Here is a 114,559-nt window from a genome sequence, read left to right as displayed (position 1 = left end):
GGTGCCCTCACTCTATTTAAAGTAATATGAAATGACCGCTAATTTTACCTGTTGATAAGTCAGATCACCAGCAATTGATCACAGATCCAGTGAATAAGATCCAAGTTATTCACAATAAATTTGTAATTTATCGGTGGATCCACACATCTTGCCCCTAATTTACTCACACAATGATCCACTTATGCCCGGATCCTTGCTAGTTATCCCCAAATTGGGAATTCAATCTGGTTATGGTTAATAACATCTGGTTATTTATTCTAGTGAGCATTTTCCCAGTAACATCCAACCCCATAAATATAAGGAGTTACCAAATGAATAACTGGATTAAGGCTGCAATTGCGGCTATCGCACTCTCTGCTGCTACTGTTCAAGCTGCGACTGAAGTTAAAGTCGGCATGTCTGGTCGCTATTTCCCGTTTACGTTCGTTAAACAAGACCAACTACAGGGTTTTGAAGTGGATTTATGGGATGAGATCGGTAAGCGTAACGATTACAAGGTTGAATACGTAACGGCAAACTTCTCTGGTCTGTTTGGTCTTCTTGAAACGGGTCGCATCGATACCATTTCAAACCAAATTACAATGACGGATGCACGTAAAGCGAAATACCTATTCGCAGACCCATACGTAGTAGACGGCGCACAAATTACCGTTCGTAAAGGTAATGACAGCATTAAAGGTATCGAAGACCTTGATGGCAAGACAGTTGCGGTAAACCTAGGCTCAAATTTTGAACAACTGCTTCGCAGCTACGACAAAGATGGCAAGATCAATGTAAAAACCTACGATACGGGCATTGAACATGATGTGGCACTAGGCCGTGCGGATGCATTCGTAATGGATCGCCTATCAGCACTAGAGCTTATCAAGAAGACTGGTCTACCATTACAACTGGCGGGCCAGCCATTCGAAACAATTGAAAACGCTTGGCCTTTCGTCGACAACGATAACGGCAAAAAACTGCAAGCAGAAGTAAATGAAGCATTAGCAGCAATGCGCGCAGATGGTACGCTAGAAAGTATCTCTCAGAAATGGTTTGGTGCGGACATTACTCAGAAGTAATTACTCACTTTCTCCATTCAAGGCCCACTGCTTTATACAGCGGTGGGCTTTTTGCTTTTGTGCACTGATTAAAAAACCTGATAGAACAATACTTACATATAGAACAACACTGCCAATAAAAATACGAGATAGATTATGGGATTTGACTTTAATTACATGCTAGAGCTGTTGCCGATACTACTGAAGTATTTAGGCACCACGATGGAGATGGCGACTTGGGGCTTGTTCTTTGCTCTGATTCTGTCTCTGATACTGGCGAATATTCGTGTATTCAAAATCCCAGTACTCGACCAACTGAGCCAGCTGTACATTAGCTTCTTCCGAGGCACCCCACTGTTGGTGCAGCTGTTCCTCCTTTATTACGGCTTACCGCAAGTCTTCCCGTGGATGGTTGGGTTGGATGCCTTCAGCGCCGCTGTGATTGGCTTAACCCTGCACTTTGCCGCGTATATGGCAGAAAGTATTCGTGCCGCGATTATCGGTATTGACCGCAGCCAGATGGAAGCCAGCCTTTCGGTCGGTATGACAACCAGCCAAGCGATGCGCCGAGTGATCTTGCCGCAAGCAACTCGCGTGGCACTGCCGTCATTGATGAACTACTTCATCGACATGATCAAATCGACTTCACTTGCTTTCACCTTAGGTGTCGCCGAAATCATGGCTAAAGCTCAGATGGAGGCTTCTTCAAGTTTCCGCTTCTTCGAGGCTTTCTTAGCGGTAGCGCTGATTTACTGGGGCGTGGTGGTTATCCTCACTCGTATTCAAATTTGGGCCGAAGTGAAACTGAATAAGGCGTATGTACGATGATCAAATTACAAAATATCCACAAGCAGTTTGGTGACACCGAAGTTTTGAAAGGGATCGACCTAGAAATCAAACAAGGTGAGATAATTGTCATCATAGGTTCAAGTGGTACGGGTAAGTCTACCCTACTGCGTTGTGTGAATTTTCTAGAGCAAGCCGATCAAGGCACAATTTCGATTGATGATATCAAGGTTGATACTCAGAAACACACTAAGGCAGAGGTGCTTGCACTGCGTCGTAAAACCGGTTTTGTGTTCCAAAACTATGCACTGTTCGCTCACCAAACCGCGAGACAGAATATTGCTGAAGGTTTAATTACCGTTCGTGGTTGGAAAAAACAGCAAGCCCATGAAAAAGCACAACAAATACTTGATGATATTGGCTTAGGTGACAAAGGTGATAGCTACCCAGCCGCGCTCTCTGGTGGCCAGCAACAACGGGTGGGTATTGGCCGTGCAATGGCACTACAACCCGAGCTTTTACTGTTTGATGAGCCGACTTCAGCGCTAGATCCTGAGTGGGTTGGAGAAGTGCTTAACCTAATGAAAAAACTGGCAAATCAGCATCAAACCATGTTGGTGGTTACCCATGAAATGCAGTTCGCTAGAGAGGTCGCAGACCGAGTGATCTTCATGGCTGACGGCCATATTGTCGAGCAGGGATCTCCACAGGATATTTTTGGTAATCCACAGGATCCTAAATTAAAAAAATTCTTAAATAAGGTTGGGATCGACTAAGGATCCTTGTGATTTTAGTTATTCTACGTATAATCCCCCGACCGGAATTTTAGTTAACCCAATCATTGACACTTTTTGTGACAGTGATTACAATTCCGCCTCTTTGTTGAGAGGCGTCGGTTTTCCTTTCTTATATAAAGAAGAGAAAAAATGCCCACGCCGGGTTTAACAAAAACCTAAAACTACTGATCAGTAAGGTAATTACAATGAAACGCACTTTTCAACCTACAGTTCTAAAGCGTAAGCGTACTCACGGTTTCCGTGCTCGCATGGCTACTAAGAACGGTCGCGCAACAATCAATGCACGTCGTGCAAAAGGCCGTAAGCGTCTTTCTAAGTAATCTTTGATTATTTTGAATAAGCTAGCCTTCGGTCGGGAGTTACGCTTGTTAACTCCCGAACATTATCAAAATGTCTTCAAGCAAGCTCATCGAGCTGGCTCCCCTCATTTCACCATCATTGCCCGAAATAACTCTCTTTCAAATCCTCGCCTTGGATTAGCCGTTCCGAAAAAGCAGATTAAAACCGCCGTGGGTCGTAACCGATTCAAGCGTCTTACTCGTGAAAGCTTTCGTAACACTCAACACAAACTTCCTAACAAAGATTTTGTTGTAATCGCAAAGAAGAGCGCGCAAGATTTAAGCAATGAAGAAATGTTCAAGCTACTCGACAAATTATGGCTTCGCCTGTCTCGCCCTTCGCGTGGATAGCGCTAATACCCATCTATTTTTATAGATGGTTTATTAGTCCACTCATCGGCCCACGCTGCCGATTTACTCCAACCTGCTCTTTATATGCGATAGAAGCGTTGAAAGCTCACGGTTTTGTAAAAGGGTGTTGGTTATCAGGCAAACGTCTATTAAAATGCCATCCTTTGAACGAAGGGGGCTTTGACCCCGTTCCACCAGTCCAAAAACAAGACAGAGATAAATAACGATGGATTCTCAACGTAATATCCTGTTAATCGCATTGGCTTTGGTTTCTTTCCTACTGTTCCAACAATGGAACGTAGCTCAGAATCCAGCACCACAAGCGGTTGAGCAGGCACAATCTGGCAGCACCCTACCAGCGCCATCTTATGCAGATGATCTAGACCCGGCTCCTGGTCAAGTTGCTTCTTCTGCTAAAACTATCACAGTAACAACTGATGTACTGACTCTGTCAATTGATACGGTTGGTGGTGATGTCGTTAAAGCAAACCTAAACGATTACTCTGCTGAGTTCGATTCTGAAGATACGTTTGTTCTTCTTAAAAACGAACCAGGTCACCAATTTATCGCACAAAGCGGTCTAGTGGGTCCTCAAGGTATCGATTTAAGCAGCACAAACCGCCCAAGCTACACAGTTTCAGCAGACAGCTTCACGCTTGCTGATGGTCAGGATGAACTACGCATCCCGATGACTTACCAAGCGAACGGCCTTGATTACACGAAAACATTCATCCTTAAGCGCGGCAGCTACGCAATGGATGTTGAATACGATGTAGTCAACAACTCTGGTAACAACGCGACATTCGGCATGTACGCTCACCTACGTCAGAACGTAATGGATGACGGCGGTAGTCTAACAATGCCAACTTACCGTGGTGGTGCTTACTCTACGGAAGATACGCGTTACAAAAAATACAGCTTCGACGACATGCAAGATCGCAACCTGTCTCTTAACCTAGCAAACGGTCAAGGTTGGGCAGCGATGATTCAGCACTACTTTGCAAGTGCATGGATCCCACGCGACGAAGCAGGCAGCAACCTTTACACTCGTGTAATTGGTAACCTTGGCGACATCGGTGTTCGCATGCCGAACAAAACCATCGCTACTGGCGACGAAGCAAACTTCAAAGCAACGCTTTGGGTTGGTCCTAAACTTCAAGACCAAATGGCTGCTGTTGCACCAAACCTAGACCTAGTAGTTGACTACGGTTGGTTATGGTTCATTGCTAAACCACTTCATACTCTGCTTTCGTTCATTCAAGGCATCGTTGTGAACTGGGGTCTGGCAATCATCTGTCTAACTTTCATCGTTCGTGGTGCTATGTACCCACTAACGAAAGCTCAGTACACGTCTATGGCGAAAATGCGTATGCTTCAGCCTAAGCTGACTGCAATGCGTGAGCGTATTGGCGACGACCGCCAACGCATGAGCCAAGAAATGATGGAGCTTTACAAGAAAGAGAAAGTAAACCCACTAGGTGGCTGTTTACCTATCCTTCTGCAAATGCCTATCTTCATTTCGCTATACTGGGCACTAATGGAGTCTGTTGAACTGCGTCACTCACCGTTCTTCGGTTGGATTACTGACCTTTCAGCACAAGACCCATACTACATCTTGCCACTTCTGATGGGTGCTTCAATGTTCCTAATCCAGAAGATGAGCCCGACAACTGTAACGGATCCAATGCAGCAGAAGATCATGACCTTTATGCCGGTTATGTTCACATTCTTCTTCCTGTTCTTCCCTTCAGGTCTGGTTCTATACTGGCTAGTATCGAACATCGTAACTCTGATTCAGCAAACGCTTATCTACCGCGCGCTGGAAAAGAAAGGCTTACATTCTAAGTAAGCTCGATAATCGAAAGAGATAAAGAAAGGCGACCAAAAGGTCGCCTTTTTGTTTTTAGCTGATTACAATTCAGCTAATTGATTAATCGTGAGCGCCCCTTTTTGGCTTTCACATGCTAGCAGGCACAACTATGACTACAGATACGATTGTTGCTCAAGCGACTGCACCCGGCCGTGGCGGCGTCGGTATTATTCGCGTTTCAGGCCCACAAGCAGCCCAAGTTGCGCTTGAAGTTACCGGCAAAGTACTGAAACCACGTTACGCTGAGTACACCCCTTTTAAATCTCACGATGGTTTAGAGCTAGACCAAGGTATCGCGCTTTACTTTCCTAACCCGCACTCGTTTACCGGTGAAGACGTATTAGAGCTACAAGGCCACGGTGGTCCTGTGGTAATGGATATGCTCATCAAGCGCATCCTCGCGATTCCAGGGCTACGCGCAGCTCGCCCAGGTGAGTTCTCGGAGCGTGCCTTCTTGAACGACAAGATGGATTTAACCCAAGCAGAAGCAATTGCTGACCTCATTGATGCCAGTTCAGAAGAAGCGGCGAAATCAGCTCTGCAATCGTTGCAAGGTGAGTTTTCAAAACGCATTAATACGCTGGTGGACTCTCTGATTCACTTACGCATCTATGTTGAAGCCGCTATCGACTTCCCAGAAGAAGAGATTGATTTCCTTGCTGACGGTAAAGTAAGTGCTGACTTACAAGCTATCATCGACAACCTCGAAGCGGTTCGCCAAGAAGCCAATCAAGGTGCCATCATGCGTGAAGGCATGAAGGTGGTGATTGCAGGTCGTCCTAATGCCGGTAAGTCGAGCTTACTGAATGCATTATCGGGTAAAGACTCCGCGATTGTGACTGATATTGCTGGTACCACGCGTGATGTACTGCGTGAACATATCCATATTGATGGTATGCCATTGCACATTATTGATACCGCAGGCCTGCGTGAAGCCTCGGATGAAGTCGAAAAAATCGGTATTGAACGCGCTTGGGAAGAAATTGCTCAAGCCGATCGCGTTTTATTTATGGTCGATGGCACCACTACCGATGCAACCGACCCGAAAGATATCTGGCCAGATTTCGTTGATCGTCTGCCGAATAACATCGGAATGACCGTGATTCGTAACAAAGCCGATCAAACCGGTGAAAATCTCGGGATTTGCCATGTTAATGATCCAACTCTGATTCGACTATCAGCAAAGACGGGACAAGGCGTTGATGCGCTGCGTAATCATTTAAAAGATTGCATGGGCTTTGCTGGTGGTAATGAAGGTGGCTTCATGGCACGTCGTCGCCACTTAGATGCCCTAGAACGCGCATCTGAGCACTTAGATATTGGTCAGCAACAGCTCGAAGGCTATATGGCAGGGGAAATTTTGGCAGAAGAACTGCGTATAACGCAGCAACACCTTAACGAGATTACTGGTGAGTTCAGTTCCGATGACCTACTCGGCCGTATCTTCACCTCTTTCTGTATTGGTAAATAACCTTTAAAGGCCGGCTCATGCTGGCCTTTTTCTTTAGTAAGGACAGCTTAATGATCCACATTATTACAGGCAGCACCTTAGGTGGTGCAGAGTACGTTGGCGATCACCTTAATGATCTTCTTGAAGAGCAAGGCCACGAGATCACCCTTCATAATCAGCCTGAATTCGATGATATTCCCCAACAAGGCTTTTGGTTGCTGGTGACTTCAACTCATGGTGCGGGTGAATTTCCAGATAATATTAAGCCGTTTATCGACGCATTGACCCAGCAATCTCCAGATTTAAGCCAGGTTCGCTTTGCTGTCGTGGCGCTTGGTGATTCGAGTTACGATACCTTCTGTTTGGCGGGAAAATCAGTCCACAGCCAGATGAAAGAGCTCGGTGCTCAGCCTATTTCTGACTGTTTTACCATCGATGTATTGGAAACTCCGGTACCAGAAGACGCAGCAGAAGCTTGGTTTAACGATCATAGCGACCAGTTTTAACCTCTCTCCTCTCTCAAAAAGCGGCTTATGCCGCTTTTTTTGTCTCTGAACATCGAGATTGTGAATAACTTTTTTTCAAAAACATCGAAAATTAGCGATCTATTTTCAATTTCTGCTGTGGATAAGATCATACATATACGGTGATTAACCTATAGTTATCCAAATAACAAGTTTTAGGCTAATTTCCACCTGTGAATAAGTAGCCATTTTGATCCCAGCTAATCCTCATCCTGATCAAAGTTAGATCACATCATTTGATCCAAAAAAGATCCATGTTCTCGTTGATCATTTTCGACTTATCCACAGATACCCTCGATCCTAATAATAGATCTAATAAAAGATCTCCTTAAAGATCTTATCTATATTAATTAAAAACAGCTTTTTCGAAAAATCCCAAAAACGTTTTCTCAGGCTATGAAAACAGGTAGAATATCGCTCCTTTTTATCAATCTAGAAAACGTTTGAATACCTGAGGTCGGTTCATGCTTTATCACGAAAAATTTGACGTCATCGTTGTTGGTGGTGGCCATGCAGGAACGGAAGCCGCACTCGCATCTGCACGTACTGGCCAAAGTACGTTATTACTTACTCATAATATCGATACGCTAGGACAAATGTCTTGTAACCCAGCCATTGGCGGGATCGGTAAGGGCCACTTGGTAAAAGAGGTCGATGCAATGGGTGGATTAATGGCGCAAGCTATTGATCATGCAGGTATTCAGTTCAGAACATTGAACGCATCAAAAGGCCCTGCGGTTCGTGCTACTCGAGCACAAGCTGACCGCGCACTGTACAAAGCCTTTGTTCGCAACGTTCTTGAAAACACGCCAAACCTGACTTTGTTCCAACAGTCGGTTGATGACTTGATCGTTGAACAGGATCAAGTGGTGGGTGTGGTAACACAGATGGGCCTTAAGTTCCGCGCAAGCGCTGTGGTTCTGACTGTGGGCACATTCCTAGGCGGTAAGATCCATATTGGTATGGAAAGTTCTTCAGGTGGCCGTGCTGGCGATCCACCATCGATCGCACTGGCTGACCGTCTTCGTGATCTTCCATTCCGAGTTGATCGCCTGAAAACAGGTACACCTCCTCGTATCGATGCACGTAGCGTTGATTTTTCTGAGCTTGAGGTTCAACACGGTGATAACCCGACGCCTGTTTTCTCGTTCATGGGCAGCCGAGCTCAACAACCTCGTCAAATTCCATGTTACATCACGCATACCAATGAAAATACGCATGACGTAATTCGTGCCAACCTTGATCGCAGCCCTATGTACGCGGGTGTGATTGAAGGCATTGGCCCTCGTTACTGTCCTTCGATTGAAGACAAAGTAATGCGTTTTGCAGACAAAAACAGTCACCAAATTTTTATTGAGCCTGAAGGTCTCACGACTCATGAGCTATACCCGAATGGTATATCTACCAGTCTACCGTTTGATGTACAGGTTCAAATTGTTCGTTCGATGAAGGGCTTTGAAAATGCTCATATCGTTCGCCCTGGCTATGCGATTGAGTACGATTTCTTTGATCCTCGCGACCTTAAGCTGACTTACGAAACTAAGTTTATTAAAGGTCTATTCTTTGCGGGTCAAATCAACGGTACCACTGGCTACGAAGAAGCGGCTGCACAAGGCTTGATGGCGGGTCTGAATGCAAGTTTGTTTACTCAAGGCAAAGAAGGCTGGAGTCCGCGTCGTGACCAAGCTTACATGGGCGTGCTTATTGACGACCTATCTACCATGGGTACCAAAGAACCTTACCGCATGTTTACGTCTCGTGCGGAATACCGTTTGCTGCTTCGTGAAGACAATGCCGATATCCGCTTGACTGAAAAGTCGCGTGAACTTGGCCTAGTCGACGATGCTCGTTGGGCTCGTTTCAACGAGAAGATGGAAAACATGGAGAAAGAGCGTCAACGTCTGAAAGAGACTTGGATTAATCCAAAATCTGAAGATATCGATCAACTGAACCAAATTCTTAAAACACCAATGTCTCGTGAAGCGAGCGGTGAAGATCTTCTTCGTCGCCCTGAAATGACTTATTCACAGCTAACTGCACTGGATCGTTTTGGTCCTGCTCTGGAAGATCAACAAGCGTCTGAGCAAGTTGAGATCCAAGTGAAGTACGATGGTTACATTCAACGCCAACAAGACGAAATTGAAAAATCACTGCGTCATGAAAACACCAAACTGCCTGCTGATATCGATTACAGCAAGGTAAAAGGACTTTCTCACGAAGTGGTTCTTAAACTGACGACAGCTAAGCCTGACTCAATTGGTATTGCTTCGCGAATTTCAGGTATCACACCTGCAGCAATCTCAATTCTATTGGTTTACTTGAAAAAACACGGCCTGTTGAAAAAAGGTGAGGAAGCATAATGAGCGCATTACGCGAAAAACTGGATCACCTGATTGGCCAGACTGAACTTGAAGTATCTGAAAGGCAACGTGGCCAATTGGTTGGCTACGTTGAGTTACTGAATAAGTGGAACAAAGCTTATAACCTAACATCTGTTCGTGACCCGCAAGAAATGATGGTGAAACATATCTTAGATAGCATCATTGTTAGCACTCACTTACAAGGCAAGCGCTTTATCGACGTTGGCACGGGACCTGGTCTTCCTGGGATTCCGCTCTCAATCATGAATCCAGACTGCGAGTTTTACTTGCTAGACAGCCTAGGTAAGCGTATTCGTTTTATCAAACAGGTGATTCATGAATTGGGTATCGACAACGTGGTACCGGTTCAAAGTCGCGTTGAGGAGTTTCAACCAGAAGAAAAGTTTGATGCCGTGCTCAGTCGCGCATTTGCGTCAATGACAGACATGGTAGAGTGGTGTCACCATTTACCTAAAGAGCAATCCGGTGTATTTTTGGCTCTTAAGGGACAACATCCTAGAGATGAAATCGACCTGTTACCTGAATGGTGTTCAGTGACAGACATTAAAGCTTTGCAAGTGCCAGAGCTTGATGGAGAGCGTCATCTAGTTACTTTATCGCGTCAGGGATAATCAGCGAGGCCATAGTGGGTAGAATCGTAGCAATTGCCAACCAAAAGGGTGGCGTAGGAAAAACAACAACTTGCATTAATTTGGCAGCATCAATGGCGGCAACAAAACGCAAGATATTGGTTGTTGACCTCGATCCTCAAGGTAATGCCACTATGGCGAGCGGTGTCGACAAGTATCAAGTTGAAGCAACTGCTTACGATTTGTTGGTTGAAGACACCCCATTTGATGAAGTAGTTTGCCGAAGTACGTCTGGCAATTATGACCTCATCGCCGCGAACGGTGATGTTACTGCAGCAGAAATCAAGTTGATGGAAGTGTTTGCTCGTGAAGTTCGTTTAAAAAATGCACTCGAATCCATTCGCAATAACTATGATTTCATCTTTATTGATTGCCCACCATCATTAAACCTTCTTACAATCAACGCGATGGCTGCGGCCGACTCCGTATTGGTTCCTATGCAATGTGAATACTTTGCTTTGGAAGGTTTGACTGCATTGATGGATACCATCAGTAAGCTAGCGGCTGTTGTAAACGAGAACCTGAAGATCGAAGGTCTTCTGCGTACTATGTACGATCCTCGCAACCGCTTATCGAACGAAGTATCTGATCAACTCAAAAAACACTTTGGTAGCAAAGTCTACCGAACTGTGATCCCTAGAAATGTGCGTCTGGCAGAAGCCCCAAGTCACGGCAAGCCAGCAATGTACTACGACAAATATTCCGCAGGAGCTAAGGCTTATCTTGCTCTTGCAGGCGAAATGTTGCGTCGTGAAGAAGTCCCAGTATAGGTCCAATCAAAGGAATTCGCTCAATGTCTAAGCGTGGTTTAGGAAAAGGGCTAGATGCATTGCTTGCAACTAGCTCATTGGCTCGTGAAAAACAGCAAGTTGCTTCTCATAGTCAGGCGTTGTCGGCTGATGGTGAGCTTATCGAACTGGCTGTTGGTTGCTTGAAGCCTGGTGTATATCAACCGCGTAAGGATATTGCGCCTGAAGCGCTAGAAGAGCTGGCTGCATCAATTCAATCTCAAGGCATTATCCAACCTATCGTTGTTCGCCCATTGGCGCACGACCAGTTCGAGATTATTGCTGGTGAACGTCGTTGGAGAGCGGCTCGTCAAGCTGGCCTTAAACAAGTGCCATGTTTGGTCAAGAGAGTCGAAGACAAAGCCGCTATCGCGATGGCGTTGATTGAGAATATTCAGCGTGAAGATCTGAATGTTATCGAAGAAGCACAAGCGCTAGAGCGCCTACAGAACGAATTTGAGCTGACACACCAACAAGTCGCTGATGTGATCGGTAAATCGAGAGCAACGGTGAGTAACTTATTACGTCTAAATCAGCTCGAAAATGAAGTGAAAGGTTTAGTTTCCAATAAACAACTGGAAATGGGGCATGCTCGAGCACTGCTTGCGCTTGAAGGTGATACCCAGGTTGAAGCTGCAAATACTGCGGCAACCAAAAAAATGACCGTGCGTCAAACTGAGCAACTTGTCAAAAAGTGTTTAAAACCAGACGTTGAAGCTGAATCGAAGCCTGAAGACACAGAAGCTATCGAACTTTCACGAAGACTCACGGAAAAATTGCAAGCAAACGTTTCAGTTACTCGTTCTGTTAGTGGTAAGTCAAAAGTGACGATTACTCTTGATGAGCCTCACAAATTAGAGCAACTTATTGCTAAACTAGAGTACTAAATGAGATAATTGATTTAGGTCAATTATGTAATAAACAAGTAATTTCGTACAAAAGTTGTCGGTTTGTATGCAAAAATGTAAATGATTGCTGCGTTGTTATTGCAATCAATTTGGCTGAACGTATAATTTTCGCCAATTTCTCAGCACGCTTTTAAGCGAGTAGTAAAGAAGGCTTAAAAGAGGAACGAATACATGGTAGCGGCGTTAGCAAGACCAGGACGAGTGCTTGCAAAGCAAATGTTATTGATCGAGCTTAGCGCGGTTATATTAGTGGCGATAGGGTTAGGTTTAGCTGTTAATCCTGATTGGGGTTTTGCTGCATTAATCGGTGGCGGTATTTTTGTCATCGCAAATGCAGTTTTTTGTGTGTGTGCTTTCCTATTTAGTGGAGCTCGTGCAACTAAGTTAGTTGCGGCGTCGTTCTATGCAGGCGAAGCGCTAAAAATCCTTATCACAGTTTTACTATTCTCTATTGTCTACATGTATATGCAGGTGGAATTAGTTCCCCTCAAACTGACCTATTTACTGGTTCTAGGTATTAATATCTTTGCGCCAGTGCTTTTCATTAACAATAAAAAATAGGATGAGTTATGGCTGCGCCAACAGCATCCGGATACATTGAACACCATTTACAAAACCTTTCTTTAGCTAAGTTTGGTCTTGTAGAGGAGACAAGTTTCTGGAACGTACATATAGACAGTCTGTTTTTTTCGGTGTTGACAGGGATGTTATTCCTTTGGGTTTTTCGCTCAGTCGCTAAGAAAGCAACAGTAGGTGTACCTGGTAAGCTTCAGTGTTTTGTTGAAATGGTAGTGGAATTCGTTGGTGACAACGTTAAAGAAACTTTCCATGGCCGCAACCCTCTGATTGCCCCACTAGCACTGACTATATTCTGCTGGATTATCATTATGAACTTGATGGACTTAGTGCCTATCGATTTCTTACCATATCCTGCAGAGCATTGGCTAGGTATCCCTTACTTGAAAGTGGTTCCTACTGCTGATGTTAATATAACAATGGCAATGGCTTTAGGTGTTTTTGCTCTGATGATCTACTACAGCATCAAAGTAAAAGGTCTAGGCGGATTTGCTAAAGAATTGGCACTGCATCCATTTAATCACCCAATCATGATTCCATTTAACTTGGTACTTGAGGTAATTTCGTTACTAGCGAAGCCATTATCTCTAGGTATGCGTTTATTTGGTAATATGTTTGCGGGTGAGGTGGTGTTTATTCTTATCGCGGCAATGCTACCGTGGTATTTACAATGGGTAGGTGCACTACCTTGGGCTATCTTCCATATCTTGGTTATTTTGATTCAAGCGTTTGTTTTCATGATGTTGACAATCGTTTACTTATCAATGGCTCATGAAGATAGTGATCACTAAAAAAATTTTTAAGCTTTATTCTAACTATTAATGTTAATCGGAGAACGTAAATGGAAACTGTACTAAGTTTTTCAGCAATCGCTGTTGCTATTATTGTTGGTCTTTGTGCCGTAGGTACTGCAATTGGTTTTGCTATTCTTGGTGGTAAATTCCTAGAAGGCGCTGCGCGTCAACCTGAAATGGCTCCAATGCTACAAGTTAAGATGTTCATCATCGCTGGTCTACTGGATGCTGTTCCAATGATCGGTATCGTAATCGCACTACTATTCACGTTTGCTAACCCATTTGTTGGTCAACTAGCAGGCTAATTAACTCTTAATAGTTAATTAAATTTTTGTAGTTGATTCTTAACGAGGGGTAGCTGTTGTGAATATGAACGCAACTCTGTTAGGTCAAGCAATTGCTTTTTCATTGTTTGTTTGGTTCTGCATGAAATATGTATGGCCACCAATCATGCAAGCAATTGAAGAACGTCAGAAAAAAATTGCTGACGGTCTAGTAGCCGCTGAACGCGCTGCTAAAGACTTGAACCTGGCACAAGCCAACGCTTCTGAGCAAATGAAAGAAGCAAAGCGCACTGCAACTGAGGTTATTGATCAGGCAAACAAACGTAAAGCTCAAATTATTGATGAAGCACGCGAAGAAGCTCAGGCAGAACGCCAGAAAATCTTAGCGCAAGCTGAAGCAGAAATTGAAGCAGAGCGTACACGTGCCCGTGATGACCTGCGCAAACAAGTCGCAACTCTGGCTATAGCTGGTGCTGAGAAAATCCTTGAGCGTACAATCGATAAAGATGTACACGATGATCTTCTTAACAACATTACTGCAAAACTTTAAAGCAAGGGGCTGTATATGTCTGATTTGACTACAATCGCACGCCCCTATGCTAAAGCAGCGTTTGACTTTGCGGTAGATAAAGGTGAGCTAGACCAATGGGGTCAGATGCTTACTTTTGCTGCCGAAGTGGCACAAAATGATGATGTTCATAATTTATTAAGCGGTTCTATGACTGCTGAAAAATTAGCTGAAGTATTCATTGTAGTTTGTGGCGAACAATTTGATGAATTCGGTCAGAACTTAATTAAAGTGATGGCAGAGAATGGCCGCTTAATGGCTTTTCCTGATGTTTGTAAAGAGTTCTTTATACTCAAAAAAGAGTATGAGAAAGAGATCGACGTTGAAGTAACTTCAGCGGTAGAACTTTCTGAAGAACAACGCGCAGAGATCAGCAGCAAATTGGAACAGCGCTTAGCGCGCAAAGTTCAGCTGAATTGCAGTATAGATGAGACTCTACTTAGTGGAGTTATTATTCGAGCCGGAGACCTAGTCATCGATAACTCAGCGCGCAGTCGTTTAGACCGCCTGAGCGATGCATTGCAGTCTTAATGGGGATTGGAGCATGCAACTTAATTCCACTGAAATTAGCGATCTAATTAAACAACGTATTGAATCTTTCGACGTTGTTAGTGAAGCTCGCAATGAAGGTACTATCGTTTCTGTAAGCGATGGCATCCTTAGCATCCACGGCCTAGCGGACGTGATGCAAGGTGAAATGATCGAACTACCGGGTGGCCGTTACGCTCTAGCACTAAACTTGAACCGTGATTCGGTTGGTGCTGTTGTAATGGGCCCATATGCTGACCTACAGGAAGGCATGAAAGTTACAGGTACTGGTCGTATTCTAGAAGTACCAGTAGGTCCTGAAATGCTTGGTCGTGTTGTAAACACGCTAGGTGAGCCAATTGATGGTAAAGGTCCAATCGAAGCTAAATTGACTTCGCCTGTAGAAATTATCGCACCAGGTGTAATCGACCGTAAATCGGTAGATCAACCTGTTCAAACTGGTTACAAGTCTGTTGACTCAATGATCCCTATCGGTCGTGGTCAACGTGAACTAGTAATCGGTGACCGTCAGACTGGTAAAACAGCAATGGCGATCGATGCGATTATTAACCAAAAAGATTCTGGTATTTTCTCTATCTACGTAGCTATCGGCCAAAAAGCGTCGACTATTGCTAACGTAGTTCGCAAACTAGAAGAGCACGGCGCACTAGCAAACACTGTTGTTGTTGTTGCATCTGCTTCTGAATCTGCAGCGCTGCAATACCTTGCACCGTATGCTGGTTGTGCGATGGGCGAATACTTCCGTGATCGCGGTGAAGATGCACTGATTGTTTATGATGATTTATCTAAGCAAGCGGTAGCTTACCGTCAAATCTCGCTACTACTTAAGCGTCCACCAGGTCGTGAAGCGTTCCCAGGTGATGTTTTCTACCTTCACTCTCGTCTACTAGAGCGTGCTGCTCGTGTAAGCGAAGCATACGTAGAAAAATTCACTAACGGCGAAGTGACAGGCAAGACTGGTTCTTTAACTGCTCTACCTATCATCGAAACGCAAGCTGGTGACGTATCTGCATTCGTACCAACGAACGTAATCTCGATTACTGATGGTCAGATCTTCCTACAAACTGAGCTATTCAACGCGGGCGTACGTCCAGCTGTTGACCCAGGTATCTCAGTTTCTCGTGTAGGTGGTTCGGCGCAGACTAAAATCATCAAGAAGCTATCTGGCGGTATCCGTACTGCTCTAGCTCAATACCGTGAACTTGCAGCATTTGCACAGTTCTCATCGGATCTTGATGAAGCGACTAAGAAGCAGCTAGACCACGGTCAAAAAGTTACAGAACTGATGAAGCAGAAGCAATACGCTCCTATGTCTGTATTTGACCAAGCTCTAGTAATCTTCGCTGCAGAGCGTGGATACCTTCAAGACGTTGAACTTTCTAAAGTTCTAGACTTTGAAGCTGCTTTACTGTCGTTTGCTCGTGGTCAATATGCCGATCTAGCAACACAGATCGACACAACGGGTGCTTTCAATAAAGAAATCGAAGCTGAGCTGAAGAAGCTTGTTGACGATTTCAAGGCAACCCAGACCTGGTAATTGGTAGGTGGTCTTAGGGCCACCTCATACCATTAACGGAGAGTAACGATGGCCGGCGCAAAAGAGATACGTAATAAAATCGGTAGTGTTAAAAGCACACAGAAGATTACGAAAGCAATGGAAATGGTAGCAGCTTCAAAAATGCGTCGTTCTCAAGACGCAATGGAAGCTACTCGTCCATATGCAGAAACAATGCGTAAAGTGATCGGTCATTTGGCGAATGGTAGCCTCGAGTATAAGCATCCTTATCTTGAGGAACGTGAAGCCAAACGTGTTGGTTACATCATCGTTTCTACAGACCGTGGTCTTTGTGGTGGTTTGAACATTAACTTGTTCAAGAAAGCCATGAACGACATGAAAGATTGGTCTGAGAAAGGTGCTGACGTTGAACTTGCAATTGTAGGTTCAAAAGCGACAGCATTTTTTAATAACAGCGGCGCGAAAGTAGCAGCTCAAGTTTCTGGTCTGGGCGATCGTCCAAGCCTTGAAGACTTGATTGGCTCTGTAAGCGTTATGCTGAAGAAATATGATGAAGGCGAATTAGATCGCCTGTTCGTAGTGTTCAACAAGTTTGAAAACACTATGGTTCAAGAACCAACGATCGATCAATTACTTCCTTTGCCTAAATCAGACAGCGAAGAAATGAAACGCAGTCATTCTTGGGACTACATTTATGAGCCCGAGCCAAAACCACTACTAGATGCACTATTGGTTCGCTATGTCGAATCTCAAGTGTACCAAGGTGTGGTTGAGAACCTTGCTTGTGAGCAAGCGGCTCGAATGATTGCAATGAAATCAGCAACAGATAACGCTGGTGACATTATTGATGACTTAGAACTTGTGTATAACAAAGCGCGTCAAGCGGCGATTACACAAGAACTTTCTGAGATCGTTTCAGGCGCAGCTGCGGTTTAAGCTTAGGTAAAACTAAATAGTTAGAGGATTAACGATGGCTACAGGTAAGATCGTACAGATCATCGGTGCGGTAGTCGACGTAGAGTTCCCACAGGGTGAAGTACCTCGTGTATACGACGCTCTGAATGTTAATGAAGTACAAGAACGTCTAGTTCTTGAAGTTCAGCAACAACTTGGCGGTGGCGTAGTTCGCGCAATCGTAATGGGTAGCTCTGATGGTTTACGTCGTGGTTTGACAGTTGAAAATACTGGCGCTCCAATCTCAGTACCAGTAGGTACTAAGACATTGGGTCGTATCATGAACGTCCTAGGTGACGCGATTGATGAGTGTGGTGAAATCGGTGCTGAAGAGCATTACGCAATTCACCGTGAAGCTCCAAGCTACGAAGAGCAGTCTAACGAGACAGCTCTTCTAGAAACTGGTGTTAAAGTAATCGACTTGATTTGTCCATTCGCTAAGGGTGGTAAAATCGGTCTATTCGGTGGTGCTGGTGTAGGTAAGACCGTTAACATGATGGAACTTATCAACAACATCGCACTTCAACACTCAGGCCTATCTGTATTTGCAGGTGTAGGTGAGCGTACTCGTGAAGGTAACGATTTCTACTTTGAGATGCAGGAAGCTGGCGTTGTAAACGTTGAAAAACCTGAAGAATCAAAAGTAGCGATGGTTTACGGTCAGATGAACGAGCCACCAGGTAACCGTCTACGTGTTGCACTGACTGGTCTAACAATGGCAGAGCGCTTCCGTGACGAAGGTCGTGACGTTCTACTGTTCGTTGATAACATCTACCGTTACACACTAGCAGGTACTGAAGTATCAGCACTTCTAGGTCGTATGCCTTCTGCGGTAGGTTACCAACCTACACTAGCTGAAGAAATGGGTGTTCTACAAGAGCGTATCACGTCAACTAAATCTGGTTCTATCACGTCTGTACAGGCGGTATACGTACCAGCAGATGACTTGACTGACCCGTCTCCAGCAACAACGTTCGCTCACTTGGATGCAACGGTTGTACTTAACCGTAACATCGCATCTATGGGTCTATACCCAGCGATCGACCCGCTAGATTCTACTTCACGTCAACTGGATCCATTGGTAGTTGGACAAGAGCACTACGACATCGCTCGTGGCGTTCAGTCTACTCTTCAGCGCTATAAAGAGCTGAAAGATATCATTGCTATCCTAGGTATGGACGAGCTATCTGAAGAAGATAAGCAAGTTGTATCTCGTGCTCGTAAGATTGAGAAGTTCCTAACTCAGCCTTACCACGTAGCGGAAGTATTTACAGGTGACCCAGGCGTTTACGTACCTCTTAAAGAGACTCTACGTGGCTTCCAAGGTCTTCTATCTGGTGAATACGATGACATTCCAGAGCAAGCGTTCATGTACTGTGGTGCAATTGACGAAGCTATCGAGAATGCTAAGAAGCTATAAGGCTAACTAGGAGGCGATATGGCAGCAATAACCTTTCACCTAGACGTTGTAAGTGCAGAGAAACAAATTTTCTCAGGCCTTGTTGAGACGTTTCAGGTGACCGGTAGTGAGGGTGAGCTTGGTATTTTCCATGGTCATACTCCACTGCTGACCGCTATCAAGCCTGGTATGGTGCGTATTGTTAAGCAGCACGGCCACGAAGAAATTATTTATGTTTCTGGTGGTATGGTAGAAGTTCAGCCTGGTACAGCGACTGTACTGGCTGATACAGCTATCCGTGGTGAAGAGCTAGACGCAGCAAAGGCGGAAGAAGCTAAGCGCAAGGCTGTGGAGAATATCCAAAATCAGCATGGCGACATAGACTTCGCACAAGCGGCCGGTGAACTGGCTAAAGCCATTGCTCAGTTACGAGTTATCGAACTGACAAAACAGCGTCGTTAATCTTTTTTAAGATTATAGACTCTGAGATAAAGGCGACCTAAGGGTCGCCTTTTTGCATTTTTAGATTCTCAAAAATGCTTCTTTTACGTATCACTACTGGTTAAATGGTTATTGCGATTTAATTTTTTGGCCAAAAACGGTTACAATATCGGCTTAATAAAAATAACGTTGGATAGGTTTACAATGAAGTTTAGCGCGGTAATTCTCGCGGCGGGCAAAGGCACTCGCATGTATTCAAACACACCAAAGGTTCTGCACACACTTGCAGGTAAGCCAATGGTGAAGCATGTTATCGATACCTGTAATGGTTTAGGCGCTCAAAATATCAACCTGGTTTACGGCCACGGTGGTGATCAGATGAAGGCTACTCTAGCTGAAGAATCTGTAAATTGGGCACTGCAAGCTGAGCAGCTAGGTACAGGCCACGCGGTGGATCAAGCATCTGCACATTTCGCTGATGATGAAAAAGTATTGGTGCTCTACGGTGATGTTCCACTGATCTCACCTGAAACCATTGAAAACCTATTAGACGCCCAACCAAACGGTGGCATCGCGCTACTTACGGTCGTGTTAGACAACCCAATGGGCTACGGACGTATTATTCGTCGTAATGGCCCTGTTGTGGCTATCGTTGAGCAGAAAGATGCAACCGATGAGCAGAAGCTTATCAAAGAGATCAACACTGGCGTTATGGTGGCGACCGGTGGCGATCTCAAGCGCTGGTTGTCTGGCTTAAGTAACGACAACGCACAGGGTGAATATTACCTGACTGACGTTATTGCAGCGGCTCACGACGAAGGTCGTGCAGTTGAAGCGGTACACCCAGTAAGCCCGATTGAAGTGGAAGGCGTGAACGACCGCTCTCAACTTGCTCGTCTAGAGCGCGCTTACCAAGCTGAGCAAGCAGATAAGCTATTGAAGCAAGGCGTAATGCTTCGTGACCCAAGCCGTTTTGATCTGCGTGGTGAACTGCAGTGCGGTATGGATGTTGAGATTGATACTAATGTTATCATCGAAGGCAGCGTAAGCATTGGCGACAACGTGGTTATCGGCACCGGTTGTGTCTTGAAAGACTGTGAGATCGATGACAACACCATCGTGCGTCCATACAGCGTAATTGAAGGTGCAACGGTCGGTGAAGACTGTACGGTTGGTCCTTTTACTCGTCTACGTCCTGGCGCTGACATGCGTAATAACTCGCACGTCGGTAACTTCGTAGAAGTGAAAAATACTTGTCTTGGTGAGGGTTCGAAAGCGAACCACTTAACGTATCTAGGCGATGCTGAAATTGGCCAGCGTGTAAACGTGGGTGCGGGTGCAATTACTTGTAACTACGATGGCGCGAATAAGTTTAAGACCATCATTGGCGACGACGTATTCGTTGGTTCAGATAGCCAATTAATAGCGCCTGTTACGATTGGTAATGGTGCTACCGTTGGTGCTGGCTCTACAGTAACGCGCGATGTTTCTGAAAATGAGTTAGTTATCAGCCGTGCTAAAGAACGTAAGATTGCTGATTGGCAACGTCCGACTAAGAAAAAGTAGTCTCTTAATAAATAAGATGATTTAAATGAAAGCCAGTAGTACCGCTACTGGCTTTTTCTTATTTATCTAGATATAGAAAAAGAGCGAGTAATCTCGCTCTTTTTTGTTTTCGTTAACTTAGAAACTAGTCTTGTTTCTCGTCAGCGACCACTCGAGAGTTGTCTGGTGTCGCGAAATGTTCAGACAGCTCTTTGTTCGAAACAATATAGCCAACCCACAGTGCACCCAAACAAATCACAACCGCGATACCCGTTGCACTTAGTGCTTGGCTAGCCATTGCCGCGACCAACGCACTTGATAGGCCACTGATACTGATTTGCAGGCTGTTTTGTAAGCCTGCAGCTGTTGCTGGGCTTTGTTTCGCACTTGATAGAGCACGGTTAACTACGATTGGGTAAAGTGCGCCATTCGCTACAGCAATCAAACAGAAAGGCGCAAGTAGAGGCCAGATTGACGTCAGTTCCCACTGTGATGCGATAAAGATAAGCATCGCCGCTACACTGAACAAACCGATAAGGTTTCTTAGTACAACGCCATCGCCATATTTCTTCACTGCTTGCTTACCGAAGTAACCACCCGCCATGAACGCGATTGTTTGTGGGATAAAGCTCAAACCGATGTCTTTTGCTTCATAACCTAGTTGAGCCATGATCTCTGGCATACCCGTTAGGTAAGCGAAGAACGCGGCAGATGCTGATGCAAACATTAAAACATTACCCATGTAAGGCTTTGATTTAAGCAACACTTTGATGTCTGTCTTAATCGATGTCTGTTTTACTTCAGGCGCTTCTTTTGGTTGAGCCATTGTTGTCGCCACTAGCAGTGCACCCATCAAGGTTAATGTGATGAAGATGCTGTGCCAGCCAAAGCTATCCGCCAGTAACACACCTAGCTGAGGTGCTAGTGCAGGAGATAGCGCAACCAAAGGCATGATGGTTGCAAAAATTTGCTGGCTACTGCTTTGCGAGTAACGCTTGATAACCATTGCTTGCCAGATTACCGCTGGAGCACATACACCGATCGCTTGAATGAAGCGCAGTGTCAGTAGGTGCCATACCTCGGTGCTGAATGCTAAGCCGAATGAAGCTGCGGTAAAGATAACAAGACCAACCGCCAACGTATTACGGTGACCATACTTGTCACTCGCCAGACCCCAAAGAAGCTGACCCATTGCCATACCGCCAAGGAATACCGTTAGAGACAAAGCAATCTGCTCTGGGCCGGTTGCGAAATCAACTTCCATTGCCTTAAATGCAGGAAGGTACATATCGGTCGCAATAAAGCCAAGCATTGAAAGAACTGCAAGGTAGACCAATTGAAATTTAGAAATATTCATAAGATGCCATTAAGCTAAAGGTAGTGATGTTTTTATCATCAAAAAAATTGTTTGATATACAGAAGTAAAAGCCCCTGTTTATTTATGCTGACATTCTATTTTTCAGACCTGATAAAATAAAACGCTAAAATATGTGGTTATCAATCAAAAAATTTGAAGGCTTATGTTCTCTAAATCCTCTTTAGAAATGCTCGATACGGTTGCTCGTTTAGGTAGCTTTACTGCGGCGGCAGAACAATTGCACAAAGTACCATCGGCGATCAGCTATGGGGTTAGGCAAGTAGAGCAAGAACTGGATGTTCTACTTTTCAGACGTTTACCGAGAAAAGTAGAGCTGACACCGGCAGGTGAATTGTTCATTGAAGAGGCACGTGCGTTACTGAGACAGATGGAAGAGGTCAGTGCTCAGACTCGCCGAGCAGCGCGTGGTTGGAAGAAAACCTTGCGTCTAACGCTCGATAACGTGGTTAAGCTCGACAAGATGAAGCCGATGATTGAAGAGTTCTACCAAACCTTTGAGTTTGCAGAGCTTCAGATCAACATGGAGGTGTTTAATGGCTCTTGGGAAGCGATTGCACAGGGCAGAGCGGATATTGTGATTGGTGCGACCTCGGCGATTCCGGTCGGTGGCGACTTTGAGGTTAAAGATATGGGACGCCTAGATTGGGCGTTTGTGATGTCGCCGAGTCATCCGTGTGTGCGAGAGCAAAACCTCAATGAAGAGTTTGTTAGCCAGTATCCCGCGATATGTTTGGACGATACCTCCAGCGTACTGCCTAAGCGACACACAGGCCACTACTCAAATCAAAGACGCCTGTTGTTACCCAATTGGTATAGCGCAATTGAATGCCTTAAAAATGGAGTAGGGGTGGGTTATATGCCGAGGCACATTGCCGCGCCAATTATCGAACAAGGATTGCTGGTGGAAAAAATACTGCCTGAACCGAGTCCGCAGAGTCATTGTTGTTTGGTGTGGCGAAAAGACGATAACCATAAGTTGATCGAGTGGATGGTGAAATACCTAGGATCGAGTGAACAACTTCACCAAGATTGGTTGGATCATCGCAAGGCGGTCTAATGAACTTAGCGAGAAGATCCTTTTCAAGTTTGAGTTGAATCAACACCAATAAAAAGAGCGAGTAAATACTCGCTCTTTTTGATTCGGTCGTTAACTCTTAAGACAAGAAGAACTTATAGGAAGGGTTATCGGTTTCATCTTTACACTGATAGCCAAGTTCTCGTAGGTGTGTCGAGAACTGAGCTAAATCATCATCACCAAGTTCGAAGCCACACAATACGCGACCGTAATCGGCGCCGTGGTTACGATAATTGAACAGGCTGATATTCCAGTGAGTCCCTAAGGTATCAAGGAATTTAATCAATGCACCTGGATATTCTGGAAACTCGAAGCTGTACAGACGTTCTTTCAGTGGTTTCGATGGTTTGCCGCCAATCATGTAGCGAATGTGCAGTTTTGCCATCTCATCATCAGAGAGATCGACAACTGGGTAGCCGCCCTCACGTAGGTCATTGATGATGTGTTCGAGCTCTTCTTGGCCACCTTGTAGACGTACACCAACGAAGATATTCGCGAGGCTTTCGTCGTTGTGGCGGTAGTTAAACTCAGTCACCGCTCGACCACCAATAATATTACAGAACTCTAGGAATGCCCCTTGTCGCTCTGGAATCGTCACAGCAAGTAGACCTTCTCGCTTCTCACCCAGCTCACAACGTTCAGAGACATAACGCAGACCGTGGAAGTTGGTGTTAGCACCAGACAGTACCGTTGCCAATTGCTTGCCTTGCAGTTGGTTCTGCTCAGCAAACTTCTTCAAGCCAGCCAGAGCAAGCGCTCCTGAAGGTTCAGCAATCGCACGAGTGTCTTCAAAGATATCTTTCACCGCAGAGCAGATCTCATCACTAGAGACTGCAATGTGACCGTCAATGTACTGTTGGCAAAGACGGAAGGTTTCTTCGCCAATGCGTTTAACCGCAACACCATCAGCAAACATGCTGACTTGATCAAGAACCACTGGTTCACCAGCATCCAGCGCTGCTTTCAAGCAAGACGAGTCTTCAGGTTCTACTGCAATGACTTTAATCTCTGGCATCAGCTGTTTTACTAGCACAGCAACACCCGCAGCTAAGCCACCACCACCAACCGGCACAAAGATATAATCCATGTGACCGTTTTGCTGCAGCATCTCCATACCCATCGTGCCTTGTCCTGCAATCACCAGTGGATGATCGAAAGGAGGCACAAAGGTGAAGCCATGTTCAGCAGAAAGACGCTCGGCTTCTGCCTTGGCTTCATCAAAGTTGCTGCCGTGCAGAACCACGTTACCGCCAAATCCACGTACCGCATCAACCTTGATGTCTGGTGTGGTTTTTGGCATCACAATCGTAGTCTGAATACCCAACTTAGAGCCTGATAGCGCCATACCTTGAGCATGATTACCCGCCGATGCAGCAATCACACCTGCGGTTTTTTGCTGCTCAGAAAGGCTTGATACCATGTTGTAGGCACCACGTAGCTTGAACGAGTGCACCGGCTGGCGGTCTTCTCGCTTAAGCTGGACCTGATTTCCAATGCGCGCGCTTAAACGTGGCATATCCTGTAGAGGTGTCACGATTGCCGCTTCGTAAACCGGCGCTCTCAGGATCTGACGCAGATAATCTGCGCCAGTTTGTTTTTGGGGACTGGGGGTGTCATCACTCATAGTTAGCCCTCAAGCTTAGACTTATCACGTACTGCGCCTTTGTCGGCACTGGTCGCCATACTTGCGTAAGCCTTCAGTGCAAAAGACACTTCACGCTGACGGTTTTCTGGTTTCCAGCCTAGTGCATCTTGCTTAACTCGACGAGCTTCAAGCTCTGCTTCAGGCACATCAAGTGTGATTGAGCGGCTAGGGATGTCGATAGTAATGATATCGCCCGTGTTCACTAGACCAATCACACCGCCACTTGCAGCTTCTGGAGAAGCGTGACCGATAGACAAACCTGATGTACCACCAGAGAAACGTCCGTCAGTTAGAAGAGCACAAGACTTGCCTAGACCCATCGATTTTAGGTAAGTGGTTGGGTAGAGCATTTCTTGCATGCCCGGACCACCTTTAGGACCTTCGTAACGGATAACAACCACTTCGCCTGCTTTTACTTTACCCGCTAAGATGCCGTCTACTGCTGTGTCTTGGCTTTCGAACACGATTGCAGGGCCTTGAAACTTAAGGTTTTCTTCATCAACACCCGCGGTCTTAACGATACAACCATCAACCGCGATGTTACCTGAAAGTACTGCTAGGCCACCTTCTTGGCTGAATGCGTTCTCTTTGGTACGAATACAACCATCGACGCGGTCATCATCAAGGCGATCCCAACGACAATCTTGTGAGAAAGCTTTGGTGGTACGGATACCAGCAGGGCCAGCGCGGAAGAACTTAAGCACGGCTTCGTCTTCTGTCTGCATGATGTCGTATTGAGCTAGCTGCTCTTGCATGCTTAGACCAAGCACGGTGCGAGTTTGGTTGTTCAGTAGGCCAGCACGGTCTAGTTCACCTAGGATAGCCATTACGCCACCAGCACGGTGAACGTCTTCCATGTGGTATTTAGGTGTTGAAGGCGCAACCTTACATAGGTGTGGAACGCGGCGAGACATCTCGTCGATATCACCCATATCAAAATCAATGTCACCTTCTTGAGCTGAAGCCAATAGGTGAAGAACGGTGTTACTAGAACCGCCCATTGCGATATCCAGTGCCATCGCGTTTTCAAATGCTGCGCGGTTTGCGATGTTACGAGGCAGTGCTGATTCGTCATCTTGCTCGTAGTAACGCTTAGTGAGATCAACGATGCGCTTACCAGCATTGATGAATAGCTCTTCACGGTCTGCGTGGGTTGCTAGCATAGAACCGTTACCAGGCTGAGATAGACCAAGCGCTTCAGTTAGACAGTTCATTGAGTTAGCCGTGAACATACCTGAACAAGAACCACATGTTGGACATGCAGAACGTTCTACTTGCTCACTTTGCTCATCAGAAATCGTTGGATCGGCACCTTGGATCATCGCGTCAACAAGGTCTAGCTTGATGATCTGATCTGAAAGCTTGGTTTTACCTGCTTCCATTGGACCACCCGATACAAAGATCACTGGGATGTTTAGGCGCATAGCAGCCATCATCATTCCCGGAGTGATTTTGTCACAGTTAGAGATACACACCATCGCATCTGCACAGTGTGCATTGACCATGTACTCTACTGAGTCTGCGATAAGCTCACGTGATGGCAGTGAGTACAGCATGCCGCCGTGACCCATTGCGATACCATCATCAACCGCGATGGTGTTGAATTCTTTAGCGATACCCCCCGCTTTCTCGATTTCACCCGCAACCAGTTGACCCATGTCTTTAAGGTGAACGTGGCCTGGTACAAATTGAGTGAACGAGTTTACAACCGCGATGATTGGCTTACCGAAGTCATCATCTTTAACGCCAGTTGCACGCCATAAAGCGCGCGCACCAGCCATGTTGCGTCCGTGGGTAGTCGTTGCTGAACGATAGATTGGCATTGCTTAAATCCTTATAAAATATTTGGCTGTTGCTTACTTAGCTGTTTGCGTTTGGTTTTCTGAAGTTTGGTCTGCTGGGTAAACGTAGTCTAACCAGCCCCACTTATCTTCAGTGGTTCCATTGAATAGGCCAAAGTAAGCCGCTTGAACTTTTTCAGTGATAGGACCGCGTTTGCCTTCACCTACTGTAATTTTGTCTACGCTGCGAACCGGAACGATCTCGGCAGCTGTGCCTGTCATGAATACTTCATCGGCAAGGTATAGCGCTTCACGAGCAATGTTCTCTTCACGGATCTCATAACCCATGTCTTTTGCTAGTGTCATGATCGAATCACGAGTGATACCCGGCAGAATTGCGCTGGTCGCTGGCGGCGTTGATAGCACGCCGTTACGTACCACAAAGATGTTCTCACCAGCACCTTCAGAAAGGTAACCATCAACACTCAGTGCGATACCTTCATCGTAACCATGACGGCGAGCTTCGCCACCAACCAGTAGTGAAGATAGGTAGTTACCACCGGCTTTTGCTGCGGTTGGGATCGTGTTTGGAGCGGCACGGTTCCAGCTAGAAATCATCGCATCAACGCCGTTTTCTAGTGCTTCTTCGCCCAGGTAAGAACCCCAAGGGAAAGCAGCGATGATCAGCTCCATCTCGGTATTTTCTGGCGGGCAGACACCCAAACCAACGTTACCTACGAAACCTAGAGGGCGGATGTACGCTGACTGTAGCTTGTTTTGGCGTAGCGTTTCGCGAGTCGCTTCCATAATTTCTTCCTCAGTGTAAGGAATAGGGAAGCGGTAGATTTTTGCTGAGTCTTTTAGGCGCTTAGCGTGTTCAGGGTGACGGAAGATAACCGGCCCTTTTGGTGTGTTGTAACAACGAACACCTTCAAACACAGAAGTACCGTAGTGCATTGCGTGAGTCAGGACGTGAACGTTCGCCTCTGCCCAAGGAACCATCTCACCGTTAAACCAAATATAGTCTGCTGTTTTAGCTGTCATGTTTGCGGTTCCTTATGCGTTTATCTTTTGTTGTAAGTTGTTGTTTGGCAGTTCATTACGGCTGATCGAGATAACGTCAACGGTACGCACATCCCACAGCTTTTCGATTTGGTTTACCAAGAAAGAGATCGGACGGTCACTGTCTACGATGATCTCAACACTCGCCACTTTGCTTTCGTGGTTTTGAGTGCCCGCAACTTGCTTAACAATGAAGCCACGGTGGCGGATAACACGAAGAACACGCTCTAGTAGTACAGGCTTATCATCGGCTTTGATGTCTAATAGGTATCTTTTCATGTTATGTGTTCTCCAACATCTCACTGTTTGAAGCACCTGGCGGTACTAGTGGCCATACGTTTTCTTCTTCATCGATAAGAACATGAAGTAGGTAAGCGGTTTTGCTCTCTAGCATCTCTTTCAATGCTGGTTCTACTTCTTCTTTACGAGTGATGGTTTTGCCCGGGATATCGAATGCTTTCGCGAGCATCACGAAATCAGGGTTGTCATCCAAGATAGTTTCACTGTGGCGGCCATCAAAGAACAGCGATTGCCATTGGCGAACCATGCCCAAGCGAGAGTTATTAAGCAGTACCATCTTCACTGGGATCTGACGACGCTTCAATGTGCCAAGCTCTTGAATGTTCATCATGAACGAGCCGTCACCAGAGATAAGTATAGATTGGTCATCAGGACGCCCAACCGATGCACCCATTGCAGCGGGCAAGCCAAAGCCCATGGTCCCTAAACCGGCAGAGGTAATGAAGTTCTGTGGATCGCGCGGCTGAATGTGCTGAGCTGCCCACATTTGGTGTTGGCCCACATCAGTCGAAACCATAGAGCTTGCTGGCATCATGTCTGAAAGTTGCTTCAATAGCAGTGGAGCAAAAATCAGATCGCCAGGGTGGTCGTAACGCCATTTGAATGAGCTACGAAGGCCTTCAGAGTGGTGAACCCAAGAGGAGATGTCTTGGCTTAGCTCTAGCTGAGGCATGATCTTGTTGATGTCACCGCGAATTGGCGCATTGGCAAGACGCAGTTTGCTGAACTCAGCGGCATCGATATCGATATGGATAACCTTAGCATGCGGCGCAAAGGTATCGAGTTTGCCTGTCACTCGGTCATCAAAACGAGCACCGACAACAATCAATAGGTCACTCTCTTGAACCACAAGGTTAGCAGCTTTGGTGCCGTGCATACCCAGCATACCAAGGTAGTGTGGGTCGTCACGTTCGATAGTTCCCAAGCCTTTCAGTGTGCTTACTGCTGGCATAGGGTTAAGGCGTAAAAACTCACGAACCGCATCGGTTGCTTTAGCAAGTTGAACACCACCACCTACGTATAAAACAGGACGGGTTGCTTGAGACAAAAAGTACTGTGCCTGTTCTATGGCATCAGTTGTCGCAACAGGAATTGCGGGTGGATTAAATTCAGGAAGAGCGTTAACAGGTGCTTCTGCTAGTTGAACATCTTTCGCGATATCGACGATAACCGGGCCAGGGCGGCCAGACTTTGCTACCACAAACGCTTCTGCGAGGGTTGAAGCAAGATCTTCAATATCAGTTACTAGGTAGCTGTGTTTAGTACATGACAGAGACATACCAATCACATCCATTTCTTGGAATGCATCGGTACCAATGTGGGAACTCGCAACTTGACCTGTGATGGCAACCATTGGGATAGAGTCCATAAAGGCATCAGCAAGGCCAGTGACTAGGTTGGTAGCACCTGGGCCAGACGTTGCCATACAAACAGCGACATCTTGTGTTGCTCGAGCCATGCCGATCGCGGCCATAGCAGCGCCTTGCTCATGGCGACATAGGATATGTTCAACCCCGCCGTCATAGAGTGCATCGTAGATTGGCATGATGGCACCGCCTGGGTAACCAAATACGGTCTCAATTCCTTGTTGCTTGAGTGCGGATACGACTAGTTCTGCGCCTTTCATCGGAATTCTCCCGTATTACCTTTATTTTGGTAACTGTTTCCTTTGTCTCTGCACATCTTGTGCTCCCATTCTTCCTGTAAATCGGCAAAGCCGAAAATGCTCAAAAATATAAAAATCGAATGTTTAAATTAGAAAAAACCCCCGGACTTGTCAGTGCGGGGGTTTTTTCTAATTCGTGGTTACTTTCTTCCCACTCGCCCCCGCGCAGTCTTAATAATGACTACGATAATCAGGTTAATCAGTGCGTAAATGCGAGCGTTAAAAATCATAATATTCGAGTTTTCTCGTTTATTGTCTTCAGTAAAAGTCTATATCTCTAGTGTTATCACACAAATCTGCCGCATGACAAGGAAAATGTCATTCTTTTTTCACATTAAAACACCATTCCACCAAGCTATATAACAACCTTATAGCTTTGGTGAGCAACGAATATCCAGAGCGAATACTTTTAAATCAAAGACAAAGGAAAGTTATGGGACTCGCGATAATTCATAGCCGAGCTAGTGTGGGTGTAGAGGCGCCAGAAGTGACCGTTGAGGTGCATATAAGCAACGGAATGCCTGGCTTTACGCTGGTGGGGCTGCCTGAGACAACGGTCAAGGAATCTAAAGATCGAGTGAGAAGCGCGATTATCAATTCTCGCTTTGAGTTTCCATCGAAAAGAATCACGGTCAACCTCGCCCCAGCCGATTTGCCTAAAGAAGGGGGCCGTTTCGACCTGCCAATCGCGCTTGGGATTTTAGTCGCATCGGATCAGCTTCCGACATCAAAAATAGCTCAGCATGAATTCATCGGTGAGTTGGCGTTGTCAGGAGAATTACGCTCAGTAAAGGGTGTGTTGCCAGCGACGTTAGCCGCCGATAGCGTTGAACGATGTTTAGTTGTCCCACATCATAACGGTGATCAGGCTGCGCTGGTGGGCAAGGGGGCGCACAAATCTGCTCAAACCTTACTGGAAGTTTGCGCTGACATGTGTGGACAGGCTCAGCTTGGGCTATATAGAACAGAGCATCATCAGGCTGATGTATCAGAGCTTCGCGACTTACAAGATATTATCGGCCAACAACAAGGCAAGCGAGCTCTGGAGATCGCCGCAGCTGGGAACCATAACCTGCTTTTTCTCGGCCCGCCCGGAACTGGAAAAACCATGCTCGCTTCTCGATTGCGTGACCTATTACCTGAAATGAGTGACGATGAGGCGATGGAAACCGCGTCGGTGGCCTCGTTAACGCAACAAGAAATCAATCAATACAACTGGAAGCAACGACCTTTTCGCTCTCCTCACCATTCCAGTTCAATGGCGGCATTAGTGGGTGGTGGTTCGGTGCCTCGCCCCGGAGAGATCTCTTTAGCGCATAACGGCTTATTGTTCTTGGATGAGATGCCGGAGTTTGAGCGCAAGGTGCTTGATTCATTACGAGAGCCACTAGAGTCGGGCGAGATCATTATCTCCCGTGCTGCGGGCAAGACTCGTTTTCCTGCGCGTTTTCAATTGGTCGGTGCACTTAACCCAAGTCCAACGGGTTATTACGAGGGTAATCAAGCGCGCGCCAACCCACAGATCATCCTACGTTACCTTAATCGCTTATCTGGCCCCTTGCTAGATAGGTTCGATATGTCATTGGAGATACCTCTATTGCCCAAGGGAATGTTGGCCGAAGGAGGTGACCGAGGTGAAACCACCCAAGTCGTAAAGCACAGGGTCAAACAGGCTCGTCAAACCATGTTATCTCGCAACCATAAATCAAATGCTTTACTCGGCAGTCGAGAAATTGAGAAGTATTGCCCACTGCGACGTGAAGATGCGGAGTTTCTTGAGACAGCACTCCATCGATTGGGGCTGTCGATTCGTGCCTATCACCGAATCATTAAGGTAGCGCGAACCATTGCTGACCTTGACGGTAACGAGCAGATAGAAAAGAAACACCTATCGGAAGCGCTGGGCTATCGAGCGATGGACCGATTGTTGAAGCAACTCACGGCTCAAGCTGTGTAGTAGTAAATAGAAAGCCTGCTTGTGTGCAGGCTTTAGTTTGATAATTTATTGGCGCTGGCTGGAGTTAGAACTTGTAGTTCAGGCCGAGTGAGACGATGTATTGAGACTCATCATAGAAGGTAATGTTCGAGTCACTAGTACCGTAACCTGCAAGAGAAACAAACGACCAGTTTTCCCAATCCATGAATTGATCATATTCATACGCGGCGAATAGATTGATGTTATCGTCACTGCGTTTCTTTTGGAAAGTAATGCTGCTCGCATCGTAAGAGCGTTGGTTGTAACCGGCCGTTAGTGCGTATTGATGACGTCCCATGCCGCCAAATAAGCTTACCTCACCGCCAAACTGTTCATAAGAGGCAGCTTTGCCATCCGCAGAACTTGATTGGTAGATCAGTGACGGTACTAACATCATGGTACGACTGATTGGCTGACGATATTGACCTTTCAGGTAGAAAGTATCGGCGTCGCGTTTTAGCGTGTCTTCAACTCGATCATCTTTCACATCTTTGGTGGCGTAGGCCATGTCTAAAGAGAAAGCAGAGCCAGCGATGCTCTCTAGTGTTAAACGAAAGGCATTACCCGTCTCGTCGGTTTTGCTGCGAGCTGACGTCGTGTTGTACAGATCGGCCCAAGTCTCGCCAGACATAATAGTTGGCAGAATCGAAGCATCGATGGTCATGCCTGACTCAAGCTGGTATTTATAACCAACCTCTAGCACAACAGTACCCGTAGCTACGTCATCACGAGCGGTACCCGTGTAAACCTGGTGATTTAGCTTCTCACCAAAGGTATAAGCAACACTGCCTAAAGGGGCGACAAGAAACGAGCTTTCTGAAGAAGCCTTCTGATCTTTAGATGAAAGTTTGCTATCAGCATCGGTATTAAAGTTTGAGGTGGAAGAGGCAACCCCGCTATTGATAGAGATTTCACCACTGAAACCTTGTTGGTCTGCAAGCTTGGCAAAAGCGGGAGAAGCCGCAACGCTCAATGCCAAGAGAGTTATTTTTATTTTCATTCAAGGGCTCCTTGCCCACCGGTTCTTAGGACGGGTTATTAATAGCAGTAAAGCTTTAAACTTCCAGGTTAATTATTTATCAATGATGATTTTTGAACAAGCAAAAAAAAAGGAAGCCGAAGCTTCCTTTCATCAATGACTTACTTCTTCAATAAGAAGTTCACCAGCTCGAAGTACTCATCAAGAGAGTTGATACCTTGAGCTTCTACTAAGTAACGGTTGTTAACCACAACAGCTGGTACTCCTGAAAGGCCGCTGTCTTTGAATGCTTTGTCGAAGCGACGAACCATAGAATCTACTGCAAAGCCGTTATACGCAGCATCGAATTTCTTCGCATCAACGCCTTCGTCTAGGAAAATTTGACGCAGTTCTTCTTCATCACGTGGTGGCTTGTTCATTGTGTGGATGCGGTTAAACATCACTGGCACCATTTTGTCTTCAACTTTTAGCGCAATCATGGTCGCGTAAGCTTTGCTCATTGGCAGCCCCATGTTGCCACCCATGAATGAAACATGGTTCTTCTGTAGCTTAGCGTCTTTAGGTAGCTGTTGTTTTAGCTGCTGGATGATTGGCTCAAAGCTATTACAGTGTGGGCAGTAGAAAGAGAAGAACTCTGTCACCATTGGTTTTTTTGATGCTTCTAGATCGAGAACTTTGTAGTGTTCACCTTCGTTAAATTTCGCAGCGTGAGCTGAAAGGCTCAACATGATCAATGAGAAAAATGCGAATAGCTTTTTCATTTATCCAATCTCCATTATGTTTGAATTTTTATCTAGTTGTATGTTGCGATTGCTGTTACCACTGAGGCATTAACGAAAGTGGTGGCTCTTGCAGGGTAGCAATTTGCTCTTTACAAGCAAGTACTTGTTGCTCCCAATATTTCGGATCATTAAACCACGGGAAGGCCAGAGGAAACGCAGGATCGTGCCATCGTTTCGCCAACCATGCCATGTAATGCACCATACGTAGACCGCGTAGTGGTTCGATTAGTTTCAGTTGTGCGGTATTAAAATCGCAAAATTCTTGGTAACTCTCGAGCAAAATATCCAGTTGCATCAGCTTATCTTGGCGTTCGCCATTAAGCAGCATCCACAGATCTTGTATCGCAGGGCCGTTACGAGCGTCATCAAGGTCGACGAACATTGGCCCATCGTGCCACAGTATATTGCCTGGGTGGCAGTCACCATGCAGGCGGATATTCTCAATGTTGCTCGGCCACTGGCTCTCTAGCTCTTTGATCAGAAGGTCGACGTCATTGAAGAACGCATTTTCTAGGTGCGTCGGGATAAACTGAGAATTCTCTAGAATCTTACGTGGCTGATAAAGGTATTCATCTAAGCTGATGGTCGGGCGATGTTGGAATGTTCTCCCTGCGCTGGCTTTATGAATACGGCCAAGAAAACGCCCTACGCCTTCCAGTTGGTCTAGGTTATCCACTTCATACTGTCTGCCACCGACACTTTCAAACAAGGTAAATAGGTAGCCTTGATATTCATGTAAGGTTGCACCGTTGATTCGCATTGGAGGCGCAACCGGCATCTCTTGTTCGATAAGCTCGAGTGCGAAGTCATGCTCTTCTTGGATCTGTGCTTTGTTCCAGCGTTGCGGGCGATAAAACTTAACGACGTAGCGTTTACGGTCTTCATCGGTGAACTGATATACCCGGTTTTCGTAGCTGTTGAGAGCGAGAAGCCCGGATTCAGCGCGAACTCCGATGCTCTCCAGTGCGTACCACATGAAGTCAGGAGTCAGGTTATCAAAGTTAAAGGCTTGCATCGTCATAGAATAAAAAAGGCTCATTACTGAGCCTTTTTCCATTTATTGGGTTGTTATACCAAGCACTAAAGTGCAGGTATCAGAGCTTCTTGATAAAGCGGCTTTCGACTTCCATCGTAAACTCTTCATTATCCGAGAGTATAAACTGAATTGTCGAAACTGGTGAGCTCAGTTTTTCTGGGTCGGCGCCTAAACTGATAGGTAGGTTCAAAACCTCGCCTGGATCGACAGTAATCGTCTGTTTGCCGTACCAGATAGAATCGGGCAGTCCGCTAACATCGAGCTTGTACTCTTGCTCTTGTTGAGTCTTGTTGATCACTTTCAAGGTGTAGGTGTTTTCAACCAGCCCTTGGCTATTGACCCTAAACAGCTGATTTCTGTCACGTAGAACACTTAGGCCAGCAGGATCAACACTCGCGATTTGCACGAAGAATAGGCCCAGCATCACGATTAAGATGGCTCCATAGCCCAAGAGCTTAGGACGCATGACCTTGGTTGAGTGCCCCTCAAGCCTATGTTCGGTGGTGTAGTTGATCAGACCTTTCTCATAACCCATACGTTCCATGGTGTTGTCACAAGCATCAATACACGCGCCACAGTTAATACACTCGTATTGCAGACCGTCACGAATATCGATACCCGTTGGGCACACTTGAACGCATAAATTACAGTCAATACAGTCGCCTAGACCAAGTTCTTTTGGATCGGCTTTACGAGAGCGAGGACCACGGCTTTCACCACGTTCTGTGTCGTAGCCTACGATGAAGGTGTCTTTATCGAACATTGCCGATTGGAAACGCGCGTAAGGACACATGTGCAGACAAACAATTGAACGCATCCAACCTGCATTAGCATAGGTGCAGCCTGCAAAGAACAGTACCCAAAACACCGGCCAGAACGATGAATTAAAGGTAAAGAAACCAACCACTAACTCTTTGATCGGGATGAAGTAACCAACAAAAGTTAAGCCAGTCGCAATGGCAATCGCCCACCACGCAATGTGTTTGACAGTTTTTCTGAGGATTAAATTGGTTGTCAGTTTGCCTGAGTCTTGTTTTCTTCGCTTATTGGCAGCCCCTTCTAGTTTCTCTTCGAACCAAATGTACATGAAGGTCCAGACGGTTTGCGGACATAAATAGCCACACCAGACACGGCCTAAGAAGGTGGTTATGAAGAATAAGCCAAACGCGGCAATCATAAATAGGATCGCGAGTAGGGTCAGATCTTGTGGGTATAAGGTGGTGCCAAAGAAGTTGAACTGTTGGCTGCCGATATCGAGCAAGATCGCTTGGCGTTCACCAAATGGAATCCATGGGATAAGCGCAAAAAGTAAAAGTAAGAACCAACCGCCATAGCGACGCAGTTGTTGGAATTTACCTTTGCTTTCTCGAACATAGATTCGGTTACTTGGGTTAAATCGATCTCCATTACCTTTATGTGTTTTCGGGTTAAAGGTTTTAGGAGTCACATCTTTGATATCGATTTTATCCTGACTCATGGACTATCCTTTTTGTGGCTGGTTTGCTCGGTTAAATCGAGCAAGACGACATTACTTTAAAGTGTGGTTTAGAGAACCTGTAGAAATTGAGCTTGATGCGTGAGTAGATATCGCACTTACTCTTATTATTTTAGAAGATTCTTATGGGTGGCGATTATAGCGACAATCTTGTTCTCATTTCTTTAACGCTATCAACCTTTAACAACAAAAGTCATAACAGTTGTGACGAAAAAATAGCGAACAGAAACAAAAAAGCGACCGAGTGGTCGCTTTTTAAAATTGAGAAATTTATCTATACGGCAATTACGCTGTTGAGCATTGAGGTAATTATAGGATGCCGCGCGCTTTTAGAATTGCGGTTTTGAAATCATCTTCTTGGTCTTTTTTAAGACCCGGGATCATTTCATCTTTCTCGCTGTTGCGCATTTTTAGGTGATAGATTAGAACATCGTCAGTCAGCTCTTCAAGTTTACCTTCGTAGCCGGCTTCTTTTGATAGCTTGATGATGAACTCTAACAAGTTAAGTTCTTGATCTTTCTGCCACTCAGGCTCCATCAGTTCCAGCAGTTCTTCTATGCGGTGACACTTCATACTTTATTCTCCACAAATTTTATAATGATTTGTGGCTAAGGTATCAAATCGGGTCGGGAATACCAATGTGTAAACACATTTGGAGCAGGGAAAGAGGCAAGAAAAAAGCGCAGTAAAAACTGCGCTTTTTGTTAAGCGGCTCTAATCACTTTTGTTGTAGTCGGTGCTAATAAAGCAGTCTTCTCAACTAGAGTCATTGTAGGAGCCAATTTCTTAGCCGTTGGAGCAGCAGCAAAGCCACTACGACGACGCATCGCACTACGGTTGGTGTGCGAGAACCTGACAGCTGTTGGGCGCATTAATTTACCTAACGGTCAGGCATATCCATTGCCAATCTAATGGCCTGATTTACCATGAGCTCTACCTCAATTGCTTGAAGCGTCACTCGTCTGGCTTTCGCCAATCCGAAGAATAAATCAGGATAATGACATGCATGCATATCAAGGCTTAGATTATCACTATCTAAGTTATCGATCGACGTCTGAGTGATAATTAAACGATATTAGAGCTAAAATAGTGTGAGCAGTATATTTGAGTTTGAACCTCTTTCAGGCTTAAGATGATGCTTTAAAGGAGGTGCATATGTCGTTCTTAAAGAAAACGTTAGCAAGTTTTGGTATTGGGTCGGCCAAGGTCGATTCTGTGTTGCAACAGGAAGTGCTGTATCCAGGGCAGAAGGCGAGCATTATTGTGCATGTGTATGGTGGCGCTCAGCCACAGGAGATCGACAATATCGATCTCAACTTGTGCTGTCGTTACGTCAAAGAAGTTACCATGAACTCACAAAGGCAAGAGGGCGGTCAAACACGTCGAATGCACCAGACATACTCGTTGGCCAAATGGAGCCTGCCGTATGCCTTTGTTATTCAGCCGGGTGAAACCCGAGATTTTGAATGTGAGTTTGATGTCCCGCTGAACACACCGGTCACGATTGGTGACTCAAAAGTATGGCTTGAAACTGGGCTCGATATTGCGATGGCGATTGATCCATCGGATAAAGACATCTTAACGGTTCGTCCTGATGCACTCCTCGATGGTATTTTTAATGAACTTGAAGCTCAAGGGCTGCGCATTCGCCAAGTGGAATGTGAGGCGGTAAAAGGCTTTGAATTGCCGTTTGTACAAGAGTTTGAGTTTGTTCCGACGACGGGTCCTTATCATGGCCGTTGGCGTGAGCTTGAGGTTGTTGCCCATCGTGATGAAACTGAGCTTAAGTTGTGGTTTGAGATAGACCGTAATCGCGACGGTGCCAAAGGCATGTTGGCGAGCTTATTGGGAGTGGGTCAGCTACAGCGTCAATTAAGTGTGCCATTGGATACCTCACCGGAAGAAGCCGGCAAGATGGTGCTTGAGTATCTAGATAGCGCCTCTTAGTTAGCTCTTTGGTTCTTTAGCTTTAGAGAGCTAAGCCTCATCACACAGTTTAGGCGTCATTAATGTCATAAAAGATGTCATAAAAATTTAAGCTTACACGTGTAAGCTTAATGTGCAATACTAGGTCAATTGAACATTTACTCTAGTAGGATACTCATGTCTGCATCATCAGCTAGCGAATACAGCGACATCGAAGAACGCGCTAACGCGATAACCCATGGCTTGGGCGTCGTGCTTGGCGTGGTTGGTCTGATCTTGTTGTTGATTCGCGCGTTTGATTACCAAGCCGATATGTTGACGGTTGCCAGTATGGCAATCTATGGCAGCAGCATTATCCTGCTCTTTCTTGCTTCAACGCTTTATCACTCGATCACCACAGAAAAAACCAAGCGTTTATTAAAAACCCTCGATCACTGTGCAATTTACTTACTCATCGCAGGTAGCTACACCCCGTTTTTATTGGTTGGTTTAAGAACCCCACTGGCGATGGGCTTGATGGCGGTTATTTGGGGGATTGCGCTGGTTGGTATCATCATGAAGATTGCCTTCGTCTACCGATTTAAGCGTCTATCGCTGTTCATTTATTTAGCGATGGGCTGGCTGTCGTTGATTGTGGTGTATCAACTGGCGATGAATATCGAGATAGGCGGCTTGGTGTTATTAGCGCTCGGTGGCGTGACCTACTCGTTGGGTGTTATTTTCTATGTGGCAAAACGCATCCCTTACAATCATGCCATCTGGCACTTGTTTGTGTTGGCGGGCTGCGCTTGCCATTTCTTCGCTATCTATCTGTATGTGACTCCGGTTTAGCGAGCCAGTACTTCAGTAATCTCAGCTTTAATCTGATATTCAGGGTGTTGTTCTAGGTCGATCTTGATTAGCTTGCCTTCTTCACCCGTCTTTGGTCGCAGGTATGTGTCGGCCATTCGTTTGATTGATTTCCACACAGCAACCTCTTCTTCTGCCAACAACTCACCTTCTGCAGTAAATACGCTGATGTTAAGTGATACCAAAATGACTGCTTGAGTGCCTTGGTTGGTGATGGCTGTCGGAATGATAAGCTCACCATCTTCATAGCTACTGGCACCTAGCACAACATCCACTCCTGATTGAGACAGCTGTAAGCTTGGCTTCTTACTATTAACCACAATCGTAGTACCACGCGTGTTCGTTGCGACAGGTACGGCTACGACAGGGGCTGCTGCAATAGGCGCTGCTGAAACAGGCACTGCGATCTCTGATGTTGTCGCTGCTGCTTCCGTTTGCTTCGGTGCCACGTATTGCCAAGTAAAATCGTCTTTCAGTAACACTTGTTTGCCATCAGGCAATGTGACCATTTGATCAGCAAAGGCAGAACTTACGAATACTGAGTTTGCGAGCAATGCGCCAGCGAGAAGTACGTATGATTTCATCTGTGTTTCCTTGATTTTGTGCTTGGTTAACGTCGCCAAAAGGCTGGGAAAAATAGAACAATGAGCGTCAATATCTCAAGTCGCCCCATCAGCATTCCTAAGCTTAGCAACCATTTAGCGGCGTCGGGCAGTGGAGCAAAGTTCCCGGTTGGACCGATCACGCTGCCCATACCAGGACCAACGTTGGCAACGGCTGTGATAGCGCCAGATATACTGGTCACGGGATCAAGCCCCATTGCGCTCAAGCCACCTGCAATTAAGATAATCGTAATAAAGAACATCAAACCAAATGCGACCAGTGAACGCACAATGTCGTCATTTACGGGTCTTTGGTTATAGCGTTGAACAAACACACCCGACGGGTGGATCAGTTTCATCATTTGCTTATGAAGCATGGTCATCGCGATCTGGAAGCGGAAGATTTTGATACCGCCAGAGGTTGAACCCGAGCACGCGCCCGCCATCATTAGAAACGCAAACAAGGTCGTTGGCAGTGCACCCCACGCGGTGAAGTCTTCTAAGCCAAAACCGGTTGTGGTTACGACTGACACAATGTTGAACATCGAAACACGCATCGCATCCATGACTGTGTAGCCATCTCTAACCACCAACCATGTCGATATCACGGCACTGGTGACTAAGAATAGATAGGTGAAGCCTCTAACTTGCGCGTCTTTGTAGAGGATTGATAGCTTTCTACCACGCAGTGCGCTAACAAACAGTAGGAATGGTAGCCCACCTAAGAACATGAACAGGGTTCCCACCCAGTGAGCACTGTTAGAGAAGTGGTTCATTGAGCTATCTGATGTTGAGTAACCACCCGTAGACAGTGTTGTGAAGGCATGATTGATCGCATCAAAGACGCTCATTCCTGCAAACAGATAGCTAATGATGCACAAGCCAGTCAGAACCAGATAAACCGCCACGATGTTCTTCGCGACCGTTTTCGCTCGTGGGCTGCTTTTATCTGACCAATCGGATGATTCGGTTTGGAACAGGCGCATACCACCGACGTTGAGCATTGGCAGAACCGCTACTGCCATAACGATGAAGCCGATGCCACCTAACCATTGCAGTATAGAACGCCATAGCAGAATGCTTGGTGCCATGCTGTCTAAGCCGCTTAATACGGTTGAGCCTGTTGTGGTGATACCAGACATGGTTTCAAAATAGGCGTCAGTGAAGCTGATGTGGTTGATGAAGACAAATGGCAGTGCAGCAAAGGCACTGGCTATCGTCCATACCAGAGAGGTGATCAGGAACATGTCCCGCACCCCAAGTCGGAACTTAGCTGAACGACCCAAGCTCAAGCAGATAAACGCCACAATGTGCGTGATCACTACCGACTGACCAAACTCGAGGAAGCCACCGGTGCCTGTGAAAAAGGCAACCAATGTAGGGATGTACATGAAAAGGGCGAGTTTTGATAACACTAACCCTATCACTAATAATATCGGACGAAAGTTGACCATAGCTTAATAGACCATCGCTGTGAGCCGGAGCATCATTCTCACAAGAAAAAGGTTGTGAGAATAAGCTTACGAGAACAAGGCTATAAGAAGAACGGGCTCGGTTGGAATAGAGACTCAACATCAGGTACGTATTTCTTGTCCACTAAGAACATTACTACGTGGTCATCTTGTTCGATTACGGTTCTATCGTGCGCGATAAGTACTTCTTCTCCGCGAACAATCGCACCAATAGTGGTGCCCGGTGGTAGTTTGATGTCGCCAATCGCTCGGCCAACCACTTTCGATGTGGTTTCGTCACCGTGAGCAATGGCTTCAATCGCTTCAGCAGCGCCGCGACGTAAAGATGATACGTTTACAATATCAGCACGACGAACGTGAGTAAGCAGCGCAGAAATCGTCGCTTGCTGTGGCGAGATAGCAATATCAATCACACCACCCTGAACAAGGTCGACATAAGCGCCACGTTGAATCAGCACCATTACTTTCTTGGCACCCATTCGCTTCGCCAGCATCGCTGACATGATGTTGGTTTCATCTTCATTAGTTAGAGCGATGAACACATCAACTTGATCGATGTTCTCTTCGGTCAGCAGCTCTTGGTCTGCCGCATCACCACAGAAGACGATGGTGTTTTCTAATTCTTCAGACAGCTTCTCGGCACGAGTGTAGCTGCGCTCGATAAGCTTGATGCTGTAGCTCTGCTCAAGGCGTTTTGCCAAGCTTGCACCAATGTTACCACCACCGACAATCATGATGCGGCGGTACGGTTTCTCTAGGCGCTGTAGCTCACTCATTACTGAGCGGATGTGGTTACTCGCTGCGACGAAGAACACTTCATCATCGGCTTCAATGATGGTGGTGCCTTGTGGGCGAATAGGGCGACCTTGACGGAAAATAGCGGCAACACGGGTATCAATGTGCGGCATGTGCTCACGCAAAGCAGACAGTGCGTTACCAACCAGTGGACCACCGTAGTAGGCTTTTACTGCTACTAGGCTCACTTTTTGTTCAGCAAAGCTCACAACCTGCAGTGCGCCTGGGTATTGAATCAGGCGCTCGATGTAGCTGGTTACTAGCTCTTCGGGTGCGATCAGGTGATCGACTGGGATAGCACCAGATTTGAATAGCGCTTCTTTCTCTTCTAGGTATTGAGGAGAACGAATACGAGCAATTCGGTTCGGCGTATTGAAAAGAGAGAAAGCAACCTGACACGCAGCCATGTTGGTTTCATCCATGTTGGTTACAGCAACCAACATGTCGGCATCTTGCGCACCCGCTTCACGTAGTGTGTTTGGGTGGCTGGCATAACCGTTTACAACCCTAAGGTCATACTTATCCTGAAGTTCACGAAGTCGGTCAGCGTTACGGTCGACAATGGTGATGTCGTTGTTTTCACCAACCAGGTTTTCAGCAAGGGTACCGCCAACTTGTCCAGCACCTAGGATAATGATCTTCATAGCCTTTCTCTTTTCTTTACCGTGGTAATTCTAGTTATCTAACTTTATTTTGATAATGCACTAGAAAGAAACAGCGGCTAAGAAATAAATTCTTAGCCGCTGTTAGTTGTTATGCCTGTTTTACTAGAACTGCGTAGTAGAAGCCATCCATATCTTCTTCCCCAGGCAGTATTTGACGACCCGGATTTTCGATATCAGACCCAACCAGCGTTGCGTTCTCTGTACGTGCTAGGAATGCTTTCACTTGCAGCACGTTTTCTTGCGGCGTGATAGAACATGTCGCATAAACCATGGTGCCGCCTTCTTTCAGCTGACGCCACATAGCATCCATAATCTCGCTTTGCAGTTCAGCGAGCGCGTCAATGTCAGATGCACGACGTAGCCACTTGATGTCAGGGTGACGGCGAATTACGCCAGTCGCTGAACAAGGTGCATCAAGCAGAATACGGTCGAACTTATCACCCATCCACCACTCTTCAGGGTAGCGAGCATCGCCACAAATGACGTCGGCACGTAGTTGTAGGCGCTCAAGGTTATCGTAAACACGGTCTAGACGTTTGATGTCGCAGTCAATCGCAACCACTTCAGTATCGTTGGTATGCTCAAGAATGTGTGCGGTTTTACCACCTGGCGCAGCACAGCAATCTAGGATCAGCTCACCATCTTTTGGTGTTAGGTAATCAACCGAAAGCTGAGCGGCAGCGTCTTGCACTGATACCCAACCTCTGTCGAAGCCAGGAAGCAAAGTAACATCACAAGGTGCAGCTAATTTTATGGCATCGGCTGCTTCAGGGTGCAATGTGTATTCAATGTTTTCGTTTTTAAGCAGTTCAACATACTCGTCACGAGTGTGGTGTTGGCGGTTAACGCGCAGCCACATTGGTGCCTTGCTGTTGTTTGCTTCAACCAGTTGCTCCCATTGTTCTGGGTAGCTCTCTTGAAGCATTTTTAGAATCCAACTTGGGTGTCCGTATTTGCCTGCATTGTGGCTAACGGCTTTCTCGTCTAGTTCTTCTTGGTCACGTAGGTAGCTACGTAGCACTGCGTTGATCAAACCACTCAGGCTTGGACCACGCAGTGTTTTAGTACCCTCAACCGTTTCAGCAACCGCGGCATGCGAAGGGATACGCATGAAGCTCAGTTGGTAAATGCCCACCAAGATTAGGTGGTGGAATACACGCTTTTTACCTTTAAGCGGGTTTTCCATCAGTTCGTTAGCGATTGACTCTAAACGAGGCAGGTAACGAAGTGCGCCGTAGCAAATCTCTTGCAGTAGAGCATGGTCTCGTGGACGGATCGTTTTTTGAGCCGCAGGGAGAGCGTGTGAAAGAGAGTGGCCTTTATCGACAACTTGGAATAGGACATTTGCAGCAGCAGCGCGAACATTCATGAGGGGTACCGAATATTTATTTGAATACATGAGGGCATCTCTGCCCTCGTAAAGGTTTTCTAAGCTGCGTAATTAACAGCTTTAAAAGCGGATTAAGAAAGTTGAGTACCAACTTCAAACCAGCTTGCACGTGAGTTCAAGATATCCTGAACTGACATGGCTTTTTTACCTGGAACTTGCAGCTGTTCAAGAACAAGTACGCCTTGTCCTGTCGCTACGTAGATACCAGTTTTATCCGCTTGCAGAATTGTACCTGTAGGCTTATCAGAAGTTTGCTCTGCCACACGGCTTTGCCATACTTTGATGCTGTTCTCAGCAGCTTCAAAGTGGCTCATTGGCCATGGGTTGAAGGCACGAACGCAGCGTTCAATATGCGCAGCTTCATCACTCCAGTTGATACGCGCTTCTTCTTTGCTTAGCTTCTTCGCGTAGTTCGCAAGCTCATCGTCTTGCTTTTCTGCAACTGCTTTGCCAGAAGCGATGTCCGCTAGACATCCAACAAGCGCGTCAGGGCCAAGACCCGCTAACTTCTCGTACATTGATGCGCTAGTATCTGTCGCTTCGATAGGCAGCGTTGCGATGCTTAGCATGTCGCCAGTATCTAGGCCGATATCCATCTGCATGATCGTCACGCCGGTCTCTTTATCACCCGCCCAAATAGAGCGTTGAATCGGAGCAGCACCACGCCAGCGAGGTAGGATAGAACCATGTACGTTGATACAACCTAAGCGAGGCGTATCTAATACAACCTGCGGAAGCAATAAGCCGTAAGCGACAACAACCATGATGTCAGCGTTCAATTCAGCTAGCTCTTGCTTAGCTTCATCTGACTTGAAGTTTTCTGGTTGGTAAAACGGAATGTTATTTTCAAGTGCGATGTTTTTTACTGGGCTCGCAGTCAGTTTTTTACCGCGGCCTGCTGGGCGATCTGGCTGTGTGTAAACAGCAACAACTTCATGCTCCGAAGACAACAACGCCGCCAAGTGACGGGCGGCGAAATCCGGAGTACCTGCAAAGACAATTCTTAAAGACTGACTCAAGGTAGGCTTCCTTCTAATTTAGTAATAGCAGCGGTTATTAACCTTGTTTCTCGTTGAAACGTTTGATCTTCGCTAGCTTATCTTGGATACGTTTACGCTTTAATGGCGATAGGTAATCAACAAACAACTTGCCTTCTAGGTGGTCAAGTTCGTGCTGAACACAGATAGCCAGAAGGTCGTCAGCGTCGAATGTGAATTCGTTGCCGTCACGGTCTAATGCTTTAACCGTTACTTCTGCAGCGCGAGGTACTAGAGCTCGAGCGCCTGGTACAGATAGGCAGCCTTCTTCGATTCCATCTTCGCCGCGTTTCTCAGTAATTTCAGGATTGATAAGCACCATTGGCTCATCACGTGTTTCTGAAATATCGATAACAACGATGCGTTGGTGGAAATCTACTTGCGTTGCCGCAAGGCCGATACCTTCTTCGTCATACATGGTTTCAATCATGTCATCAACGAACTTTTGAATCTCTGGGGTAACTTCTTTTACCGGTTTCGCCACGGTACGTAGACGATCATCTGGTAATGTTAATACTTGTAATACAGACATATACACTCGAAATATTGAACTGTGCCGAAACAGCTTAAACCTTGTTGGCTCAATTCTAGACATTTTAGAGGTCAAATGACAGCATCCTGAAGGTAATTCTCAAATCAGATGTCATATATTCAGACCAAGGAACCTAGGTCATGCGTCATTTTTCTCCCATTTTTTCTCTCGTTTGTGCCTCGCTTTCGTTCACCGCTACGGCTGGAAATAGCGCTCAACCTTTAACCATTAAGCAGGGCGCACCTGAGGCGTATGTGGTGGTAAAGGGCGATACCTTATGGGATATATCTGCGATGTATCTTGATAGCCCGTGGTTGTGGCCAAGGTTATGGCAGGTAAACCCTGAGATAGAAAACCCTCATCTTATATATCCCGGAGATAAACTGTCTTTGGTTTGGATTAATGGTGAGCCGGTATTGAGCCTTAAACCGGTTATCAAGCTGAGCCCTAAGATTCGTGTCTCGGAGAAGAAAGCGGTGCCAACCGTCAATGAGGGGCTGGTTCTACCGTATCTACAATCTGACCGCTTGGTCGAACAGCAAGACATTCAATCGGCTCAACGAGTATTAGGGACCAGTGATGGTAAACGCTTCTTATCGGGTGAAGACCGGTTGTTTATATCAGGTAACCAGCAACATCAAAAATGGGGTATCTACCGCGCCGTTGAAACCTACCAACGACAGCAACCTCAAGCGAGTATGACCTCATTACGTTTGGTCGCCACGGCACGCTTAAAAGAAGTGGACGCTGAGTTCAGTAGCTTACAGATAGAGACTCAGCTGCAAGAGGTGCTGCTTAACGATCTCGTGTTACCAGAGCTTGGTGTTGATCAGGTGAAGCTCTCAACCACATTTTATCCAGCGCCTAGTGCGGCGGGTCAGTTTGCTAATATACTGGGTTCATTGGATGGCAGCCAATACAGTGCAAAGAATCAAGTGGTCGTTATTAATAAAGGCTCACAGGACAACCTTCGCCAAGGCTCTATGTTTACGCTCAGCGAGAGCGGGGCTGTGGTGTTTGGTAAGCAAGGTGAATACAGCTACAAAGAGTCTGCGGCGAGCGATAAGGTGCAATTGCCAAGTACCTCGCTGGGCAGCTTGATGGTTATTCGCCCTTACGAGTATTTTAGCTTGGCGTTGATCACTCAAAGCTCCAAGCCGGTTAGTAATGACATTCTTGCGGTATCGCCTTTAGACCTTGCGTTGACGGAAGAAGCTAAGGGCACCGAGTGAATGAGCAACAACTGAGTGCTTGGCTAACTTTAAGTTTTGTTCCGCAATTGGGTGGCAAACGCCTTTCTCGCTTGCTGAGTATCGATTCCCCTTCGAACCTTGTTGGCTACTCAAGTCAGCAGCTGCAAGCGATGGGTTTGTCAGCTAAGCAAATATCCTATCTAAGAGAGCAAGCCCCAAGAGAAGTGGAGGCTTGCTTATCATGGCAAGCAAAACAGCCTAACCATCACATCATTACCCCGAATTGCTCGCATTATCCCAAACTGCTGAATGAGACCGCCTCCGCGCCAAGCGTGCTTTTCGTTAAAGGTCACGTTGAAAAGCTGATTGAGCCTCAAATCGCTATGGTCGGCAGTCGCAATGCCAGTCTCGAAGGGTTGCAAACCGCGAAGTCGTTCGCCAAAGAGTTTGTGCAAAACGGTTTGATTGTCACCAGTGGCTTAGCGCTCGGTATCGATGGCTATGCTCATGATGGTGCTCTAGATAAAGGAGGGGAAACTTTTGCTGTATTGGGTTCTGGATTGGATTCCATTTATCCTGCGCGACACAGAAATTTAGCCGATAGGATCTGTGAAAATGGCGCATTGATTTCAGAGTTTCGCCCAAGTGCCAAACCACGACCTGAACATTTCCCTCGCCGTAACCGTATTATAAGTGGTCTGTCGTTAGGAACCTTGGTGGTTGAAGCGGCTGAGAAGAGTGGCTCTTTGATTACGGCTCGATATGCGATGGAGCAAGGTCGAGAAGTGTTTGCGTTGCCCGGTTCAATTCATAGCCCAACCAGTCGTGGAGGTAACAGTCTCATTAAAGCTGGAGCATGTTTAGTGCAAAATGCTCAAGATGTTCTGATTGAAATAAAGAGTCTGTTAAACTGGTCTATAGATCAACAGCCGAGCTTATTCGAACCTACGCAGAATGAGGGTGAAAATGAACAATTGCCATTTCCACAGCTGTTAGCTAACGTAGGATTAGAGGCGACACCCGTTGATATTTTGGCACAGAGAACCCATATACCTGTGCATGAAGTCATGATGCAGCTTTTAGAGCTTGAGCTCTCAGGGCATGTTGTTGCAGTTTCCGGTGGCTATATTCGAAAGGGGAGAGGCTAAGCTATGATGATGGACATACTGATGTACTTGTTTGAAACCTACATCCATAGCGATTCTGAATTGCAGGTGGATCAAGACGAACTTGAAGATGAGCTTCTTCGAGCAGGGTTTCACCAAGACGATATTTATAAGGCCCTCCATTGGTTAGAAGATCTTGCGGCACTGCAAGATACTGACAACCAAGCGGCGATTACTATGTGTTCCAACACCTCGATGCGCGTTTACACCAGTAGAGAGGTATCGCGTATTAATATGGAGTGTCGAGGTTTCTTACTGTTCCTAGAGCAGATCAACGTGCTCACGACAGAGATTCGTGAAATGGTGATTGATCGTGTGATGGGGCTTGAGACCAACGAATTTGAATTGGATGATCTGAAATGGATTATCTTAATGGTGCTATTCAATGTACCGGGTAATGAAAGTGCTTACACGCAAATGGAAGAGCTGTTGTACACCAAAGAGCAAGGTATCTTGCATTAATACAGGCTTGTCATGAGTAGTAAGATTGATAATCAGCTTTTTTCAGCACATGAACATGCGTTAGAGCATGAACCATGTCCACAGTGTGGTGGAGAGCTTCAGCTTCGCCATGGTAAGTACGGCCCATTTTTGGGCTGTAAGCAGTATCCGAGCTGTGATTACATCAAGCCTTTGCATCAAAACGATGGCCATGTGGTGAAAGAGCTGGGTGTACCGTGTCCTAAATGCCAAAATGAATTGGTACTAAGACAAGGTCGCTTTGGGATGTTCATTGGCTGTAGCAACTATCCAGAGTGTAATCACATCGAATCTTTGGACCAACCAAAAGAACAACCTGAAGAGCAGCCGCTGGTTGCATGCCCTGAGTGTGGTAGAGGCCATTTGGTTGAGCGTAAATCTCGCTATGGCAAAACCTTCTATGCCTGTGATAACTACCCTAAATGTAAGTTTGCTGTTAATCAGCCTCCTGTTATAGGCCGCTGTGAAGAGTGCTATTTTCCGCTGTTACTTGAGAAGAAAACAGCCAGTGGAACCAAAAAGCAATGCGCTGATCGCAAGTGTCATCACATTCAATCTCAGTAGTCATGCTAGTCACAGTAAGTGAATGGCCAGAAATAAAAAACGGCGCTCAATGAGCGCCGTTTCTACATCCATCAATAAGCCAATGCAGGCTTACTTCATCTGTTCAGCAAACTCATGCACAGCAGGGTAGGCTTGCTTATCAAGAATATCAGCCAATGAGCACAACGCTCTTTGCAGCTCTGCGTTGTAGTCAGCGCTCACGTTAATGTGGCCCATCTTACGACCTGCACGCTTCTCTTTGCCATACCAATGAACATGACAGCCACCTTGAGCCAGAATAGCCTCAGGTAGAGTATCTTCACCAAGAATGTTGATCATTGCGGTTGGACGAATCAGCTTAGTGCTGCCTAGTGGCATGCCACACACTGCGCGCAGGTGGTTCTCAAACTGACAAGTTTCAGCACCTTGTTGCGTCCAGTGGCCAGAGTTATGAACACGTGGTGCTATCTCGTTAACCAGCAGTGAACCTTGAACATCAAAGAACTCAAGTGCTAGTACGCCAACGTAATCTAAGCGTTCTGCAATTGCTGTGAACATGGTTTTCGCTTGCTCTTGCAGTTCAATGTCATCAATCGCTGTCGATAAGCTCAACACGCCGTCGGTGTGAACATTCTCAGCCAGTGGGTACACTTGAATCTCGCCATTGGTACCGCGAGCACCAACCAGTGATACTTCACGGTCGAATGGAACGAACTCTTCAGCCACAATGGCTTGATTGTCTGTAGCTGCAATGCACTCGGCTATTTCTGTCCAAGTCGCGTCAACATTGTCTAATGTCTTTAAGCGCCACTGGCCCTTACCATCGTAGCCGCCAAGGGTGCTCTTCAATACCATTGGTAAGCCAACGTGAGCGATCGCAGCGTTAAAGTCTTCGCGAGAGTTAATCACATAGTATTTAGCATTCTTCACGTTCGCTTCGTCTAACAGCGCTTTTTCAAGGCGACGGTCACCGCCAGCTTTGATTGCTTCAGTAGTCGGTAAGAATTTACCGCTGCGCTCACATACCTCAAGTACATCGTGAGGGATATGTTCGAACTCAGCAGTAATGACGTCCGCGCGCTCAATCGCATTTTCTAAGCCGTTGCCTAGAACCGCTTGCGTTAATGGGTGAACAATATTTTTGCTGCCAACATCAAAAGCAGAAATTTCAATATTCAGGGGCGCCCCAGCTAGGGACATCATGCGAGCAAGTTGGCCCGCGCCTAACACAAGAACATGCATGGGAATTAGTCCTCAGCAGGGTTTGGATTAGCCAGAACCGTTTCTGTTTGCTCAGAGCGGAACGCTTCTACTTTTGCCATCACTTCTTCATTGTGAGTACCAATGATTTGGGCTGCTAGGATACCAGCATTGGCAGCGCCAGCTTCACCGATAGCCAAAGTACCTACCGCAATGCCTTTTGGCATCTGTACGATAGAAAGCAGAGAATCCATGCCCTTGAGTGCTTTAGACTGAACAGGAACACCTAAAACAGGTACGCTTGTGAAAGCTGCAGCCATGCCCGGAAGATGCGCAGCACCGCCAGCACCAGCAATAATCACTTTAATACCGCGCTCTTTCGCACTGGTTGCGTAATCAGCAAGCAACTGAGGTGTGCGGTGAGCAGAAACCACTTTTGTTTCGTACGCCACGCCAAACTGATCCAACATTTCTGCAGCTAGCTTCATTGTTGGCCAATCAGATTTAGAACCCATGATAATACCGACAGTCATCTCAAACTCCTTCAGGTACGATTTAATTAGTGATTAGATATTTTGCGCGCATTATACGGGTAAAATTGCTTAAGGAAAACGTTTGCTTCAGTCTAAGTTGTTAATTGATACATTTTATAAACAAATAGCTTTAGTCACAGTGAATGATAATTTGTACACTTAGCGAGTTCGATAACAGAATTAATGAGGCAACCCTTGGATAACTTTCAACATACTTTGCAGGCATTACAACAAGGTGAAGTCATTGCTTACCCGACTGAAGGCGTTTTTGGGGTCGGTTGTGATCCCGATAATCCACAAGCCATTAAGAAATTGCTCGATTTAAAACAGCGGCCGATGGAGAAAGGGTTGATCCTAATTGCTGCGAGTTACGAGCAGTTGCTGCCCTATATTGATGAAAGCCAGTTGACGGAAGCGCAGTTAGCGACCGTAAAAGCAACATGGCCAGGTCCGGTAACTTGGATAATGCCAACCAGCAGTAAAGTAACTGACTGGGTCAGCGGCCAGTTTGATTCCATTGCAGTACGAGTGACTGATCACCCTTTAGTTCAAAGAATGTGTAATGAATTCGGTAAGCCGTTAACCTCTACCAGTGCCAACCTGACCGGAGAGCCGCCTTGCATGACGACTGAAGAAGTTCAGCAGCAACTTGGCCAATATCTAGTCTCTATTTTAGAAGGTCACACGGGTGGTCGCGAGAAACCAAGCGAAATTAGAGATGCAAAAACGTCGAAAATATTAAGACAGGGTTAAACCCTGCAAAGGAAGTAAGATGTCAGCAATTGATAAAGAAGCAGTAAAGCAGTTTTTACTGAGCCTACAAGATTCGATTTGCCAACAGCTTGAACAAGCTGATGGTGCAGCTCTTTTTGAAGAAGATGCATGGCAGCGTGAACCTGGCGAACGTCTTGGTGGCGGTGGTCGAACTCGCGTGATGACCAATGGTGCGGTATTTGAGCAAGGCGGTGTTAACTTTTCTCATGTCGCTGGTAAGGCTATGCCTGCCTCTGCAACTGCTCACCGTCCTGAATTAGCCGGACGTAAGTTTGAAGCTATGGGTGTCTCATTAGTTATCCACCCTAAAAACCCATACATCCCAACCTCACACGCGAACGTACGATTCTTTATTGCCGAAAAGGAAGGGGAAGATCCTATCTGGTGGTTCGGTGGTGGTTTTGATTTAACGCCATTCTATCCTGTCGATGAAGATTGCCAATCTTGGCATCAAACTGCTAAAGACCTGTGTGCACCATTTGGTGATTATGTTTACCAAGAACACAAAGAGTGGTGTGATAAGTACTTCTATCTACCTCACCGTGATGAAACACGTGGTGTTGGCGGTCTGTTCTTTGATGACTTAAACGAGTGGGGCTTTGAAAAGAGCTTCGCTTATATGCAGGCGGTCGGTGAAGGTTTTGCAGCCGCGTATTTACCAATTGTAGAACGACGCAAAGAGACACCTTATGGTGAACGTGAGCGTGACTTCCAGCTTTATCGTCGTGGTCGCTATGTTGAATTTAACTTAGTCTATGACCGTGGCACCCTATTTGGTCTACAAAGTGGTGGTCGCACAGAATCAATATTAATGTCGATGCCGCCATTGGCTCGTTGGGAATATCGCTACGAACCTCAAGCGGGTTCACCAGAAGCTCTGCTTTATAGCGACTACCTAAAGCCTCGAGTTTGGTAGTTCTTCCTTCCTTATAGGGATAGTGATAGGGTCATCTATATAGATGACCTTTTTTATTTCTGTTAGGTAAGGATATGACACAGCAAGTAGATCGTTATGCCGTTTTCGGTAACCCTATTGGGCAAAGCAAATCGCCATTCATTCACACATTATTTGCTCGCCAAACCAGCCAACAACTTACCTATACAGCATTACAGCCAGAGCATGGTGAATTTATCACTGCTGCGAAAGCCTTTTTCAGCGAAGGTGGTAGAGGATGTAATGTCACAGCACCTTTTAAAGAAGATGCGTATCAGTTTGCCAATCGCCTTACTGAGAGGGCTGAACTAGCCGGTGCCGTAAACACACTTAAGAAGCTCGATGACGGAGAAATCATTGGTGATAACACCGATGGTGAGGGTTTAGTTCAAGACCTTCTTCAACATCAAGTTATGCTAGAAGGGGCTCGCGTTCTTCTTCTTGGCGCTGGTGGCGCCGCTCGAGGAGTGATTCAACCTCTTCTCGACCAAAAGCCACAACAGTTGGTAGTCGCTAATCGAACCAGTTCAAAGGCTCAACTTCTGGCTGAGATGTTTTCTTCACATGGCAACATCAAAGGAATAGGGTTAAGCGATGTTAATGAAGGGTTTGATGTCATCATTAACTCGACCTCGTCTGGTCTAAGTGGTCAGCTTCCTGAAGTTTCTGAGATTATCTTCAATTCGAATAGTGCTGTTTATGACATGGTTTACGGATCTGGAACCACAGTATTTAATCAATGGGCATTAGATAACGGTGTTCACGCTGCTTATGATGGTTTGGGTATGTTGGTAGGGCAGGCTGCTGAGAGCTTTATGCTGTGGCGTGGTCTTCGCCCAGGAACAAAACAGATTTTAAGAGAATTACGCAAAAACCTAGAGATGTAACAAGGTATTTATAAAAAATGAATCAATCAATTCTATTTCCTGATATCCAAGATTGGGATGAAGAGAATCAATCAATCACCTTCCCAGCACAGCAGTCGGGCGCACTGATTGAGTGTGTTATGTCTATTGAAGAATTGTCTCGATTGGCAGGCAAAGATATAGAAGAAGGCGATCAAGCTTTAGTTATCTTTTCAGAGTTACGTTTCGATATTGAAGAGCTAGCTGAAGAGTTAATAGAAGAAGAGGAGTATGACTCCTCTAATCGGATTCAGATCAAAGCGCTTTAAACTGGAAGCACAGAGTCTAGATAGTCGTTTTTATTCTGAACATAGTTGTCAGCTGACTTCTGTAAAAAGGCACGCTCTTTATCGTTTAATGGGCGTGCTTGTTTTACTGGGCTTCCTACATAGAGATAACCGCTTTCAAGTACCTTGTTCGGTGGCACTAAGCTACCAGCACCAATCATCACTTCTTCTTTAATAATCACGCCATCAAGCACGATAGCTCCCATACCAACAAGTACACGATCTTCAATCGTGCAGCCATGCAGCATTACTTTATGTCCGATAGTGACATCATTACCTATTAGTAGAGGATAACCTTCAGGGTTGTCAGCACTCTTATGGGTGACGTGCAAAATGCTGCCGTCTTGGATATTCGTTCTATCTCCAATATGAATGTGGTTCACATCTCCTCGAGCTGCAACCAAAGGCCACACGCTAGAGTCGTCACCGATTTTGATATCACCAACCAGTACCGAACTTGTATCTATATAGACACCTTGTCCAATCTGAGGGGATATTCCTTTATAACTGCGCATTGAACTCATAAATCCTCCTTTATATAGGCACCTTAAGCCCTTAATTAAGGGGAATACTAGTGAAAATGGAGTGTTTTGAACAAAAAACGCTCGAACAATCAAAAAAGTAAGAAAAACTTCAAAAAGGGCTTGCCAGTGTGATCGAAATCTCTATAATGCGACCTCGTTGAAACGGGAAGGCTTCGTAAGAAACCAAAACGAATCAGCAGGTCAAATTAGCCAAGCTAAGCGCTTGAAAAAAGTTTTGAAAATAGTGGTTGACACTAAAACTTAAATCGCTAAAATGGCCGTCCGATTTGAGCGAAGCTCAAAAAGGAAAAGCTCTTTAACAATTTAAACCTATCAATCTGTGTGGGCACTCGTTGATGAATATCAAAACGTTATTACTTAGGTAATAGCAGTTACTTCGGTAACAAACTTGATTTCAATGAACTGAGTGACCAATACGTTTAACTACTTGTAGTTATTCGGCACAGTCAATTCATTACCATTCTGTTGGAATGGTAATAGCTTTAGAATTACATGTTCATGTTTACATGAATATTAGTTTTGAAGTCAGTATTCGTTGAGTCACAAAATCTTAAATTGAAGAGTTTGATCATGGCTCAGATTGAACGCTGGCGGCAGGCCTAACACATGCAAGTCGAGCGGAAACGACACTAACAATCCTTCGGGTGCGTTAATGGGCGTCGAGCGGCGGACGGGTGAGTAATGCCTAGGAAATTGCCTTGATGTGGGGGATAACCATTGGAAACGATGGCTAATACCGCATAATGCCTACGGGCCAAAGAGGGGGACCTTCGGGCCTCTCGCGTCAAGATATGCCTAGGTGGGATTAGCTAGTTGGTGAGGTAATGGCTCACCAAGGCTACGATCCCTAGCTGGTCTGAGAGGATGATCAGCCACACTGGAACTGAGACACGGTCCAGACTCCTACGGGAGGCAGCAGTGGGGAATATTGCACAATGGGCGAAAGCCTGATGCAGCCATGCCGCGTGTATGAAGAAGGCCTTCGGGTTGTAAAGTACTTTCAGTTGTGAGGAAGGGGGTAGCGTTAATAGCGCTATCTCTTGACGTTAGCAACAGAAGAAGCACCGGCTAACTCCGTGCCAGCAGCCGCGGTAATACGGAGGGTGCGAGCGTTAATCGGAATTACTGGGCGTAAAGCGCATGCAGGTGGTTCATTAAGTCAGATGTGAAAGCCCGGGGCTCAACCTCGGAACTGCATTTGAAACTGGTGAACTAGAGTGCTGTAGAGGGGGGTAGAATTTCAGGTGTAGCGGTGAAATGCGTAGAGATCTGAAGGAATACCAGTGGCGAAGGCGGCCCCCTGGACAGACACTGACACTCAGATGCGAAAGCGTGGGGAGCAAACAGGATTAGATACCCTGGTAGTCCACGCCGTAAACGATGTCTACTTGGAGGTTGTGGCCTTGAGCCGTGGCTTTCGGAGCTAACGCGTTAAGTAGACCGCCTGGGGAGTACGGTCGCAAGATTAAAACTCAAATGAATTGACGGGGGCCCGCACAAGCGGTGGAGCATGTGGTTTAATTCGATGCAACGCGAAGAACCTTACCTACTCTTGACATCCAGAGAATCCAGCGGAGACGCAGGAGTGCCTTCGGGAGCTCTGAGACAGGTGCTGCATGGCTGTCGTCAGCTCGTGTTGTGAAATGTTGGGTTAAGTCCCGCAACGAGCGCAACCCTTATCCTTGTTTGCCAGCGAGTAATGTCGGGAACTCCAGGGAGACTGCCGGTGATAAACCGGAGGAAGGTGGGGACGACGTCAAGTCATCATGGCCCTTACGAGTAGGGCTACACACGTGCTACAATGGCGCATACAGAGGGCAGCAAGCTAGCGATAGTGAGCGAATCCCAAAAAGTGCGTCGTAGTCCGGATTGGAGTCTGCAACTCGACTCCATGAAGTCGGAATCGCTAGTAATCGTGAATCAGAATGTCACGGTGAATACGTTCCCGGGCCTTGTACACACCGCCCGTCACACCATGGGAGTGGGCTGCAAAAGAAGTGGGTAGTTTAACCTTTCGGGGAGGACGCTCACCACTTTGTGGTTCATGACTGGGGTGAAGTCGTAACAAGGTAGCCCTAGGGGAACCTGGGGCTGGATCACCTCCTTATACGAAGATACTTACGATGAGTGTCCACACAGATTGATTAGGTTTAGAAAAGTAAAGAGACGAAGAACTCCCAAGTTCTTCAATATCCAGTGTCCCGTTCGTCTAGAGGCCTAGGACACCGCCCTTTCACGGCGGTAACAGGGGTTCGACTCCCCTACGGGATACCATTGGGTCGTTAGCTCAGTTGGTAGAGCAGTTGACTTTTAATCAATTGGTCGCAGGTTCGAATCCTGCACGACCCACCATTCTTTCTCCGCGAAGGAATTAAAACTATCGTGGGCGATTAGCTCAGTTGGGAGAGCACCTGCCTTACAAGCAGGGGGTCACTGGTTCGAGCCCGGTATCGCCCACCATTCTCTAAAAATTCTTGGTTATATTCATATCCAAACCACTTCTTTTGTCGTTGGTTGGTATGTTTGACCCTGAGAGTCTTTAGAAAATGTGAATTTTAGAACGCTGGTTCTTAAAGTCTCATGCTCTTTAACAATTTGGAAAGCTGACTGATTGATTACTTACGAGTAATTCAATCAAATTTAAAAGTTCTCAATGTTTATCTTTCATTAGATAAACACAACAAACACATTCAAGTGTCTTGTATTCGAATCAATGTTTACATTGATTCACAATTGAGTCCGGCAAACAGTCATCAAGAATTAACCCTTCTTGATGACAACCAAAAACCTTGGTTAGTTGCCATACGCTTATTTGTCTTCACTTTTTAAAGTGAAAGCAAATAGAAACCCTTTCGGGTTGTATGGTTAAGTGACTAAGCGTACACGGTGGATGCCTTGGCAGTCAGAGGCGATGAAAGGCGTAATAACTTGCGATAAGCCCAGATTAGGTAGTAATAACCTTTTGAGTCTGGGATTCCTGAATGGGGAAACCCACTTACATAAGTAAGTATCCTGTTGTGAATACATAGCAACAGGAGGCAAACCGGGGGAACTGAAACATCTAAGTACCCCGAGGAAGAGAAATCAACCGAGATTCCGAAAGTAGCGGCGAGCGAAATTGGATTAGCCCTTAAGCTTTTAATGAGACAGATGAAGGCTCTGGAAAGTGCCGCAATAAAGGGTGATAGCCCCGTAATCGACATCTCATAATCAGTGAAAACGAGTAGGGCGGGACACGTGATATCCTGTCTGAATATGGGGGGACCATCCTCCAAGGCTAAATACTACTGACTGACCGATAGTGAACCAGTACCGTGAGGGAAAGGCGAAAAGAACCCCTGTGAGGGGAGTGAAATAGAACCTGAAACCGTGTACGTACAAGCAGTAGGAGCACCTTCGTGGTGTGACTGCGTACCTTTTGTATAATGGGTCAGCGACTTAATTTTAGTAGCAAGGTTAACCGTTTAGGGGAGCCGTAGGGAAACCGAGTCTTAACTGGGCGTACAGTTGCTAGGATTAGACCCGAAACCAGGTGATCTAGCCATGGGCAGGTTGAAGGTTGAGTAACATCAACTGGAGGACCGAACCGACTAATGTTGAAAAATTAGCGGATGACTTGTGGCTAGGGGTGAAAGGCCAATCAAACCTGGAGATAGCTGGTTCTCCCCGAAAGCTATTTAGGTAGCGCCTCGGACGAATACTACTGGGGGTAGAGCACTGTTAAGGCTAGGGGGTCATCCCGACTTACCAACCCTTTGCAAACTCCGAATACCAGTAAGTACTATCCGGGAGACACACGGCGGGTGCTAACGTCCGTCGTGGAGAGGGAAACAACCCAGACCGCCAGCTAAGGTCCCAAAGTATAGCTAAGTGGGAAACGATGTGGGAAGGCTCAGACAGCCAGGATGTTGGCTTAGAAGCAGCCATCATTTAAAGAAAGCGTAATAGCTCACTGGTCGAGTCGGCCTGCGCGGAAGATGTAACGGGGCTAAGCTATACACCGAAGCTGCGGCTACGTACCTTAGGGTATGTGGGGTAGGGGAGCGTTCTGTAAGCCGTTGAAGGTGGTCTGTAAGGGCTGCTGGAGGTATCAGAAGTGCGAATGCTGACATGAGTAACGATAAAGGGAGTGAAAAACTCCCTCGCCGGAAGACCAAGGGTTCCTGTCCAACGTTAATCGGGGCAGGGTAAGTCGACTCCTAAGGCGAGGCCGAAAGGCGTAGTCGATGGGAAACGGGTTAATATTCCCGTACTTCTTACAATTGCGATGGGGGGACGGAGAAGGCTAGGTGGGCCTGGCGACGGTTGTCCAGGTTCAAGTACGTAGGCGGGTGGTTTAGGTAAATCCGGACCGCTACTAACGCTGAGATACGATGTCGAGCTACTACGGTAGTGAAGTCATTGATGCCATGCTTCCAGGAAAAGCCTCTAAGCTTCAGATTGTAAGGAATCGTACCCCAAACCGACACAGGTGGTCGGGTAGAGAATACCAAGGCGCTTGAGAGAACTCGGGTGAAGGAACTAGGCAAAATGGTACCGTAACTTCGGGAGAAGGTACGCTCTTATCAGTGAAGTCCCTTGCGGATGGAGCAGACGAGAGTCGCAGATACCAGGTGGCTGCAACTGTTTATTAAAAACACAGCACTGTGCAAAATCGTAAGATGACGTATACGGTGTGACGCCTGCCCGGTGCCGGAAGGTTAATTGATGGGGTTAGACTTCGGTCGAAGCTCTTGATCGAAGCCCCGGTAAACGGCGGCCGTAACTATAACGGTCCTAAGGTAGCGAAATTCCTTGTCGGGTAAGTTCCGACCTGCACGAATGGCGTAATGATGGCCACGCTGTCTCCACCCGAGACTCAGTGAAATTGAAATCGCTGTGAAGATGCAGTGTACCCGCGGCTAGACGGAAAGACCCCGTGAACCTTTACTACAGCTTGGCACTGAACATTGAACCTACATGTGTAGGATAGGTGGGAGACTATGAAACCGCGTCGCTAGATGTGGTGGAGTCGTCCTTGAAATACCACCCTTGTAGTTTTGATGTTCTAACGTTGGTCCCTGAATCGGGATTACGGACAGTGCCTGGTGGGTAGTTTGACTGGGGCGGTCTCCTCCCAAAGAGTAACGGAGGAGCACGAAGGTGGGCTAAACACGGTTGGACATCGTGTGGTTAGTGCAATGGCATAAGCCCGCTTGACTGCGAGAATGACAATTCGAGCAGGTGCGAAAGCAGGTCATAGTGATCCGGTGGTTCTGAATGGAAGGGCCATCGCTCAACGGATAAAAGGTACTCCGGGGATAACAGGCTGATACCGCCCAAGAGTTCATATCGACGGCGGTGTTTGGCACCTCGATGTCGGCTCATCACATCCTGGGGCTGAAGTCGGTCCCAAGGGTATGGCTGTTCGCCATTTAAAGTGGTACGCGAGCTGGGTTTAGAACGTCGTGAGACAGTTCGGTCCCTATCTGCCGTGGGCGTTGGAAAATTGAAAGGGGCTGCTCCTAGTACGAGAGGACCGGAGTGGACGAACCTCTGGTGTTCGGGTTGTCATGCCAATGGCATTGCCCGGTAGCTAAGTTCGGAATCGATAACCGCTGAAAGCATCTAAGCGGGAAGCGAGCCTTGAGATGAGTTTTCCCTGGCGCTATAAGCGTCCTAAAGGGTTGTCGTAGACTACGACGTTGATAGGCAGGGTGTGTAAGTGCTGCGAGGCATTGAGCTAACCTGTACTAATTGCCCGTGAGGCTTAACCATACAACACCCAAGGGGTTTTGTGGACTCAAAGACAGACCTTGAATGAGTTTGAAGAGAAACTTTTAAAGCTCTATTAAATAGAGAAGCAGCTTTCCGAATTTTAAAATTTGCTTGGCGACCATAGCATTGTGGACCCACCTGATTCCATGCCGAACTCAGAAGTGAAACACAATAGCGCCGATGGTAGTGTGGGGCTTCCCCATGTGAGAGTAGGACATCGCCAGGCTTTAAATTTGAACACTTGTCAGCGACGACAAGTATTCCACTGCGGAGTGGTAGTTCAGTTGGTTAGAATACCGGCCTGTCACGCCGGGGGTCGCGGGTTCGAGTCCCGTCCACTCCGCCACTTATTCGATAACCTCGCCTAGTGCGAGGTTTTTTCGAATCTGACGTAGTGAAAAGTTTTAGGGGTGTAGCTCCAATTGGCAGAGCAGCGGATTCCAAATCCGCGTGTTGGGAGTTCGAATCTCTCCACCCCTGCCATATTTAAGGCTCTAGCAGAAATGCTAGAGCCTTTTTGCTTTCTGAATCTAATATATACGCCATTAGCAAAGCAGCGGATTCTCCGACTTACCAAAATAGAGCTTGTTGGGAGTCGAAACCTCCACCCTGCCATATAAATGCCTCAGCAGAAGTTCTGTTTTTTCACTTTATATTTGTTCGATTTTTAGTCGACAATTCCTGCTTTTAATAAAACCTAGCCTTAAAAGTGTAAGTGCTTACTTATCCCAGCCTCTTTTATAAACAATCAACAGCACAATCCCCACTTCTTTATGAGAATTATTCTCAATATTTTGTTACATTTTGGTCGTTATTACTAAAAGGCAACAAATATGGATATCTCCCGTCGTAAGTTTATTCAATCATCTCTCGCTATATCAGCACTCACTGTACTGCCCGCTTGCTCAATTAAACGGTTGGTTGATGAACAAGGAAAGTATGTTTACGACCTAACGGCAGAGCCTTCAACCGCTGAACTAGTAACGGGATTTGAGACTAATATTCTAGGCTTTAATGGTCAGATTCCAGCGCCAACGATTCGATGTCGACAGGGTGAAAAGGTCACGATCCGCTTTACGAATAAGCTATCAGAGCCGACGACTATTCATTGGCATGGTTTAAGAATTCCTATCGAAATGGATGGGGTTCCCTTCTTAAGTCAGCCACCAATCATCCCAGGTGAAACATTCATTTATGAGTTTACGCCGCCAGATGCCGGTACGTTTTGGTATCACCCACACATGAATAGTGTGAAGCAGCTTGGTATGGGCTTAGTTGGTCTTATTATCGTAGAAGAGAGCAATCCAGTACGGTTCGATGAAGAACACGCATTGATGCTTAAGCATTGGCACATCGATAAGCAGGGTCAATGGAAAGATTTAATGATCCCACGACTCAGTGCTCGTATGGGCACTCCTGGGGAGTGGAGTAGTGTTAATGGAGTCCATGAACCTGTATATCAGTTGAAGCAGTATGCAGCGACTAGACTGCGTATTGCTAATGTCGATAATACGATCACTTACCCTATTGCTGTCGAAGGGGCTGAAGCATGGGTTATAGCCATCGATGGTAATCCTGTAAAAACGCCTTATAAACTGGCTCAACATAAAATTGGCCCAGGTATGCGTGTCGATCTCGGGCTGATTGCTCCAAAGGAAGGGGAGCGAGTGAATGTTCTGCAAATGAAGGGACGTTTTCCTTTTTCCTTGTGTGAGTTTGAGGCTGTAGATTCCACGCTAATAGAAGGCCAAACACTTCCTTCATTGCCTCTCAATCCAGTACCTAACTTAGATCTCGTCAACGCAGAGGAAATCGATTTTGTGTTTGAGTGGGAAGGAGCGGTCTCACCGGTATCTAAAGATGGGAAGTCGATGCCTAAGTTTTGGCTTACGAATAAACGCGCGTGGGAGGGAATGAGCAAAGACAATATTCCAGCTCCGTTAGCGACTTTGGAGTTAGGTAAAACTTATATATTCGATCTTAAGAACGTCACTCAATATCACCACCCAATTCATATCCATGGTCATACATTCACTGTATTGGAACTTGATGGCAAAAAAATAGAAGAGCCTTTCCATACCGATACTGTATTACTAGGGAAAAACGGCCGAGCGAAAGCTGCGTTTGTTGCAGACAACCCAGGACGTTGGATGTACCACTGTCATGTAATTGAACACATGAAAACCGGATTGATGGGGTATATCGAAGTTAAGTGACACATGTAACGTTTAATATTTGCGCATGCATTCTTAGTTTCTACCCTCGCTTTTATCGGCGGTAAAGCTAGAATATAGGGACTGTTATTCGGGAGGATTCATGGGTCAGCTATCTATTTTAGGTTTTATTGCCATTGGTGGTGCATTTGGTGCTTGTTCGCGCTATTTGATTTCAGAGTTATGTGTAGTGATGTTAGGGCGTGGTTTTCCTTACGGTACGCTGACTGTTAACGTGATCGGCTCCTTCATTATGGGTTTGCTCATCGCCGCATTTGAAAATGAGATGGTTGCGACAGAACCATGGAGACAGATCATCGGTCTTGGTTTCCTTGGGGCACTGACTACGTTCTCTACATTTTCGATGGATAACGTGCTTCTTATGCAGCAGGGCGCTTTCTTTAAGATGGGACTCAATGTGCTGCTCAACGTGGTTCTCAGTATCTCTGCAGCATGGATCGGCTTCCAACTTTTGATAAAGTCTTAAAACTTTCTTACGATTTGTTAACAACTCGGCTTGGTTTATCCAAGCCGTTTTTATATACTCGATCGAACTTGTCGGAGTGCCATATGGCTGAGACCGTTAACTCGGGATCCGTTGAACCTGATCAGGCTAATACCTGCGAAGGGAACAAGAGTAGATATCTAACTAGAATCCTTCTAGAGATCTATCTCCAGATCACAACTGTATTTCTTACCGTGATCCCTCTTGTAGCATCTAATCCGTCAAGCATTTTTATCCCTATAAATAATGGCTAAAAGCCAAGGAAAAATGCTATGTCGAGTCGTAAACAAGCAAGACTGGAAGCGAAGAATTTCATTGATTCTTTATCCGTACAACCTTATCCAAATTCAAAAAAAGCTTACATCCAAGGATCTCGAGCGGACATTCAAGTCCCTGTCCGAGAAATATCACTCGCTGATAGCCTTGTGGGTGGCAGCAAAAAAGAGCCTGTATTCGAACCTAATGTACCTATTCAAGTTTACGATACCTCCGGTGTTTATACAGACCTTACACACGAAATAGACCTGTATAGCGGTCTTCCTAAGTTGCGAGAGCAATGGATTGAAGAGCGTGATGATACGGAACTGTTAGACGATGTAAGCTCTGTTTACACCAAAGAACGTTTAGAAGATGAAACCCTAGACGACCTTCGCTACGGCAACCTACCTAGAATTCGCCGTGCTACAGACAACCAATGTGTTACCCAATTGCATTATGCTCGTCAGGGCATTATCACGCCTGAGATGGAGTACATTGCCATACGTGAGAACATGGGACGTCAGAAGTTCGCTGATGAGCAGCTTAACCATCAACACCCTGGCCATAACTTTGGCGCAAACCTGCCGAAAGAAATTACTCCTGAGTTCGTGCGTAAAGAGGTTGCAGAAGGTCGAGCTATTATCCCTTCAAACATCAACCACCCAGAATCAGAACCGATGATTATTGGTCGAAACTTCTTAGTGAAGGTGAACGCTAATATTGGTAACTCTTCAGTAAGCTCTTCGATTGAAGAAGAAGTTGAGAAGCTAGTCTGGTCGACTCGTTGGGGTGGCGATACCGTAATGGATCTCTCAACTGGCCGTAATATCCACGAAACTCGCGAATGGATCCTACGTAATAGCCCAGTACCAATTGGTACGGTTCCTATGTATCAAGCGCTTGAAAAAGTGAATGGCGTAGCCGAAGACCTTAACTGGGAAGTGATGCGCGATACCTTGATTGAACAAGCAGAGCAGGGTGTTGATTACTTTACTATCCACGCAGGCTTATTGCTTCGCTACGTTCCTATGACCGCTAAACGTGTGACTGGTATTGTCTCTCGTGGCGGCTCCATCATCGCGAAATGGTGTCTTGCTCATCACCAAGAAAGTTTCCTTTATACCCACTTCCGTGAGATCTGTGAGATCTGTGCGAAGTACGATGTTGCTTTATCATTAGGTGACGGTTTACGTCCGGGTTCTATTGCAGATGCTAATGATGAGGCTCAATTCTCGGAGTTACGGACTCTAGGTGAGTTGACTAAAGTGGCTTGGGAATACGACGTTCAGGTGATCATTGAAGGCCCTGGACATGTGCCAATGCACTTAATCAAAGAGAACATGGACGAGCAGTTAGAACACTGCCATGAAGCGCCTTTCTATACTTTAGGTCCACTGACGACAGATATTGCCCCTGGTTACGATCATATTACTTCAGGTATTGGTGCTGCCATGATTGGTTGGTACGGCTGTGCGATGCTCTGTTATGTCACCCCTAAAGAGCACCTAGGCTTACCAAACAAAGAAGATGTCAAGACTGGCCTGATTACTTACAAGCTTGCTGCACACGCTGCTGACCTCGCGAAAGGGCACCCGGGTGCACAAATCCGCGACAATGCATTATCTAAAGCACGTTTTGAATTCCGTTGGGAAGACCAATTCAATCTAGCTTTAGATCCGGAAACCGCGCGTTCTTTCCATGATGAAACTTTACCGCAGGAGTCGGGTAAGGTTGCTCACTTCTGCTCAATGTGTGGTCCTAAGTTTTGCTCGATGAAGATCTCTCAGGAAGTCCGAGAGTATGCGAAAGACACCGAACAAGTGGCGGCTGATCAGGCTATCGAGATTAAGATGTTGGATAACCCGTTGGAAGGGATGCGTCAGAAATCACAAGAGTTTCGTGATACTGGCTCTGAACTTTACCACCCTGCAGTAGGTGCAAAAGAAGCTCAACTAGAGGAATAATGATAGTGAAGATACTCATCCCATCTCAAAATATTGAGTTAACGGGAGAGGTGCAGAACTGTCTATTGGTTGCTAAGCGACAAGGCTTGGCAACCGATGCAGTTGAGTTGGGCGTAAGCCCAACTCAATACTTCTCTATCGTTGATGCTCAGCAGGCGTTATCTATTGGCTTTGCTCATGATGTTGATTCATTGGCGAAGTGTCAGCTAGCGGAATTGAACCATGTTGTTGATTACAGTCATTCTGTCGCGCTAACTGACGTTTGTGATGCCTTTACACAAACTCCGAATACCATTTATATCGGTGTCTTAGATGATTCAGTTGTACTGGATATCTGGTCACATCTAGATACTAACCGTGCTATCAAGAGTGAAACTACAGCTCATCAGGAGTTAGATAATCGTGGCCATTTTGCTTGGTTACTTACTTTGTTGGCGCTGGAATTTCCATTAGAAGACGCACTGGTTTTAGCTCGCGCAGCATTTAATGTTTCACGTGGAACATGGCCAGCAAGCTATCAAAACTTTCCGATCCCAGTTCTGGAAGATGAGCGACTGGATATTAGTGTTGGTTGGGCTCACCAGGGAACATCACTTTCGTTCCCTGAATTGAGTAAGAGTAGCCTAGGGCTATACCCAGTGGTTGATGATGCTGAGTGGATCGAAAGGTTGCTCAAGCTTGGCATCAACACTGTTCAGCTACGTATTAAAAACCCGCAGCAAGCGGACTTAGAACAACAAGTTGCGCGATCAATCGAGCTTGGTCGAGAGCATAACGCTCAGGTTTTTATCAATGATTATTGGCAGCTTGCACTCAAGCATGACGCGTTTGGTGTTCATTTGGGGCAAGAGGATATTGAAGAATCAAACCTCTCACAGTTGAGCCAAGCAGGTATTAAGATCGGTCTCTCGACTCATGGCTATTACGAGTTGCTACGCATTGTTCAAATCAACCCAAGCTATATTGCGCTAGGTCATATCTTCCCAACAACAACTAAACAGATGCCATCGAAACCTCAGGGTTTAGTTCGTTTATCTCTGTATCAACAGCTGATTGATACTATTCCATACACAGAACAATCCATCGGCTATCCGACGGTTGCTATTGGTGGTATTGACCAATCGACAGCCGAACAGGTGTGGGAGTGTGGGGTATCGAGCTTGGCGGTGGTACGTGCGATTACATTGGCGGAAGACCCACAGAAAGTGATCGAATTTTTCGAAAAACTGATGGCACTTAAATCTCCAACTCTTAAGGAAGAGGTTATACAGGAGCCTAGCTATGCTGAGTGACTTTGAATTCATTCGTTATCAACGACAAATTGCGTTACCTGAGGTGGGTGAGCAAGGGCAACGCAACCTACTAAATAGTCATGTGTTGATCATCGGTTGTGGTGGCTTAGGTAATGCTTCGGCTCTTTACCTGGCTGCTTCTGGTGTTGGAAAGATCGTGTTGGTCGATGATGATTGTGTCGATTCATCGAACCTGCAACGACAGGTCGCGTTCAGGGAAGATCAGTTAGGTTCGCCTAAGGTTGAAGCGTTGAAGCAACAATTGAGTGAGCTCAATGGTCGCAGCCAAGTAAGAACCATCAATCAACGAATGAGTGAAAGTCAGCTTGAGCTTGAAGTGATGTTAGCTGACTTAGTGTTGGATTGTACTGACAACTTCGAGTCACGCCAGCAGGTTAACCAAGCATGTTTCAGCACGAAGACCCCTTTGATTTCTGGTTCTGCAATTGGCTGGAAAGGCCAGTTTATTGTATTTGATTATCAGAATCAGAAAGGGTGCTATCACTGCTTGTTCCCGTTCAGACATCACCCACAAACGACTCGTTGTAGCGATAGCGGCATCATCGGCCCAGTTGTTGGCACCATAGGTAACCTTCAAGCTTTGGCTGCTATTCAACGTCTAACTCGTGGTGAGTTTCAGGTCGCAACACATCAACTCAAACTATTCGATGGCCAGACGATGAATTGGCAAAACCTTATGGTGACTCAAGATAGTGAATGTCCCGTGTGCAGTGCGTCTGCAGTTAAGCATTTAGAAGAAGAAATCCAATGAGTCATATAACGATCTCTATAAACGAGCAACCAGAACAGGTCGCGCACTTATCGTCTCTCGCGGACATTATCCAGGCTCTGTCACTACCTGATCTGGGTTGTGTGTTTGCAATCAATAATGCGGTTGTCCCACGAAGTCAGTGGCAAAAAACTGTCGTCAATGAAGGCGACGCTATTTCTCTTTTCCAAGCTATAGCAGGAGGCTAACCATGTTAACTATCGCTGATAAAACGTTTCAATCGCGACTCTTCACAGGAACGGGTAAGTTCGCGAATAAGCACTTGATGGCGAGTGCTATTGAAGCTTCAGGCTCGCAACTGGCAACCATGGCGTTGAAGAGAGTTGATATTCGCTCTGAGCAAGACGACATTTTACAACCCATCATTGATGCTGGCGTGAACTTACTACCGAATACGTCAGGCGCTAAGAATACAAAAGATGCTGTCTTTGCTGCGTATTTGGCTCGTGAAGCGCTAGGTACAAACTGGCTTAAACTGGAAATTCATCCAGATCCAAAGTACTTGATGCCAGACCCAATAGAGACGCTTAAAGCTGCTGAGCAACTGGTTAAAGATGGCTTTGTTGTGTTGCCTTACTGCCATGCCGATCCAGTATTGTGTAAACGCTTGGAAGAGGTGGGTTGTGCTGCGGTTATGCCGCTAGGTGCCCCAATTGGTTCAAACAAAGGTATCGCTTCGGCAGACTTCTTAGAGATCATCATCGACCAAGCGAATGTCCCTGTGATTGTGGATGCAGGGATTGGCGCGCCATCACATGCTGCTCGTGCAATGGAAATGGGCGCAGACGCTGTGTTAGTGAATACGGCTATAGCTGCGTCTCAACAGCCTGTTGATATGGCGATTGCCTTTAAGTTAGCGGTAGAAGCAGGACGTATGGCTTACCTTGCCGGACTTGCAGGAAAAGTATCTCACGCGGTTGCTTCGAGCCCGTTAACTTCATTCCTAGACGAGTAGTATTGCTATGACGTTTGTTGATCGATTTAAACAGCTCAACTGGGATGACATTGGTATGTCTATCTTCAGTAAAACGGCAGCGGATGTTGAACGTGCTCTGAGTAAACCCAAACGCGACTTAGAAGACTTCAAGGCTCTGATCTCTCCGGCGGCAGAACCTTACTTAGAGCAGATGGCACAACAATCGTTGGCACTAACTCGCAAGCGATTTGGCAATACGATATCGCTTTATATTCCTTTGTACCTATCTAACCTATGCGCTAATGCGTGCACGTATTGTGGCTTCTCAATGGAGAACCGTATCAAACGTCGCACGCTTACTTTGGATGAAATTGATGCCGAAAGTGCGGCTATCAAAAAGATGAAGTTCGATAGCGTTTTGTTGGTCACCGGTGAACATGAAACTAAGGTCGGGATGAATTACTTTCGACAGGTGTTGCCGAATATCAAAAAGCAATTCAACTACCTTGCGATGGAAGTGCAGCCACTTGATCAACAAGATTACGCCGAACTTAAAACTCTCGGTTTAGATGCGGTGATGGTTTACCAAGAGACCTATCAACCAAGGACCTACGCTGAGCATCATCTACGTGGCAATAAAATGGATTTTGAATATCGTCTTGAAACTCCCGATCGCTTGGCAAAAGCGGGGATCGATAAAATAGGTATAGGTGCCTTGATTGGTTTGGAAGATTGGCGAACCGACTGCTTTTTTGTTGCTGCTCACTTAGATTACCTAGAGCGCACTTATTGGCAGACTCGCTATTCAATTTCATTCCCGCGTCTTCGTCCGTGTGAGGGTGGAGACTCTAGTGGAGGCTTACAGCCTAAGTCGGTCATGAACGATAAACAGTTGGTTCAGCTTATCTGCGCATATCGACTCTTGAATCCTGAGGTCGAGCTATCCCTTTCTACTCGCGAATCGGCAACCTTCCGCGACAATGTGCTGCCATTGGGAATCACGAGTATGTCGGCGGCTTCTAAAACCCAACCCGGTGGTTATGCTTCTGGTGAAGAAGAGCTTGAGCAATTTGAGATAAGCGACGAGAGAAGTGCTGCCGATGTTGAGTCAATGATTCGTCAGCGAGGTTTCGACCCAGTGTGGCGAGACTGGCACAGCGCTTACTCTGGATAATGAGCATATAGGTTGATGTTCCACGTGAAACATCGATGTAATGATACAGGCAAATAAAAACGGCTACCTTTGGGTAGCCGTTTTGCTATTTGCTATTTAACTTATTAACCGAGCAAGTTCGTTTTGGTTCAGTTAACAGCTTAGTGAAGCGTTGATATGACCCCCACTGTCAATTAAAACGTAGAAGTTTCTGCTCCCACATTTCAGAGCCTTTTGTTTATTTTGAGATAGTGTTAACGCATAGATGAAGCAAGTAATTTCGTCGGTTCTCATGCTGATATACGTGGATTACTCATCGCGAGATGAGCAGCGCCTACCTTACTTATTTCGTCGTGGCACCTGTCTTCAGTCTATGCTCGTGGTTCAATAAAGCGCGAGCTTTATTGCCATCCTAACGCCGTCGGTGTTTGTGCCACACCCGATGCTCTATCCAATGCGTTAACACTAATTCTTTTCTCATACAGGCAGCCTTGCAATCCGTGTTTTTGGTTCGACTGCGCTAACGACCACCTCTCTTGCGATAGCCCAGATATACGCGATCATTTCTCTTGCGATAGCGGCGACGACAACGTTTCGATGTTTGCCTTTTTGTAGTAATCGTTGATAGCGGCGACATAATCGTTGCTGAGCATGCCAAGCAATATCGACAATTTCTTTGGGCAGTCCTTCTTGTCGCAGTTGCAGTTCGACGGAGATATTAGCTTTGTGCTTATAAGTATGTGCGCCCTCAATAAGCAACCGTCGTGCTCGACTGTTTCCGCATTTGGTGAGGCTCCCTCGCTTCGTTTTACCGCCACTGGAGCTTTCAGTCGGTACGAGGCCAACATAAGCCATAAGTTTTCTGGGATGGTCGAAGCGACGTAGGTCGCCGAGCTCGGCAATGGTGCCGAGAGCAACAAGGAGTCGCACCCCCCGCATAGCTTGAATGGCTTTGACAACAGGGTAGTAACGCCAGTTTTTGACTTGGTGTAATAACTCGTTATCTAACCGTTGTAATCTTTGCATCCGCTCACTGATGATGATGATCATTTCTTGCAATACAATCTGTTGGCTGTGATGGGGAAGAATGAGGTCGGTTAGCCACCGTAGATGCTTTTTAGACCAGTTATCATTCACCGTCGCTTGTACATTATTACGTAGAAGAAAGCCTTTGAGTTGGAATTTTGCATCTTTAAGATCTTTCATCGCGGTTTCTCGAGCCCTTGATAAATCTCTTATCGCCTCGTCTTCAGATTCAGGCACATAAATAGGCGTAAGCTCTTCAGCCTTAAAAAGCTTGGCAAGTTTTGCAGCATCCCTCTTATCTGTTTTGACTCTATCCCCTGATTTCTTTGGAATAAGGGAAGGAGCGATGACACAGCAGCAGTGGCCAAGGCTGGTGAGCAATCGGTATGTCCAGTATCCACATGGCCCAGCCTCGTAGACAAAATGGAGGGTGGCTTTTGGATATTTAGATTGCAGTTGTTGTGTGAGTTTAATGAGGGCGGACTTGTTAGACTTTATCCGTCCCAAATGTTCAGGTGTAGCCCCGCGTTGCTCTTGCAAGACGGCGACTTGGATAAATGACTTATGCGTATCTAAGCCAATGAAAATTATGCTATCGTTATTCATGCTAGCCTCCAAATTTAGTTGTTTGAACACACTAATTATGGCTCTGGCTTTACGCTAACCCACGAAATTGGAGGCTAGCACCTCGTGGGGGTCATTATGTCTAAGCGTGAGCCAATGGAGTGGTTGATTGGCGTAACCATTCCAATGTATCACCTTCAACTAATGGGCTAACGTCGTTCCAAACTTTCTGATGGTAGTCGTTCAGCCATGCCAGTTCAGGTCGGGTTAGCAAATCAACATTGATGTTGCGCTTATCGATAGGGCAACGTGTTAGCGACTCAAACGTTAGTACTGAGAAGTCACCTTGAGTTGGAAGTTCAACAACCAGTTCTAGGTTTTCGATACGGATACCGAACTCTTCTGCACGGTAGTAACCCGGTTCGTTTGATAACACCATGCCTTCAACAAGAGGCACGTCGATCAGCTTCTTAGAGATACTTTGTGGTCCTTCATGAACACTGAGGAAGTGACCAACACCGTGGCCAGTACCATGGTCGTAATCGAAGCCTTCTGCCCATAAGTGCTGACGCGCTAGGATATCAAGTTGGAAACCACGAGTGCCTTGTGGGAAACGAGCTCGTGCGATGCCGATATGACCTTTCAGTGCGAGAGTGAATTGCTGAATCATTTCGTCACTTGGTTGGCCAATCGCGATAGTACGAGTAATGTCCGTTGTGCCATCTAAGTACTGACCGCCTGAATCGACTAGATACAGAGTATTCATCTCTAACTGACCTGGTTCAGGTTGGTTCTCATGGTTGTAGTGACACATAGCTGCGTTTCCGCCTGCAGCTGAAATAGTGTCGAAACTTAGGTCCATCAGCGTTGGGTCTTGCTCACGGAACGACTGGACTTTGTCAGCCAATACCGCTTCGTTGTGCAGGTTACCTTGTGCTACTTCTGCATCAATCCAAGACAGGAATTTCGCCATCGCCACGCCATCACGAATGTGACACGCTTTCATACCTGTAATTTCAGTTTCGTTTTTAGCGGCTTTTGGCATTAGGCATGGGTCTGCTGCTTCAATGATGTGAGCGCCAGCGTTTTGTAGAACAAGCGTGTACCAAGCATTGCTAGTGCCTGAATCGACAGACACATTGTTACCCTCTAGAGACTGAAGACGAGCTTCAAGTTCTGATGGGTGAGAAACTCGAATACCATTACCAACGTGCGCTTCAAAGCCAGCAGGGATAAGAGCCGGGTCTAAGAAGAAATCGACACTTTTATCGGCGTGAATGATGGCATTAGACAACACAACCGGTAGGCGAGATACGTCCAAGCCACGAATGTTAAGCAACCAACAGATTGAGTCTAGCTCGGTAAGGATAGCGGCGTCCGCACCTTTGGCTTCTAGTAAGCCAGCAATCTCAGCGCGTTTGCTCTCGCTTGATTGACCAACGGCGTCTGTTGCCATTAGGCGAACATCAGACACAACAGGCTCAGGGCGATCAGACCAAAGCTCATCAATTGGATTAGAAGAGAGTGTCGTTAGCTCAACTTTCTCTGCTAGTTTTGCTTGTGCGCCTTTCAACCAAGCAGCGGTGTGCATGCGAGGGTCGAATGCAACCTTACTGCCTTGTGGCAATGAATTGATGATCCAATCTAAAGCCGGTTCTTCAATAAGGTGGCGATACTCAAATAACTCTGCTGGTACTTGCTTGCGAACCTGAACGGTGTAGCGACCATCAACAAAAATAGCAGCAGTTTCACGAGTGATAACTGCGGCACCTGCAGAGCCAGTGAAACCTGTTAACCAGTGAAGTCGCTCGTTATGAGCTGGAACGTATTCACCTAGGTACTCATCTTCATGTGGAATGATAACGGCATCTAGGTTATTTGTTTCAAGCCAAGCTCGAACCGCAGCAACGCGTTCAGCAGTGATATTGTGCATCTGTGTTTATCCTTATTGTTAGGGTCCTTGTTAACACTCACCATAGATAGACAGGTGAGGGGACTTATTAGGTCAATAAGCTAGCGCTTTTGTTCGTTTGCTGCAAACGCTGTACGCCATTTTTATCTAAGGTGCAGAGTTTTTTCTTTGATGATATCTCGCAACCAAGTTAAGGCCGGGTCATTTTCTCTGTCACGGTGCCAAAACAGAGTGTATGCCATCGGTGGGAATTCCATTGGTAAAGGAACAACCACTAAGTCGAGTTGCTTAGCGACCAGGTAAGTAAAGTGGCTTGGTGCGGTAAACACAAAATCGGTGTAAGTACACAGGCTTGCGGCGCTATTGAAGTCAGGAACAGAAATAGCGATATCGCGTTGATGGCCAAGATCGGCAAGCTTATAGTCGAGCAACCAGCGGTCGTTACCATCACACCTTACCTGTACATGACGCTGCGCAAGGTAGGTTTCCAGATCCCATTTACCACTCAGAGCAGGGTGGTTGCGTCTTAGCACACACATCTGTGCGTCGCGGTAGATCTCTTGTTCGCAAATGTCGTCTGGCGGTAGCATGGTTAAACGCGCATCGTTGATGTCGATGTCTTTGCCTGTGAGTCCGATATCTAGTTCACCAAGCTGCAGTTTCTTAAAGGTTTGTTCGGTCCACGCATGGGTGTTGATATTAACCTTAGGTGCTTGTCGAAATATCGCCGGTAAGAAGTGGGGAAGAATCAACGGGTAAACACTCTCAACGGCAGCAATGTGAAAGCTGTGGTCACTGTTGTTGGGAATGAAAGTTTCCGGTTGAGTAAGCACATCAAGTTGATTGATCAATGTTTCTAATCGAGGCTTGAGAAATACAGCCTTGGGTGTTGGTCGTAGGCCATGAGCACTTCGCGTGAAAAGGGGGTCATTAAATTGCTCACGAAGCTTGGCTAGCGACTTACTCACAGCCGATTGGCTCAAGCATAATCGGTGTGCGGTGCGAGTGACACTCAGCTCTTCCATCAGCACCTGCAAGCAAACCAATAGATTGAGGTCGAGGCGTGATAGTTTCTCGATATTCATGTGAGTTTCCTATTTGGAATAATGCTAATGAGTATATGCCATTTTTGTTCATATCTTTAGTTGGTTATTATGCACCTAAATTAACTCATTCGGAGAATCTTGTGCCTTCTAACGCGCTTCCAACCCCTAGTAAACTGCAGGTTGCTTTATTGGCAATGCTGGTTCTATTTAGCCCTTTGGCTATAGATATTTATCTTCCAGCTCTGCCACAAATCTCAACAGCGTTTCACGTGGAACACGCATTAGCACAAGATACGATTACTTGGTTTTTATTCGCCATGGGTGTCGGGCAATTATTTGCAGGCCCTTTGGCTGATAAGTTAGGACGTCGAACCGTTGCATTGGGAGGTGTTAGTATCTATGCATTGAGTGCTTGCTTGGCGTGGGCAGCTCAATCGATTGATATGATGCTAATAGCTCGGCTGCTACAAGGCTTAGGAGCTTGTGCGACTTCTGTAGCAGCCTTTGCGACGGTTCGCGATCTATTTGGCCCTGAAAAAAGTGGCCGCATGATCAGTTACCTCAATGGTGCCATTTGCTTTATTCCTGCACTGGCACCGATTCTTGGTGCTTGGTTGACTCAACAGTTTGGCTGGCGCTCGAACTTTAGCTTTATGGCTGTGTTCGCTGTTGTGGTTGGCACCATTCTGTTTTTCCAAATGAAAGAGTCTAATCCAGCGACAGAAAAGGTCGCGGTGTTCAAACTTGAGCGTTACTGGTCGGTACTGAAAACACCATCATTCATCTTCCATGCGACATTGTGTTTGATGGCGATGGCAGTAATCCTTGCTTACGTTACCTCTGCACCAGTTGTGTTGATGGAAAACTTAGGTTTGACGATGAACGAGTTTACCTTCTGGTTTGGTATTAACGCGGTTATCAACATCACGGCTGCATTCACTGCACCGAAGTTCATGGACCGTTTTGGTACTTACAAAGCATTGGTTGTTGGTATTTCAACGCTTGGCTTAGCGGGCGTGGTTATGCTGGTGCTTGCTGAGCATGCAAGCGCGATTGCGTTTATGTTACCGATCTTCTTATCTTCAGTTGGTTTCGCTTGGATTCTTGGTGCTGCGGCAGGTAAAGCTCTAGAACCTTTCGGTGACCGTGCGGGTACCGCTGCTGCACTACTTGGCTTGTTCCAAATGAGTGGTTCAGGGTTACTGGTTGGTACCATGCAACGTCTTGATTTAACGTCTCAAGTGATGATAGCTCTGCAAATGTTCCTGATTGTGCCAGCATTGTTAGTGCTTGCGAGTAAAGCAGGTAAGTCGTGGCACACGACGTTTGCCAAGGCGTAAATCTCAAGGGTGACAAAATATACAAATGGCGGTTTTCGAAACCTTAAAACATGCTATATTTGTCACTCATTGAAACGTTAGTCCCCAACGGAAAATACTGTAATGTCATTAACAACCTACGAAATGGCGCGCATCTTAGAACAAATGGAAGATGCACCTGAAAAGGTCATGTTTGGTAAATTGCTTAAAGAGCTAGGAAACCAAAGTGAAGAGCGTATTCGCAGTGCGGCAAAACAAGTTCCAATCGACACTTTGCGAGATATCATTTACCAATTTCAACGCGTGGTTGAATCTCGTAAAGGTGAACAAGTTCAGCTACTAGCAAAAGAGCTAGCCGAGCAAGGTATCTCTGCTGAAGAGCTACAAGCTTTTTTAAACAAGTAGTTTATTCTAGATAAAAAGAAACCACTCAATTGAGTGGTTTTTTGCGTTTTGGACCTATGTAAACTTAGAGGCCATGGAAAAGAGGCTTAGCTTCTAAACTGCGCTTTCAATACTCGATCAAGTGAAAATGGTCCAGCGCCCCATACAACGACGATAAGAATCATTAATCCCCAAAGTTGATGGTCGTAGAAGCCTTGCGCCCACAATACTGGGTATGACACGACGGCCATGATATTGAAAACGAACAGCACTGCAGCCATAGGTCGGGTTAACAAGCCAAGCGCTAAGAATACCGGCAGAATCAATTCAGCTGCGGTACCCATGTAAGCGGCTAATTCCCAAGGCAAAAGAGGCACTTGGTATTCCAATTCAAACAAGTAAAGGGTGCTATCCCAAGTGGCTATCTTGGTGAGTCCTGAATTAAAGAAGACCCATGCCACCCATAGGCGACAAAACAGAAGTAGTACGGGAACAAAAAGTGCCTGTGATTTCACAATCAAACTGTCGTATTGAGCCATCATGTTCGTGACTGTGTTGTTATCCATATTATGTCTCCAATTCGGCATTGATTGAAAAGCCTGAGATGACGTTAAGTGCCATGACAGTATTCAGATGTTGTAGTAGTAAAGGGTCTATCGCTGAGAGCGTTTGACCCGATTGCAATTCAGTTAATAGTTGGTGGCATTCTTCTGTCACACAATGGCTCTCAACCTGTGAATTCTCGGCGCGGATTAACACCCCAAATTCAGGTTGGTTGATGTCTAACCCATCGAGTTGTTGCTGGTAGATAGCTTGCTCAAGCACGATGATCGTATAGCTAGAATTAATGAGCGTTATTGAATCTTTGAGATGAAAGACTAAAGCGCCCTGTTGTTCTTGCGGTACATCAGCTAAACGAGAAAGAGGATGTTGGTCGACATGTGATTCTGAAATGCACCTCACTAAGCTATCTTTTTTCCATTCATACAAAGCCACTTCAGCGAGATAAGGTGCAGCCTCGATAACTGCAGGAAAGGCTTGGATAGTTTGTTCAAAGTGTTCACCGTAACCACTGACATCACCAGAGGTTGATGGATAACTTAAGACATGTTGACGAGCCATTTGTTGGAAGCACTCTTCGCCAACCAGCATTTCAGTGAGTGGGTAGGTTGCTGCCAGTACTTCGCTCAAGCTAATCACAAAGTTGTTGCGGTAAATCTGGATGCGTTGCTCATCAGTAAAATGGTCGCTCACTATGTCGCAGTGCTCACCATTGTTTTGATAGCGTAGGGCGTTAGCAAACTCCGATTGTACATTAGCTAAAGAGTGGCTCATGATGCGCGACTCCTTTGGTTGAACTTGTCGTGTTGATACAAGATATCACTGGCTTTGGCCGCTTCAGCCAATAAAATTGGTGGCTCTGGGATATCTAAATCCCACTCTATCAAGGTGTGGCGCAAACCATGTTGTGCAATCCAGTCAGTGTAGAGTTGCCATACTTCGTCACAGACAGGCTTGCTGTGGGTGTCTATCCAGATCTCACCTTGTTCGAGTTTCTTTTTGGTAAAACCTGCCAAGTGAATCTCTTCCACTTTGTCTGCTGGTATTCCATTGAGATACTCTTCACAGCTGAAACCGTGATTAAAAGATGAGACAAAAATATTATTGAAATCGAGCAGTAGGCGACACTCGGTACGCTTTTGTACCTCGGCTAAAAATTCCCACTCTGGGATGGTTGAATGTTTGAAGGCAAGGTAGCTCGATGGGTTTTCAATCAGCATAGGGCGTTGCAGGCCGTCTTGCACCTCGATGACATTGCGGCAGAAGACTTCTAACGCCTCTTCGGTATAAGGCAGCGGTAACAAGTCATTGAAGTAGTGACCGCCGGTCTGACTCCAGCTGAGATGATCAGAAACCAAGAAGGGCTCGATATCATCAATCAGGTCTTTTAACTGCATCAGATGATGTTGATTGATGCGCTCAACAGAACCTAATGACAACCCAACGCCGTGACAACTTATGTTGTGTGCGTGACGAATCTCTCTCAGTTGTTGACGTTGCGGTGATTTCGCTAAAAAGTAGTTCTCGCTGTGCACCTCTAACCAACTCACTAAAGCTGGGTTTTGGCTAAAGAAGTCCAAGTGCGGTGTTCTAAGGCCAACCCCTGCGTTGGGATGAAGAGTTTGAGTCACAACGATTCTCCTAATGGAAAGTGGAGGTGAGCTGAATGTCAGCTCACCATACTAAGCAGCTCAATTATGATGATTGAGTGTTACCACCTGATAATTTGCCACACAGTCCTTTAGGAACGACCACGAATGCATCGGATTGGTTGTCTTCTTTGGCTGTACCCGCACATGAACTTGTTTTGGTTGCACAATCATTTTGGCCAGCTTTTGCCACACCGTAGCATTTCTCTTTTGCTGCTGCTTCCGCAGGTGCTGATGTAAGAACTGCACCGCCGAACGCTAGTACACTTGTGATTGCAGCTGTAACAGCAAGATTAGAATTTTTCATAGTCATTCCCTCTAGGACTTAATAGTATTTTTATATCGCAGGTTAATAAGTTGTTAACTTGCTTACTAAAAAGGATAGGAAGAACTAGGAAATAATTTCACTGCATTATAAAAAATATCAATATTAATGATGTGTTAGCTATTAAGTTACTGATTATATGATGTTATTTTTTGATTGTTTTTTCTTCTTATTATCCTAAACGCAGCCTAGTGTTTAGGTTATAATCAGCTTTTATGTATAAATACCCAGTAGTGAGCATATCCAATGATAGATCCTTCGCTTTTACTCGATGGCCTAAACGATAAACAACGTGAGGCGGTCGCAGCACCTTTAGAAAACCTACTTATTCTGGCAGGTGCTGGCAGTGGTAAAACGCGAGTGTTGGTGCATCGCATCGCTTGGCTGCAAAGCGTAGAGCAAGCATCGCCGTTCTCTATCATGTCGGTTACCTTCACCAACAAAGCGGCAGCAGAGATGCGTGGTCGTATTGAAGAGTTGATGATGGGTAGTTCGTCGGGCATGTGGAATGGCACCTTCCATGGTATTTGTCACCGCATCCTTCGTGCTCACTACCTAGATGCAAAACTGCCAGAAGATTTCCAGATTATTGATTCTGATGATCAGATTCGTTTGCTACGTCGCTTAATCAAGGCGCAAAATCTTGATGAAAAGCAGTGGCCTGCCAAGCAAGCTTCTTGGTGGATCAATGGCAAGAAAGACGAGGGATTACGCCCAAATCACATTGACGCCTACCATGATCCAATCACTCAAACGTGGTTAAAGATCTACTCTGCTTACCAAGAAGCATGTGATCGTGCTGGCTTGGTCGACTTTGCGGAAATCTTGTTGAGATCGCATGAACTATTGCGCGATAAGAAACACATCCGAGAGCACTACCAAGCTCGCTTCAAGCATATCCTTGTCGACGAATTTCAAGATACCAACAACATCCAATACGCTTGGTTACGTATGATGGCGGGCCCGGATTGTCGCGTGATGATCGTGGGTGATGATGACCAATCTATTTATGGCTGGCGTGGTGCCAAAATTGAAAATATTCAGAAGTTCTTGGATGAATTCCCAGGAGCTTCAACGGTTCGACTCGAACAGAACTACCGTTCAACCAAAACCATTCTGCAGGCGTCGAACGAGCTTATCTCGAACAACACTGAGCGTATGGGTAAAGAGCTGTGGACCGATGGCAACGATGGCGAGCCAATCTCAGTTTACTCGGCTTATAACGAGTTAGATGAAGCGCGTTTCACAGTCAGCAAAATCAAAGAGTGGCAAGAGAAAGGCGGTGCGCTAGAAGATACCGCGATGCTGTATCGTAATAACGCCCAATCGCGTGTTCTTGAAGAAGCTTTGATTCAAGGTGGTCTACCTTACCGAATCTATGGTGGTATGCGATTCTTCGAGCGTCAAGAAATCAGAGATGCCTTGAGCTACCTGCGCTTAATGAGTAACCGCAGCAATGATGCGGCATTCGAACGTGTCGTCAATACGCCTACTCGTGGCTTGGGCGATAAAACGTTAGAAACGATTCGCCTTGCGGCGCGTGACCGTGGTGCAACCATGTGGCAAGCCAGTGTTGCTCTGATAGAAGAGCAAGTGCTACCCGGTCGTGCTGCGGGTGCATTGAGCCGCTTTATTGAGCTTATCAATGCACTTGAAGATGACACCATAGAACTGAGACTTCATGAGCAAACCGACCACGTGATCAAATCGTCGGGCTTGTTTGCGATGTACGAGCAAGAGAAAGGCGAAAAGTCGAAGGCTCGTATTGAGAACTTGGAAGAATTGGTAACGGCAACGCGTCAGTTTGAAAAACCAGAGGAAGCGGATGAAATGAGCATGCTAACGGCATTCTTAACTCATGCGGCTTTGGAAGCGGGCGAAGGCCAAGCTGATGAGTTTGATGATGCGGTTCAGTTAATGACTCTGCACAGCGCCAAAGGCCTAGAGTTCCCGATGGTATTCATGGTTGGGGTTGAAGAGGGTATGTTCCCAAGCCAGATGTCTGCCGAAGAAGCAGGGCGCTTAGAAGAAGAGCGTCGCCTGTGTTACGTAGGTATGACGCGTGCGATGGAGAAGCTTTACATCACTTACGCTGAGATGCGTCGTTTGTACGGTCAGGACAAGTACCACAAACCATCACGCTTTATTCGTGAACTACCAGAGACATGTCTGGATGAGGTTCGTATGAAAGCGCAAGTGAGCCGCCCTGCAAGCAGTGGCCGCTTTAGCCAAACCGCCGTGAAAGAGAACTTTAACGAAACAGGTTTTAGTTTGGGTTCTCGCGTTAAGCACCCTAAGTTTGGTGAAGGCACTATCATCAACTTCGAGGGAAGTGGCCCGCAGAGCCGAGTTCAAGTTGCGTTTAACGGTGAAGGCATCAAGTGGTTAGTAACGGCTTATGCTCGTTTAGAACAGTTGTAATCTGCTACTTCAGCATGTAGAAAACAGTTCGATATCTGAAACTATTCAGCATTGAAAAGTAATCCGTATAAAAAACAGAAAGAGCAGCCAATGGCTGCTCTTTTTTTATTGCTCGATACCGACCTAAATTAGGTTAATACGAGCTGAAGACATTGTTGCCTCAAAGTGAGACTTACAGTGCTGCAAGTGCCGCTTCGTAGTTTGGTTCTTCAGTGATCTCTGCAACCAACTCGCTGTGTGTCACCACACCTTTTTCATCAACAACGACAACTGCACGTGTTGTTAGGCCTGATAGTGGGCCTTCAGCAATCGCTACGCCGTAATCTGATGCAAACGCAGGAGAACGGAAAGTTGAAGCGTGTTGAACGCCTTCAATGCCTTCTAGTTCACAGAAACGGCCAGCGGCAAACGGTAGGTCAGCAGAAATACAAACAACAACCGTGTTCTCAAGTTCTGCTGCTTTTGCGTTGAACGTACGTACGCTCGTTGCACAAGTTGCTGTGTCGATGCTTGGGAAGATGTTTAGAACCACTTTCTTGCCTTCAAGAGAAGCAAGAGTCAGTTCAGAAAGGTCGCCTGCAGTCAGTGCAAAGCTTGGTGACTTTTCACCTGTTTGTGGGAATGTGCCTGTTAGTGGTACAGCAGCGCCTTTGAAGGTAACGTGTGACATGAATTTGTCCTTAGTTTAATTATGGTTATGAAACTAGTTGAGCCTAGTAAGACTTACGTTACTCGGAAGTGGTTAAGAAGTGAATGCTTTAAATGTCAGAATTGTAATTAAAGGTCTTTGATTTATTTGTTTGAGAGAGGAATAAGTGAAACGACAGATAAAGAAAAACCCCGAGAGCTTGCGCTCATCGGGGTCTATAGTCTTACTCGCAGCAATCCGGCTACTAAGTGTGCTCCATGCATCAAATCCATGATAGTGTGCTGTTATCCTTCAGCGTATTCCTTTCGTCGCCTTCCTAGCGGTGTCCTTGATCTTATCCTGATCTGCCAACAATCCTCGTTAGCGCGCGTCACTTGTTCCTTGAGCGGTGTCCTTTACATCATCCTGATGTTCAGTCCTTTCCTCGTCCAGAGGTGTCCATTGTCTTTCCTTAGTAGCAACCATCCTAGTTACTATTGCGTCCATTCAATGTCCATTTCGCTATCCATGCCGATTATTCATCCTGAGTAATCGAATCTTCATCCTGAAGATAACCAAGTCCTTGGCGTTTCCTGTTCCGTGTCAGCATCCTTCCGACACCATTCATATTACCGATTCCTTATTTATCAGCAATGGTGCATAAGCGAATTTCTATATAATTATTTGAATGATAAATGTACGTATCGTTTTATTTCAATTGGTTACGATATCTAGGTGACTAATTTCGTCATCAAATATCGATATTTACTCACTACCTTGTGAGAGATCTCGCACAAGGCAGCGAGTAAAAAGGGAGGATTATTCCCTACTGACCAATGGCTGCACCTTCACGACGAGGGTCTGCAGCGCCTTCTAAACCATCTTTTGTGATGCGAATCGCGTGTAAACCAGAGTTAAGATCGCGAACGTTGACCTCAAATCCCATCTTTTCTAGCTCAGGTTTGAAGTTTTCCGCTGATGTTCCTTTTTCTAAATCTAAGGTACCGAAGCGGTTTAGGAAGTGTGGTTGATTGATGGCTTGCTGAATATCCATGTCCCATTGGGTATGAGCAATGATCGCTTGTGCCACATAACCTATGATACGGCTGCCTCCCGGAGAGCCAATTGCCATGTAAGGTTTATCGTCTTGCATGATGATGGTCGGTGCCATTGAAGAGCGCGGACGCTTACCCGGTTCAAGTCGGTTGGCGATAGGCTTACCATCGTTATGGGTCTTGAATGAGAAATCCGTCAGTTCGTTGTTGAGTAGGAAACCTCTAACCATCAAGCGTGAGCCAAAGGCATTCTCAATGGTGGTGGTCATCGAAACGACATTGCCATCGCTATCGACAATATTGAAGTGGCTGGTGGACGGCAATTCAATAGAAACATCTTGGCTTCTCTGCATCGCGTGATCCCACGGCGGTGTGCCTGAAGGTGCGCTTGCCAATGCCTTACCTGCGGTAATTAACTGAGCACGTTCCTGCAAATAGTCAGTATTGACTAACCCTTGGGTTGGCATTGGCACGTAATCTTGATCGGCCATATACATACCACGGTCTGCAAAGGCTAGGCGAGAAGCGTCTGCTAACACCTGCCAAGATTTCGCGTCGTTTGGCCCCCATGATTTGAGGTCAAACTGCTCGGTCATCGCTAAAATCTGCCCAACCGTTAATGCACCTGAACTTGGTGGACCCATTCCGCACACTTGGTAGCTTTCATAAGCGGAACAAACCGGCTCGCGCTGCTTGATCGAATAAGCGTCGAAGTCTTTCTGTGCTAATACGCCTGGGTTACCTTTCGCGGTTTGCACGGTATTGATAATGTCGGCAGAGATCTCACCTTGGTAAAAGGCCTTAGCACCGTTCTTAGAAATAGCGTTTAACGTTGCCGCGTACTCTGGGTTCTTAAGTTGCGTGCCAGCTGTTTTCGGGCTGCCATCGGCATTGAAGAAGTAGGCTTTGGTAGTGGTAAAGCGGCTTAGTCGCTCTTGGTCATTCTCAATCAAGGTGGCTAAACGTGGGCTGATGGTGAAACCTTCTTCAGCCAGCTGAGCGATAGGTTTAATCAGTGATGCCCATTCGAGCTTGCCGTATTTCTGGTGAGTGTCCCACAGCAATTGCACCGTACCTGGTGTCGCAACGGAGCGACCGCCAACAACGGCATCATAGAATTTAAGCGGTTGGCCGTTTTCGTCTTGGAATAGACGTGGTGTGGCATCAAGTGGTGCGGTTTCACGGCCATCGTAGGTTTTGAGTTGCTTGTCCTTGCCATCAAAATAAACAAGAAACGCGCCGCCACCAATACCTGAAGACTGAGGTTCCACTAAGCCAAGCATAAGCTGCACAGCAACCAAGGCGTCTATCGCGTTACCACCACGAGCAAGTACATCAGCACCGGCTTGTGTGGCAAGAGGGTTGGCCGCGGTGACCATCCAATCGTTGGCTTTAACGAGCTGTTTGGTTTCTAAACCACTACTTTGTTCGGGTGCGACGGAATCGGCAGCTTGATTTGCCCAACTGACGTGAGAGGCAAAAAGTAGGGTAGAAGTGGCGAGGGTTGTTAGTTTTGTTTTCCACTGCATGATCTTCTCCTTTTAATATGCAGAGCTAGATTGGCAGTGGAAAGATGAGATAGCCAGAGTGTTGTTAACGAATTGTAATCTTGATTCGAATTTAAGCGATTAAACCGGACAGCGACTGCCAAAGAATACTCACGCCAATAAGGCTGAATACCACGCCACATAAGCCATCGATGTATACCGTTGCTTCGCTGAGTTTCTTTTGCAATGCATTAGTCGAAAGCATCCACGCCAGTAGTGAGAACCAAAACAGAGACAGACCAAATAGGATGATAAGCGCAAAGCCTTTACCTGATAGAGACATGTCGGCAGGCACTAGGCTCGACATCAAGCTGATAAAGAACACCAAAGCCTTTGGGTTGAGAATATTGGTCGCAAACCCTTTCGAAAATGCCTGACGCTTATTGGTCAGAATTAGATCGTTGGAATTGACGATATCGGCATCATCATCGTGGTTCTGAATGATTTGCCAGGTTGCTTTAAGTGCACCGTAACCCAAGTACAGTAAGTAACTACCGCCGGCTAGTTGGATAACGGCAAATAATGTCGGTTGTTGGTGGACTAGGTAACTGATTCCCGTCAGGCTCAGCAATGAGTGCAGCAAGATCCCGCAAGATAAACCAAGCGCAATGTACAAGCCTGTCTGGCGTCCGTGACGCGTCGCATTTTGCACGACTAACGCAAAATCAGGGCCGGGGCTCATCAAAGCGATGAAGTGGATAGAGGCTAGGGTGATCAGTATGGTGACTTCGTTCATCGTCAGTTCTCAATAACGTTGCCGCTATTTTTAAATAAGTAATCGTATTGAGCGTAGCTTACCGTGATTTGAAATCGAGCAATTGTAAATTATCAACACTTAGTTGATTTGTGAGGGTGGTACGCCAAACGTGGTTTTGAAAGCCTTAGAGAAGTGTGCTTGATCATAGAAGCCTACTTGGTGCGCGACCTTGGTACCACATATCCCAGACTTAATCAGACGCATGCTCTGTTCCATACGTAAACGGCTCAGCCATGCATAAGGCGTAATGCCCATTCTGTTTTTAAAATGGCGTTGGAATTGAGTCGTGGTTAAACCACACAACTCAGACAATTGTTCTAATCGCACTGGTTGATCCAAGTTCGCCATCAAGTAGTCTTTTAGCGTATCAATCGATTGATTACCCAGTTTGATGTCACTCTTCGATCCAAACTTCGCATAACGATCGACAATCGTCGAGAATCCTTCGAAAGGTAAGCAATCTTGAGCGAGCTGGCTGATGTTTTGATGGATTAACAGGCCATGCAGGTTACACAGTTGTGAAAAAGCTGCTTGATCGGAGAGGATCAACTCTGAAAAGCCTAATGTGTGACCATTTTTCTTGGGATCGGCAAGATCTTGAAACCATTGGGGAGAAACGGCAAATACACTGACTTGATAACCCGAATCGAGTTTGGAGTGACCATCATGAAGCTCGTCTGGTGGCATGATAACGACTTGGCCAGCACCGACATGATGACTCGTCCCTTTATAGGCGAATTTTTGCTGCCCTTGGGTAATCAAACCGATGTGAAAGTCCAAATGATAGTGGCGCTGAAAGGCAAACTCTTGGTATTGAGCTTGGATCAGGCTGATATCTTCTGTTGGGGTAGAGTAATAGTGGACTTTATCCATGGTACAAAAAAGCTTGGTCAAATAGTCATCAATTCAACCAAGCTTATCTTCGTATTAAGGGATTGTCTTGTAAAAAACGATCAGTGTTACTGCTTAGCGCGTTTGTTCTTTCTGTTGTTACGCAGACCGTCAAAGCTGAATATCACCAACGCTCCCCAAATAAAGGCGAAGGTAATCGCTTTGTCACTGGTAAACGCTTCGCCATAAATCAGCACCGCTAACAAGAACATTAAGCTTGGTCCAATGTACTGGAAGAAGCCGAGGGTCGATAGCTTCAAGCGTGTTGCAGCGCCAGTAAAGCACAGCAGTGGAATGGTGGTAATAACACCAGCAGCAACCAGTAACAGATTGAGTTGCATCGGGTTCATTGAGAAGTCCGAGGTTGGGCTATCAGCAATAAATAGTAGGTACGTTGCTGCGAGAGGCAACATAACCAGAGTCTCAATGAACAAACCGGTTTGCGCTTCTAAGCTCACCTTTTTACGCAGTAAGCCATAAAAACCGAAGCTAAAGGCTAGGGCAATGGCGACGATCGGCACTGAACCGAAGGCAATTAGTTGGATTAATACGCCAATCGCAGCAAGAGCCACTGCAAACCATTGCAGCTTACGTAAGCGTTCGCCGAGGAAAAGCATCCCGAGCAACACGTTAATCAGTGGGTTGATGTAATACCCCAAGCTGGCATCAAGCATGTGATTGGAATTCACCGCCCAAATAAAAATAAGCCAGTTAGCGCCCACCAAAATAGACGTCGCCACCAAATAGAGCATTTTTGGTTTCGAGGTCAGGGTGTCGCGGACTTTACGCCAGCTGTGGCCAATGTGCAGTAAGAAAGCGAGTAGGAAAAAAGACCATACTACACGGTGGCTAAGGATCTCTAACGGGGAAACGTCACTTAAAGATTTGAAATATATAGGGGCGATCCCCCACATGGTGTAGGCGCCGACGGCAAGCAAAACTCCCTGGCGCGTACGTTGTTGTTCTTCCTGTGTCATGCATCTTTCTCTAGCACTGAGTGCTTATTAATAAGATTTATAAGAGAGTTGGTCAGTATAGGAGCGATAACCCTTTTCACCTAACAATTTGCGGTTTAATTCGCCAGCGTTCCCCTCTACAATGTGCGACTTGCTTGCCGAAGATGCTTGCTGATTTCATACCTCGATTAGGAACCATAATGACCGCCACTCTGATTGCTGAGCAAATACCAACTCCCGCGAATGATGCGCAAACCATCTTGCAAGATGTGTTCGGCTATCAAAGCTTTCGCGATGGTCAGCAAGAGGTTATTGATTTGGCCGTTGAGGGCAAAGACAGCTTGGTGATTATGCCAACCGGTGGCGGTAAATCTCTGTGTTACCAAATCCCGGCTTTGGTTCGTGAAGGGCTGACTCTGGTTATCTCACCGCTGATTTCGTTGATGAAAGACCAGGTTGATCAGTTGAAAGCCAACGGTGTCGCGGCAGAGTGCATTAACTCGTCAATGCCGCGTGAGAATCTGATCTCGGTCTTTAATCGTATGAACTCAGGTCAGCTGAAAATGGTGTATGTCTCGCCAGAGCGCGTGTTGATGCGTGACTTTATCGAGCGCCTACAAGGCTTACCGCTTTCGATGATTGCGGTCGATGAAGCGCACTGTATCTCTCAGTGGGGACACGATTTCCGCCCTGAATATGCTTTGCTAGGCCAGCTTAAACAGTATTTCCCACATGTACCTTACATGGCGCTAACGGCAACTGCCGATGATGCGACGCGTAAAGATATTATCTCGCGTTTGCAGTTGGTGGATCCGCATACGCATTTAGGCAGCTTCGATCGCCCTAATATTCGCTACAACCTGGTTGAGAAGCACAAGCCCGTGTCTCAGGTGGTTCGCTACCTAGAAACACAGAAAGGCAATTGCGGCATCATCTATTGCGGTAGCCGTAAGAAAGTGGAAATGGTGACCGAGAAGCTGTGCAATAACGGTATTCGCGCCGCGGGTTACCATGCTGGCATGGACACCGACGAACGTGCTTACGTTCAAGAAGCTTTCCAACGTGATGATATTCAGATCGTTGTGGCGACCGTGGCATTTGGTATGGGTATCAATAAACCCAACGTTCGCTTTGTAGTGCACTTTGATATTCCACGCAACATTGAGTCTTACTATCAAGAGACTGGCCGTGCGGGTCGTGATGGCTTGCCTGCTGAAGCCATGATGCTGTTTGACCCTGCTGATATGGGTTGGCTGCGTCGTATGTTGGATGAGAAAGAAGAAGGCCCGCAAAAACAAGTTGAGATGCACAAGCTGAACGCGATGAGTGCCTTTGCTGAAGCACAAACCTGTCGCCGTCAGGTTCTGCTTAACTACTTTGGTGAATATCGTGAGAAGCAATGTGGCAACTGCGATATCTGTCTCGACCCACCTAAGCATTTTGATGCGACCCAAGAAGCGCAGAAGGCGTTGTCTTGTGTGTACCGCGTTAATCAGTCGTTTGGTATGGGCTACGTGGTCGAGGTGATGCGTGGCATGCAGAACATCCGTGTGCGCGATAATGGTCACGACAAGCTGTCTACTTACGGTATTGGCCGTGATCACAGCCACGACTACTGGATCAGTATCTTCCGTCAGTTGATTCATAAAGGTTTGCTGTTCCAGAACATCACTCGTAACTCAACCTTACAGTTAACCGAAGAGGCACGTCCGTTATTGCGCGGTGAGATGTCTTTGGAGCTGGCTGTACCTCGTTTAGATACCGCAGTTCGTAATGCGAAGTCCGATAAACTGAGCAGTAAGAACTACGATAAGAAGCTGTTTGCGAAACTGCGTAAGCTGCGTAAGTCGATTGCTGATGAAGATGGCTTGCCACCATACGTGGTATTCAGTGATGCGACGCTGATTGATATGGCTGAAATCCTACCCACATCTTATGGCGAAATGCTGGCTGTGAATGGTGTCGGTCAACGCAAACTCGATAAGTACGCTGATCCATTCTTAGATTTGATTCAAGAACACATCACCACACACGGCTAATTGCTAGTTTTCAGAAGCGTTTAGCTTATAAGAACGGTTAGTTCATAGAAAAAGAATAAGGTTGATAGGGACATGACAACACCAACAGAATTTGGCTTAAGAGAATATTTGGCTGAGGAAGGACGTTTATTGATTACGTCTCCAAGTTTTGATTTTGATTCTTATGAAGTGCTAGGTGAAAAGCTGGTGGCGTTGCTGTCAGCTTCTGTTGTTGAAAAGCAATGGGACGCCGATATGCATTCTTGGTTGATTGATTTTGAAGATTGTCGAATGTTTTTAAAGTCTGAGCATTACAGCGAATCAATTTGGTTTGAGTCGTTAAACGCTGAAGAAAGCCGAGAAGAGTTCGATTATCTCGCGACGCTTTTCAAGCGTGGTTTCTAACTTCAAGCGTGGCTTCTAACGTTTAGCATAGCTTCTAAAAATATCGCTTTAAAAAACAGATCTTCTAGTGTCATTCACTAATTAAAGTGAGGATAAACGTTTGCGTTTGTTCTCACCATTGCAGCCAATATTGATTAATGTATAATCGCCCGCCGCTCAATAGAGCAAATTATAGAAACATTTTTAATTCACATTATTGGTAAGAGCTTTCTTAGTTTATTTGAAGAAATGACTCGATTTGGGTTCCCTCACCCCCAAACCAAACTAAAAAGGTACAGCATGAGTAACTTTACCCCTGCGCAACAGCGCAAAGCCCTAGCACTATTAGTTTTGTTCCATTTGGTGATTATTGCGTCAAGCAACTATCTGGTTCAGCTACCTTTTACCGTCTTCGGTATGCACACCACTTGGGGTGCTTTCACTTTCCCGTTTATCTTCCTAGCGACCGATCTCACAGTACGCATTTTTGGCGCGCAGCTTGCTCGTAAAATTATTTTCTTAGTGATGTTGCCTGCACTGGCCGTTTCTTATTTATTGTCTGTTGTGTTCTTTGAAGGTTCATTCCAAGGCTTTAGCCAACTAGGCGAGTTCAACCTGTTTGTTGCACGCATCGCAGCGGCAAGCTTCATGGCTTATTTGCTCGGTCAGATCTTGGATGTGCATGTGTTCAACCGCTTACGCCAAATGAAGCAATGGTGGGTTGCGCCAACGTGTTCGACACTTTTTGGTAATGCCATTGATACCATCGCGTTCTTTGCGATTGCCTTCTACCAAAGCCCAGATCCATTCATGGCTGAGCACTGGACTGAGATTGCCTTGGTTGATTACGGATTCAAACTCATCATTAGCTTAGGTTTGTTCGTGCCTATGTACGGTGTGCTTCTTAATTACGTGGTTAAGAAGTTAACCGCAGTGAACCCTGATTTTAAAGCGACAGGTGTTAACGCTTAAGTTTGAGATTTGTAACGCAAAGCATTAATGCAGCGATAAGAAAAAGCCCAAGTTAGTCTACTAACTTGGGCTTTTTTAATTTCTAGCGTCAGATACTAATATCAGAGGCATTCAATATTCAATGGCCAGCCAATATCGGTTTGTCTATTCGACTCGATCTCTAGCTCAGCAGCTGTCAGCGGATTGTCTGCTAGCCATTGCTTAGAAAGCGTCAAGGTCAGGTTGTTACCATCAGTTGCAAGCTTAAAATCAGGCTCTAGCACTGGATTGCGACGGTGGGTCAGCAAAATAGCTAAACGCAGAATTCGTAAAATACGCTTGCTGCTGGTGCCTGAGATTGCATGTTGCTCTGGCAATGAGGTTAACTGTTCACGGTAGCGACGAGTTAACTCACCCAAGTAGTGCTTTTGCGCTCGAGTAAAGCCTGGCAGGTCTAAGTTCTGCAGTAGGTAAGCGCTGTGCTCGCCGCCTTTTTTGAAATCGATGGTTAAACCAATCTCATGAAGCTTAGCTGCGGTTTGCAATAGCACGCCAGCTTGAGGCTCTGAAACCCACTCTTCGGCGCCCGCTTGCTCTAACAGAGTTTGTGCGACTACAGCAACTTGTTCACCGTAGCTTACGTCCATTTGATAGCGTGATTGCACGCTCTTGACGGTACGCGCTCGAATATCTTCTTGGCGAAGTTCATCCACCATCTCGTAGGCTAGGCCTTCACGGAGTGCACCGCCTGCGAGTGTCATTGAATCAATTTCAAGTAGCTCAAAAATAGCGATAAGAATAGAAAGGCCACTTGGGAACACTAATGCACGCTCTAGGGTCAAACCTTCTATTTCTAGCTCTTCCAAGCGCTCGGTAATCATAGCTTGTTTCTGTAGTCGCTTAAGTTTGGCATGAGTAATGACTTCATCCATGCCTTGCGCCAACATGATTTCTTGCAGTGCTTGAACGGTACCACTGGCACCAACACACACATCCCATCCGATATCAGTGTAGCTATCTAGGATAGGAGCCAACGTAGACTTAGCCGCTTCAATGGCATTGTTAAAGTTGGTTGCGGTTAATTGGCGATCTTTAAAGTGGCGCTCAAGCCAGGTAACACAGCCCATCTTCAGGCTAGTTAGTGCTTTCGCTGAGAAGCCTTCACCTATGATCATTTCGGTGCTTGCGCCACCAATATCAACCACTAGTCGGCGGCCGCTGCCACCAGAAGTGTGTGCTACGCCTTTATAGATAGTCGCAGCTTCTTCTTCACCAGAGATAACATTGATGTCGTAACCAAGGATCTGGTTCGCTTTCTCTAGAAATATATCCACATTGATAGCGGTACGTAGGGTCGCTGTACCCACAATGCGGATATTTTCTTTCGGAATATCTTGCAGTCGCTCTGCAAAGAGACTCAAACAGTCCCAGCCGCGCTGCATAGCTTCTGTACTAAGCGCATTATTTTCATTTAAGCCTGCTGCTAAACGCACTTTACGCTTAATCTTAGCCATGGTTTGTACGCTGCCATCGATGTGACGCACAACGAGCATATGAAAACTGTTCGACCCGAGGTCGATTGCAGCATAAAGCGGGGGTGACACTGTTTGACTCATAAGCGACTAAGCTTCCTTGTTATGACGCGGTTGGCGTGGGCGACGGTTCTGGTTTGGTTTACGGTTACCGTTGCGTGGGCCATTGTTGTTCGAGCGGCGTTGTTGCGGGTTACGTGTACGTAAGCGCATCGGTGCTGGCAGATCTTCTAGTAGTGCAGAAGCATCGTAGTCAGACATTGGGATAGCATGCTCAATGTATTCTTCGATTGGTGGCAAGTTGATTGCGTAATCTTCACAAGCAAAGCTGATCGAGTGACCGCTTTCACCAGCACGACCTGTACGACCGATACGGTGAACGTAATCTTCGCAATCATCAGGTAGGTCGAAGTTGAATACGTGTGTTACTTGAGGAATGTGTAGGCCACGAGCTGCAACATCAGTTGCGACAAGAAGGTCAACATCACCTTTGGTGAACTGCTCAAGAATCTTTTCACGTTTCTTCTGAGGAACATCACCCGTTAGCAGGCCTACACGGTGACCATCGGCAGCCAAATGGCCCCAAACTGATTCACATTTGTGCTTCGTGTTAGCGAAGATGATTGCGCGATCTGGCCATTCTTCTTCGATTAACGTTTGTAGAAGAGCCATCTTATGTTCGTTAGAAGGGTAGAACAGCTCTTCTTGAATGCGGTGACCTGTTTTACGCTCAGGCTCAACAACCACGTGCTCTGGGTTGTGCATGTGCTCGAACGCTAGCTCTTGTACGCGGTAAGACAGCGTCGCAGAGAACAGCATGTTCAGGCGATCTTTTGGCTCAGGCATACGGCGGAACAAGAAGCGAATGTCTTTAATAAAGCCCAGATCAAACATACGATCGGCTTCATCAAGCACAACAGCTTGAATGTGGTTAAGGTTAAATACCTTTTGCTTGTAGAAATCGATGATACGGCCAGTCGTACCAATTAAGATATCTGCGCCTTCTTCGATCTTACCTAGCTGCTTGTCGTAGCTTTCGCCACCGTAAGCGAGTGCTGCTTTGATACCCGTGCTTTCAACCAGAGAGTCAGCATCGTTGTAGATCTGAATCGCGAGTTCACGCGTTGGTGCCATAATAATTGCACGTGGCTGGTTAGGCTTACGCCCTTCATGCTCAGGTGTTTTTAGCAGGTGGTTAAAAGTAGCAGTTAGAAACGCAAGCGTTTTACCAGTACCCGTTTGGGCCTGGCCTGCAATGTCTTGGCCGGTGAGCAGTACCGGGAGCGCCAAGGCTTGGATAGGGGTACAATAATCGAACCCTTTTTTCTCCAATCCTTCAATGACTTGAGGAAGTAAATCCAAGTCGGCGAACTTTTGCTCTGTGATATGCGTCTTTTTCATTGCTATAGAATATCAGCTTAAGCTTGCAATACGAAAGTAAATACATTCCAATAGGGCATCTATTTACTGGTTATCATCCAACCAGTTCTAAAAAATACATTGGAGTGGAAGATGAGTGATAAGATTTTGCAGCTAACTGATGACGGTTTTGATAACGATGTAATCAATGCTGCAGGCCCTGTTCTTGTTGATTTTTGGGCAGAATGGTGTGGTCCATGTAAAATGATTGCGCCGATTCTTGATGAAATCGCAAACGAGTACGAAGGCAAGCTCACAATCGGTAAATTAAATATCGACCAAAATGCTGGAACTCCACCAAAATTTGGTATTCGTGGCATTCCAACGCTGCTTCTTTTCAAAGATGGCGGCGTAGCAGCAACTAAAGTTGGTGCATTGTCTAAAACTCAACTTAAAGAGTTCCTAGACGCTAACCTTTAATTAGGTGAGCCTTTGAAAAGAAACCGCGCAGTTAACAAATGCGCGGTTTTGTTTTTTCTAAGCTATGGACTACTCTTAGTTTTAGTGCTAATTTATCGCACGTTAATTGAACGAATTTCTCTTCTTGGTCGATCCTGTGACCAACTCCTTCTTAACTTAAGAAAACAGATCCTATTTTGACTAAACAAACTTCCACCACTATGAATCTTACTGAACTGAAGAACAGACCTGTGTCTGAACTTGTTAAACTTAGCGAAAGCCTAGGTCTTGAAAATCAAGCTCGCCTAAGAAAACAAGACATTATCTTCTCCATCCTTAAAGCGCATGCAAAAAGTGGTGAAGACATCTTTGGTGATGGTGTTCTAGAAATTCTTCAAGACGGTTTTGGTTTCCTGCGTAGCGGCGACAGTTCGTACCTTGCTGGGCCAGATGATATTTACGTATCACCAAGCCAGATTCGTCGTTTTAACCTTCGCACCGGTGACTCGATTGGCGGTAAAATCCGTCCACCTAAAGATGGCGAACGTTACTTTGCACTGCTTAAAGTAAACACGGTTAACTACGACAAGCCAGACAACGCTCGTAACAAAATCCTTTTTGAAAACCTGACTCCTCTTCACGCCAACGAACGTATGGTGATGGAAGCGGGTAATGGTGCGACTGAAGATATCACAGCTCGAATTCTTGACCTTGCTTCACCTATAGGTAAAGGTCAGCGTGGTCTGATTGTTGCTCCGCCTAAAGCAGGTAAAACAATGCTTCTGCAAAATATTGCACAAAGCATTGCACGCAACCATCCTGAGTGTGAACTAATGGTTCTACTTATCGATGAGCGTCCAGAAGAAGTAACAGAAATGCAGCGCCTAGTTAAAGGCGAAGTAATCGCATCGACTTTCGATGAGCCAGCATCTCGCCACGTACAAGTAGCAGAAATGGTAATCGAGAAGGCGAAGCGTCTTGTTGAACACAAGAAAGATGTGGTTATCCTACTGGACTCAATCACTCGTCTAGCTCGTGCTTACAACACTGTTATTCCTTCGTCAGGTAAAGTTCTTACTGGTGGTGTTGATGCGAATGCTCTACATCGTCCAAAGCGTTTCTTCGGTGCGGCACGTAACGTAGAAGAGGGCGGTAGCTTAACTATCATCGCAACAGCACTGGTTGATACTGGTTCTAAGATGGATGAAGTAATCTACGAAGAATTCAAAGGTACAGGTAACATGGAACTGCACCTTAACCGTAAGATTGCTGAAAAGCGCGTATTCCCAGCGATTGATTTCAACCGCTCTGGTACTCGTCGTGAAGAGCTTCTTACTAAGAGCGATGAATTACAGAAGATGTGGATCCTGCGTAAGATTGTTCACCCTATGGGCGAAACTGATGCAATGGAATTCCTTATCGACAAGTTAGCAATGACTAAAACGAACGATGAGTTCTTTGACGCAATGCGTCGTCAGTAATTTTGATTAGCTGATAGTTATTAATAAGCGCTGCCTTCGGGTGGCGCTTTTTATTTGCATTTTATAGCGACAGCTTGCAGAATGAGCAAAAGTGTTAAAAGGAAGTTAAAATGCAACATGGACTGTTGTCATCATTACTCCTGTCTACTTCACTGTTACTTTCCCCGGTTGGCATGAGCTATGCCACCGAGATGTCTCCACTTACAGTAGAGTCTTGGCTTGAGAATGATCAAGTAAAACTGAAAACTGCTGAATTACTCGAGCTTGTCGTGCGTGACGAAGTCAATTCGCTACGTTTTGCGCTTGAGCGTCTGACATTTCCCCAACAAGAAGTGGCTCGTTACCAACTCTTGAAGAAGCTCGAACAGCAAAAAATTGTACTCACCCCCAAGATGTCTATCTTTATTGAGCAGCAACTCGCTATCACGCCAACTTACCAAGTTTTAGAGCGTGGCGATGGTTATGAGTTTACGGTACCTGCCTTTAATTACCCTTCGATTGCCAACCGGCTCATCAAACAGTGGCGCCAAGACCAGAAGACGCTGGTCTTTGTGTTAGATGCAGAGAAACAAGAACTCGACCTAAAAGAGTGGTTATCTGGATCTGAGCATCAAGTTCAAACACGAGAAGCATTGTTAATCAGAGAGCTAGACAGTTTGTCTCCTGAAGCGGTTGATTATCTGACTAAGCAACTCACGGCCTCCTCGATTGTTAGCTGGTTACCTTCTAGTGAGGTGGTGGTTCGATTAGCGCAAGTGAGCGAAGACCCAGAGGTCTACAAGATTCTATGGCGAATGAAGGCCGATTATCATAGCCAAGCTGAGCTAGTCCGCCTTGCTGAAACCAAACAAGCGTTCGCACTTGAACAAGTAATGGCTGCGACTAAGAATCCTCGTTTGAAAGATGAAGCGATTACTTTGCTTACCAAGGTTAACCCGCTATCAGAAGAGGTGAAGGAGTTTCTTGTCTCTAGGATGGCGATTGCCGATGAAGCGCCATTAGTCGCCCGTGAATTAGCCAAACAAGGTCATACGCGATGGTTGCAAGATCTTGTGAATGATAACCCTCAGGTGAAGAGCTCTTTGATCGAGCAAGCATTACCGTAAAGTGGATTTTGCCTCTCAATAACCACACTAAAAAGGGGGATCTCAGCGTCACCCTTTTTGATATACTGAGCGCAGAATAATCAGCATGTAGAAGTCCTATGAGTTTTAAAGATTTACGTGATTTTATCGACCATCTTGAAAGTATTGGTCAGTTGAAACGCATTTCTCACCCAGTCGATCCAGACTATGAAATGACCGAGATTAGCGACCGTACTCTACGTGCTGGTGGCCCGGCTCTTTTGTTTGAAAACCCAATAGGCTATGACATTCCTGTTTTAACCAATCTATTTGGTACACCTAATCGTGTGGCTATTGGTATGGGTCGTCAGGAAGTGAAAGAACTGCGTGAAGTGGGTAAGTTGTTAGCTTACCTAAAGGAACCTGAGCCACCAAAAGGCTTTAAAGATGCTCTTGATAAACTGCCGGTGTTTAAGCAAGTCTTAAATATGCCAGCTAAACGTCTTCGTAAAGCGTCATGCCAACAAGTGATATGGCAGGGTGATGACGTCGACCTTGATAAAATTCCCGTGATGAGCTGTTGGGCCGACGATGTCGCGCCGTTGCTAACATGGGGATTAACGGTTACTCGCGGGCCTAATAAGAAACGCCAAAACTTAGGCATCTATCGCCAGCAAAAAATCGGCAAGAATAAGGTCATTATGCGTTGGTTAGCCCACCGTGGTGGAGCGCTTGATCTGCGTGATTGGATGGAAACTAACCCAGGTAAACCATTCCCAGTTTCTGTAGCGTTTGGTGCCGATCCTGCCACGATTCTTGGTGCCGTTACACCTGTTCCAGATACCTTATCGGAATACGCGTTTGCCGGCTTGTTGCGTGGCAGTAAAACTGAGGTCGTTAAATCAATCAGTAACGACCTAGAAGTGCCTGCGAGTGCTGAAATCGTAATGGAAGGTTACATCGACCCGAATGAGTTCGCAGACGAAGGGCCGTACGGAGACCATACTGGTTACTACAACGAGAAAGAAAAGCATCATGTGTTTACTATTACTCATGTAACCATGCGCGAGAATCCGATCTATCACAGTACCTATACTGGCCGTCCACCTGATGAGCCTGCGGTATTGGGTGTTGCGCTCAATGAAGTGTTTGTTCCTATTCTTCAAAAGCAGTTCCCAGAGATTGAAGACTTCTATCTACCGCCTGAAGGTTGTTCATACCGAATGGCAGTAGTGACCATGAAGAAGCAATACCCAGGTCACGCTAAGCGAGTGATGATGGGTGTATGGTCTTTCTTACGCCAATTCATGTACACCAAGTTTGTATTGGTGTGCGATGAAGATGTGAATGCACGAGACTGGTCTCAAGTGACCGCTGCTATGTGTGAACATATGGATCCGTCACGCGATAGCCTGATGATAGAGAACACGCCGATCGATTCATTGGATTTTGCATCACCTGTGGTTGGGTTAGGTTCTAAGATGGGCCTAGACATCACTAAGAAGTGGGATGCAGAGTTAGCACTATCGCCAGATGTCGAATCAGCACCTGTAAATAGTGAACATATAGAGGGCAGCTTAGCTGAGTTAACCAAGACTCAACCTGAAATTATTGATATTCACCTGCAAAACGATAATGCCAACATGGTTGTGGTGTCTATTGATAAGCAAGCTGCAGGTAATGGTAAGAAAATCATGGAAGCTGTTTGGTCTCAATTTGATGAGAACAAGTTTGTTATCGTGTGTGACGGCGATGTCAACGTGAGTGATTGGAATGACATTATTTGGGCGGTGACCACAAGAATGGATCCGGCCAGAGATACGTTGTTCCCACAGAATGAAACAGGACACTCAAAAATGGGTCTAGATGCGACCAATAAGTGGGAAGGCGAATGCCTGCGTGAGTGGGGTGTTCCAATCACAAAAGATCCTGATGTCGTTAAAAAGATTGATAGCATCTGGGAACAGCTAGGAATTTCATGAGCTACCAAGTAGTCTTATACCCAGAAAACATCAGTTTTACCGTAGAAAAAGGGCAAACGGTCTTGGATGCTGCGCTCAACAGCGATATCTATTTCCCAAACCGATGCCAAGTCGGCGCATGCGCGATGTGTATGTGCAGAAAATTAGAAGGGCAAGTGAGTTACCATCTTGAACCCATGCTTACAGAGAAAGAGCAGCAACAAGGTTGGATTTTTGCTTGCCAAGCATTTGCAGAAAGTAATTTAGTTCTAACCTTTGCCGATTAAGGGTTAGTAAGAGGAAGAACATGACTATTAAATGTAAAGTGAAGTCTATCGAGCCTTTGGCTTGCAATACTTACCAAATCCTACTTCACCCAGAAACACCGGTCGCTTTTAAAGCGGGCCAATATCTGATGGTTGAAATGGGCGAGAAAGATAAGCGTCCATTTTCGATTGCAAGCAGCCCTTGTCGCCATGAAGGCGAGCTTGAGTTACACATTGGTGCAGCTGAGCACAATGCTTACGCTTCAGAAGTCGTTGAGGCAATGAAGAAAGCGCAAGCTGAAGGTGGCGATATAGCTATTGATGCTCCGCACGGTGATGCGTGGGTTAAAGAAGAAAGCGATCGTCCTCTGTTACTCATTGCTGGTGGTACTGGCTTTAGCTACGTGCGCTCTATTCTCGATCACTGCATCGCGCAGAACAGTAAAAAAGAGATTCATCTATACTGGGGCGCAAAAGATGAGTGTCAGCTGTATGCGAAAGAAGAGCTTGTCGACATTGCAGCAAAACACAGCAATGTACATTTTGTACCAGTAGTAGAAGAAGCGCCTGAAGTTTGGCACGGTCAAACGGGTAATGTACTTGAAGCAATCACGCAAAGTTTCGAATCATTAGCTGATTTCGATATCTACATTGCGGGTCGTTTCGAAATGGCAGGTGCCGCAAGAGACTTGTTTACTCAGAATAAAGAAGCAAAGCGTGACCATATGTACGCAGATGCTTACGCATTTATCTAAGAATTCTTTTGGATTTTGAGCGAAAAGAGAGCAGAAATGTTCTCTTTTTTCTGTTTAGGTGAACTATTAGGCAGTTAACCCCTATTTATTCATTTTTTATGAAAAAGTAGTTGCTAAGCTGAGTGGGTTCCCTATAATGCGACACCACTGAGACGGCAGACGCCACAAGGCTTCAGCAACAATCAGTCAGACGGAAAGCGACAAAAATTAATTTTCAAAAAGTGTTTGACACTGAATGTTAATTCGCTAGAATGGCCGTCCACTTAGAGAGCCTCCTTACTTAAAAGGAACGCTCAACAAGTGAAGCTCTTTAACAATTTAAACCTATCAATCTGTGTGGGCACTCGTTGATGAATATCAAAACGTTTTATCGTTAGATAAAACAGATTCTTCGGAATCAAAATTGATTTCAATGAACTGAGTGACCAATACGTTTAACGACTTTCTCTTGTAGAAAGAAATTATTCGGCACAGTCAATTCATTACCATTCTGTTGGAATGGTAATAGCTTTAAAATTACATAGTAGTTTTGAAGTCAGTATTCGTTGAGTCACAAAATCTTAAATTGAAGAGTTTGATCATGGCTCAGATTGAACGCTGGCGGCAGGCCTAACACATGCAAGTCGAGCGGAAACGACACTAACAATCCTTCGGGTGCGTTAATGGGCGTCGAGCGGCGGACGGGTGAGTAATGCCTAGGAAATTGCCTTGATGTGGGGGATAACCATTGGAAACGATGGCTAATACCGCATAATGCCTACGGGCCAAAGAGGGGGACCTTCGGGCCTCTCGCGTCAAGATATGCCTAGGTGGGATTAGCTAGTTGGTGAGGTAATGGCTCACCAAGGCGACGATCCCTAGCTGGTCTGAGAGGATGATCAGCCACACTGGAACTGAGACACGGTCCAGACTCCTACGGGAGGCAGCAGTGGGGAATATTGCACAATGGGCGAAAGCCTGATGCAGCCATGCCGCGTGTATGAAGAAGGCCTTCGGGTTGTAAAGTACTTTCAGTTGTGAGGAAGGGTGTGTAGTTAATAGCTGCGCATCTTGACGTTAGCAACAGAAGAAGCACCGGCTAACTCCGTGCCAGCAGCCGCGGTAATACGGAGGGTGCGAGCGTTAATCGGAATTACTGGGCGTAAAGCGCATGCAGGTGGTTCATTAAGTCAGATGTGAAAGCCCGGGGCTCAACCTCGGAACTGCATTTGAAACTGGTGAACTAGAGTGCTGTAGAGGGGGGTAGAATTTCAGGTGTAGCGGTGAAATGCGTAGAGATCTGAAGGAATACCAGTGGCGAAGGCGGCCCCCTGGACAGACACTGACACTCAGATGCGAAAGCGTGGGGAGCAAACAGGATTAGATACCCTGGTAGTCCACGCCGTAAACGATGTCTACTTGGAGGTTGTGGCCTTGAGCCGTGGCTTTCGGAGCTAACGCGTTAAGTAGACCGCCTGGGGAGTACGGTCGCAAGATTAAAACTCAAATGAATTGACGGGGGCCCGCACAAGCGGTGGAGCATGTGGTTTAATTCGATGCAACGCGAAGAACCTTACCTACTCTTGACATCCAGAGAAGCCAGCGGAGACGCAGGTGTGCCTTCGGGAGCTCTGAGACAGGTGCTGCATGGCTGTCGTCAGCTCGTGTTGTGAAATGTTGGGTTAAGTCCCGCAACGAGCGCAACCCTTATCCTTGTTTGCCAGCGAGTAATGTCGGGAACTCCAGGGAGACTGCCGGTGATAAACCGGAGGAAGGTGGGGACGACGTCAAGTCATCATGGCCCTTACGAGTAGGGCTACACACGTGCTACAATGGCGCATACAGAGGGCAGCAAGCTAGCGATAGTGAGCGAATCCCAAAAAGTGCGTCGTAGTCCGGATTGGAGTCTGCAACTCGACTCCATGAAGTCGGAATCGCTAGTAATCGTGAATCAGAATGTCACGGTGAATACGTTCCCGGGCCTTGTACACACCGCCCGTCACACCATGGGAGTGGGCTGCAAAAGAAGTGGGTAGTTTAACCTTTCGGGGAGGACGCTCACCACTTTGTGGTTCATGACTGGGGTGAAGTCGTAACAAGGTAGCCCTAGGGGAACCTGGGGCTGGATCACCTCCTTATACGAAGATAGTCACGATGAGTGTCCACACAGATTGATGGTTTAGATTTAGTTAAAGCCAGAGCTTTAATTAATAACGTAAGTTATTGATTAAAGCTTTTTGCTTTATGCTCTTTAACAATTTGGAAAGCTGACTGATTGATTACTTACGAGTAATTCAATCAAATTTAAAAGTTCTCAATGTTTATCTATCATTAGATAAACACAACAAACACATTCAAGTGTCTTGTATTCGAATCAATGTTTACATTGATTCACAATTGAGTCCGGCAAACAGTCATCAAGAATTAACCCTTCTTGGTGACAACCAAAAACCTTGGTTAGTTGCCATACGCTTATTTGTCTTCACTTTTTTAAAGTGAAAGTAAATAGAAACCCTTTCGGGTTGTATGGTTAAGTGACTAAGCGTACACGGTGGATGCCTTGGCAGTCAGAGGCGATGAAAGGCGTAATAACTTGCGATAAGCCCAGATTAGGTAGTAATAACCTTTTGAGTCTGGGATTCCTGAATGGGGAAACCCACTTACATAAGTAAGTATCCTGTTGTGAATACATAGCAACAGGAGGCAAACCGGGGGAACTGAAACATCTAAGTACCCCGAGGAAGAGAAATCAACCGAGATTCCGAAAGTAGCGGCGAGCGAAATTGGATTAGCCCTTAAGCTTTTAATGAGACAGATGAAGGCTCTGGAAAGTGCCGCAATAAAGGGTGATAGCCCCGTAATCGACATCTCATAATCAGTGAAAACGAGTAAGGCGGGACACGTGATATCCTGTCTGAATATGGGGGGACCATCCTCCAAGGCTAAATACTACTGACTGACCGATAGTGAACCAGTACCGTGAGGGAAAGGCGAAAAGAACCCCTGTGAGGGGAGTGAAATAGAACCTGAAACCGTGTACGTACAAGCAGTAGGAGCACCTTCGTGGTGTGACTGCGTACCTTTTGTATAATGGGTCAGCGACTTAATTTTAGTAGCAAGGTTAACCGTTTAGGGGAGCCGTAGGGAAACCGAGTCTTAACTGGGCGTACAGTTGCTAGGATTAGACCCGAAACCAGGTGATCTAGCCATGGGCAGGTTGAAGGTTGAGTAACATCAACTGGAGGACCGAACCGACTAATGTTGAAAAATTAGCGGATGACTTGTGGCTAGGGGTGAAAGGCCAATCAAACCTGGAGATAGCTGGTTCTCCCCGAAAGCTATTTAGGTAGCGCCTCGGACGAATACTACTGGGGGTAGAGCACTGTTAAGGCTAGGGGGTCATCCCGACTTACCAACCCTTTGCAAACTCCGAATACCAGTAAGTACTATCCGGGAGACACACGGCGGGTGCTAACGTCCGTCGTGGAGAGGGAAACAACCCAGACCGCCAGCTAAGGTCCCAAAGTATAGCTAAGTGGGAAACGATGTGGGAAGGCTCAGACAGCCAGGATGTTGGCTTAGAAGCAGCCATCATTTAAAGAAAGCGTAATAGCTCACTGGTCGAGTCGGCCTGCGCGGAAGATGTAACGGGGCTAAGCTATACACCGAAGCTGCGGCTACGTACCTTAGGGTATGTGGGGTAGGGGAGCGTTCTGTAAGCCGTTGAAGGTGGTCTGTAAGGGCTGCTGGAGGTATCAGAAGTGCGAATGCTGACATGAGTAACGATAAAGGGAGTGAAAAACTCCCTCGCCGGAAGACCAAGGGTTCCTGTCCAACGTTAATCGGGGCAGGGTAAGTCGACTCCTAAGGCGAGGCCGAAAGGCGTAGTCGATGGGAAACGGGTTAATATTCCCGTACTTCTTACAATTGCGATGGGGGGACGGAGAAGGCTAGGTGGGCCTGGCGACGGTTGTCCAGGTTCAAGTACGTAGGCGGGTGGTTTAGGTAAATCCGGACCGCTACTAACGCTGAGATACGATGTCGAGCTACTACGGTAGTGAAGTCATTGATGCCATGCTTCCAGGAAAAGCCTCTAAGCTTCAGATTGTAAGGAATCGTACCCCAAACCGACACAGGTGGTCGGGTAGAGAATACCAAGGCGCTTGAGAGAACTCGGGTGAAGGAACTAGGCAAAATGGTACCGTAACTTCGGGAGAAGGTACGCTCTTATCAGTGAAGTCCCTTGCGGATGGAGCAGACGAGAGTCGCAGATACCAGGTGGCTGCAACTGTTTATTAAAAACACAGCACTGTGCAAAATCGTAAGATGACGTATACGGTGTGACGCCTGCCCGGTGCCGGAAGGTTAATTGATGGGGTTAGACTTCGGTCGAAGCTCTTGATCGAAGCCCCGGTAAACGGCGGCCGTAACTATAACGGTCCTAAGGTAGCGAAATTCCTTGTCGGGTAAGTTCCGACCTGCACGAATGGCGTAATGATGGCCACGCTGTCTCCACCCGAGACTCAGTGAAATTGAAATCGCTGTGAAGATGCAGTGTACCCGCGGCTAGACGGAAAGACCCCGTGAACCTTTACTACAGCTTGGCACTGAACATTGAACCTACATGTGTAGGATAGGTGGGAGACTATGAAACCGCGTCGCTAGATGTGGTGGAGTCGTCCTTGAAATACCACCCTTGTAGTTTTGATGTTCTAACGTTGGTCCCTGAATCGGGATTACGGACAGTGCCTGGTGGGTAGTTTGACTGGGGCGGTCTCCTCCCAAAGAGTAACGGAGGAGCACGAAGGTGGGCTAAACACGGTTGGACATCGTGTGGTTAGTGCAATGGCATAAGCCCGCTTGACTGCGAGAATGACAATTCGAGCAGGTGCGAAAGCAGGTCATAGTGATCCGGTGGTTCTGAATGGAAGGGCCATCGCTCAACGGATAAAAGGTACTCCGGGGATAACAGGCTGATACCGCCCAAGAGTTCATATCGACGGCGGTGTTTGGCACCTCGATGTCGGCTCATCACATCCTGGGGCTGAAGTCGGTCCCAAGGGTATGGCTGTTCGCCATTTAAAGTGGTACGCGAGCTGGGTTTAGAACGTCGTGAGACAGTTCGGTCCCTATCTGCCGTGGGCGTTGGAAAATTGAAAGGGGCTGCTCCTAGTACGAGAGGACCGGAGTGGACGAACCTCTGGTGTTCGGGTTGTCATGCCAATGGCATTGCCCGGTAGCTAAGTTCGGAATCGATAACCGCTGAAAGCATCTAAGCGGGAAGCGAGCCTTGAGATGAGTTTTCCCTGACGCTATAAGCGTCCTAAAGGGTTGTCGTAGACTACGACGTTGATAGGCAGGGTGTGTAAGTGCTGCGAGGCATTGAGCTAACCTGTACTAATTGCCCGTGAGGCTTAACCATACAACACCCAAGGGGTTTTGTGGACTCAAAGAAATACCAAACGCTTGAATGAGTTTGAAAGAGACTTTTAAATCAGTTTTCCGAATTTTAAAATTTGCTTGGCGACCATAGCATTGTGGACCCACCTGATTCCATGCCGAACTCAGAAGTGAAACACAATAGCGCCGATGGTAGTGTGGGGTTTCCCCATGTGAGAGTAGGACATCGCCAGGCTTTAATTTCGACTTTGTCTATTAAGTAGACAAGTCACCATAGAGTTCTAAGTTTTCTTAGTATTTTATGTTGACTTTCAAAGTAGAAAGCGTAATATACGCGTCCTGCTTAAGTGCTAAGGCACTGAAAGCGTTCTCTTTTTAGAGAACAAGCTCTTTAACAATTTAAACCTATCAATCTGTGTGGGCACTCGTTGATGAATATCAAAACGTTATTACTTAGGTAATGACAGTTACTTCGGTAACAAACTTGATTTCAATGAACTGAGTGACCAATACAAAATTAAGTTTACTTAATTTTGGCACAGTCAATTCATTACCATTCTGTTGGAATGGTAATAGCTTTAAAATTACACTCTTTATTTATAAAGAATAGTTTTGAAGTCAGTATTCGTTGAGTCACAAAATCTTAAATTGAAGAGTTTGATCATGGCTCAGATTGAACGCTGGCGGCAGGCCTAACACATGCAAGTCGAGCGGAAACGACACTAACAATCCTTCGGGTGCGTTAATGGGCGTCGAGCGGCGGACGGGTGAGTAATGCCTAGGAAATTGCCTTGATGTGGGGGATAACCATTGGAAACGATGGCTAATACCGCATAATGCCTACGGGCCAAAGAGGGGGACCTTCGGGCCTCTCGCGTCAAGATATGCCTAGGTGGGATTAGCTAGTTGGTGAGGTAATGGCTCACCAAGGCGACGATCCCTAGCTGGTCTGAGAGGATGATCAGCCACACTGGAACTGAGACACGGTCCAGACTCCTACGGGAGGCAGCAGTGGGGAATATTGCACAATGGGCGAAAGCCTGATGCAGCCATGCCGCGTGTATGAAGAAGGCCTTCGGGTTGTAAAGTACTTTCAGTTGTGAGGAAGGGTGTGTAGTTAATAGCTGCGCATCTTGACGTTAGCAACAGAAGAAGCACCGGCTAACTCCGTGCCAGCAGCCGCGGTAATACGGAGGGTGCGAGCGTTAATCGGAATTACTGGGCGTAAAGCGCATGCAGGTGGTTCATTAAGTCAGATGTGAAAGCCCGGGGCTCAACCTCGGAACTGCATTTGAAACTGGTGAACTAGAGTACTGTAGAGGGGGGTAGAATTTCAGGTGTAGCGGTGAAATGCGTAGAGATCTGAAGGAATACCAGTGGCGAAGGCGGCCCCCTGGACAGATACTGACACTCAGATGCGAAAGCGTGGGGAGCAAACAGGATTAGATACCCTGGTAGTCCACGCCGTAAACGATGTCTACTTGGAGGTTGTGGCCTTGAGCCGTGGCTTTCGGAGCTAACGCGTTAAGTAGACCGCCTGGGGAGTACGGTCGCAAGATTAAAACTCAAATGAATTGACGGGGGCCCGCACAAGCGGTGGAGCATGTGGTTTAATTCGATGCAACGCGAAGAACCTTACCTACTCTTGACATCCAGAGAAGCCAGCGGAGACGCAGGTGTGCCTTCGGGAGCTCTGAGACAGGTGCTGCATGGCTGTCGTCAGCTCGTGTTGTGAAATGTTGGGTTAAGTCCCGCAACGAGCGCAACCCTTATCCTTGTTTGCCAGCGAGTAATGTCGGGAACTCCAGGGAGACTGCCGGTGATAAACCGGAGGAAGGTGGGGACGACGTCAAGTCATCATGGCCCTTACGAGTAGGGCTACACACGTGCTACAATGGCGCATACAGAGGGCAGCAAGCTAGCGATAGTGAGCGAATCCCAAAAAGTGCGTCGTAGTCCGGATTGGAGTCTGCAACTCGACTCCATGAAGTCGGAATCGCTAGTAATCGTGAATCAGAATGTCACGGTGAATACGTTCCCGGGCCTTGTACACACCGCCCGTCACACCATGGGAGTGGGCTGCAAAAGAAGTGGGTAGTTTAACCTTTCGGGGAGGACGCTCACCACTTTGTGGTTCATGACTGGGGTGAAGTCGTAACAAGGTAGCCCTAGGGGAACCTGGGGCTGGATCACCTCCTTATACGAAGATACCACGATGAGTGTCCACACAGATTGATTAGGTTTAGAAAGTAAAAGAGACGATATTGGGTCTGTAGCTCAGCTGGTTAGAGCGCTCGCCTGATAAGCGGGAGGTCGGTGGTTCGAGTCCACTCAGACCCACCAATATCGACTAGATACAAAGATGGGGCTATAGCTCAGCTGGGAGAGCGCCTGCCTTGCACGCAGGAGGTCTGCGGTTCGATCCCGCATAGCTCCACCATCTTTAAGTGTTTTTATCTGAAAATATTTAAAAATGGTTTCGAAAGAAATCTAGCTCTTTAACAATTTGGAAAGCTGACTGATTTGATTACTTACGAGTAATTCAAATCAAATTTAAAAGTTCTCAATGTTTATCTTTCATTAGATAAACACAACAAACACATTCAAGTGTCTTGTATTCGAATCAATGTTTACATTGATTCACAATTGAGTCCGGCAAACAGTCATCAAGAATTAACCCTTCTTGGTGACAACCAAAAACCTTGGTTAGTTGCCATACGCTTATTTGTCTTCACTTTTTTAAAGTGAAAGTAAATAGAAACCCTTTCGGGTTGTATGGTTAAGTGACTAAGCGTACACGGTGGATGCCTTGGCAGTCAGAGGCGATGAAAGGCGTAGTAACTTGCGATAAGCCCAGATTAGGTAGTAATAACCTTTTGAGTCTGGGATTCCTGAATGGGGAAACCCACTTACATAAGTAAGTATCCTGTTGTGAATACATAGCAGTAGGAGGCAAACCGGGGGAACTGAAACATCTAAGTACCCCGAGGAAGAGAAATCAACCGAGATTCCGAAAGTAGCGGCGAGCGAAATTGGATTAGCCCTTAAGCTTTTAATGAGACAGATGAAGGCTCTGGAAAGTGCCGCAGTAAAGGGTGATAGCCCCGTAATCGACATCTCATAATCAGTGAAAACGAGTAAGGCGGGACACGTGATATCCTGTCTGAATATGGGGGGACCATCCTCCAAGGCTAAATACTACTGACTGACCGATAGTGAACCAGTACCGTGAGGGAAAGGCGAAAAGAACCCCTGTGAGGGGAGTGAAATAGAACCTGAAACCGTGTACGTACAAGCAGTAGGAGCACCTTCGTGGTGTGACTGCGTACCTTTTGTATAATGGGTCAGCGACTTAATTTTAGTAGCAAGGTTAACCGTTTAGGGGAGCCGTAGGGAAACCGAGTCTTAACTGGGCGTACAGTTGCTAGGATTAGACCCGAAACCAGGTGATCTAGCCATGGGCAGGTTGAAGGTTGAGTAACATCAACTGGAGGACCGAACCGACTAATGTTGAAAAATTAGCGGATGACTTGTGGCTAGGGGTGAAAGGCCAATCAAACCTGGAGATAGCTGGTTCTCCCCGAAAGCTATTTAGGTAGCGCCTCGGACGAATACTACTGGGGGTAGAGCACTGTTAAGGCTAGGGGGTCATCCCGACTTACCAACCCTTTGCAAACTCCGAATACCAGTAAGTACTATCCGGGAGACACACGGCGGGTGCTAACGTCCGTCGTGGAGAGGGAAACAACCCAGACCGCCAGCTAAGGTCCCAAAGTATAGCTAAGTGGGAAACGATGTGGGAAGGCTCAGACAGCCAGGATGTTGGCTTAGAAGCAGCCATCATTTAAAGAAAGCGTAATAGCTCACTGGTCGAGTCGGCCTGCGCGGAAGATGTAACGGGGCTAAGCTATACACCGAAGCTGCGGCTACGTACCTTAGGGTATGTGGGGTAGGGGAGCGTTCTGTAAGCCGTTGAAGGTGGTCTGTAAGGGCTGCTGGAGGTATCAGAAGTGCGAATGCTGACATGAGTAACGATAAAGGGAGTGAAAAACTCCCTCGCCGGAAGACCAAGGGTTCCTGTCCAACGTTAATCGGGGCAGGGTAAGTCGACTCCTAAGGCGAGGCCGAAAGGCGTAGTCGATGGGAAACGGGTTAATATTCCCGTACTTCTTACAATTGCGATGGGGGGACGGAGAAGGCTAGGTGGGCCTGGCGACGGTTGTCCAGGTTCAAGTACGTAGGCGGGTGGTTTAGGTAAATCCGGACCGCTACTAACGCTGAGATACGATGTCGAGCTACTACGGTAGTGAAGTCATTGATGCCATGCTTCCAGGAAAAGCCTCTAAGCTTCAGATTGTAAGGAATCGTACCCCAAACCGACACAGGTGGTCGGGTAGAGAATACCAAGGCGCTTGAGAGAACTCGGGTGAAGGAACTAGGCAAAATGGTACCGTAACTTCGGGAGAAGGTACGCTCTTATCAGTGAAGTCCCTTGCGGATGGAGCAGACGAGAGTCGCAGATACCAGGTGGCTGCAACTGTTTATTAAAAACACAGCACTGTGCAAAATCGTAAGATGACGTATACGGTGTGACGCCTGCCCGGTGCCGGAAGGTTAATTGATGGGGTTAGACTTCGGTCGAAGCTCTTGATCGAAGCCCCGGTAAACGGCGGCCGTAACTATAACGGTCCTAAGGTAGCGAAATTCCTTGTCGGGTAAGTTCCGACCTGCACGAATGGCGTAATGATGGCCACGCTGTCTCCACCCGAGACTCAGTGAAATTGAAATCGCTGTGAAGATGCAGTGTACCCGCGGCTAGACGGAAAGACCCCGTGAACCTTTACTACAGCTTGGCACTGAACATTGAACCTACATGTGTAGGATAGGTGGGAGACTATGAAATTGCGTCGCTAGATGTGATGGAGTCGTCCTTGAAATACCACCCTTGTAGTTTTGATGTTCTAACGTTGGTCCCTGAATCGGGATTACGGACAGTGCCTGGTGGGTAGTTTGACTGGGGCGGTCTCCTCCCAAAGAGTAACGGAGGAGCACGAAGGTGGGCTAAACACGGTTGGACATCGTGTGGTTAGTGCAATGGCATAAGCCCGCTTGACTGCGAGAATGACAATTCGAGCAGGTGCGAAAGCAGGTCATAGTGATCCGGTGGTTCTGAATGGAAGGGCCATCGCTCAACGGATAAAAGGTACTCCGGGGATAACAGGCTGATACCGCCCAAGAGTTCATATCGACGGCGGTGTTTGGCACCTCGATGTCGGCTCATCACATCCTGGGGCTGAAGTCGGTCCCAAGGGTATGGCTGTTCGCCATTTAAAGTGGTACGCGAGCTGGGTTTAGAACGTCGTGAGACAGTTCGGTCCCTATCTGCCGTGGGCGTTGGAAAATTGAAAGGGGCTGCTCCTAGTACGAGAGGACCGGAGTGGACGAACCTCTGGTGTTCGGGTTGTCATGCCAATGGCATTGCCCGGTAGCTAAGTTCGGAATCGATAACCGCTGAAAGCATCTAAGCGGGAAGCGAGCCTTGAGATGAGTTTTCCCTGGCACTATAAGTGTCCTAAAGGGTTGTCGTAGACTACGACGTTGATAGGCAGGGTGTGTAAGTGCTGCGAGGCATTGAGCTAACCTGTACTAATTGCCCGTGAGGCTTAACCATACAACACCCAAGGGGTTTTGTGGACTCAGAAGTACCAGACCTTGAATGCGTTTGAAGAGAAATAACTTTTAGATAAGCTTTCCGAATTTTAAAATTTGCTTGGCGACCATAGCATTGTGGACCCACCTGATTCCATGCCGAACTCAGAAGTGAAACACAATAGCGCCGATGGTAGTGTGGGGTTTCCCCATGTGAGAGTAGGACATCGCCAGGCTTTAAATTAAATCTTTAGGTTGACCGACCTGGAGATATGGACGCTCACTTAGTGAGTTGACCACTGCGGAGTGGTAGTTCAGTTGGTTAGAATACCGGCCTGTCACGCCGGGGGTCGCGGGTTCGAGTCCCGTCCACTCCGCCACTTATTAAAAAAGCCCTGCTAGAAATAGCAGGGCTTTTTTACATCTCAAGAAAAGTGTTTTGCCCTTCGGCCGAAGAGCCCCACAAAGGGTTTGCTTGAAGTCCGCAACCCCGGCCATTGCGCTACTTATTAGAAAGCCTAGTCTGACGACTAGGCTTTCGTCGTTTCTGGGGTATGTGTTTTAACTCTTGGCTTTGGCTTCCGTAAAAGGTTGTTTTGGCTAGTAATCGTTGAATCGACGATTGATTAGAAAGCTGTGCTAAGCAATAGCCGGGCTTTGCGATCTAACATGACAAATTGATTTTAATTAATAAGTTAGCAGGAGTTTTCTCAGTAGCTGTGGCTTCTTAATTACTTCTGTTGAGTGATGATTAAGCCGCGCTTTAAACTTCGGAGTTTTGCTGTGTCCCAGAATTGATTTCGTCTAGAGTCTGAAACTCGGCTGCTATACATTCACTTCTTCAATCTTAAACCAAGCTATCTGATCGTTATTCCTTCAAAAATCTATATAAAGGTTGTCAGTCAGCTCAAATGGATTCTAAACAGCTTGTTTTATAGTTTGCTAAAACTACATACGGATAGATCTAACGTATCCCTCAGTGTTTTTTAGGAAACCTTGCGGGGGATTTCATGAAGATTTAACCTCATGACTTAAAATCAGTACTTATAAAGCATTAATAGCATTTGAAAACCCATGATCAAGATGTGTGACTTATGGATTGTTCCAAACTAGGTAGGTCTTATTAAAAATGGACGATGCTTCGGTCAGCAATAAGCTGGGTGTGGAGAATGGATTTGGATTGAACACTTTTACCATCGTCCCTAGTGTTTGCTTATTCGTACTGAGCAAGTTACTTAAGGTAAACAGTAGATACAAAAAAGCCGACGCTAGGCATCGGCTTCATGTTAGTTGTATCAGTTTAAGCTGGTTGAACGAGAGCGAGTGCCTTACGAGATACTTCGTGCGCTGCCTTCGTTAAGTTTTGCTTTTCTAGTGCATCAGATAGGTATCCGTAATCTGATACGTTTGAGCGAAGTGCTAGTGCTTTCTCGAAGTGGGTTTGTGCTTCTGCCCACTTCTGTTCTCTTAAGTAGAACTGAGCCAATGCGCTGTGTGCTTCGGCATTGCCACCATCTTTACTGATGGCGCGCTCTAGCATCACAACGACTGGGTGGTGATCGGCAAGGTTAAGCTCTGGAAGCAACATGTAGAGCTCATTTGAACCACTCTTCGCAATGTTCTCTTTGATCACAGTGAAGGCTTCTGAGTCAGCTTTACGAGCGATCAGTTGCTTCACAAAGCAGGAAACAAGGTGAGAGCTTTGTTTCTGCTTTCTTGAAAGCTTGTTCCAATGGCTAATTAAACCTTCGCTACCTTGCTGTTGCGCGACATCATGAAGTAAACCACATTGTGCTTTCTGTTCTAATTCGCGCTGCTCATCAGCTGTTAGAAGTTTGTTCTTTACTAACTTCGGCGTTAATTCTAGCAATGGCTGCCATAACTTAAGTTGCATATAGGTGGCTTTTAACAGGCTAAGTACAGCAGTGTTATTAGGGTATGTGCCTTTTAGGGTAGAAAGTGTATCGAATGCGGCTTCGTAGTTTGACTCACTGATCTGTTGTTTTGCTTTAGTTAGCTCTACCGCCAGTAGGGAGTCGTCCTGTTGGCTAGCAAGCTTGATGTACTTATCACGCTCACGTGTATTACCTTGTTCGTGCGCCGCTTGAGAAGCGACTAAATAACAAAGTAGAGGCATGTCGTGATGGTTAGCCCAACGAGTTACCTTCTTCTCAGCGTTTTTCCAGTCACCTTCAAGCAGCTTGATGATGCCTTCGTTGGTATAACGACGAGAACGTTTCAGTTTACGAACACTGAACCAGTTCCAAGTTGTCGAGCTTGCGTACATAAGCTTTTTAAACAAGTACTCTAAGCCGAACAGAGCAGCTAGAAGAGCAATAACAAAGATAACCAGTGTTGTCACGCTCATCTCAATGGTCTTATTCGCAATTGAGATCAGAACGTAGCCTTGTTGACCAGAGAACTGAGTACCAACAATTAACCCAGCACCGAGAACGAGAAAAAGAAAAATCCAACGAATCATTATTTTTCCTCCGTGGTCATAACGGTGACTTCACGTCGTAGGCGCTCACGTATTACATCTGATAACTCATTCTGAGACTCAAGCTTTACAGGGTATTTCACAGAGATGTTCTGTTCACTTAACTGTTTAATCGCTTTCTCAAATTCAATCACTGAGTTGTTATCTTGGTTTAGGTACGCTTTCGACCACTCGCTAGCGGTATTAAGAGCTACACTATAGAGTTCACCTTGCTCTTTGTAGACGGCGCGAATCGCGGTCTCTAATTTACCTTTGATGTTTTCACGCAGGTAGAAGTGTTGCTCAGGAGATAGTAGAGGGATAACTTCGCCATCACGACTGCGGAATGTGATGAAGTTTTCTGAGAAGTCTTTCATCGACGTCATCAGGTTATTTTGCCAATCATTAATATCTTGCGATACTGCTTTTTTCTCAACAACTGCGGCTTCTGGAAGAATAGCATTGGCAAGCGGCAGCGAATCGACTTGCTGCTGAAGACTTGTGATGCGTAGAACTAAGCCATCACGGTCGATCAGAGGAATAGTGCGAAGCTTGGTAATGTCATTGGTCATTGATTGACGCAGTGACACTAAGCTAGGGTCGTTCAGTGCTGCGATACGTTGATCGGCACTTACCATTAACTTAGTTGCGCTAACGGCATCATGCTCTAGAAACAGTTTACGTCCTGCTAGTTTCACAAGGTAATCGGCTTCGGCAAGTAACCAGTCATTTGGACGGCGACCTTTAACGTCAGCAACCGCTAGCTGTAGGCTTTGAATGCTCTTCTGTTGCTGAGATTGCACGACTTGAGTTTTCTCCACCGCATGTGATGCTTCTTGGATAGTCTCTTGCTTGATGGTTTGTAGGTCTTTATTTACTGCAGATTGAGTATTTTGCAGTTGTGCTTGAAGAGCTGCGATCTGAGCTGAGTACTCAGCGCTCTTTTGCTGCATTTGAAACGCGATGCCGCCACTGAAAATAATAGAAATAGCGATCGCAATAGCGCCTAGTTTGACACCGCGCTTACCTTGCTTTTCTGCTTTCTCGATTTGCTCTTTATGCTCAGCTTGAGGCTGTTCACTTTGAACCGTATTTGACGCAGAGGCATCAAGTTTTCTTTCAGGCTGTTTTGTCTCTGTAGATTCAGCTTTTTCGTTTTCAACAACTACTGGCTGAGTGTCTTGTTTTTTTTCAGGTTCAATATGCTCATTATTTTTTTTGCTTGTCATGCTTATTTCCTGTTTCTAGCTAGGGCCGGAGAGCAGCCAGTAATATTTGGTTCGTAGCACTGTGAGTATTGGTTACGTTCGAGAAACCGAGTTGTTGTGCTCGTTCTACTATGCGCTGGCTTGGGACAAATAGTTGTCTCGTTGAAAGCCAAGCCAAATACTCATCAGGGGTAATTGAGCAGAGATACTCCAATTGTTCCTGACTAGTGATGACAACTTTGGACGTTTTTTTGTTTATCCATGTTTGATAGATATTGTGATCGTTAATGGGAATATATTCTCTACGGTAGGTCTCACAATAAGAGACTTGTGCACCTCGATTGAGTAAAGAATCTCGAATGAGCTCACGCCCACCATTTCCACGCAGTATCAAAATGGATTTATTATCTACGCCATTAAGTTCAGTAAGTTTGAGAAGATGTTCACTATCACTCACTTGGGGATAGTTTACTTTTTGTTTACTAACTTTGCTTAAAACGTGCGCAGTTTTTTGACCAACGCCAAGATAAAGCGGCGAAGTTGGCCAAATAGATGAAGTTTTCGAAAGGATGCTTTGGGCAGCGGTCACAGCGTGGTGACTGACTGCAATAATGATATCGCTGTTATTAAGCTGGGTGCTTAAATCCGATGAGTGTGGATTATCAACGATACGAATAAGCGGATGATGGATTGCTTGAATCCCTTCATCCGCTAGTTGTTGGCAAAGCGATTGTCCCTCTGAGCCGGGACGTGTCACCAACACTGTCATGATTATTCTTGGTCAGCGTAGAGCTTGGTTAAGATTTCTTTCGCGCCATCATCCAGCAACTGATTTGCCAGAGTAACGCCAAGCGCTTCTGCATCTTTGCGAAGGCCAGAGATCTCACCACGAACCATTTTAGAACCATCTGGTTCGCCTACTAATGCACGTAGCCAGATATTATCGCCATCTAATAATGAGTAGCTGCCGATAGGCACCTGACAACCACCTTCTAGGGTAAGGTTCATTGCACGTTCGCACAGTACACGATCAGCCGTGTCTTTATGATTCAGTGGTTCAAGGAGTTTAATCAGACGCTCGTCATCAAGGCGACACTCAATACCAACAGCGCCTTGGCCAACAGCAGGGAGAGATTGCTCTGGTTCGATGAAGCTACGAATACGCTCTTCTAGCTCTAGACGTTTAAGACCTGCAGCAGCCAGTACGATCGCATCGTATTGACCATCATCGAGTTTACCTAGACGAGTACCAACATTGCCGCGCAGTTCTTTGATGATCAGATCTGGGCGGTATTCTAGCAACTGACATTGACGACGCAGGCTACACGTACCCACGACAGCACCTTGTGGTAGCTCGTCGATGTTGTTGTAAGTGTTTGAAACGAAAGCATCACGAGGGTCTTCGCGTTCACAGATAGTTACTAGACCTAGACCTTCAGGGAAGTCGACCGGTACATCTTTCATTGAGTGAACGGCTAGGTCAGCACGGCCTTCTAGCATCGCCACTTCGAGTTCTTTAACGAACAGCCCTTTACCACCCACTTTAGCCAGCGGGGTATCTAGGATGATGTCACCTTTGGTCACCATAGTTACCAACTCAACCTCTAAACCAGGGTGAGCAGCTTGCAGCGCATCCCTTACAAAGTATGCCTGCCAAAGGGCAAGAGGGCTTTTTCTGGTCGCGATACGGATTGGTGCTGAATTTGTCATGGTGTTTCCGATATAGGTTCTGTAATAGGCTAATCCTACCATTGTGAGGGGAAAATTCTTACTGTTTGATCATTCCATGCTTTGATAGCTGAGGGATTTTCATGAGTTCACCAAAATAGTGTGATTGGTATCTCATTTGAAACATGGGCTATTATTAGAAATAGGTAATAAAGAGGACACTACGGCGCCGTGAGTTTAACTTTTTGTCATCAAGGCATTGGCCAGTATGACAGGTTCCTTTGCTTTACCATTAAGGGTAAAAGTGTTAAATTGATCACGTTTTGTTGCTCCTTTCGTTCAGTAACTAAACAGAAGTGCATTTAATCTCAAACCAAGGACTTACCTTGCAGGCTTACACTCAGACTTTGATTCAACGATTAGACAACCTTAATCAGCAGCGCATTGATCGTGCGTTGGCGTTGATGAATGTCCAAGGCCAACGAGTTTTCAACCTTATTCCTGCACTACTTCACTTCAATCATCCCATGATGCCTGGTTATTATGACCAACAAGTTCCTTTTGGAA

Annotated in this window: 95 protein-coding genes, 8 tRNA genes, 9 rRNA genes and 1 riboswitch (1 of these 113 only partly in view); of the genes, 73 read left to right on the top strand and 39 right to left on the bottom strand. The window is 46.3% G+C overall.

What is annotated here, in order from left to right; translation table 11 throughout:
- The first annotated feature begins 311 nt into the window (after positions 1-311).
- The 23 genes from AC3CH3_RS15490 (at position 312) to glmU (ending at position 20,509) form a co-directional block, all read left to right on the top strand.
- The gene (locus tag AC3CH3_RS15490; RefSeq protein ID WP_009848135.1) at positions 312-1,061 is read left to right on the top strand and encodes an amino acid ABC transporter substrate-binding protein; all 750 of its coding nucleotides are present in this window, start codon (positions 312-314) and stop codon (positions 1,059-1,061) included.
- A gap of 135 nt (positions 1,062-1,196) precedes the next feature.
- The gene (locus AC3CH3_RS15485; RefSeq protein ID WP_009848134.1) at positions 1,197-1,868 is read left to right on the top strand and encodes an amino acid ABC transporter permease; all 672 of its coding nucleotides are present in this window, start codon (positions 1,197-1,199) and stop codon (positions 1,866-1,868) included.
- Positions 1,865-2,602 carry an amino acid ABC transporter ATP-binding protein gene (locus AC3CH3_RS15480; protein ID WP_048610829.1) on the top strand — a complete coding sequence of 246 codons (738 nt, stop codon included), beginning with the start codon at positions 1,865-1,867 and terminating at the stop codon, positions 2,600-2,602. Before AC3CH3_RS15485 ends, AC3CH3_RS15480 begins: the two co-directional genes overlap by 4 nt.
- Before the next feature lie 206 nt (positions 2,603-2,808).
- A complete protein-coding gene (gene rpmH / locus AC3CH3_RS15475; RefSeq protein WP_004735800.1) occupies positions 2,809-2,943 on the top strand; it encodes a 50S ribosomal protein L34 in 135 nt (44 codons plus the stop codon).
- 45 nt (positions 2,944-2,988) lie between these two features.
- A complete protein-coding gene (gene rnpA, locus AC3CH3_RS15470) occupies positions 2,989-3,312 on the top strand; it encodes a ribonuclease P protein component (RefSeq protein WP_017055478.1) in 324 nt (107 codons plus the stop codon).
- Complete coding sequence (gene yidD, locus AC3CH3_RS15465; RefSeq protein WP_004735802.1) at positions 3,279-3,536, top strand: membrane protein insertion efficiency factor YidD; 258 nt, start codon at positions 3,279-3,281, stop codon at positions 3,534-3,536. Before rnpA ends, yidD begins: the two co-directional genes overlap by 34 nt.
- A gap of 2 nt (positions 3,537-3,538) precedes the next feature.
- A complete protein-coding gene (gene yidC / locus AC3CH3_RS15460; RefSeq protein ID WP_017058806.1) occupies positions 3,539-5,161 on the top strand; it encodes a membrane protein insertase YidC in 1,623 nt (540 codons plus the stop codon).
- A gap of 130 nt (positions 5,162-5,291) precedes the next feature.
- Positions 5,292-6,653, top strand: coding sequence for a tRNA uridine-5-carboxymethylaminomethyl(34) synthesis GTPase MnmE (mnmE, locus tag AC3CH3_RS15455; RefSeq protein WP_029405667.1), 1,362 nt, complete (start codon positions 5,292-5,294; stop codon positions 6,651-6,653).
- Between the two features lie 50 nt (positions 6,654-6,703).
- Positions 6,704-7,138, top strand: coding sequence for an FMN-binding protein MioC (gene mioC, locus AC3CH3_RS15450; protein ID WP_029405666.1), 435 nt, complete (start codon positions 6,704-6,706; stop codon positions 7,136-7,138).
- 482 nt (positions 7,139-7,620) lie between these two features.
- A complete protein-coding gene (mnmG, locus tag AC3CH3_RS15445; RefSeq protein ID WP_488537447.1) occupies positions 7,621-9,516 on the top strand; it encodes a tRNA uridine-5-carboxymethylaminomethyl(34) synthesis enzyme MnmG in 1,896 nt (631 codons plus the stop codon).
- Positions 9,516-10,148, top strand: coding sequence for a 16S rRNA (guanine(527)-N(7))-methyltransferase RsmG (rsmG, locus tag AC3CH3_RS15440; RefSeq protein WP_488537446.1), 633 nt, complete (start codon positions 9,516-9,518; stop codon positions 10,146-10,148). The genes mnmG and rsmG overlap by 1 nt, the downstream gene beginning before the upstream one ends.
- 14 nt (positions 10,149-10,162) lie before the next feature.
- The gene (locus AC3CH3_RS15435) at positions 10,163-10,936 is read left to right on the top strand and encodes a ParA family protein (RefSeq protein WP_019825554.1); all 774 of its coding nucleotides are present in this window, start codon (positions 10,163-10,165) and stop codon (positions 10,934-10,936) included.
- Positions 10,937-10,959: 23 nt separating this feature from the next.
- A complete protein-coding gene (locus AC3CH3_RS15430; protein ID WP_048662696.1) occupies positions 10,960-11,841 on the top strand; it encodes a ParB/RepB/Spo0J family partition protein in 882 nt (293 codons plus the stop codon).
- Positions 11,842-12,033: 192 nt separating this feature from the next.
- On the top strand, positions 12,034-12,423 hold the full coding sequence (locus AC3CH3_RS15425) for a F0F1 ATP synthase subunit I (protein WP_017058798.1): 390 nt from the start codon (positions 12,034-12,036) through the stop codon (positions 12,421-12,423).
- An 8-nt stretch (positions 12,424-12,431) separates the two neighbouring features.
- Positions 12,432-13,229, top strand: coding sequence for a F0F1 ATP synthase subunit A (gene atpB / locus AC3CH3_RS15420; protein WP_009848124.1), 798 nt, complete (start codon positions 12,432-12,434; stop codon positions 13,227-13,229).
- A 50-nt stretch (positions 13,230-13,279) separates the two neighbouring features.
- Positions 13,280-13,537 carry a F0F1 ATP synthase subunit C gene (gene atpE, locus AC3CH3_RS15415; RefSeq protein ID WP_004411110.1) on the top strand — a complete coding sequence of 86 codons (258 nt, stop codon included), beginning with the start codon at positions 13,280-13,282 and terminating at the stop codon, positions 13,535-13,537.
- 58 nt (positions 13,538-13,595) lie between these two features.
- On the top strand, positions 13,596-14,066 hold the full coding sequence (atpF, locus tag AC3CH3_RS15410) for a F0F1 ATP synthase subunit B (protein ID WP_010433231.1): 471 nt from the start codon (positions 13,596-13,598) through the stop codon (positions 14,064-14,066).
- 15 nt (positions 14,067-14,081) lie between these two features.
- Positions 14,082-14,615 carry a F0F1 ATP synthase subunit delta gene (gene atpH / locus AC3CH3_RS15405; protein ID WP_488537445.1) on the top strand — a complete coding sequence of 178 codons (534 nt, stop codon included), beginning with the start codon at positions 14,082-14,084 and terminating at the stop codon, positions 14,613-14,615.
- Positions 14,616-14,628: 13 nt separating this feature from the next.
- Positions 14,629-16,170: a F0F1 ATP synthase subunit alpha gene (gene atpA, locus AC3CH3_RS15400; protein ID WP_010433235.1), complete on the top strand. Its 1,542-nt coding sequence runs from the start codon at positions 14,629-14,631 to the stop codon at positions 16,168-16,170.
- Between the two features lie 48 nt (positions 16,171-16,218).
- Positions 16,219-17,085, top strand: a complete 867-nt coding sequence (gene atpG, locus AC3CH3_RS15395) for a F0F1 ATP synthase subunit gamma (RefSeq protein ID WP_016794171.1) — start codon at positions 16,219-16,221, stop codon at positions 17,083-17,085.
- A 34-nt stretch (positions 17,086-17,119) separates the two neighbouring features.
- Entirely contained in the window at positions 17,120-18,523 is a 1,404-nt protein-coding gene (gene atpD / locus AC3CH3_RS15390) for a F0F1 ATP synthase subunit beta (protein ID WP_019825544.1), read from the top strand.
- An 18-nt stretch (positions 18,524-18,541) separates the two neighbouring features.
- A complete protein-coding gene (locus tag AC3CH3_RS15385; RefSeq protein WP_004735742.1) occupies positions 18,542-18,964 on the top strand; it encodes a F0F1 ATP synthase subunit epsilon in 423 nt (140 codons plus the stop codon).
- Between the two features lie 183 nt (positions 18,965-19,147).
- A complete protein-coding gene (glmU, locus tag AC3CH3_RS15380; protein WP_029405665.1) occupies positions 19,148-20,509 on the top strand; it encodes a bifunctional UDP-N-acetylglucosamine diphosphorylase/glucosamine-1-phosphate N-acetyltransferase GlmU in 1,362 nt (453 codons plus the stop codon).
- 124 nt (positions 20,510-20,633) lie between these two features.
- On the opposite strand, the gene punC is transcribed toward glmU, so the two are convergent.
- Complete coding sequence (gene punC, locus AC3CH3_RS15375; RefSeq protein ID WP_019825540.1) at positions 20,634-21,845, bottom strand: purine nucleoside transporter PunC; 1,212 nt, start codon at positions 21,843-21,845, stop codon at positions 20,634-20,636.
- Positions 21,846-22,008: 163 nt separating this feature from the next.
- Here punC and punR point away from each other — a divergent pair, with 163 nt between their 5' ends.
- Positions 22,009-22,923: a DNA-binding transcriptional activator PunR gene (punR, locus tag AC3CH3_RS15370; protein WP_488537444.1), complete on the top strand. Its 915-nt coding sequence runs from the start codon at positions 22,009-22,011 to the stop codon at positions 22,921-22,923.
- A gap of 97 nt (positions 22,924-23,020) precedes the next feature.
- Here punR and ilvA read toward each other — a convergent pair whose 3' ends face one another.
- Genes ilvA through ilvG form a run of 5 tightly spaced genes read right to left on the bottom strand, consistent with a single transcriptional unit; the run spans position 23,021 to position 29,356 of the window.
- Positions 23,021-24,565 (bottom strand): threonine ammonia-lyase, biosynthetic, encoded by a 1,545-nt coding sequence (ilvA, locus tag AC3CH3_RS15365; protein WP_488537443.1) that lies wholly within the window; start codon positions 24,563-24,565, stop codon positions 23,021-23,023.
- 2 nt (positions 24,566-24,567) lie between these two features.
- On the bottom strand, positions 24,568-26,409 hold the full coding sequence (ilvD, locus tag AC3CH3_RS15360; protein WP_488537442.1) for a dihydroxy-acid dehydratase: 1,842 nt from the start codon (positions 26,407-26,409) through the stop codon (positions 24,568-24,570).
- Between the two features lie 33 nt (positions 26,410-26,442).
- Entirely contained in the window at positions 26,443-27,411 is a 969-nt protein-coding gene (locus AC3CH3_RS15355; RefSeq protein WP_488537441.1) for a branched-chain amino acid transaminase, read from the bottom strand.
- Positions 27,412-27,423: 12 nt separating this feature from the next.
- The gene (gene ilvM, locus AC3CH3_RS15350) at positions 27,424-27,708 is read right to left on the bottom strand and encodes an acetolactate synthase 2 small subunit (protein ID WP_017055442.1); all 285 of its coding nucleotides are present in this window, start codon (positions 27,706-27,708) and stop codon (positions 27,424-27,426) included.
- Position 27,709: 1 nt separating this feature from the next.
- Positions 27,710-29,356, bottom strand: coding sequence for an acetolactate synthase 2 catalytic subunit (ilvG, locus tag AC3CH3_RS15345; RefSeq protein ID WP_488537440.1), 1,647 nt, complete (start codon positions 29,354-29,356; stop codon positions 27,710-27,712).
- A gap of 472 nt (positions 29,357-29,828) precedes the next feature.
- Here ilvG and AC3CH3_RS15340 point away from each other — a divergent pair, with 472 nt between their 5' ends.
- Entirely contained in the window at positions 29,829-31,352 is a 1,524-nt protein-coding gene (locus AC3CH3_RS15340; protein ID WP_488537439.1) for a YifB family Mg chelatase-like AAA ATPase, read from the top strand.
- 64 nt (positions 31,353-31,416) lie between these two features.
- Here AC3CH3_RS15340 and AC3CH3_RS15335 read toward each other — a convergent pair whose 3' ends face one another.
- The 6 genes from AC3CH3_RS15335 to AC3CH3_RS15310 form a co-directional block, all read right to left on the bottom strand.
- Positions 31,417-32,370 carry a DUF2860 domain-containing protein gene (locus tag AC3CH3_RS15335; protein WP_488537438.1) on the bottom strand — a complete coding sequence of 318 codons (954 nt, stop codon included), beginning with the start codon at positions 32,368-32,370 and terminating at the stop codon, positions 31,417-31,419.
- A 140-nt stretch (positions 32,371-32,510) separates the two neighbouring features.
- On the bottom strand, positions 32,511-33,110 hold the full coding sequence (locus AC3CH3_RS15330) for a thiol:disulfide interchange protein DsbA/DsbL (protein ID WP_048610871.1): 600 nt from the start codon (positions 33,108-33,110) through the stop codon (positions 32,511-32,513).
- Positions 33,111-33,165: 55 nt separating this feature from the next.
- Positions 33,166-34,152, bottom strand: coding sequence for a serine/threonine protein kinase (locus AC3CH3_RS15325; RefSeq protein ID WP_488538181.1), 987 nt, complete (start codon positions 34,150-34,152; stop codon positions 33,166-33,168).
- Between the two features lie 73 nt (positions 34,153-34,225).
- Positions 34,226-35,644 carry a cytochrome c oxidase accessory protein CcoG gene (ccoG, locus tag AC3CH3_RS15320; protein WP_488537437.1) on the bottom strand — a complete coding sequence of 473 codons (1,419 nt, stop codon included), beginning with the start codon at positions 35,642-35,644 and terminating at the stop codon, positions 34,226-34,228.
- A 327-nt stretch (positions 35,645-35,971) separates the two neighbouring features.
- The gene (locus AC3CH3_RS15315; protein WP_010433308.1) at positions 35,972-36,235 is read right to left on the bottom strand and encodes a YihD family protein; all 264 of its coding nucleotides are present in this window, start codon (positions 36,233-36,235) and stop codon (positions 35,972-35,974) included.
- Positions 36,236-36,366: 131 nt separating this feature from the next.
- Complete coding sequence (locus tag AC3CH3_RS15310; protein ID WP_179946936.1) at positions 36,367-36,534, bottom strand: hypothetical protein; 168 nt, start codon at positions 36,532-36,534, stop codon at positions 36,367-36,369.
- Positions 36,535-36,817: 283 nt separating this feature from the next.
- On the opposite strand from AC3CH3_RS15310, the gene AC3CH3_RS15305 reads away from it, so the two are divergent.
- Together AC3CH3_RS15305 and trhA are read left to right on the top strand one after the other, a co-directional pair.
- On the top strand, positions 36,818-37,609 hold the full coding sequence (locus AC3CH3_RS15305; RefSeq protein WP_488537436.1) for a sporulation protein: 792 nt from the start codon (positions 36,818-36,820) through the stop codon (positions 37,607-37,609).
- Between the two features lie 156 nt (positions 37,610-37,765).
- The gene (gene trhA, locus AC3CH3_RS15300; RefSeq protein ID WP_488537435.1) at positions 37,766-38,419 is read left to right on the top strand and encodes a PAQR family membrane homeostasis protein TrhA; all 654 of its coding nucleotides are present in this window, start codon (positions 37,766-37,768) and stop codon (positions 38,417-38,419) included.
- Here the strand turns inward: trhA and AC3CH3_RS15295 are convergent.
- The 6 genes from AC3CH3_RS15295 to def all read right to left on the bottom strand — a co-directional run bounded on the left by AC3CH3_RS15295 (position 38,416) and on the right by def (position 44,930).
- Positions 38,416-39,021 (bottom strand): DUF3157 family protein, encoded by a 606-nt coding sequence (locus tag AC3CH3_RS15295; protein WP_488537434.1) that lies wholly within the window; start codon positions 39,019-39,021, stop codon positions 38,416-38,418. The genes trhA and AC3CH3_RS15295 overlap by 4 nt on opposite strands.
- A 26-nt stretch (positions 39,022-39,047) precedes the next feature.
- A complete protein-coding gene (locus AC3CH3_RS15290; RefSeq protein WP_488537433.1) occupies positions 39,048-40,493 on the bottom strand; it encodes a TrkH family potassium uptake protein in 1,446 nt (481 codons plus the stop codon).
- A gap of 80 nt (positions 40,494-40,573) precedes the next feature.
- On the bottom strand, positions 40,574-41,950 hold the full coding sequence (gene trkA / locus AC3CH3_RS15285) for a Trk system potassium transporter TrkA (protein WP_004735766.1): 1,377 nt from the start codon (positions 41,948-41,950) through the stop codon (positions 40,574-40,576).
- Positions 41,951-42,059: 109 nt separating this feature from the next.
- Positions 42,060-43,340, bottom strand: coding sequence for a 16S rRNA (cytosine(967)-C(5))-methyltransferase RsmB (rsmB, locus tag AC3CH3_RS15280; RefSeq protein ID WP_488537432.1), 1,281 nt, complete (start codon positions 43,338-43,340; stop codon positions 42,060-42,062).
- Positions 43,341-43,432: 92 nt separating this feature from the next.
- Positions 43,433-44,380 carry a methionyl-tRNA formyltransferase gene (gene fmt / locus AC3CH3_RS15275; protein ID WP_488537431.1) on the bottom strand — a complete coding sequence of 316 codons (948 nt, stop codon included), beginning with the start codon at positions 44,378-44,380 and terminating at the stop codon, positions 43,433-43,435.
- Between the two features lie 37 nt (positions 44,381-44,417).
- Complete coding sequence (def, locus tag AC3CH3_RS15270) at positions 44,418-44,930, bottom strand: peptide deformylase (protein WP_017058772.1); 513 nt, start codon at positions 44,928-44,930, stop codon at positions 44,418-44,420.
- 140 nt (positions 44,931-45,070) lie between these two features.
- On the opposite strand from def, the gene AC3CH3_RS15265 reads away from it, so the two are divergent.
- The 4 genes from AC3CH3_RS15265 to AC3CH3_RS15250 are packed head-to-tail and all read left to right on the top strand — an operon-like array spanning position 45,071 to position 48,333.
- Entirely contained in the window at positions 45,071-46,162 is a 1,092-nt protein-coding gene (locus AC3CH3_RS15265; protein WP_488537430.1) for a LysM peptidoglycan-binding domain-containing protein, read from the top strand.
- A complete protein-coding gene (gene dprA / locus AC3CH3_RS15260) occupies positions 46,159-47,271 on the top strand; it encodes a DNA-processing protein DprA (RefSeq protein WP_488537429.1) in 1,113 nt (370 codons plus the stop codon). Before AC3CH3_RS15265 ends, dprA begins: the two co-directional genes overlap by 4 nt.
- A 3-nt stretch (positions 47,272-47,274) precedes the next feature.
- Positions 47,275-47,751 (top strand): DUF494 family protein, encoded by a 477-nt coding sequence (locus AC3CH3_RS15255; RefSeq protein WP_048657837.1) that lies wholly within the window; start codon positions 47,275-47,277, stop codon positions 47,749-47,751.
- Positions 47,752-47,763: 12 nt separating this feature from the next.
- Entirely contained in the window at positions 47,764-48,333 is a 570-nt protein-coding gene (locus AC3CH3_RS15250; RefSeq protein WP_488537428.1) for a DNA topoisomerase family protein, read from the top strand.
- A gap of 90 nt (positions 48,334-48,423) precedes the next feature.
- Here AC3CH3_RS15250 and AC3CH3_RS15245 read toward each other — a convergent pair whose 3' ends face one another.
- Positions 48,424-49,554, bottom strand: a complete 1,131-nt coding sequence (locus AC3CH3_RS15245; protein ID WP_488537427.1) for a 5-(carboxyamino)imidazole ribonucleotide synthase — start codon at positions 49,552-49,554, stop codon at positions 48,424-48,426.
- Between the two features lie 5 nt (positions 49,555-49,559).
- Entirely contained in the window at positions 49,560-50,045 is a 486-nt protein-coding gene (purE, locus tag AC3CH3_RS15240) for a 5-(carboxyamino)imidazole ribonucleotide mutase (protein ID WP_004735777.1), read from the bottom strand.
- 195 nt (positions 50,046-50,240) lie between these two features.
- Here purE and tsaC point away from each other — a divergent pair, with 195 nt between their 5' ends.
- The 4 genes from tsaC (at position 50,241) to AC3CH3_RS15220 (ending at position 52,927) form a co-directional block, all read left to right on the top strand.
- Positions 50,241-50,798 (top strand): L-threonylcarbamoyladenylate synthase type 1 TsaC, encoded by a 558-nt coding sequence (tsaC, locus tag AC3CH3_RS15235; protein ID WP_488537426.1) that lies wholly within the window; start codon positions 50,241-50,243, stop codon positions 50,796-50,798.
- A 19-nt stretch (positions 50,799-50,817) separates the two neighbouring features.
- Positions 50,818-51,735: an oxygen-dependent coproporphyrinogen oxidase gene (hemF, locus tag AC3CH3_RS15230; protein WP_488537425.1), complete on the top strand. Its 918-nt coding sequence runs from the start codon at positions 50,818-50,820 to the stop codon at positions 51,733-51,735.
- Between the two features lie 74 nt (positions 51,736-51,809).
- A complete protein-coding gene (gene aroE / locus AC3CH3_RS15225; protein ID WP_488537424.1) occupies positions 51,810-52,640 on the top strand; it encodes a shikimate dehydrogenase in 831 nt (276 codons plus the stop codon).
- 17 nt (positions 52,641-52,657) lie between these two features.
- Complete coding sequence (locus AC3CH3_RS15220) at positions 52,658-52,927, top strand: DUF1488 family protein (protein WP_086050333.1); 270 nt, start codon at positions 52,658-52,660, stop codon at positions 52,925-52,927.
- Here the strand turns inward: AC3CH3_RS15220 and AC3CH3_RS15215 are convergent.
- A complete protein-coding gene (locus AC3CH3_RS15215) occupies positions 52,924-53,469 on the bottom strand; it encodes a gamma carbonic anhydrase family protein (RefSeq protein ID WP_428784476.1) in 546 nt (181 codons plus the stop codon). The two genes, AC3CH3_RS15220 and AC3CH3_RS15215, sit on opposite strands and share 4 nt — an antisense overlap.
- 573 nt (positions 53,470-54,042) lie before the next feature.
- Between AC3CH3_RS15215 and AC3CH3_RS15210 the strand changes: the two genes are divergently transcribed.
- From AC3CH3_RS15210 to thiH, 16 genes are all read left to right on the top strand, one after another.
- A 16S ribosomal RNA gene (locus tag AC3CH3_RS15210) occupies positions 54,043-55,597 on the top strand.
- Positions 55,598-55,688: 91 nt separating this feature from the next.
- Positions 55,689-55,764 (top strand) — tRNA-Glu (locus AC3CH3_RS15205).
- 2 nt (positions 55,765-55,766) lie between these two features.
- Positions 55,767-55,842, top strand: a tRNA-Lys gene (locus AC3CH3_RS15200).
- Positions 55,843-55,874: 32 nt separating this feature from the next.
- Positions 55,875-55,950 (top strand) — tRNA-Val (locus AC3CH3_RS15195).
- A gap of 403 nt (positions 55,951-56,353) precedes the next feature.
- Positions 56,354-59,247 (top strand): 23S ribosomal RNA (locus AC3CH3_RS15190).
- Positions 59,248-59,357: 110 nt separating this feature from the next.
- Positions 59,358-59,473: ribosomal RNA gene (gene rrf, locus AC3CH3_RS15185) — 5S ribosomal RNA — on the top strand.
- The 16S, 23S and 5S rRNA genes sit together here with 5 tRNA genes alongside, the layout of an rRNA operon.
- Positions 59,474-59,516: 43 nt before the next feature.
- Positions 59,517-59,593 (top strand) — tRNA-Asp (locus AC3CH3_RS15180).
- Between the two features lie 60 nt (positions 59,594-59,653).
- Positions 59,654-59,730, top strand: a tRNA-Trp gene (locus AC3CH3_RS15175).
- Between the two features lie 350 nt (positions 59,731-60,080).
- A complete protein-coding gene (locus AC3CH3_RS15170; RefSeq protein WP_488537423.1) occupies positions 60,081-61,463 on the top strand; it encodes a multicopper oxidase family protein in 1,383 nt (460 codons plus the stop codon).
- 100 nt (positions 61,464-61,563) lie between these two features.
- Positions 61,564-61,947 (top strand): fluoride efflux transporter CrcB, encoded by a 384-nt coding sequence (gene crcB / locus AC3CH3_RS15165; RefSeq protein ID WP_029405270.1) that lies wholly within the window; start codon positions 61,564-61,566, stop codon positions 61,945-61,947.
- A gap of 62 nt (positions 61,948-62,009) precedes the next feature.
- Positions 62,010-62,108, top strand: a riboswitch (TPP riboswitch).
- A gap of 129 nt (positions 62,109-62,237) precedes the next feature.
- Entirely contained in the window at positions 62,238-64,187 is a 1,950-nt protein-coding gene (gene thiC / locus AC3CH3_RS15160) for a phosphomethylpyrimidine synthase ThiC (RefSeq protein WP_488537422.1), read from the top strand.
- Complete coding sequence (locus AC3CH3_RS15155) at positions 64,187-65,479, top strand: thiamine phosphate synthase (RefSeq protein WP_488537421.1); 1,293 nt, start codon at positions 64,187-64,189, stop codon at positions 65,477-65,479. The genes thiC and AC3CH3_RS15155 overlap by 1 nt, the downstream gene beginning before the upstream one ends.
- Positions 65,469-66,251, top strand: a complete 783-nt coding sequence (locus AC3CH3_RS15150) for a HesA/MoeB/ThiF family protein (protein WP_488537420.1) — start codon at positions 65,469-65,471, stop codon at positions 66,249-66,251. Before AC3CH3_RS15155 ends, AC3CH3_RS15150 begins: the two co-directional genes overlap by 11 nt.
- Positions 66,248-66,457 carry a sulfur carrier protein ThiS gene (gene thiS, locus AC3CH3_RS15145; protein ID WP_102553991.1) on the top strand — a complete coding sequence of 70 codons (210 nt, stop codon included), beginning with the start codon at positions 66,248-66,250 and terminating at the stop codon, positions 66,455-66,457. The genes AC3CH3_RS15150 and thiS overlap by 4 nt, the downstream gene beginning before the upstream one ends.
- Before the next feature lie 2 nt (positions 66,458-66,459).
- The gene (locus AC3CH3_RS15140; protein ID WP_488537419.1) at positions 66,460-67,224 is read left to right on the top strand and encodes a thiazole synthase; all 765 of its coding nucleotides are present in this window, start codon (positions 66,460-66,462) and stop codon (positions 67,222-67,224) included.
- Between the two features lie 7 nt (positions 67,225-67,231).
- Entirely contained in the window at positions 67,232-68,359 is a 1,128-nt protein-coding gene (gene thiH / locus AC3CH3_RS15135; RefSeq protein WP_488537418.1) for a 2-iminoacetate synthase ThiH, read from the top strand.
- Between the two features lie 456 nt (positions 68,360-68,815).
- Here thiH and AC3CH3_RS15130 read toward each other — a convergent pair whose 3' ends face one another.
- The 3 genes from AC3CH3_RS15130 to AC3CH3_RS15120 form a co-directional block, all read right to left on the bottom strand.
- On the bottom strand, positions 68,816-69,970 hold the full coding sequence (locus AC3CH3_RS15130; RefSeq protein WP_488537417.1) for an IS110 family RNA-guided transposase: 1,155 nt from the start codon (positions 69,968-69,970) through the stop codon (positions 68,816-68,818).
- Positions 69,971-70,070: 100 nt separating this feature from the next.
- Positions 70,071-71,861 carry an aminopeptidase P family protein gene (locus tag AC3CH3_RS15125; RefSeq protein WP_488537416.1) on the bottom strand — a complete coding sequence of 597 codons (1,791 nt, stop codon included), beginning with the start codon at positions 71,859-71,861 and terminating at the stop codon, positions 70,071-70,073.
- A 122-nt stretch (positions 71,862-71,983) separates the two neighbouring features.
- Positions 71,984-72,925: a LysR family transcriptional regulator gene (locus AC3CH3_RS15120; RefSeq protein ID WP_012605070.1), complete on the bottom strand. Its 942-nt coding sequence runs from the start codon at positions 72,923-72,925 to the stop codon at positions 71,984-71,986.
- A 101-nt stretch (positions 72,926-73,026) separates the two neighbouring features.
- On the opposite strand from AC3CH3_RS15120, the gene AC3CH3_RS15115 reads away from it, so the two are divergent.
- The gene (locus tag AC3CH3_RS15115) at positions 73,027-74,226 is read left to right on the top strand and encodes a multidrug effflux MFS transporter (protein ID WP_029222012.1); all 1,200 of its coding nucleotides are present in this window, start codon (positions 73,027-73,029) and stop codon (positions 74,224-74,226) included.
- Between the two features lie 102 nt (positions 74,227-74,328).
- Positions 74,329-74,610 (top strand): H-NS-like global regulator TsrA, encoded by a 282-nt coding sequence (tsrA, locus tag AC3CH3_RS15110; protein ID WP_004736654.1) that lies wholly within the window; start codon positions 74,329-74,331, stop codon positions 74,608-74,610.
- 86 nt (positions 74,611-74,696) lie between these two features.
- Here the strand turns inward: tsrA and AC3CH3_RS15105 are convergent, their stop codons facing one another.
- The 4 genes from AC3CH3_RS15105 to AC3CH3_RS15090 all read right to left on the bottom strand — a co-directional run bounded on the left by AC3CH3_RS15105 (position 74,697) and on the right by AC3CH3_RS15090 (position 77,106).
- Entirely contained in the window at positions 74,697-75,155 is a 459-nt protein-coding gene (locus tag AC3CH3_RS15105) for a DoxX family protein (RefSeq protein ID WP_488537415.1), read from the bottom strand.
- A gap of 1 nt (position 75,156) precedes the next feature.
- A complete protein-coding gene (locus AC3CH3_RS15100) occupies positions 75,157-75,924 on the bottom strand; it encodes an HvfC/BufC N-terminal domain-containing protein (RefSeq protein ID WP_146454373.1) in 768 nt (255 codons plus the stop codon).
- Positions 75,921-76,781, bottom strand: a complete 861-nt coding sequence (gene bufB / locus AC3CH3_RS15095; protein WP_108209639.1) for an MNIO family bufferin maturase — start codon at positions 76,779-76,781, stop codon at positions 75,921-75,923. The genes AC3CH3_RS15100 and bufB overlap by 4 nt, the downstream gene beginning before the upstream one ends.
- 64 nt (positions 76,782-76,845) lie before the next feature.
- Positions 76,846-77,106, bottom strand: coding sequence for a BufA1 family periplasmic bufferin-type metallophore (locus AC3CH3_RS15090; protein ID WP_004736650.1), 261 nt, complete (start codon positions 77,104-77,106; stop codon positions 76,846-76,848).
- Positions 77,107-77,370: 264 nt separating this feature from the next.
- On the opposite strand from AC3CH3_RS15090, the gene uvrD reads away from it, so the two are divergent.
- On the top strand, positions 77,371-79,545 hold the full coding sequence (uvrD, locus tag AC3CH3_RS15085) for a DNA helicase II (RefSeq protein ID WP_065606639.1): 2,175 nt from the start codon (positions 77,371-77,373) through the stop codon (positions 79,543-79,545).
- A gap of 172 nt (positions 79,546-79,717) precedes the next feature.
- On the opposite strand, the gene tpx is transcribed toward uvrD, so the two are convergent.
- The 5 genes from tpx to rarD form a co-directional block, all read right to left on the bottom strand.
- A complete protein-coding gene (tpx, locus tag AC3CH3_RS15080; protein ID WP_009848186.1) occupies positions 79,718-80,215 on the bottom strand; it encodes a thiol peroxidase in 498 nt (165 codons plus the stop codon).
- 784 nt (positions 80,216-80,999) lie between these two features.
- Positions 81,000-82,757, bottom strand: a complete 1,758-nt coding sequence (gene ggt, locus AC3CH3_RS15075) for a gamma-glutamyltransferase (RefSeq protein ID WP_488537414.1) — start codon at positions 82,755-82,757, stop codon at positions 81,000-81,002.
- Positions 82,758-82,848: 91 nt separating this feature from the next.
- On the bottom strand, positions 82,849-83,511 hold the full coding sequence (locus tag AC3CH3_RS15070) for a LysE family translocator (RefSeq protein WP_488537413.1): 663 nt from the start codon (positions 83,509-83,511) through the stop codon (positions 82,849-82,851).
- A 99-nt stretch (positions 83,512-83,610) separates the two neighbouring features.
- Positions 83,611-84,405, bottom strand: coding sequence for a helix-turn-helix transcriptional regulator (locus AC3CH3_RS15065; RefSeq protein ID WP_171309448.1), 795 nt, complete (start codon positions 84,403-84,405; stop codon positions 83,611-83,613).
- 86 nt (positions 84,406-84,491) lie between these two features.
- Complete coding sequence (rarD, locus tag AC3CH3_RS15060; protein ID WP_076675903.1) at positions 84,492-85,400, bottom strand: EamA family transporter RarD; 909 nt, start codon at positions 85,398-85,400, stop codon at positions 84,492-84,494.
- Positions 85,401-85,579: 179 nt separating this feature from the next.
- Between rarD and recQ the strand changes: the two genes are divergently transcribed.
- From recQ to AC3CH3_RS15045, 3 genes are all read left to right on the top strand, one after another.
- On the top strand, positions 85,580-87,418 hold the full coding sequence (recQ, locus tag AC3CH3_RS15055; protein WP_488537412.1) for an ATP-dependent DNA helicase RecQ: 1,839 nt from the start codon (positions 85,580-85,582) through the stop codon (positions 87,416-87,418).
- Between the two features lie 72 nt (positions 87,419-87,490).
- Positions 87,491-87,802 (top strand): DUF3630 family protein, encoded by a 312-nt coding sequence (locus AC3CH3_RS15050; protein ID WP_009848192.1) that lies wholly within the window; start codon positions 87,491-87,493, stop codon positions 87,800-87,802.
- A gap of 279 nt (positions 87,803-88,081) precedes the next feature.
- Positions 88,082-88,753: a 7-cyano-7-deazaguanine/7-aminomethyl-7-deazaguanine transporter gene (locus tag AC3CH3_RS15045; RefSeq protein ID WP_004736638.1), complete on the top strand. Its 672-nt coding sequence runs from the start codon at positions 88,082-88,084 to the stop codon at positions 88,751-88,753.
- A gap of 101 nt (positions 88,754-88,854) precedes the next feature.
- On the opposite strand, the gene gppA is transcribed toward AC3CH3_RS15045, so the two are convergent.
- Entirely contained in the window at positions 88,855-90,348 is a 1,494-nt protein-coding gene (gene gppA / locus AC3CH3_RS15040) for a guanosine-5'-triphosphate,3'-diphosphate diphosphatase (protein ID WP_488537411.1), read from the bottom strand.
- 6 nt (positions 90,349-90,354) lie between these two features.
- Complete coding sequence (gene rhlB / locus AC3CH3_RS15035; RefSeq protein WP_004736636.1) at positions 90,355-91,665, bottom strand: ATP-dependent RNA helicase RhlB; 1,311 nt, start codon at positions 91,663-91,665, stop codon at positions 90,355-90,357.
- A gap of 111 nt (positions 91,666-91,776) precedes the next feature.
- On the opposite strand from rhlB, the gene trxA reads away from it, so the two are divergent.
- From trxA to AC3CH3_RS14960, 15 genes are all read left to right on the top strand, one after another.
- Positions 91,777-92,103 carry a thioredoxin TrxA gene (gene trxA / locus AC3CH3_RS15030; protein WP_004736635.1) on the top strand — a complete coding sequence of 109 codons (327 nt, stop codon included), beginning with the start codon at positions 91,777-91,779 and terminating at the stop codon, positions 92,101-92,103.
- Positions 92,104-92,303: 200 nt separating this feature from the next.
- Positions 92,304-93,563 carry a transcription termination factor Rho gene (rho, locus tag AC3CH3_RS15025; RefSeq protein WP_029222011.1) on the top strand — a complete coding sequence of 420 codons (1,260 nt, stop codon included), beginning with the start codon at positions 92,304-92,306 and terminating at the stop codon, positions 93,561-93,563.
- A 110-nt stretch (positions 93,564-93,673) separates the two neighbouring features.
- Positions 93,674-94,669, top strand: a complete 996-nt coding sequence (locus AC3CH3_RS15020; RefSeq protein WP_171331092.1) for a hypothetical protein — start codon at positions 93,674-93,676, stop codon at positions 94,667-94,669.
- A gap of 98 nt (positions 94,670-94,767) precedes the next feature.
- Positions 94,768-96,609: a 4-hydroxy-3-polyprenylbenzoate decarboxylase gene (gene ubiD / locus AC3CH3_RS15015; RefSeq protein WP_488537410.1), complete on the top strand. Its 1,842-nt coding sequence runs from the start codon at positions 94,768-94,770 to the stop codon at positions 96,607-96,609.
- The gene (locus tag AC3CH3_RS15010) at positions 96,606-96,875 is read left to right on the top strand and encodes a 2Fe-2S iron-sulfur cluster-binding protein (protein ID WP_017081534.1); all 270 of its coding nucleotides are present in this window, start codon (positions 96,606-96,608) and stop codon (positions 96,873-96,875) included. Before ubiD ends, AC3CH3_RS15010 begins: the two co-directional genes overlap by 4 nt.
- Positions 96,876-96,895: 20 nt before the next feature.
- On the top strand, positions 96,896-97,609 hold the full coding sequence (gene fre / locus AC3CH3_RS15005) for an NAD(P)H-flavin reductase (protein WP_146454387.1): 714 nt from the start codon (positions 96,896-96,898) through the stop codon (positions 97,607-97,609).
- A 562-nt stretch (positions 97,610-98,171) separates the two neighbouring features.
- Positions 98,172-99,726: ribosomal RNA gene (locus AC3CH3_RS15000) — 16S ribosomal RNA — on the top strand.
- A 390-nt stretch (positions 99,727-100,116) separates the two neighbouring features.
- Positions 100,117-103,010, top strand: a 23S ribosomal RNA gene (locus AC3CH3_RS14995).
- Between the two features lie 97 nt (positions 103,011-103,107).
- Positions 103,108-103,223: ribosomal RNA gene (gene rrf, locus AC3CH3_RS14990) — 5S ribosomal RNA — on the top strand.
- A gap of 410 nt (positions 103,224-103,633) precedes the next feature.
- Positions 103,634-105,188 (top strand): 16S ribosomal RNA (locus tag AC3CH3_RS14985).
- A gap of 66 nt (positions 105,189-105,254) precedes the next feature.
- Positions 105,255-105,331: transfer RNA gene (locus AC3CH3_RS14980), tRNA-Ile, on the top strand.
- Positions 105,332-105,352: 21 nt separating this feature from the next.
- A tRNA-Ala gene (locus tag AC3CH3_RS14975) sits at positions 105,353-105,428 on the top strand.
- Between the two features lie 337 nt (positions 105,429-105,765).
- Positions 105,766-108,659, top strand: a 23S ribosomal RNA gene (locus AC3CH3_RS14970).
- A 98-nt stretch (positions 108,660-108,757) separates the two neighbouring features.
- Positions 108,758-108,873 (top strand): 5S ribosomal RNA (gene rrf, locus AC3CH3_RS14965).
- Positions 108,874-108,940: 67 nt separating this feature from the next.
- A tRNA-Asp gene (locus AC3CH3_RS14960) sits at positions 108,941-109,017 on the top strand.
- Positions 109,018-109,937: 920 nt separating this feature from the next.
- Here the strand turns inward: AC3CH3_RS14960 and AC3CH3_RS14955 are convergent.
- The 4 genes from AC3CH3_RS14955 to hemC are packed head-to-tail and all read right to left on the bottom strand — an operon-like array spanning position 109,938 to position 114,034.
- Positions 109,938-111,119, bottom strand: coding sequence for a heme biosynthesis HemY N-terminal domain-containing protein (locus AC3CH3_RS14955; RefSeq protein ID WP_488537409.1), 1,182 nt, complete (start codon positions 111,117-111,119; stop codon positions 109,938-109,940).
- Positions 111,119-112,345, bottom strand: a complete 1,227-nt coding sequence (locus AC3CH3_RS14950) for a uroporphyrinogen-III C-methyltransferase (protein WP_488537408.1) — start codon at positions 112,343-112,345, stop codon at positions 111,119-111,121. Before AC3CH3_RS14950 ends, AC3CH3_RS14955 begins: the two co-directional genes overlap by 1 nt.
- A 19-nt stretch (positions 112,346-112,364) precedes the next feature.
- On the bottom strand, positions 112,365-113,093 hold the full coding sequence (locus AC3CH3_RS14945; protein ID WP_054548359.1) for a uroporphyrinogen-III synthase: 729 nt from the start codon (positions 113,091-113,093) through the stop codon (positions 112,365-112,367).
- Between the two features lie 2 nt (positions 113,094-113,095).
- Positions 113,096-114,034, bottom strand: coding sequence for a hydroxymethylbilane synthase (hemC, locus tag AC3CH3_RS14940; RefSeq protein WP_108338996.1), 939 nt, complete (start codon positions 114,032-114,034; stop codon positions 113,096-113,098).
- Between the two features lie 344 nt (positions 114,035-114,378).
- On the opposite strand from hemC, the gene AC3CH3_RS14935 reads away from it, so the two are divergent.
- Positions 114,379-114,559 carry the 5' portion of a class I adenylate cyclase gene (locus AC3CH3_RS14935; RefSeq protein ID WP_017084846.1) on the top strand. It continues 2,348 nt past the right edge of the window, so 181 of the gene's 2,529 nt are visible here — the first part of the coding sequence; the start codon lies at positions 114,379-114,381; its stop codon lies beyond the right edge, outside the window.

The organism is Vibrio sp. QJM3NY_35 (genome assembly GCF_057785915.1).
This window is presented reverse-complemented; position numbering and strand designations above follow the sequence as displayed.

Bases quoted from the DNA above. Each gene is read 5' to 3' on its own strand.
- AC3CH3_RS15490 (WP_009848135.1), top strand. From the start codon at position 312: ATGAATAACTGGATTAAGGCTGCAATTGCGGCTATCGCACTCTCTGCT.
- AC3CH3_RS15485 (WP_009848134.1), top strand. From the start codon at position 1,197: ATGGGATTTGACTTTAATTACATGCTAGAGCTGTTGCCGATACTACTG.
- AC3CH3_RS15480 (WP_048610829.1), top strand. From the start codon at position 1,865: ATGATCAAATTACAAAATATCCACAAGCAGTTTGGTGACACCGAAGTT.
- rpmH (WP_004735800.1), top strand. From the start codon at position 2,809: ATGAAACGCACTTTTCAACCTACAGTTCTAAAGCGTAAGCGTACTCAC.
- yidD (WP_004735802.1), top strand. From the start codon at position 3,279: ATGGCTTCGCCTGTCTCGCCCTTCGCGTGGATAGCGCTAATACCCATC.
- yidC (WP_017058806.1), top strand. From the start codon at position 3,539: ATGGATTCTCAACGTAATATCCTGTTAATCGCATTGGCTTTGGTTTCT.
- mnmE (WP_029405667.1), top strand. From the start codon at position 5,292: ATGACTACAGATACGATTGTTGCTCAAGCGACTGCACCCGGCCGTGGC.
- mioC (WP_029405666.1), top strand. From the start codon at position 6,704: ATGATCCACATTATTACAGGCAGCACCTTAGGTGGTGCAGAGTACGTT.
- mnmG (WP_488537447.1), top strand. From the start codon at position 7,621: ATGCTTTATCACGAAAAATTTGACGTCATCGTTGTTGGTGGTGGCCAT.
- rsmG (WP_488537446.1), top strand. From the start codon at position 9,516: ATGAGCGCATTACGCGAAAAACTGGATCACCTGATTGGCCAGACTGAA.
- AC3CH3_RS15430 (WP_048662696.1), top strand. From the start codon at position 10,960: ATGTCTAAGCGTGGTTTAGGAAAAGGGCTAGATGCATTGCTTGCAACT.
- AC3CH3_RS15425 (WP_017058798.1), top strand. From the start codon at position 12,034: ATGGTAGCGGCGTTAGCAAGACCAGGACGAGTGCTTGCAAAGCAAATG.
- atpB (WP_009848124.1), top strand. From the start codon at position 12,432: ATGGCTGCGCCAACAGCATCCGGATACATTGAACACCATTTACAAAAC.
- atpE (WP_004411110.1), top strand. From the start codon at position 13,280: ATGGAAACTGTACTAAGTTTTTCAGCAATCGCTGTTGCTATTATTGTT.
- atpH (WP_488537445.1), top strand. From the start codon at position 14,082: ATGTCTGATTTGACTACAATCGCACGCCCCTATGCTAAAGCAGCGTTT.
- atpA (WP_010433235.1), top strand. From the start codon at position 14,629: ATGCAACTTAATTCCACTGAAATTAGCGATCTAATTAAACAACGTATT.
- atpG (WP_016794171.1), top strand. From the start codon at position 16,219: ATGGCCGGCGCAAAAGAGATACGTAATAAAATCGGTAGTGTTAAAAGC.
- atpD (WP_019825544.1), top strand. From the start codon at position 17,120: ATGGCTACAGGTAAGATCGTACAGATCATCGGTGCGGTAGTCGACGTA.
- AC3CH3_RS15385 (WP_004735742.1), top strand. From the start codon at position 18,542: ATGGCAGCAATAACCTTTCACCTAGACGTTGTAAGTGCAGAGAAACAA.
- glmU (WP_029405665.1), top strand. From the start codon at position 19,148: ATGAAGTTTAGCGCGGTAATTCTCGCGGCGGGCAAAGGCACTCGCATG.
- punC (WP_019825540.1), bottom strand. From the start codon at position 21,845: ATGAATATTTCTAAATTTCAATTGGTCTACCTTGCAGTTCTTTCAATG.
- punR (WP_488537444.1), top strand. From the start codon at position 22,009: ATGTTCTCTAAATCCTCTTTAGAAATGCTCGATACGGTTGCTCGTTTA.
- ilvA (WP_488537443.1), bottom strand. From the start codon at position 24,565: ATGAGTGATGACACCCCCAGTCCCCAAAAACAAACTGGCGCAGATTAT.
- ilvD (WP_488537442.1), bottom strand. From the start codon at position 26,409: ATGCCAATCTATCGTTCAGCAACGACTACCCACGGACGCAACATGGCT.
- AC3CH3_RS15355 (WP_488537441.1), bottom strand. From the start codon at position 27,411: ATGACAGCTAAAACAGCAGACTATATTTGGTTTAACGGTGAGATGGTT.
- ilvM (WP_017055442.1), bottom strand. From the start codon at position 27,708: ATGAAAAGATACCTATTAGACATCAAAGCCGATGATAAGCCTGTACTA.
- ilvG (WP_488537440.1), bottom strand. From the start codon at position 29,356: ATGAAAGGCGCAGAACTAGTCGTATCCGCACTCAAGCAACAAGGAATT.
- AC3CH3_RS15340 (WP_488537439.1), top strand. From the start codon at position 29,829: ATGGGACTCGCGATAATTCATAGCCGAGCTAGTGTGGGTGTAGAGGCG.
- AC3CH3_RS15335 (WP_488537438.1), bottom strand. From the start codon at position 32,370: ATGAAAATAAAAATAACTCTCTTGGCATTGAGCGTTGCGGCTTCTCCC.
- AC3CH3_RS15330 (WP_048610871.1), bottom strand. From the start codon at position 33,110: ATGAAAAAGCTATTCGCATTTTTCTCATTGATCATGTTGAGCCTTTCA.
- AC3CH3_RS15325 (WP_488538181.1), bottom strand. From the start codon at position 34,152: ATGACGATGCAAGCCTTTAACTTTGATAACCTGACTCCTGACTTCATG.
- ccoG (WP_488537437.1), bottom strand. From the start codon at position 35,644: ATGAGTCAGGATAAAATCGATATCAAAGATGTGACTCCTAAAACCTTT.
- AC3CH3_RS15315 (WP_010433308.1), bottom strand. From the start codon at position 36,235: ATGAAGTGTCACCGCATAGAAGAACTGCTGGAACTGATGGAGCCTGAG.
- AC3CH3_RS15310 (WP_179946936.1), bottom strand. From the start codon at position 36,534: ATGCGCCCAACAGCTGTCAGGTTCTCGCACACCAACCGTAGTGCGATG.
- AC3CH3_RS15305 (WP_488537436.1), top strand. From the start codon at position 36,818: ATGTCGTTCTTAAAGAAAACGTTAGCAAGTTTTGGTATTGGGTCGGCC.
- trhA (WP_488537435.1), top strand. From the start codon at position 37,766: ATGTCTGCATCATCAGCTAGCGAATACAGCGACATCGAAGAACGCGCT.
- AC3CH3_RS15295 (WP_488537434.1), bottom strand. From the start codon at position 39,021: ATGAAATCATACGTACTTCTCGCTGGCGCATTGCTCGCAAACTCAGTA.
- AC3CH3_RS15290 (WP_488537433.1), bottom strand. From the start codon at position 40,493: ATGGTCAACTTTCGTCCGATATTATTAGTGATAGGGTTAGTGTTATCA.
- trkA (WP_004735766.1), bottom strand. From the start codon at position 41,950: ATGAAGATCATTATCCTAGGTGCTGGACAAGTTGGCGGTACCCTTGCT.
- rsmB (WP_488537432.1), bottom strand. From the start codon at position 43,340: ATGAATGTTCGCGCTGCTGCTGCAAATGTCCTATTCCAAGTTGTCGAT.
- def (WP_017058772.1), bottom strand. From the start codon at position 44,930: ATGTCTGTATTACAAGTATTAACATTACCAGATGATCGTCTACGTACC.
- AC3CH3_RS15265 (WP_488537430.1), top strand. From the start codon at position 45,071: ATGCGTCATTTTTCTCCCATTTTTTCTCTCGTTTGTGCCTCGCTTTCG.
- AC3CH3_RS15255 (WP_048657837.1), top strand. From the start codon at position 47,275: ATGATGATGGACATACTGATGTACTTGTTTGAAACCTACATCCATAGC.
- AC3CH3_RS15250 (WP_488537428.1), top strand. From the start codon at position 47,764: ATGAGTAGTAAGATTGATAATCAGCTTTTTTCAGCACATGAACATGCG.
- AC3CH3_RS15245 (WP_488537427.1), bottom strand. From the start codon at position 49,554: ATGCATGTTCTTGTGTTAGGCGCGGGCCAACTTGCTCGCATGATGTCC.
- purE (WP_004735777.1), bottom strand. From the start codon at position 50,045: ATGACTGTCGGTATTATCATGGGTTCTAAATCTGATTGGCCAACAATG.
- hemF (WP_488537425.1), top strand. From the start codon at position 50,818: ATGTCAGCAATTGATAAAGAAGCAGTAAAGCAGTTTTTACTGAGCCTA.
- aroE (WP_488537424.1), top strand. From the start codon at position 51,810: ATGACACAGCAAGTAGATCGTTATGCCGTTTTCGGTAACCCTATTGGG.
- AC3CH3_RS15220 (WP_086050333.1), top strand. From the start codon at position 52,658: ATGAATCAATCAATTCTATTTCCTGATATCCAAGATTGGGATGAAGAG.
- AC3CH3_RS15215 (WP_428784476.1), bottom strand. From the start codon at position 53,469: ATGAGTTCAATGCGCAGTTATAAAGGAATATCCCCTCAGATTGGACAA.
- AC3CH3_RS15170 (WP_488537423.1), top strand. From the start codon at position 60,081: ATGGATATCTCCCGTCGTAAGTTTATTCAATCATCTCTCGCTATATCA.
- crcB (WP_029405270.1), top strand. From the start codon at position 61,564: ATGGGTCAGCTATCTATTTTAGGTTTTATTGCCATTGGTGGTGCATTT.
- thiC (WP_488537422.1), top strand. From the start codon at position 62,238: ATGTCGAGTCGTAAACAAGCAAGACTGGAAGCGAAGAATTTCATTGAT.
- AC3CH3_RS15155 (WP_488537421.1), top strand. From the start codon at position 64,187: ATGATAGTGAAGATACTCATCCCATCTCAAAATATTGAGTTAACGGGA.
- AC3CH3_RS15150 (WP_488537420.1), top strand. From the start codon at position 65,469: ATGCTGAGTGACTTTGAATTCATTCGTTATCAACGACAAATTGCGTTA.
- thiS (WP_102553991.1), top strand. From the start codon at position 66,248: ATGAGTCATATAACGATCTCTATAAACGAGCAACCAGAACAGGTCGCG.
- AC3CH3_RS15140 (WP_488537419.1), top strand. From the start codon at position 66,460: ATGTTAACTATCGCTGATAAAACGTTTCAATCGCGACTCTTCACAGGA.
- thiH (WP_488537418.1), top strand. From the start codon at position 67,232: ATGACGTTTGTTGATCGATTTAAACAGCTCAACTGGGATGACATTGGT.
- AC3CH3_RS15130 (WP_488537417.1), bottom strand. From the start codon at position 69,970: ATGAATAACGATAGCATAATTTTCATTGGCTTAGATACGCATAAGTCA.
- AC3CH3_RS15125 (WP_488537416.1), bottom strand. From the start codon at position 71,861: ATGCACAATATCACTGCTGAACGCGTTGCTGCGGTTCGAGCTTGGCTT.
- AC3CH3_RS15120 (WP_012605070.1), bottom strand. From the start codon at position 72,925: ATGAATATCGAGAAACTATCACGCCTCGACCTCAATCTATTGGTTTGC.
- tsrA (WP_004736654.1), top strand. From the start codon at position 74,329: ATGTCATTAACAACCTACGAAATGGCGCGCATCTTAGAACAAATGGAA.
- AC3CH3_RS15105 (WP_488537415.1), bottom strand. From the start codon at position 75,155: ATGGATAACAACACAGTCACGAACATGATGGCTCAATACGACAGTTTG.
- AC3CH3_RS15100 (WP_146454373.1), bottom strand. From the start codon at position 75,924: ATGAGCCACTCTTTAGCTAATGTACAATCGGAGTTTGCTAACGCCCTA.
- AC3CH3_RS15090 (WP_004736650.1), bottom strand. From the start codon at position 77,106: ATGAAAAATTCTAATCTTGCTGTTACAGCTGCAATCACAAGTGTACTA.
- uvrD (WP_065606639.1), top strand. From the start codon at position 77,371: ATGATAGATCCTTCGCTTTTACTCGATGGCCTAAACGATAAACAACGT.
- tpx (WP_009848186.1), bottom strand. From the start codon at position 80,215: ATGTCACACGTTACCTTCAAAGGCGCTGCTGTACCACTAACAGGCACA.
- ggt (WP_488537414.1), bottom strand. From the start codon at position 82,757: ATGCAGTGGAAAACAAAACTAACAACCCTCGCCACTTCTACCCTACTT.
- AC3CH3_RS15070 (WP_488537413.1), bottom strand. From the start codon at position 83,511: ATGAACGAAGTCACCATACTGATCACCCTAGCCTCTATCCACTTCATC.
- AC3CH3_RS15065 (WP_171309448.1), bottom strand. From the start codon at position 84,405: ATGGATAAAGTCCACTATTACTCTACCCCAACAGAAGATATCAGCCTG.
- rarD (WP_076675903.1), bottom strand. From the start codon at position 85,400: ATGACACAGGAAGAACAACAACGTACGCGCCAGGGAGTTTTGCTTGCC.
- recQ (WP_488537412.1), top strand. From the start codon at position 85,580: ATGACCGCCACTCTGATTGCTGAGCAAATACCAACTCCCGCGAATGAT.
- AC3CH3_RS15050 (WP_009848192.1), top strand. From the start codon at position 87,491: ATGACAACACCAACAGAATTTGGCTTAAGAGAATATTTGGCTGAGGAA.
- AC3CH3_RS15045 (WP_004736638.1), top strand. From the start codon at position 88,082: ATGAGTAACTTTACCCCTGCGCAACAGCGCAAAGCCCTAGCACTATTA.
- gppA (WP_488537411.1), bottom strand. From the start codon at position 90,348: ATGAGTCAAACAGTGTCACCCCCGCTTTATGCTGCAATCGACCTCGGG.
- rhlB (WP_004736636.1), bottom strand. From the start codon at position 91,665: ATGAAAAAGACGCATATCACAGAGCAAAAGTTCGCCGACTTGGATTTA.
- trxA (WP_004736635.1), top strand. From the start codon at position 91,777: ATGAGTGATAAGATTTTGCAGCTAACTGATGACGGTTTTGATAACGAT.
- rho (WP_029222011.1), top strand. From the start codon at position 92,304: ATGAATCTTACTGAACTGAAGAACAGACCTGTGTCTGAACTTGTTAAA.
- AC3CH3_RS15020 (WP_171331092.1), top strand. From the start codon at position 93,674: ATGCAACATGGACTGTTGTCATCATTACTCCTGTCTACTTCACTGTTA.
- ubiD (WP_488537410.1), top strand. From the start codon at position 94,768: ATGAGTTTTAAAGATTTACGTGATTTTATCGACCATCTTGAAAGTATT.
- AC3CH3_RS15010 (WP_017081534.1), top strand. From the start codon at position 96,606: ATGAGCTACCAAGTAGTCTTATACCCAGAAAACATCAGTTTTACCGTA.
- fre (WP_146454387.1), top strand. From the start codon at position 96,896: ATGACTATTAAATGTAAAGTGAAGTCTATCGAGCCTTTGGCTTGCAAT.
- AC3CH3_RS14955 (WP_488537409.1), bottom strand. From the start codon at position 111,119: ATGATTCGTTGGATTTTTCTTTTTCTCGTTCTCGGTGCTGGGTTAATT.
- AC3CH3_RS14950 (WP_488537408.1), bottom strand. From the start codon at position 112,345: ATGACAAGCAAAAAAAATAATGAGCATATTGAACCTGAAAAAAAACAA.
- AC3CH3_RS14945 (WP_054548359.1), bottom strand. From the start codon at position 113,093: ATGACAGTGTTGGTGACACGTCCCGGCTCAGAGGGACAATCGCTTTGC.
- hemC (WP_108338996.1), bottom strand. From the start codon at position 114,034: ATGACAAATTCAGCACCAATCCGTATCGCGACCAGAAAAAGCCCTCTT.